This window comes from Limosilactobacillus viscerum (assembly GCF_947387525.1).
In the GTDB taxonomy this organism is placed as follows: domain Bacteria; phylum Bacillota; class Bacilli; order Lactobacillales; family Lactobacillaceae; genus Limosilactobacillus; species Limosilactobacillus viscerum.
Genome location: NZ_CANDNW010000005.1, coordinates 1 through 99,051 on the forward strand (window position 1 = coordinate 1; position 99,051 = coordinate 99,051).

Genomic DNA, 99,051 nt, shown 5'->3' on the forward strand with positions numbered 1-99,051 from the left:
GTTGTGGTAACACCATTAAAGACCTTTATGGGTTTTCTTGTCCACTTAAATGTTCAACTTATATTTTACAATCTGCCAAATACTTTAATTTCGTCCATAGCGTGTCTCTCCCTTTATTTTAAATTGAATTTCCTTGTAAAGCATGTCACTAAATTTAGGGTGACGTGGAAGCTGAGTCTTTTTAATGCCGTTTGACCATATATCATGTTTGATATTATTTTATACGTATTCAGGACGTGTAGCAACAGCCGCTGTTATTAAGTACGAGTTTTTTAGGATTAGCTGCGAGTAAAACAAAAAGGCTGGGAATCAACTCAGCCCTTTTTGCTACTGTAAAGATAGTTAAATTACGACATGGAAGCTGGCTTGAGGCGCTACCTCCTTATGGTCGTTGACCCAAACCACCTTCGAGGGTGAGCGTTTCACCAGTCATGTACTTAAAGTCGGGAGAAGCAAGTTGGACACAAACCCGGCCAATTTCTTTTTCAGCATCGCCGAAGTGCCCCATTGGTGGAACGTGGACATTGGACTTGAATGCGTCAGGGAAGGCTTCCTTGAATTGTTCCAACTTAGCAGTCCAAGCTAATGGGCAGACAACATTAACGTTGATGTTATCCTTTGCCCATTCGGTAGCTGCTACCCGGCTCATTCCGCGGATTCCTTCCTTAGCTGCTGCATAGGCACATTGACCATAGTTGCCAAACAGCCCGGCCCCGGAAGCAAAGTTAATTACTGATCCCGCTGTTTCTTTTAAATGTGGGTAAGCGGCCTGCATGTAGTAGAAGGCGGCGTATAGGCCAGAATAAATTGCAAGATCGAATTGTTCAGGTGTGTGGTCAGCCAGGGTAACCCCCGAAGCAGAAGCCTGGGCGTTGTTAATTAAAACGTCTAAGCGGCCAAATTCTTTGACTGCCTGGTCAACGACCCCCTTAGCCACGGCTTGGTTGTCAGCTTTTGGATTAATGTCGGCCTGAAGAGCCAGTACCTTGATCCCGTACTTATCCTCTAATTCTTGCTTAGCGCCGTCTAACTTAGCCTTGTTTCGTCCGGTAATTACCAGGTTAGCACCTTCCTTGGCATAGGCGGTAGCAATCCCATAACCGATTGAACCACTCTTTCCGTCACTGAGAACGGCCCGGCCACCACCGGTTATTAGAGCCACTTTTCCTTGTAAAAAGCTCATTACGTCTCCTCCCTATTAATTCATTTATAATACAATTATAACATTAGCAGTCGCTGAAGTGGGTTAGTGGCCATTCTCTTTTAAAATAAAATAACGGATGGCTACCAACTAAAGGCGAACCATCCGTTATTTTATTTTTCAAATACCATTTCCTCACGTAGGGCGTCGTAAATCAGTGGTTGTGAGCCTAGCGCCATGCTCGTGTAGTAGGCAACAAAAGTTAACAGCGCCATTGGCAATATCTGCTCGATGGAACCCACCATTTCAGTTGCTAATAAAATTGAAGTGAACGGGGTCCCTTCTGTGGCGGCAATATAAGACGTCATTCCAAGGACAATCATGTTTAGGTAGCAGGATGCTGGAATAATCCCGGCATGTACCATGATGATTCCAGCAATTGCACCCCAGATTCCACCGAGTACAAAGATTGGCATGAAAATCCCACCAGGGACGGTTGCGCCGTACGAAATCATCGTTCCCACAAAGCGGATTACCAGGAAAATAACTAGCAGTCCGAGGCAAGTAGCCCAGCTATTATTTGCCGGCATGGTGGTTAGAAACTGAATAACCTTGTGACTACCACCGAGGAGGTTAACATTCCATAGCCCTACAGGGATTACCAGTAGTAGGGGGATGATGGAATGAAAGCGTTGGGGAATTAAAGTTAGCTTTCCGTACCACCAATGCAGGTTCAAAATACCGTATTGAAAACCGTAAGCACCAGCACCAATGACAATTCCGACAACCAATAGCCATGGGTAGGCGCTGAAGGGGAGGTCGGTCTTGATTGGCAAGTAGAGGCAAGGCTTGGTACCAAAATAGAAAAAGGTCGCAAAGTCGGCAGCAATACAGGCGGCCAGTGCCGGTACCCACACCCGGTTGCGGAAGTTATGAGTGATTTCTTCCAGTAAGAAGACCGTTCCGGCTAATGGCGCACTGAAGGCGGCAGCTAGTCCGGCCGCGGCCCCGCATTGAAGTAAGAGGTGCCGGTCTTCCTTATTAAGGTGGAAAATCTTTTCTGATAATCCTTGACCGATGCAGGCACCCATCTGGATACAGGGACCTTCACGACCAAGAAAGAGTCCGGGACAGATGGCCAATAGTCCCCCGACAAATTTCCGCCAGAGCACGGACCACCACTTCATTTCATGTTTTCCCAACAAGATGGCTTCGATTTGTGGGACCCCCGACCCCACCAGGTCCAGTGTCCGCCCCTTGAGCAATCGGCCAAGGAGTAGGGCAATAATGACCATTACCAAAACATATGGCAGGATCCACAAAGGGTGGCTAGCCATTTGGGGATAAATATCCGCTAAGAATTTTAGTGTTTGGTCGATAATCCAGCGGAAGGCTCCGACCACTAACCCGGTGAGGAAGCCAACAACGATACCGGCGCCAACGTGGTTTAAGAATGGTTGACTAAAGGGACGGCGAAGTAGGTCCCGCGAACGAATTTGCTGTGAATTTGGCAAGATCTTTTCCTCCAGAAATAAATGCTTCTTACCAGATTATATCCTTTCATAGTGGGGATTAGTCAAACTTATGCTATGATAAAAGCTAGTGATTTAAATAGTGGAGGGAAAGATATGGAATTTATTGCCACCTTAGCGGGCTTACTATTATTAACCCAGATTGTGGCTCATTACTGCCGGCGGGTTGAAATCCCTGAAGTAATCGGGCAGATCTTTGTCGGAATCCTGGTGGGTCCGGCAATCTTAAACTGGGTCCACCTTAATTCGATGATGAATGAGTTCCAAGAAATTGGGGTCATTATCTTAATGTTTATTGCCGGGTTGGAGAGTGACCTCTCCCAGCTGAAGAAGTACTTGCGACCGGCATTTTATGTTGCTGCGGCGGGGGCGATTATCCCGGTAATCGTCATGGCGCCGGTTAGTTACCTCTTTGGTTTCACCAAGACTGAGTCGGTCTTTATCGGGGTAATCTTCGCCGCAACCTCCGTCAGCATTTCCGTGGCCGTATTGCGGGAATTTAACCAAATTTCCAGCCGGGAAGGGGCAACCATCCTCGGTGCCGCGGTGGCCGATGACATTATCGGTGTTATGATGCTATCAATCATGATTAGTGTGATTAACGGTGAAGGCGGCAATGCCCACAGCAGCCTACCACTGTGGCTTGCTCTGTGCTTGCAAGTCCTCTTCTTTGGTGGTACTTACCTGCTGGTTCGCTGGTTGGCACCATACCTGATGCACATTAGTGAAAAGATGTTGACTGAATCTGCACCGTCCGTGATGGCGATGATCATCTGTCTGGGGATGGCGGCCATTGCCCATTACGTTGGCCTGAGTGGGGCAGTTGGTTCCTTCTTTGCCGGGATCGCGGTTGCTAATACCCACCGGAAAGAGACGATTGACCGGAGCTTTGAACCAATTGGGTACGCGCTCTTCATTCCGCTGTTCTTTGTCAGCGTTGGTTTGAACATGCGCTTTGATAACATTTCACGGTCAATTGTGTTCGTGATTGTGATGACCATTCTGGCTTGTCTGACCAAGTTGGTTGGCTGTGGTGCCGGTGCCAAGCTAGCGGGCTTCAACCTTGATAGTTCCTACGTTGTTGGGAGCGGTATGGTTGCTCGTGGTGAAATGGCCTTAATTACTGCCCAGATCGGTTACGAGGCCCACTTGTTGTCATCGATGTATTACTCAGATGTAATTACCGTTATTATTTTGGCAACGGTCCTTGAACCATTTATCTTGAAACACTCGTTGAAGAAGTTGCCGAAAGCAGAAGTACAAGGATAGGAAGCTGTGCCCTAACCGGGTTGATAATATTAGGAATAAAAATAAAGGTCGTAGCGATTTTGCTGCGGCCTTTTTACTATGGCTGATAACAATAAGATGCTACAATAATAAGTCATGATTAACGAGAAGAGAGGGTTACGAATGGAAGAAGAGCAGCGCCTTGAACAAGCACGGGTTGACCGGGTGGATGATGAAATCAAACGTCAGATTGAAACAACCGCGCAAGCCGTTAATGACGCCCACAAGGAAACCCGGGCTGTCGAAAAGAATTACAGCGAAAACGCCTCAATTAACCGCTACGAAGTTGATGATATTGCAGAATCACGGTCCGAACTGGAACAACAGCGCCGGCTTGTTTCGCAGGCAGCGGAAAATGAAACGATTCTCAAGCACCAGCTGCAAACGCTCCGTGGCCTTCATGGGTCACCCTATTTTGGCCGAATCGACATCCTTGATCCTGGTGAAAAGGAACCGGAGACGCTCTATATCGGTACTGCGTCGCTGATGAACGAGGATAAAACCGACTTCCTAATTTACGATTGGCGGGCGCCGATTTCAGGTGTTTACTATAACGGCAATTTGGGTCCAGTAAAGTACGAGACCCCGGCTGGAATACAGAAAACGGAACTGGTTAAGAAACGACAATTTACTATCAAGGATGGCAAGATTACCAACATGTTTGACACCAATGATACGGTTGGTGACGAACTTCTCCAGGCCGCCTTGGGGGAACAAAACGATCAGTACATGCACAACATCGTAGCCACCATCCAGCAAGAGCAAAACGATATCATCCGGGATACAAAGAGTGACTTGCTCCTGGTTCAGGGGGTCGCTGGATCGGGGAAGACGTCCGCAATTTTGCAACGGATCGCTTACCTTCTTTACCATAGCCGGGCCGAGCTGAACGCTGATCAGATTGTGCTTTTCAGTCCAAACAACCTCTTTAGCCACTATATTTCTGAGGTGTTGCCAAGCCTAGGTGAACGAAACATGCGGCAAGTGACCCTGGCTGGGTTCCTGCGGCGTCGGTTCGAGGGACTTCAGGTCGAAACCTTATTTGACCGCTACGAGGACCGCCAGACGGGGAACGGCAACCATGATATTGCGGACTTCCTAGAAAGTGCGGCTGCAATGGATGCGGTCCGTGATTATGTGCGTGACCTGCCAGTCGACCAGTTCCAGTTTGCGGACTTAACGTTTAACAGCCAGGTGTTCTTCAGCGCTGCCCACATCAAGGAAATCTACCAGTCACTGCCGGCAACCATGACGGCAGCTGACCGCTTGATCCACCTGAAAAATAAGCTAATTCGAGAACTCCAACACCGTGTGCGTGAAGAGGCCAAGAAGGACTGGGTTGCCAAGGGACTTGATGAGCTTGATGTGCAACAGCTGCACAGCCTATACGGCAAGCACACGGTTGATGATTTCGAAGATGAAGACCAGCAGTATGATTACCTGTCTCGCCGGTATGCCAAGCGTCGTCTGCGGGTGGTGGCCGATGCAATTTACAACAACTACTTCATTGACTTCTTCAACCAGTACGAACAATTCCTCCGGCAGGTAGATCTGCCACAAAATATCAGTAAACGGGACTGGACTAGTTCAATTACTGAGTACCAGGAAGAAATTGAGTGCCACCGACTTAAGTTAATGCATACGGCGCCGCTGATGTACTTGCGTGACTTAATGACGGGGAGTGGGCAGAACCAATCCTTCCAGTACGTCTTTATTGACGAAATGCAGGATTATCCGTTAGCTATGCTAGTTTACCTCCGCCATACCTTCCCCCGGGCCAAGTTTACGGTACTGGGCGATAGTGAACAGGCACTTTTTAAGCCATTGCAGCTTCCCCAGGAGATGTTGGAAGAATTAAGTGCCGTCCTGAAGGCTAAGCATCCGAACCTGATTTCCCTTAACCGGAGCTACCGGTCAACTAAGGAGATCACTGATTTTGCCAAGTCACTGTTGCCAGATGGTGACCAGGTAATTTCATTTACCCGTCACGGCGACCAGCCACGGCTCGTGGTCCGCTATGACCAGCCAGCCCTTAATGAAGCATTACTGGAAAGCATCAATGACCAACGGACTGAGTACGAAACAGTGGCGGTACTGACGAAAAACTTGGCCCAGGCCGAAGATGTGTACCGTTTCTTGCACCAACAAAAGGTGGACGACCTACACCTACTTCATGCTCGTGATAGTGCCTTGCCATCCGGGGTGCTAGTTTTGCCAATCTACCTTGCCAAAGGGCTCGAATTTGATTCGGTCGTTGCATATGACGTTTCCGCAAGCAACATGGAAAATGTTGATGCGGTGGGAATGATCTACACGATGGCAACCCGGGCAATGCATCAGTTGACCCTGTTGAGCAACGGTCCGGTGAGCCCGGCCATTAATGAACAAGCGGGCCGGCAGTTGGTAATTGAACACGAATTAATGGATAAAGATTAAAACCGCTTTCAAGATTAGGCGCAATATGGTACGCTATCAGTAGTGATTTATAAGGAGATGTTTCCCAATGGTAAAAGACGAATATACATTGGTACTGGTAAAGCCAGATGGTGTTAAGACCCGGCATATCGGTGATATTATCACCCGGATCGAACGGAAGGGCTACAACATCGAAGCGCTGAAGATGATCATCCCAACGGAAGAAAAACTCCGTCAACACTATGCTGACAAGGTTAACAAGCCATTCTTCCCTGAATTGTTGGAATACATGACTGAAGGCCCAATCGTTGGAATTGTGGTTTCTGGTACTAATGTTGTCCAAGCTATCCACAACATGGCTGGTGCTACCAACCCTGGTGAAGCCGAGTGGGGTACTATCCGTGGTGACTACGGTCGTGAATGGCCAGATGGTAACCTGCGGAACATCATCCACACTTCAGATACGGTTGAAAGTGCGCAAAAGGAAATCGGTATTTGGTTCCCAGAATTTGATATCGACCAAGCACGGAAAGCTCATTTACAAGACAACTAAAAAAGTAAAAATGAGACTAGGAAGAAAGTAAAACTTCTTCCTAGTCTCATTTTTTATTACACGGTAATTGGAAAGTAAGTCCAGCGCTTTTGCATTAGCGGGTATTTTCGCGGTACACCACCGGGCTAAAGCCGCTGTACCGTTTGAAAGCCTTAGAAAAAGTAAATTCATCCCGGTAGCCGACCCGGTGGGCTACCTCCTGGACGGTTTCATCAGTACTGCGGAGAAGTTGGCAAGCTTCTTCCATCCGTAAGTGGGTTAGGTAGCTCTGAACTGAAATATTTAGGTTCTTTTTGAAAATAGTATAGAGGTAACTCCGGGAGATGTTGAGATGGTGGCAGAGGTCTTCCACGTTGCAGGAATTCTTGTGGAAGTTTTTTTGCAGGTAGTAGGTAGCCAGCTTAAGTAGGTCATGGGCCTTACTATCGGCTTTCGGTGCCTTAGTTGGGTACTCTGTTACCAGCTGGTAGAACATTTGGTAGGTGAGTGACTCCACTAAAATATCGTTAGCCAGCGAGCTCTTTTGTTTTAACGCCGCGAATAGTTTGGTGAGCCGGTCATAAAACTGGCTATCTTGAACCTGGCGGAGGTAGCGTTTGGTAAATAATTCAGACCCAGACAGCATTGTCTTGATCTTGGTCCCGGAGAGGCCAATCCAGAAGTACTTCCACGGGTCTTCACCATCAGCCTGGTAAAAACAGGGAACGCCCTTGGGAAGGATAAACACGTCGCCTTTTTTTAGGCTGACGGCCTGGTGGTTGGCTGATGAAAAAGTTCCCTTACCATCGATGATATAGTGGATGACATAGTTTTCACGGACGTTATTTCCGCGGTAGAAATAGTTAGGCGCACAATCATCCTGACCGACGAAGAGAATATTACTTTCAAAGCTCTTACCTGTTAGACTTTTGTATTCGCCGTCCATCAATTACACTCCTTTCCATGGATATATGTTTTTAACAATAAAATAACATTGCTTATTTTAGCACAAATTAGCTTATTGTATGTCAATTTGTTCATAAAAACATTTGGCATACTTTGAGTGCGTTTGACCATGGAATGATAAACGCTTATCAAATATAATTTATGACGATGATTGAAAACGGATACAGAAACCGTTTTTAAATTTATTGGGAGAGAAGGAAATTATATGAGTACGGAAGGAAAAAGCAAGATGACGATGCGCGAGCGTCTTGCTTATAGTTTTGGTGCTTTTGGTAACGATTCATTCTACGGTCTCCTTTGTGGTTACCTGATTATGTTCATTACCTCGCACTTATTTGATACTGGTAACAAGGCGTTGGATAACAAGATGATTAGTATTGTCACCTTAATTATCATGTGCCTTCGTTTCGTTGAATTATTCATTGACCCATTTATTGGGAACGCCATTGACCGGACCAAGACCCGGTGGGGCCACTTCCGTCCATGGGTTGTTATCGGTGGGACCGTTTCTGCCGTAATTCTTCTGCTCTTGTTCACTAACATGGGTGGCTTGTACAAGAAGAGTGCGGTTGGTTACCTCGTCTTATTCGGTGTATTGTACATCACGATGGATATCTTCTATTCATTTAAGGATGTTGGTTTCTGGTCAATGTTGCCATCACTGACGACTGATTCACGGGAACGTGAAAAGACGGCTACCTTTGCCCGGGTCGGTTCCACAATCGGTGGTGGTATGGTTGGGATCATCGTTATGCCAGCCGTTATCTACTTCTCAGCTACTAAGACTAGCACCGGGGATGACCGTGGTTGGTTTGTCTTTGCCCTGATTATCTGTTCGCTGGCCATGCTGTCTGCCTGGGGTGTTGGTATCTTTACCCGTGAAACGAATAGTGAAATTCGGAAGAACAAGAAGGATACCGTTGGTGTTGTTGGAATCTTCAAAGCCTTATCTGGTAACGATCAGTTGATGTGGGTTGCCTGTGCATACCTCTTCTACTGTGTTGCTATTAACATTATCAACTCGCTTGAAGTTTACTACTTCACTTACATCATGGGTGCACCAAAGGCATTCTCAATTTTCTCAACAATCAATGTCTTCTTGGGAATTATCGGGACTTCATTGTTCCCATTCTTCTCTAAGCACCTCAGTCGGAAAGCACTGTTTACCTGCTTACTGGTCTTCATGCTTTGCGGGATTGCACTGTTCTCCGTTGCTGGTGACAACTTAGCATTAGTTTTGATTGCTGCTTCCATGTTTGGTTTCCCACAACCAATGGTCTTCTTAATTGTCCTGATGGTTATCACTGACTCCGTTGAATATGGTCAGTTGAAGTTGGGTCACCGTGATGAATCACTTGCTTTGTCCGTGCGGCCATTACTGGATAAGTTCGGTGGTGCCGTGGCCAACGGGGTGGTTGGTCAAGTTGCTATCCTTGCCGGAATGACGACTGGTGCAACTGCTTCATCCATCACTGCTACTGGCCGGATGAACTTCAAGTTAATGATGTTTGCCGTTCCTGCCGTGCTGTTAGTGATTGCTATTTGTGTCTTTGCCAAGAAGGTGATTTTGAGTGAACAAAAGCACGCCGAAATTGTTGCCGAACTGGAAAAGACATGGGGCAAGCACATTGGTGATGACAAGCAAGCAGCCAAGACGGTAAACGTTGCAACGCCAATTGCCGGGAAGCTGATGAAGATGTCTGATGTAAAGGATGATGTCTTCTCAACCGGTGCAGCTGGTGATGGTTTTGCCATTAAACCAACTGATGGTCGGGTCTTGGCACCATTTGATGCGAAGGTCAAGCAAGTATTTACAACGCGGCATGCGGTTGGCTTGCTCAGTGAAGATGGAATTGCCCTCTTAATCCACGTTGGAATTGGTACCGTTAAATTGAAGGGGACCGGCTTTGTTTCCTACGTTGAGGAAGGCCAGAAAGTAAAGAAGGGACAAGAATTAATTGAGTTCTGGGACCCAACAATTAAGAAGGCAGGCCTTGACGATACTGTTGTTGTCGCGGTCACGAACACGAAGAAGTTAGGACCGATTACTTTAACTGGTACACCAGGTACTGAAGTTCAAGCTGGCGATAATGTTTTGCAAGTTGAACTGCAAGCAAAAGCTACTGATAACAAAAACTAACTAGTTATCAGGCTTAATTAAGTCTATAATTAATAATGTAAATGCTTACAATTTATACAAAAGGGGTTATTCAAAATGAGTATCCATGTTAATGAAGAACAAAAGCTGTTCCACCTCCAAACTGCTAAGACCAGTTATATTTTCAAGATCTTAGAAAATGGCGGGGCCGGCCAGCTTTACTATGGGCCACGTGTTCCGGTAAAGGATGCCTATACTAATCTGGCGAGTCGGGAAGAGCACGACTGCACTAACACCTTGACCGTTGAACAGCCTGATTTCCAGCTTGAATTAATCAAGCAGGAATATGCCGGCTTAGGCAAGGGTGACTACCGCTATCCTGCTTACCAAATTACCTACCACGATGGCTCACGGACTTCAGAGTTCAAGTACATGGGTTACCGGATTATTGATGGTAAGGAACGGTTAGCGGACTTGCCATCATCCTTTGATGACCAGGGTGACGATGCTCAAACACTGGATGTGGTGTTCAAGGATGAGTATGAAAACATTGCCTTAACTCTTCATTACACGATCTTTGATAAGGAAGACGTAATTGTACGGAGCGCCACCTTCTTAAATCATGGTAACGATATTATGTTAGACCGGGCTTTGAGTTTGCAATTAGACCTGCCAGACGCTAAATATGATATGGTTCAGTTCTCCGGTAGTTGGGCTCGCGAACGGCACCTAATCCGGACCCCACTTCGCGCTGGTGTTCAAAGTATCAGCAGCCTGCGGGATGCATCAAGCCACCAGCATAACCCATTCTTCATGCTGGCCCGGCCACACACCGACAATAACCACGGTGGTGCCTTTGGCTTTAACTTTATTTACTCCGGCAACTTCCTGGACTCAGTAGAAGTTGACCAATTCGATACAACCCGGGTCCTAGTTGGTATTAATCCGGACGAATTCGGCTGGAAACTTTCTGATGGGGACAGTTTCCAAACGCCGGAAGCAATTATGACCTACTCGGCAGATGGCTTTAACCAACTGAGTCAACAACTCGCTGACTTCTACCAAGACCACCTGATTAACCCTCACTTTGCCCGTCAAGAACGGCCAATTCTGATTAATAACTGGGAAGCCACCTTCATGGACTTCAACGAAGATAAGTTGATGCCAATCGTTGACGAAGCCCACAAGCTCGGCATTGAAATGTTCGTTCTTGATGATGGTTGGTTTGGTCACCGTGATGATGACAAGTCAAGCCTTGGTGACTGGTTCGTTGATGAAAAGAAGTTTGCAACTGGCATTGATGGCTTTGCCAAGAAGGTTCATGACAAGGGCATGAAGTTTGGCCTGTGGTTCGAACCAGAAATGATTTCGATTGACAGTAAGCTTTATGAAGAACATCCTGACTGGATGATTTCTACTCCCGGCCGGCAAAGTACGCCAGCCCGGAACCAGTATGTTCTTGATATGAGTCGTAAGGAAGTCGTTGATTACCTCTTTGACCACATTTCCGCAATTATCAAGAAGACGAAGCTGGACTACATCAAGTGGGATATGAACCGGAACATTACTGAAATGTTTGGGGCACAATTGCCAGCTGACCGGCAACTTGAATTTGCCCACCGCTACATCCTGGGCGTTTACCAACTGTACGCTCGGCTGACGGCGGCCTTCCCAAAGATCCTCTTTGAATCATGTGCTTCTGGTGGTGGTCGGTTTGACCTCGGGATGATGTACTACGCACCACAAGCATGGTGCAGCGATGACACCGACGCGGTTGAACGGATCAAGATCCAGGATGGGACTTCATATGGTTACCAGCAATCGATGTGGGGTGCCCATGTTTCTGCCGTGCCAAATGACCAAGTTGGTCGGTTGACATCCATCGCCACCCGGGCCGCTGTTGCCTACTTTGGTGACTTTGGTTACGAACTTGATATTACTAAGCTGCCACAAGCAGAATTAGATGAGATCAAGGACCAAGTGGTCTTTTACAAGAAGTACCGTCAACTGTTCCAATTCGGCAAGTTCTACCGGCTGGAGAATGCTGACACCGCAAATGACAATGTTTATGACTGGGAGGTTGTTAACGATGACCAGTCTGAAGCAATCGTTGCCCGTTTCCAAATCTTGAACGGTGCTAACCCAGCTTACATCCGGATTTACTTTGCTGGCCTGGATCCAGAAAAGCAATACACGGTTAATGACGGGGATGAGAAGTTCTCCGGTGCTGAACTGATGAACGCCGGTTACTTCGTGCCACGGATCATGGACCGGACTAAGCCAGAAAAGGATCCTTCCGACTTCAGCTCCCGGCTGTTCGTTGCTAAGGAAGCTTAATTTAATAAGATAAGCAAGGGGCTCGTGACAAAACTCGGTTTTGTCACGAGCCTTTGCTTTAGCTCCGAATATTACAGAGATATCGCGTGACCAACTCAGGGCCCTAGTGTCTAGCTACGGACCATCGCTAGCCATACCAAATAGGCTAATTGCGTGTCGCAGGCCCTAACCGGAGTTGTGTCACGGCTCCTATTATGTTTAAACAGCGGCTTTTGAGGGGGCGTATAGGGAACAGGTTCACAATAAAGATCCCCAGGGAACATTAGCTACTTATCTCAACGGTTGTTGTAATAGGGCTCAGAGTCTTTTCTACTCTTGGATTTAGGGCTTATTTTTAGTTTCAAGGTATAAAAAAAGAGTACCTTTTCAGGTACCCCGCCGGCTCAGACAAGTAATCAACTGGTCTAATTTGCACGCCAGCATTATCATGTTTGTAATTACATTATAACCGATCGGCTTGTATGATACAATGATTGAGCACGTCAGGTGCCTTAATCACACACCTAATATGTGCAGGGAAGGAGGTTCTTCCCGTTGCATCATTGCATTGTCATGTTTGTGTTGTTGCCCTAAGTATGAGGCAGCTGAAAAAACTGATTAAGCTTATTTTTAAGCTGTTAAAGCGCAGGCCTTAGCATTTCAGCAGAACTAAACCAGCGTCTGTCGCGTGCGGCAGGCGCTTTTTTAGTTTTGGTAATGAAAATCCTACTTTGGATCGAGCCCCAACACCCGCATATGCCCATCTAGGGCGAGCAAAATGAAGGTATGGGCAAGCTGCCGAGCGGTCATGTGATGTTCATAGCCTTCATGTAACCACCAGGAAAGAACACTGATAAAGATTGAAAGAATATAAGTGATTACCAGGTCTTCAGGTATATGGCTCTTTTTGTTAATCCCAAATTGGTTCAGAATTCCCCCAATATTGGTTGTTAAAATCGGAGTCAATTGCTGTTGCAGCGTTCGGGCCGGGGTGCCATCAATGATCAACAGCAAAACATCCCGCTTCTTAGAACAATTTTCCAGGACACCGGTAAGGACGTCCTCAAGTTTAGTGAACATAATTTTGCGGTTTAAGAAGAGGAGCGGGTTACGCAGCGGGGTGAACATCCCAATTGCTTCTTTAAAGACCTGGTCGTATAGGTCCTGCTTATCATGGTAGTGGGCATAGAAGGTGGCCCGGTTGACCATTGCTTTTTCGGCAATTTCCTGGACCGTGATTGAGTCAATATTCTTTTTCTTTGTTAATTCAATGAATGCATTGATGATGTTTTGCTTAGTCCGACGCACCCGCATATCTTCTTGAACCGTCATGTAATATTCACCCCCTCTTGCAAAATTCAATCCGACACAATGTTGGAATCTGTTGTCTAACAAACAGACAAACCAAATCTGATGATTGATTGACCAGCATTTTGGCATTTAAATATACTTAACTATTATTATACACACTGTTGGAAAAGTATGGGGAGGAATTTAATGATGGCTGAAAAACTCTTTGGTGGGATTGACGTGGGTTCAACCACGGTTAAATTAGTGGTGATGGATGCCAACCACCAAACACTTTTCTCCCGTTATGAGCGGCACTATGCAGATGTCAAGGCCGCCAGTGAACGGGTAATTAAAGAGGCGATTGCCGAATTGGGTGGGCAAACGCCAATTGCGTTTACCATTACCGGGTCCGGTGGGATTGGTCTGGCCAACCTGCTGAAATTAAAGTTTATCCAGGAAGTGATCGCCTGCACTAAGACGGTTGAACAGCTAATTCCGGAAACAGATGTAGCAATTGAACTTGGTGGTGAAGACGCCAAGATTACTTTCTTTGGTGACTCACTGGAGCAGCGGATGAACGGTAGCTGTGCCGGTGGTACCGGGGCCTTCATCGACCAAATGGCGGTTCTGCTGGATACTGATGCCGACGGACTGAATAAGTTGGCCCGGAATGCGGAAAAGATTTACCCAATTGCCAGTCGCTGTGGGGTCTTTGCGAAGACCGACGTTCAGCCACTGATCAATGACGGGGCACGAAAGGAAGATATTGCAGCCAGTATCTTCCAAGCCGTGGTTAACCAGACGATTTCTGGCTTAGCTGCAGGACATAAGATTAAAGGCCATGTTGCCTTCCTGGGTGGTCCACTTTACTTCATGGACCAACTCCGTCAACGTTTTATCGAAACTCTCCATTTAACTGATGACGAGGTTATCTTCCCTGAGAACCCACAACTCTTCGTGGCTCAGGGTGCAGCCCTGTACGCTAATGACCAACCAACCCTGTCACTCGATACCCTCTTAGACCGGCTGGAACACGGTGATTCGTCCGTCCTGGCGCCATCACACTCATTGGATCCACTATTTGAAAATGAAGATGAATTAGCGGCCTTCCGTCAACGACACGCCAAGGACCGGGTAGAATCCGGCGACCTCGCTAACTACCACGGGACGGCCTTCCTCGGTATCGATGCGGGATCAACGACGACTAAGATTGTACTGATGTCAGCAGACCACAAACTGTTGTTTACTGAATATGACAACAACGATGGTGACCCACTGGAAAAGACTAAGCAGATGATCTATGACCTGACACAAAAGATGCCGGATGATGTGCGGATTGGGAAAGCATGTGTCACGGGTTATGGTGAACACCTAATTAAAAACGCCCTCAATGTTGACCTCGGTGAAGTAGAAACCGTGGCCCACTACCAAGCAGCCCACTACTTCCAACCAGACGTTGACTTCATCCTCGATATTGGTGGTCAGGACATGAAGGCGATGACCGTTAAGAACGGCGCGCTGGCTGATATCAAGCTGAACGAAGCCTGCTCGTCTGGTTGCGGGTCCTTCCTGGAAACTTTTGCGACCGGGTTAAAGTACAATATTCGGGACTTTGCTCAAGCCGCCCTGCTAGCTAAGCACCCGGCCGACCTTGGTTCCCGTTGTACCGTCTTCATGAACTCCAAGGTTAAGCAGGTGCAAAAGGAAGGGGCCACGATTGGTGATATTTCTGCCGGTCTGTCCTTCTCAATTATCAAAAACGCCCTGTTTAAGGTAATCAAGATGCGGAGTGCCGATGAACTCGGTGACCACATTGTTTGCCAAGGGGGAACCTTCTATAATGACGCCGTTCTCCGGGCCTTTGAAAAGATTGCCGGCGTTAATGTTATCCGGCCAAATATTGCGGGCCTGATGGGGGCTTACGGTGCGGCCCTAATTGCCCAACACAACTACCAAGCTGGCGACCACACCAGCCTGCTTTCCCTCAAGGAGATGGAGAACCTCTCCTTTGAGAAGAAATACATGCACTGTGGTGGTTGTGCCAACAACTGTGAATTGACCCTGACTATCTTCAATGATGGGCGGAAGTTCGTTACTGGAAACCGGTGTGAACGTGGTGAAGCACGGGCACTCCGCCTGCATGGCCAACGTCCCCGGAATAACGGAAAAGTTAACCTGGTTGAACGGAAGTATAAGGAACTCTTCAAGTACCGGCCGTTACGGAGCAAGGTTGCTACGCGGGGAACGGTTGGCTTGCCACGGGTCCTAAACATGTATGAAGACTACCCATTATGGGCAACTTTCTTTAAGAAGCTGGGTATCCGGACGATCCTTTCACCAAAGGGAACTAAGAAGCAGTATGAGAAGGGGATGGAAACCATCCCGTCCGATACGGTTTGCTACCCGGCCAAGAACGTTCATGGTCATATCATGGCCTTGATTGAAAACCGGCATGTTGACCGGATCTTCTACCCAGCAATTGTTTACGAATTGCAGGAGAAGAAGGCGGCCAACAACCACTTTAACTGCCCAATTGTCCAGTCATACCCCGAAGTTATCCGGAAGAACGTTGACGAAATCCGTGATGGCAAGGTTGACTTCCGGGACCCATTCCTAAACTTGGCTGACCACAAGTCCACGGCTAAAAACCTATATGAATGCTTCAAGGACCTGGGCGTTACTAAGAAGGAAGCTAAGGATGCCCTGGAAGCTGGTTACCAAGAATTGGATAACTTCCACCAGAAGATCCATAACTGGGGTGAAGATACCCTGATGATGCTCAAACAAAAGGGTGAGCACGGGGTTGTCCTTGCCGGTCGGCCATACCACCTTGACCCAATGATCAACCACGGAATTTCTCAAATGATCACGGCGGCAGGCTTCCATGTTTTGACCGAAGATTCCATTGCCCACCTCGGTGATGTTAAGGGCCTGCGGGTAGTTAACCAGTGGTCCTACCACTCACGGCTGTACGCAGCGGCCCGGATCGCTGCTAAGACGCCCGAACTGGAATTCGTTCAACTGAACTCCTTTGGCTGTGGCCTGGACGCCATTGATACCGACCAAGTTGAAGAAATCATGAACCAATACAACCGCCTGTACACCTGCCTGAAGATTGACGAAGGGGATAACCTCGGTGCCATCCGGATCCGGATTCGGTCACTGAAGGCCGCAATCAAGGAGCGGACGGAAAAGAAGATTCACCCAGAAAAGCTCTTTGATAACCCAACGCCAGTTAAGTTCACCAAGGAAATGAAGAAGGAAAAGTACACCTTGCTTTTGCCAATGCTGTCACCAATCCACCAGCACAACCTGGTTGACGTGGCATTGCAGGCTTCAGGCTACAACGTTGTTAACTTGCCAATCAAGGATCGGCACTCAGTAGACGTCGGTACCCGTTATGTCAACAACGATGCCTGCTACCCAGCGATCATTTCTATCGGTCAGATGGTTGAAGCACTGCAGAGTGGTAAGTATGATTTGAATCACACGGCCGTGATGATGAGTCAGACCGGTGGTGGTTGCCGGGCCACGAACTATGTTCCGTTGATCCGGAAGGCCTTGAAGGATGCCGGCTTCCCACAGGTCCCAGTTGTTTCAATTTCACTGGGGAACCAGGGGGTTGAATCAACACCGGGCTTCACCTTTACCCTGCCACTGATCAAGCGGGCTTCAATTGCCTTCCTGTACGGGGACCTCTTTGAACGCCTGGTTTACCACACCCGGCCATACGAAGTCGAGAAGGGCGCCGTCAATGCCCTGTATGAAGACTGGCTGGACTGGGTTCGGCCAAACGTGGAAAACGGGAGCTTTAAGGAATTTAAGCGGAACATTAATGAAATCGTCCACGACTTTGACACGATCCCACTTCGCAACGTGGTCAAGCCAAAGGTCGGCGTTGTTGGTGAAATCCTGGTTAAGTACTCACCGATTGCCAACAACGATATTGTAGGAACCCTCGAGGCTGAGGGGGCCGAAGCGGTTGTTCCTGATATCGTTGGCTTTATGAACTACTCGCTCTACAACCAGGTTTACCGTCACGAACACCTGGGGGCTAAGAAGAGTTCACAGCTCTTTGCGGCAGTCCTGCTTAAGCTGATCCGGCAGGCTGAAAAGCCGATGGACGAAGCTTTGCGTGCTTCCAAGCACTTTGAAGGAATTACGCCATGGGATGAAGTGGTTAACGGTGCCAAGCCGGTCCTGTCACTTGGTAACATGACTGGTGAAGGTTGGTTCCTGCCAGCTGAAATGGTTGAACTCCTTCGTTCCGGTGTCAACAACATTGTCTGCATGCAGCCGTTCGGATGTTTGCCAAACCATATTGTTGGTAAGGGGATGCTGAAGGAATTGCGTCGTGAATACAAGGGCGCTAACCTGATGCCAATTGACTACGACCCTGGTGCCTCAGTGGTTAACCAGCTTAACCGGATTCGGTTAATGATGGCCACCGCCAAGAAGAATGTTGCTAAGGAAGAAACGGTAACTGAATAATAAAAACAAGGAGATTGAGAAGAAAACAAAATTTCTTCCCAATCTCCTTGTTATTTCTTATCGTCAATCCTTTTCAAATTTCGAATCACCACCGACTTGCCGTCGCGAAAACGTAGTCGTTGCCGCCGCCAGTCAACGTTAACCAGTTGCCCGGTATAGCTTTCATAGTAGCCCGTCTGCCCATCAAAGTAGGTGACGGTGATGGTTGGCCAGGGGCGCTGCTTGGCGAGCTCTTTGATTTGCTTAGTGAGCTTAACCAGTTGGTCATGAGTCAAATATTCTTTGTTCTGGTAACGTTTGGCCGTCTTATCTAGTAATTCCTTGTAGCCAGTTAGGGCGGCGAATGGTGCAAACTGGCCAGCTCGGTCAATTTGGGGCATTGGCAGGTGTGCCCGTGACACATGCCGTGGTGCATCCATGATGTCTTGATAGCGGGAAGTATCATTAAATTGTTTCTTTTCCGCTTCCCATTGTTTTTCATCCATTATGCTCGGTGGCCCCCAATCTCCTTGTTCCGTTTCTTGGCAACCGCACCATCTTTCAGGTCTGCCGCCCGAATAATCGAATTCTTACCAAATTGGTCCTGGAGCTTAAGTACCATTTTTTGTACCCGCTGGTCCTGCTGCCGTTGCCGTTGTGCCCGGCTTTCTTGCTGAAGGTGGCGGTGAGTATTGGTAAAGAGGTCCAACTGCTCGGTATGAGTCATCTGGTCAGCAATTTCCTGTTTGACCAAGTGGTTAGCCGTTACAGTTACCCGCCGAATAAGGAGGTCGGGGTTGACCTTTTGCCGGAACACCTCAAGAAAGAGGTCGATCAGTTCCCGTGGTGACGCAGTTGGCAACTTGGTCGAAAAGCCACCATGATCAGGGTGGGGAACTTCACGACCATAGAAGTCAGTTGTCGTGGCCCCGTGGTAGCCGTGTCCCTGGTGAAGACTTTGGACATCGTAGTTAACTGATAATGAAAATTGGTCAGCCACCAGGTCCCGTTTGACCATTTGCAGGCTCAGCATATCAACCATTTCACGGACCACTAACCGTGCTTCACCGTATTTATATGGCTTAGGCAGGACGATACTGGAATAAATTCCGTGATTGCTTGACCGGTAATTTTTAATGTCTTCCATGGTTGCCGATTCATAACCCCAGGCATGGTCAATGATTAGCTCCGCATTTTTCCCGAACTCACGATAAAGTACCTCCTCGTTTAACGGGTCCGAGAGCTTGCCGAGGGAACACCGGGCAATGTCACCCATCGTTTTTAGCCCAAGCTTTTGCAGGCGTTTAGCGTAACCACGACCAATCCGCCAGAAGTCGGTCAACGGTTCGTGAGCCCAGAGATAGCGGCGGTATTCTTGCTCGTTCATTTGCGCAATCCGTACCCCGTCTTCATCAGCAGGAATCCGCTTGGCAACAATGTCCATGGCGACCTTGGCCAAAAAGAGGTTGGTCCCAATTCCGGCAGTGGCAGTAATCTTAGTCTCTAATTGAATTGTCTGAATAATTTCTTTTGCGAGGGAATGTGCGGAAACGTGGTGTTCTGCCAGGTAATCGGTGACATCCATCAAGACCTCATCAATGGAGTACGGGTGAATCTTTTCCGGCGGCAAATAGCGGAGGTAAATTTCATAAATTTCCGCACTTTTCTGCAGGTAAAAGGCCATCCGTGGTGGAACAATCTTGAAGTCGATCTGGAGACGCGGATTACGCAGGAGTTTTGGCCGGTAAATTGACTTGAACCGGGAAAGACGGTGGTCAGGGGCTTTTTGGGCCCGTTCCCGGTTGAGGCGGCTAACGATTTGCTCGACTTCAAATAGCCGTGGCCGTCCCGGAACACCAAAACGCTTAAGTGCCGGTGAAACAGCTAGGCAGATGGTTTTACTGGTCCGTGATTCGTCAGCGACGACTAAGTTAGTTGTTAGCGGATTAAGGTGGTGGGCCGCACATTCGGCCGAAGCATAAAAGGACTTTAAGTCAATTGCCAAGTAAGTTCGGGGCATTAGCCGGGTCTCCTTTCGTTTAATTCTTCCATTTATTATACGGGGACTACTTGCTAAGAACAAGCGTTTGCTATAACTGGTGAGCAGTGGCTTGCCTTTTGGGGTAAAAATCGCTAAAATATAGGCATTAAGTAGCACGAGTTTAGCGAGGGACGGTTGGTGAAAAGGTCCCCAGGGTGCGAACTGGATTTTACATGATTATCAGATAAAGAGCGGCAAGTTATTTGCAATTTAGGTGGCACCGCGCGCAAGCGTCCTATTAGTCAATTGGCTAGTAGGGCGCTTTTAATTTTAAGGAGGAATTATCATGGCAGAAAATAAACACGTGATTTTAACTGGTGACCGGCCAACTGGTAAGCTGCACATTGGGCACTATGTTGGCTCATTGAAGAACCGGGTGGCATTACAAAACACTGGTAAGTATGATACTTACATCATGATTGCGGACCAGCAGGCACTGACCGATAATGCTCGTGACCCCGAAAAGATCCGTCGTTCACTCCATGAAGTGGCCTTAGACTACCTGGCAGTTGGAATTGACCCTAAGAAGTCAACCATCCTAGTTCAGTCCCAAATTCCGGCTTTGAGCGAACTGACGATGCACTACTTGAACCTGGTAACTGTTTCCCGGCTGAAGCGGAACCCAACCGTTAAGACAGAAATCAAGCAAAAGAAGTTTGGTGAAAGTGTGCCTGCCGGATTCTTCATTTACCCAGTCAGTCAGGCTGCTGACATCACGGCCTTTAAGGCAGATACCGTCCCAGTTGGTGATGACCAGGAACCAATGTTGGAACAAACCCGTGAGATTGTCCGGACCTTCAACCGGATTTACGACCGCGACATCCTGGTTGAACCAGAAGGGGTTTTCCCGCCAAAGGGTGAAGGCCGGATTCCGGGTCTGGATGGTAATGCTAAGATGAGTAAGTCGCTGGGTAATTGCATTTACCTGTCTGATGATGAAGATACCATCCAAAAGAAGGTTATGTCCATGTACACCGACCCAACCCACATCAAGGTTTCTGACCCTGGTCATGTGGAGGGGAACACGGTCTTCACTTACCTGGACATCTTTGATCCCGACAAGGAACACGTAGCTGAACTGAAAGAACAATACCAAGCTGGTGGCCTTGGTGACGTTAAGATTAAGCGCTACTTAAATGATGTCCTTCAGGCAGAATTGAAGCCAATCCGTGAGCGCCGTGAGCAGTATGCTGACAATATGGATTATGTTGACCAAGTACTGAAAGAAGGCTCTGAACGGGCAAATAAGGTTGCTAACCAAACTCTGAAAGAAGTTCGGGATGCAATTGGCATTAACTACTTCGGATAATGACAATCCCAAATTTTAAAAAATTGAATTCATTCGGTCCTACAATTAGCGCATTAGCTAAGGTGTGGGACCTTTTTATTGCTTAAGGCCGGCAATATTTTCTTTCTCGTGAAAAAATTTCTTTGTAACCATTCTTGTTAGTGTTTCACAGGACGGAACATGGTAACATAAAGGGGATAGAGTTTTTTCGAAATAAACATTAAATGTAGCGGAGGTGAAAATAGTGGAAAACCTCGCAATTGTTGACCTCGGCTCGAACTCGGCGCGAATGGCAGTTACCGAAATTGCCCCAGACGGACGCTTTCGTGAAATTAGACGGGTGAAGGAAAATACGCGACTTTCTGAAGGAATGGGCCGCGAAAAGATGCTCCAAGAACCTGCCATTAAGCGAACGATTGAGGCGCTAAAACACTTCAAAAAGATTTACCAGGAAGTGCCAAACGTTAAAGTTCGGGCTATTACCACAGCGGCGGTTCGTCAGGCTCATAACCGGCAGGAGTTTTTAGACCGTGTCCACCGGGAGACTGGAATTAGGTTCCAGGTGCTGTCAGGAAAAAAAGAGGCATATTACGACTACTTAGGGGTTATCCGGACCCTCAAGCTTAACCACTGTTTGATTTTAGATGTTGGTGGTGCAAGTTGCGAACTAGTATTGGTCCAGCAGCGGCGGGCCCGGGACCTGATTTCAATCCCTGTCGGTGCTGTTAACTTATCAGAGCAGTTCCACTTAAACGGGTATGTGCGGTCAGCTGACCTTTTTCGGGCACAGGTAGCAATGAATGACCGGCTAAAGAAAATCCCTTGGATGCGGTACGCAACCCGGGTGCCAATTGTTTTGCTTGGTGGTGCTAACCGAACACTGGCACGGATGGCGTGGTCATACCATCACCGTCACCACCGGCGGTCAATTCACGGCTATCAACTTAGTTCCCGGGCTGTTTATGCTACTTATCGGGAACTGTTAAACCGTAATTTATCCCAGCGGAAAAAGATGCCAGGCCTTGAACCCGAGCGGGCAGATATTATTATCGGGGGGATGTTGCCCCTGGTTAGCTTGCTCCAGCGGAATAGCGATGGCCGGGTGATCTTCTCGGAAAGTGGTGTTCGCGAAGGGATCATTACCGAATATGTAAACCAAAGGAAGCAGAACCATGAGTAATTGGCAACACGGCTTTTATAAATTAAGTACAGAAGAACGGCGGGCGCGGCTTTCGGCAGCCCGCCATTTATCAACCGCTGATCAGCAGTTATTATCAGACGGGTCATCGACGCTTGGCAACCAGTTAGTAGAAAATTATTTAACGGATTACCGGCTACCAGAAGGGGTAGGGTTGAACCTCCTTGTTAATGGTCAAGAGTACCAGGTGCCGATGGCGGTTGAGGAGCCGTCAGTAATTGCAGCGGCCAGTAATGGTGCCCAACGAGTTGCCCGGTCAGGCGGCTTTCAGGCGGCTCGACAAGAACGGGCGTTAGTTGGGCAAGTAGTATTGGTACCGGCTGATGGTGAAACCGATAGTGAACTTGCCTGGCTTCGGGACCACCGCGATGACCTGTTAAGGGTCGCGAATGAAGCTCACCCCTCGATGAAGCGTCGTGGCGGTGGTGCTAAGGACGTTAGGTTCCGCACACCAGGTCATTTTATCAGCGTTGACTTAAGCATTGATGTTTGTCAGGCAATGGGTGCCAACAGTGTTAACACGATGGCCGAGGCAGTTGGTCACTGGCTTACTGACCATGGTTTTAATGTCTTGACGGCAATCTTGAGCAACTACGCCACGGAGAGTCTACAGACGGTAGAATGCCGGGTTGATTTTGTAAACTTGGCAACGGCAAAAATGGCCGGTGAAAAAGTTGCACGGCGGATGGCCCAGCTTAGTGATCTTGCCCAGGTTGACCCGTACCGCGCCGCTACCCATAATAAGGGAATCATGAACGGCATCGACGCGGTGATGGTTGCCAGTGGAAATGACTGGCGGGCAATCGAAGCGGGTGCCCACGCATATGCGGTTAAGGATGGTCAATACCGTGGCCTCAGTACCTGGCAAATTGATGGTGACCAGCTGATTGGTCGCCTGACCCTTCCATTGCCAGTTGGGGTTGTCGGTGGCTCAATTGGCCTAAATCCATTAACGAAGGCTAATTACCGGATCAGTGGGATTGAAACGGCAGAAGAATTAGCTGCTGTCACTGCTAGTGTTGGCTTGGCCCAAAACTTAGCGGCAGTCCGGGCGCTTGCTAGTTCAGGAATTCAGGCGGGACATATGAAGCTCCAGTACCGATCCTTGGCAGTTAGTGTCGGTGCAACGGCGGATGAAGTCCCCCAAGTAACGAAGAAATTAGCAAAACTCGACCATGTTGACCGGTCAGTTGCAAAACAGGTACTTAGCGAAATAAGAAAGGATTAGTTGCATGAGTGAAGAAAAAATTGAATTGAATGCGGCCAACCAGGAATTATTAAAACAAGTTAATGACCTTTACCCCGAGGGAACGGTCTTTGTTCAGTTCCACGGTGAAAAGTCTGGTTACGTCCGTCATGATCAAGCAACGCAAAAGACGCTTCCCGGTGGCCTCTTTATTATTGTCACTGACTTAACGGCACCAAATTACACGGCCTCTCACGAATTGTTGCACCTCTTGATGCTTCTTCGGGGATTCCCACAGATCTTCTTCCAGCTTTCACTCGGTGATAAGCAGCTGGATGAACAGATGATGATTATGTCAACGGACCTGTATAACGTTGCCATGCACCGGGTAGTGGTTGCTGAACAACGGAAACACAACTTGATTGATGACCAGGTTGAAGAAGAGTACTTAAAGGGAATCGAACATACGCTAACGCCAGAGGGTGGCAAGGATGATGAAGAGAAGACTCTTCGCCTGCTAACCCTGCTTGATGCCCTGGTATTTTATGGGGACCACATTGATAAGTACGAAGACCGCCTTAAGGGAAATTACCCTGAGGCGCTCGCGGCAGCCAAGAAGATTTATGATGAGATTGTGGCTAAGCCGATCAAATCCCCATTTGATATGCGGCGGTCAATTATTAAGGTTTACTCCTTATTTGACCAGCAAATGCAGGAGTGGGGTCTCCCGGCTCTGCACAATAATGAATACACGACTCTTTCACCGGTCTTGAGTGAACGGCAGCTCCGGTTAAGCCTGCGTCAGGTCTTTGAAATTTACCACTCCGATATGAAAGAGCGGGGAACAACCAAGCGGGCTTATGTTGGCATTCGGCGGAGTGATGGTCAAAATTCATTTACAATGCCGGCACCAAATCCGGAAACGCCGGAAGAATTTAAGAAATTGTATGCACAACCAGTGAAGGAATTTCTTGAAAAGCACAGTATCCCTTATATCGTAAGGAAGTGATCTGATGGATACAAACATTCAAGCAGCATTTGATGATGCAAAACACATTGTCTTCTTAACGGGGGCTGGTGTTTCAACCGCTTCAGGGATTCCAGACTTCCGGTCAGCAAATGGCCTCTATACCCAGAACCGGAACGCGGAATACTATTTGAGCCACCGTTATTTTGCTAGTGACCCAGAAGGCTTCTATGAGTTTTGTAAGAAGAACCTCTATTTCCCTGACGCCAAGCCAAATGTAATTCACGAAAAGCAGGCGGCACTGACACAGCAGGATCGGGCAACAGTGATTACGCAAAACATTGATAACCTGTATGAAGAAGCCGGGACTAAGCACCTAGTTGACTTTCACGGGAACCTGTACAATGTTTACTGTGAAAAATGTGGGAAATCGGTACCGGTTGAAGAATATCTGGAAAGCCGGATTCACAAATTAGATGGTGGCCCATTGCGGCCGGACATCGTATTGTATGATGAAGGGATTAAGCAGCAAAATATTGTTGATGCGGTCAAGGCATTGCAGAATGCGGACCTGGTTGTAATTGTGGGGACATCAATGAAGGTTTACCCATTTGCGGGCCTGCTGGAATACCGGAACCCGAATGCCAAAGTAATTGCGATTAACCGGCAGAAATTAAACTTCTCGTTTGATTTTGAAATGGTTCAAGAAGACGCAACGAAATTCTTTGATGAGTTGAAGGTATAAAACAAGTTGGAGCTGTAGCACACTAATATTTGAAACTAAAAACAAGGTGTTGTAACAAAGTTGAGCTTTGTCACAACACCTTGTTTTTACTTAGCCATCAAGTGATCATGCTTATCTTTTATCTTCTTTAATTCGCAATCATAGTCGCAAGCGGCACACTTGCCGCCAGTCTTTACTTTCCTAAAGGTACGGAAAATGATGAAAACTGCAAGGGCGATAATCGCAGCGACGAGCAAAACATTAACTAATACTTGCATTATGCAGACCTCCTAAAAGAGTAGTGAACCAACCTGAAAAACAATAAATGACGTAACATAGGCAATTGCTAAGCTCATTACTACGGAAAATAGCATCCACTTCGTAGAACCAGTCTCCTGCTTAATCGTTGCAAGGGTAGCAAAACATGGAATGTATAGCAGGACAAAGATCATCATGGAGTAGGCTGCTACCGGCGTCATAAATTGGCTCAGTGCTGCAATGAGGACAGCCTTATTACTGGTGTGAAACATTACCATCATGCTGGAAGTGATGACTTCCTTAGCAAGAACGCCAGTGAAGAGCGCGCTGATAGCTTGCCACTCGGCGATCCCAATTGGCTTAAAGAATGGGACAAGGGCGTGACCAAGGACGGCTGCAAAACTCTTCGTGGAATCAGTAACGAACCCGCTAGGACCAAAGCTAGAGAGCAACCAAATCAAGACGGTACCGGCAAAAATGATGGTACCGGCTTTTTTGATGAACCCTTTTCCCTTATCCCAGGTACCATGCCAAATGATATCAAGACGGGGCAAGTGGTACTCGGGAAGTTCAATGATGAAAACTGACCGTTCCTTGACGTGAAAAAGCAGTTGGTAGAACTTAGCAACCAGGAGGGCAACGAAGATCCCCAAAAAGTAAATTGAGAGGACTATCAGCGCCTGGTGCTTCGGGAAAAAGGCGGCTACAACCAGCCCGTAAATTGGTAGCCGGGCCGAACAACTCATGAATGGCATAATCAGCGTTGTTACTAGTCGTTCCTTTGGCTGCTCAATTGTCCGTGCTGCCATGATTCCGGTGACGTTACAACCAAAACCAATGATTAACGGAATAAATGACTTACCGTTGAGCCCGATTAATTGCATTAGCCGGTCAGTAACCAGTGCGGCCCGGGCCATGTAGCCGGAATCCTCTAGCAGCGAGATGCAGGCAAATAGGGTAAAAATTTGGGGGATGAAGGCAAGCACTCCACCGACTCCCGCAATAATACCGTTAACGACAAGTGACCTTAGCGGCGCCATGGCACCTACCTGAATGAGAAAGTGGTTAACCGTGTTTGAAACCGGCACCGATAAGAACCAGTCTAGTAGGTTTGACAGTGGTGTCCCAACCCATTCAAAGGAAATCTTAAACATTAGGTAGAAGATTCCAGCGAAGATCGGTAGACCCAGAATGGGGTTGGTAACGACTTTATCAATTTTACTAGTGACTTCCGGCTGGCCACCACTAGTGACGCTTTGCCTTGCATCAGCAAGAAGCTTTTCGATGAAGTCAAGCCGGTTTTCGTAAATTTGGTCGGCAAACTTTTGCGCATCATAGTATGGCGCCTGACTAAGTAAGGGGGTCAGCCCCTTAGCAGATGCATATTCGCGGACTGCTTTACTTTGGTTGATGAATTCAATTGTCAGCCAGCGGGCCGTCGTCGCGTCATAATCAAAATCATTTTGTAGTGCTTCAGTAGCCTGGCGGATTGCTTGTTGCAACATTCCGGAGTAATCAAGCTGGAGCGGTTGGCTACTAATGTTTTGGTAGTTAAGAATCTGCTGACGAAGAGCGTTGATTCCCTTGTGTCCACGGGCGTTAGTAGTAGCAACCTGGCAGCCAAGGCGGTGACTGATTAAGTCAAGGTCGTATGACTGACCGCTCCGCCGCAAATCGTCGATCATATTAAGAATCAGGATCACCGGTAGGCCCCGTTCCAACACTTCAATCGTTAATAGCAGGTTCCGCTTTAATTGGCTAGCGTTGGTAATGTTTAGAATAAGGTCAGGGCGGTTCGTTAGCAGGTAGTTAGTAACGACCGCTTCATCTTTGGTGAGGGGGTTAAGCGAATAAGCACCGGGGAGGTCGACAATCTGGATATCAGAATTTTTAAGGGTACCGACCTTTTTTTCGACCGTTACCCCGGTCCAGTTACCCACAAATGCATACTTATCCGTCAGGGAGTTGAAAAGGGTGGTCTTCCCAGTATTGGGATTACCAATTAGTGCAACATTTGCCATTAAGCTTCAACTCCCGTTAGTGCCGCAAAGTCACGGTAGCGAATACCGATCCGCTGGTGGTTATTTTCAATAATTACCGGACCGTGGAAGGGGTAGCGCTGGATGACCTTGATTGGGCAGCCCTCGCATAGCCCCATATTGTGTAGCCGGCTAGCAGTTGGTTTATTAAGACAGTTAAATGAATTTAGCGTGTATTGCTGGTTAATCATCGTATCACCCTCACGACCAATTATTCCAAAAATATATAAAATCAACGTTTTTACAGTAATATTATACTCCGCTGAAACCGCTTAAAAAATAATTAAACGAAAAGTTTTCTTTCGAAATCATTCGGTATATAATGAAAACGTATTACATCTTGTAGTATTTACTTTTGGAATATTTTGGAATATTAAATTTAAGGGGATGCTTTGCAAATGGCCACACTTGAAGTGCGTGATTTACATGTTTCAGTAAAAGATGAAGAAAGCAAAAAGGAAAAGGAGATCTTAAAAGGGGTCAACTTAAAGATGAAGACGGGTGAAATCCACGCCATCATGGGACCAAACGGGACGGGTAAGTCCACCCTCTCCCAAACAATCATGGGGCAACCGGGCTACAAGGTAACCCAGGGTGACATCCTCTTAAATGGTGAAAGCATCATTAATATGCCGGTTGACGAACGGGCACGGAAGGGACTCTTCCTTGCAATGCAGTACCCAGCTGAAATTCAAGGGGTAACTAATGCTGAATTCCTCCGGGCAGCTATCAATGCACGGCGGCCGGAAGATGACCAAATTTCCGTCATGGACTTTATTAAGAAATTGGATAAAAACCTCTCGCTTCTGGACATGAGCCAAAAGATGACGGAGCGGTACCTTAACGAGGGCTTTTCTGGTGGTGAAAAGAAGCGGAATGAAATCCTCCAGTTACTGATGATTGAACCAACCTTCGCTATCCTTGACGAAATTGACTCTGGTTTGGATATTGATGCCCTGAAGGTTGTTTCCAAGGGAGTTAACTCAATGCGTGGTGACAACTTCGGTTCACTGATCATTACTCACTACCAACGGTTGCTTAACTACATCGTTCCCGACACGGTTCACGTAATGATGGACGGCCGGATTGTTAAGACTGGTGGCCCAGACTTGGCTAAGAAGCTTGAAGATGAAGGTTACGCTGGCTTACGTGATGAATTAGGACTCGACATCAAACTAGTTGACGATGAGGACTAGGGGGTGCTGAAATGACTAATTTAGCAGAAGAAAAGGAACAACTGACTGCTGCCAGCCAGCAAAATAACGAGCCGGCTAGCTTGCTGGAGAAGCGGCTTGCGGCCTGGGAGTTAATGACTAAGCTCCGTTTGCCACGGATGCAACGGTTTACGTACTATGACTGGCCATTAATTGCTAAGCAACCTCTGAACTGGGTAAAGTCAGATACCGATCTTGAAGAAATGAAGCCAGACGATGAAGTAATCCGGGTAACGCAGGTCGGCCAGACAACGGTAAAAGTTCATGTGCCGGATAAGCTAAAGGCGGCTGGTGTCATCTTAACTGATATCTTCACTGCGGCGCGGGAACATACGGACCTTTTTGACCGTTACTTTATGACGGCCATTAAGGCGGATGAAAACTTGCTGACGGCTTACCATGCTGCCTATCTCAATGCTGGACTATTCCTGTACGTGCCTAAAGATGTGGTCATTGAAAAGCCGATTGAGGCGGAACTGGTTCAGGATAATACCCAAAGTGAACCACTGATTTCACACATCCTGGTTATTGCCGACCGGGGGAGCAAGGTGAAGTTTATCCAACACCTGACTACTGTTGGGGACCACGAAAATCCAGCCAACATGATGATTGAGTTGATTGCCCGGGATAACAGTGAAATTGACTTCTCTTCACTGGATGAAATGGGCGAAAAGACGCATACCTACTTTAAGCGTCGTGCTGATATTGGTCGAGACGCCCACGTTGAATGGGCAGTTGGCCTGATGAATGATGGCGATACGGTTGGTGACATGGACTCTGAACTGTTAGGCGAGGGTGGTTATGCTAACTCAAAGATGATTGCCGTTACTACCAAGAACCAAGAGGTCGGTGTTAACAACCGGGTTACCAACCATGGCAAGCACACTACCGGTTTGATCAACCAACGTGGTGTTATCCTTGAAAATTCGGAATTGATCTTTAACGGGATTGGCCAAATTATTCATGGTGCCCATGGTTCAAAGGCTGACCAGCAAAACCGGGTTCTGATTATGTCGGATAAGGCACGTGGTGACGCTAACCCAATCCTTTTAATTGATGAAAATGATGTTGAGGCCGGGCATGCGGCTAGTGTTGGCCCGGTTGACCCCCACCAGATGTATTACCTGATGAGTCGTGGTATTCCGCGCAAGCAAGCCGAACGGATGGTTATTCGTGGCTTCTTGGGCGCCGTCTTAAGTGCTATTCCGGCTGCCGATGTTCGGAATAAGCTCGTGGATATTCTAGAAAGGAAGCTTACTGATGGCCAACAATATCAATGATCTAACCGCTGACTTTCCGGTACTAGACCAACAAGTAAATGGGGAACGACTTGCCTACCTTGACAATGCGGCAACTGCTCAAAAGCCAAAGCAGGTGGTCGACACCCTGGTGCACTTCTATGAACATGACAACGCCAACGTTCACCGTGGCGTTCACACCTTGGCAGAACGGGCAACGGCAGAATACGAAGAGGCCCGTAAGAAGGTTCAACACTTCATTAATGCAGCGGATAATAAGGAAATAATCTTTACGAAGGGCTGTACTGACGGCCTAAACCTGGTTGCTTCTACCTATGGTGAGCAAAACATCCATGAGGGGGATGAAATAGTTATCTCAATCATGGAGCACCACAGCAACCTGATTCCATGGCAACAGCTAGCAATTAAGAAGCATGCGGTACTGAAGTACATTGAATTGACTCCAGAAGGTACCCTCGACATGGACGATGCAAAGAAGAAAATCACTGATAAGACAAAAATTGTCGCAGTAGCCCATGCTAGCAACGTTTTAGGGGTAGTTAACCCAATTAAAGAACTGGCAAAGTTAGCTCATGAACACGGGGCCGTCTTTGTGGGGGATGGTGCGCAGTCGGTTCCACACATGCCAGTCGATGTCCAGGACCTCGATGTTGACTTTTATGCTTTTTCCGGCCACAAGATGATGGGCCCAACAGGAATTGGTGTCCTGTATGGAAAAGCTGATCTTTTGCGGCAAATGCCACCATACCAATACGGTGGTGAAATGATTAGCTCTGTTCACCGCGACCGGACAGAATTTGCTGACATTCCATTTAAATTTGAGGCCGGCACCCAAAGTATTGCTGGTGCAATTGCCTTGGGAACCGCGGTTGACTACCTGGAAAAGGTGGGAATGGAAAACGTTGTTGCAAAGGAACAAGAACTGGTTGATTACGTGCTTCCCAAACTAGAGGCTCTTCCATACGTGACGGTTTATGGGCCACAAGATCCCAAGAAGCACACCGGTGTGATTGCGTTTAATATGGATAACCTTCACCCACATGACGTAGCAACTGCCCTTGATGCTGAAGGGGTTGCGGTTCGGGCTGGTCACCACTGTGCACAGCCACTGATGGAGGCACTGGGGGTCAGTGCAACGTCCCGGGCCAGTTTTTACTTCTACAACACAAAAGAAGATGCAGATCAATTAATTAAGGCCATCAAGGCCACAAAGGAGTTCTTTAACGGTGGGACTATCTAAGTTAAACGGCTTATACCGGGAAGTGATCCTGGATCACGCTAACCACCCGCACAATAAACATGATATTCCAGATGCGACGAGCAAGATGACGGTGCACAACCCAACGTGTGGTGACACCATTAATGTGTCCGTTGATGTGGAGGATAACCGAATTAAAAATATTGGTTATACCGGTTCTGGTTGCACGATTAGTCAAGCTTCTGCCAGCATGATGACGGAAGCGGTTAAAGGGAAGACGGTTGATGAAGCACTTAACATGGCCAAGACCTTCTCTGACATGGCAATTGGCAAACAGCATCCACAAGAAGATTTGGATCAATTAGGTGACGCCCAGATCTTGACTAGTATTATGGAATTCCCGGCCCGGATTAAGTGCGCCACTATTTCCTGGTGGGCGCTGCAACGGGCTTTGCTGAAGAAAGACGATGAGGAGGAAGAGCAATGAGTGAGGATGCAGCAAGCATCGTAAAAGGCGATGACAATTACGAATATGGCTTCCATGATGATGTGAAGCCAGTTTACTCGACAGGTCGGGGCCTAACTGAAGAAGTTGTCCGGAAGATTTCCGCCGAAAAGCATGAGCCAAAGTGGATGCTCGATTACCGGCTGAAGGCTTATCATATCTACAAAAAGCTACCAATGCCTAAGTTTGGACCGGACTTGTCCGAATTGGACTTGGAAAACATGCTGTACTACCAGAAAATGACTGACAAGAAGTTCCGGGACTGGAAAGATGTCCCAGAAGACCTGAAGCGGACTTTTGATCGTTTAGGGGTACCAGAAGCGGAACGGAAGTACTTGGCCGGTTCGTCTGCCCAGTACGAGTCCGAAGTTGTTTACCACAACATGAAAAATGAATTTGCAAAGTTGGGTATTATCTTTACTGATACTGATTCAGCCCTCCGTGAATATCCAGACCTCTTTAAGAAGTGGTTTGGCAAGCTAGTTCACCCAACAGACAACAAGTTTGCGGCACTGAATGCTGCTGTTTGGTCTGGTGGTTCCTTTATTTACGTGCCAAAGGGTGTTAAGACCAAGACGCCAATCCAGTCTTACTTCCGGCTGAATGCCGAAAACACTGGTCAATTTGAACGGACTCTGATCATTGTTGATGAGGGTGCCAGCGTGGACTACGTTGAAGGCTGTACTGCACCAAACTACTCCTCTGATAGTTTGCACGCGGCGGTGGTTGAAGTTAACGTCTGCAAGGATGCATACTGCCGGTACACGACGATTCAGAACTGGTCGGACAATGTTTACAGTCTGGAAACCAAGCGGGCGGCTGCCGCCGAAAACGCCACGATGGAGTGGGTTGACGGTAACCTCGGCTCAAAAGTCACAATGAAGTACCCAAGCGTTTACCTAAATGGTGAAGGCGCACGGGGAACAATGCTTTCAATTGCGGTTGCTAGCAACGGCATTCACCAGGACTCTGGTGCCCGGATGATTCACAATGCTAAGAACACGTCGAGTTCAATTGTTTCTAAGTCAATTGCTAAGACGGGTGGCTCAACTGACTACCGGGGAACCGTTCGCTTTACCAAGAAGGCGGATGGCTCCAAGGCCCACGTTGAATGTGACACGATTATTATGGATGATCAGTCCTCGTCTGATACGATCCCGTACAACGAAATTGATAATGCTCACGTTGCAATGGAACACGAAGCGAAGGTATCAAAGATTTCTGAAGAGCAGCTCTACTACTTGATGAGTCGTGGTATTTCAGAAGCTAAGGCTACTGAAATGATTATCATGGGCTTCGTGGAACCATTTACTAAGCAGCTTCCAATGGAGTATGCGGTTGAATTGAACCGGTTAATTAGCTTCGAAATGGAAGGCTCAATTGGTTAAAAGGAGACACTAACATGGCAGATGAAGAAAAGAAAGAATATTCACCAACCGAAAACGCCGTAATGACCGCTCTGGAAAAGGTTATTGACCCGGAATTGGGAATTGACCTTGTTAACCTGGGCCTGATTTACGATGTCCAGGTTGATGAGGATACTGGCCAATGTCTGATTACAATGACGTTGACCACGATGGGGTGCCCGCTCGGTGACCTGTTAAATGCTGCGATTACCGATGCCGCAACCTCTGTTGATGGTGTTAAGACATGCAAAATTAACTTAGTTTGGGAGCCTGCGTGGGGAATCGATAAGATGAGTCGGTTCGCAAAGATTGCACTCGGTCTCCATGGCTAAAGAGGCGGATGGTAATGGATATCCAAAAATTTGTCCAACGGCGCAAGCAAAAGGGCATTTCACAGGTGAAATTGTGTGATGGTATCTGTACGCAGTCAACGTTGAGTAAGCTAGAAAATAAGGGCCAGGTTCCATCAGTTCGGATCTTAAACCAGCTATGTCAGCGCCTTGATATGACAATCAGCGATCTCAGTAAGAGTGAGCGACCAGCTAAACAGGTTCGCTTGACCGTTTTGGACCGGGTTGAGCAGCAATTGATGGCGGAACAATTTCCGGCCGCAATTAAGTTGCTAGCAACCGTCAATGTTGATGACCTAATTAGTAAGAAAATGCGGATGCAGTACTACTATCTCAAAGGAATGATTGATACTTTGACTAGTAACCAAACTGCAACCACCATGTTTAACTTTACCCAAATTCTGGATAAATTAGATGAAGAGCACCAGACTGTTTTTTCAAAGCTCGCTTACCTAGGCTGTGGAATCTTGTATGCACGTCGGGACCACCTTGGCAATGCCGAATTTTTCTTTACCAAGGTTATCAACTATTTGGACCGGGCAAGAGCCAGGGCAAAGTCAACGATCACCCTGGCGGACATCCAGTACGGGCGGATTATCATGATGCGCTATTATGTTGCTGAGTATCAGGCGTTACGCAAACGGTTAGCCGATAGTGATGCGTCGTTGGGTGAGGTGAAAAAGCTTTGTGCAGCCCGGTACCTAACCTTATTTATGCCCCGAGTAAAGTTGCTTGAGGCAAATAATGCCATTAGTTCAGGAGAACCATCAGAAAAGATAAGCCAACTGCTGTCAGAGGCATTAGTTTTTGCTCGTTTTAATAAAAATAGTGTGGTTGAATTGCAGGCAGCAGCCCTTAAAAAACAGTTTAGTGAATTAGCTTAGAACTTTATCTAATATTTTTAGACGAAGAAAACGCATAACAGTAGTATTTCGGACCTTTTTTGACATTTTGGCCACCATTTATTTAGGAAAAAGCGCTTACAATTTATCGCCATATGGTGTAATATATAGTCGTAGGCTAATTAAATGAATTCATTGTACAGCCCAGTTACATTTCATATAGAGATGTTTCACAAGTATCTAGTTTAGTTGCTTATTAGTTTTAACAAGCCAAGGAGGCTACATTATGGCTACTGAAACAAAAGTAGATCCTATTACCCAGGAAGACATTAAGGACGCTTGGTCTGGCTTCAAAGGTGAACGTTGGAAGAACGAAATTAACATTCGTGAATTCATCCAAGACAACTTCACCCAATACAACGGTGACCAATCATTCCTGGAAGGCCCAACAGACGCAACCACTAAGCTGAACGACAAGCTTATGGACATTAAGCTGAAGGAACGTAAGCATGGTGGCCCACTTGATGCAGATACCAAGACCGTATCAACTATTACATCAAGCAAGCCAGGTTACCTTGACAAGTCATTGGAAAAGATTGTTGGTTTACAAACTGACAAGCCAATGAAGGTTGCTTTAATGCCATTTGGTGGTATTCGGATGGCTAAGGAAGCCCTTGAAGAAAATGGCTTCAAGATTGACCCAGAAACTGACTACGTTTTCGAAAAACTTTCAAAGACTCACAATCAAGGTGTCTTTGACGCATACACTGACGAAATTCGTCGTGCACGTCACAACAAGGTTATTACTGGTCTGCCAGACGCATATGCTCGTGGCCGGATCATTGCCGACTTCCCACGTGTTGCCCTTTACGGTATCGACCGTCTAATTGCCGACAAGAAGAACGACCTTGAAAACTATGGTGACCGTGAAATGACTGATGAAGTCATTCAAATGCGTGAACACCTTTCAGATCAAATTCGTGCTTTGAACGACATCAAGACTATGGCTGCATCATACGGCTACGACATTTCAAAGCCAGCTACTAACGCTCATGATGCTATTCAATGGTTATACTTCGGTTACCTTGCTGCTATCAAGCAACAAAACGGTGCCGCTATGTCAATCGGTCGTATCGATACATTCATCGATATTTACATCAACCGTGACCTTGAAAACGGTGTTCTGACTGAAAAGGAAGCTCAAGAATTAATTGACCAATTCACTATGAAGCTGCGGATGGTATGCTTCATGCGGACTAACACCTACAACCAACTGTTCTCTGGTAACCCAATTTGGGCAACCCTGTCACTCGGTGGTATGGGATTGGACGGCCGTCACCACATTACCAAGACTGCTTACCGGTTCCTGAACACCCTGCACAACATGGGTCCAGCTCCAGAACCAAATATCACCCTGTTATGGAGTGATCGTCTCCCAGAAAACTGGAAGAAGTACGCTGCTAGTGTATCTGTTGAAAGTTCAACCATCCAATACGAAAACGATGATTTGATGGTTAAGACTTGGGGTACTGACTACTACGGCATTGCTTGCTGTGTATCTGCACAACCAATTGCTACTGGTTCTCAATACTTCGGTGCTCGTGCTAACTTGGCTAAGGCTGTTCTTTACGCTATCAACGGTGGTCGTGATGAACGGACTGGTCAACAAGTTGGTCCTGCATACAAGCCAATCACTTCTGACTACATTGACTACGATGAATTTATGTCCAAGTTCAAGGACATGATGAACTGGCTTGCTGATGTTTACGTAAACTCACTGAACATCATTCACTACATGCACGACAAGTACTACTACGAATCAGCACAAATGGCTCTGAAGAACACTGATCTGGAATACAGTTTCGCTACTGGTATTGCCGGTCTGTCACACGCTGCAGACTCCATTTCCGCTATCAAGTACGGTCATGTTAAGATCATTCGGAATGAAGAAGGTCTTGCTGTCGACTTCAAGGCTGACAAGGACTTCCCACGTTACGGTAACAACGATGACCGTGTAGACAGTATTGCTGTATGGCTTGTAAAGCAACTCTACACTGACATGAAGCGTCACCACCTTTACGGCGGTGCAAGATCTCGTCTTACTACTTCTGTTCTTACTATTACTTCAAACGTTGTTTACGGTAAGAACACTGGTACTACTCCTGATGGACGTAAGGGCGGTCAACCATTCGCACCAGGTGCTAACCCATCATACGGTGCCGATGAAAACGGTGCTTTAGCTTCACTTCTTTCAGTTGCTAAGTTACCATACCAATACGCAACCGATGGTATTTCCAACACGTTCCACTTGACTCCACAGTCAATTGGTCATGACATGCCAGCTAAGGTTGACACTCTTGTTCACATGATTGATGGTTACATGGACAACATGGGTCACCACTTGAACATCAATGTTATCAACCGTGACACTCTGATCGATGCACAAAAGCACCCAGAAAACTACCCATCACTTACTATCCGGGTATCTGGTTACTGTGTATACTTCGCAGACTTGACCAAGGAACAACAAGACGATGTTATTGCAAGAACTTACCACACACGGATGTAATTATTAACTACTCCGGTGTGAGTATAGAAGATTAATTTGTTAGGAAGCAGGTGGCAGGATGAGTAAACTATTACCAGGAGTCCCAACGACAGAGGACGGCCAAATTCAAGGTTTTGTTCACTCAACAGACAGTTTTGGGGCTGTTGATGGACCCGGAATTCGGTTCGTTGTGTTCGTGCAGGGATGTAACATGAGATGCAAGTATTGCCAAAACCCCGACACATGGAAGATTGGTGTTGGCGAAAAGAGAACCGCAAAGGAAATTATTGATGAGGCTCTGCCTTACCGGAGTTTCTGGGGCGATCAAGGAGGAATTACTTGCTCTGGTGGTGAAATCCTCCTGCAGATTGACTTTGTGATCGATTTATTTAGACAATGTAAAGAGTTAGGTATCAGTACGTGCTTGGATACTTGTGGACATCCATTTACTCGAGAAGAACCTTGGTTTAGCAAGTTTAATGAATTAATGGACCTTACTGATATCCTGCTGGTCGACATTAAACATATCGATCCAGTGGAACACAAAAAACTTACTGGTTGGTCAAATAAGAATATCTTGGATATGTGCCAGTATCTCTCAGATATAGGTAAACCAGTCTGGATTCGTCACGCATTGGTTCCAGGAATCACTGACAATGATGAGTACTTAAAGCAATTGAGCGATTACGTAAAGAAGAACTTACGTAACGTTGAGAAGTTTGAAGTTCTGCCTTATCATACACTTGGGGTTCCTAAGTATCACAAGCTTGGTATTCCATACCGTCTTGAAGGGGTGGAAACACCTACTGAAGACCGGGTTGAGAATGCTAACAAGCTTCTGCATACTGCAGATTACCAAGGATACCAAACTTGGCGTCCAGGTATGAGTACGTTGAATCACCCTGTTTCATAATCTTGTGTTCTAGCAATATACTCATCAAAAACCGTCACGGCGATAGAACCGTGGCGGTTTTTTAGTTGGGTTCATTATTGATTGCTACTGGATGGCTTATACCAGCATGAGGCAGCTGTGATTGCTCTCAGTGAATGGCTAGTGGAGAGGCAAACGAGTGGCTAGGCGCGGTGAGAGGCGCTGTAACGCGTGAAAAATAGCAATAAAATGATGGATGATCAACCAGACTTACCGGGCATCGTGTGCGATGAAAGTGGGTTATCAATGGTACACAATTGCTGCTTATTAGCTATTTAAGGTCGTATATGACGATGTTAAGTTAGGCTTAAACTACTTGGCCAGCAAGAGAATAAATCACTTGTTGACGGCTGCTGGTGGCGGATGATGGACAAATTATTGCTAACATGCTTAATAACTGGTGGGTGTTAATTATTATTAAATTAACGTGTCAGATATATTTTATTATTAGTACATTATTGGCTGGAAGCGCTTTACTATCAACGATTACAGTTATATAATTAAATTGTGAATAGTTTTGCAAATATTATTTGCAGTTATAACTATTTATATAGTTAGATGTTTTGGCAAGAAAAGGGGTATGAGGCATGTCTGATAAGAAGATTTTTGCATTCAGTATTCGTAAGGATGAAGAACCATACGTAAAAGAATGGTCTGAAAAGCACCCAGATGTTGATGTCGAATACACGGATGAACTGTTGACTCCTGAAACAGCTTCAAAGGCAAAGGGAGCTGATGGGGTTGTTGTTTACCAACAACTTGATTACAAGGCTGACACTCTGCAAGCTCTAGCTGACCTGGGCATTACTAAGATGTCCTTACGTAATGTTGGTGTTGATAACATCGACATGGACAAAGCTAAGGAGCTTGGCTTCCAAATTACTAACGTTCCTGTTTACTCACCAGATGCAATTGCTGAACATGCTGCCATCCAAACTGCACGGATTCTCCGTCAGACGAAGGTAATGGATGACAAAGTAGCAAAGGGTGATCTTCGGTGGGCACCAACAATTGGTCGTGAAGTTCGGGACCAAGTTGTTGGTGTTGTTGGTACAGGTCACATTGGCCGGGTTTACATGCAAATTATGGAAGGCTTCGGCGCTAAGGTTATTGCTTATGACCCATTTGAAAACGCTGAATTGAAGAAGCAAGGCTACTATGTAGACTCTGTTGATGACCTTTACAAGCAGGCTGACGTTATCTCACTCCACGTTCCAGCAATGAAGGAAAACATCCACATGATCAACGACAAGACAATTGCTGAAATGAAGGACAATGTTGTTCTGGTTAACTGCTCACGGGGTGCTTTGGTTGACACAGATGCTGTTATTAAGGGTCTTGACAGTGGCAAGATCTTTGGCTTCGTCATGGATACTTACGAAGACGAAGTTGGGATTTTCAACGCAGACTGGCGTGATAAGAAGTTCCCTGACGACCGTCTTTGGGACTTAATTCACCGTTCAAACGTTCTCGTTACCCCTCACACCGCCTTCTACACTACACACGCGGTTCGCAACATGGTTGTTAAAGCCTTTGATAACAACAATGAATTAATCAATGGCGAAGAAGCTGACACACCTGTTAAGGTTGGCTAACATAATTAAGTGAATGATTGATTAAAACCTCATAGTCGGTGGGAGTACCAACTATGGGGTTTTGTAGTAAATTACTGCTCAAAAAATTAAAATTAAATTAGAAAAATGAGGTATTTTCCTTTACTTCTATCGTTAATCGTTGTATATTACAACAATAATAAAAGGAGGGACTTTTAGATGAGATATGATCTAGATTACTATTCAGTTGACCACATTCGTGACCAATTAGAAACACTTAGTGAAAAGCATGACTCAATTAAGGAAAACATCAGTGGTCGTCGAATCAAAGAAGTCTTCGACCTTTTCAATGAACATTATCACCAGCAGATCGAGGAAATTGATAAATCAATGAAGGATCAACTGCTACAAGGGGTTGACCTTACTCGTATCCGCTTAGAGAGCCGCTTCCTTAGCTACATTTACAAGGCTAACAACAAGTACTTAAAGAATACTAAACGGCGGGTAGAAGAGATCTACGACTATGATCAGTTGAACATTACCGGTGATTTCATTGAATCATATGATGAAATGGCTGAACAAATCATTGATGAGACCTTTACACAGCTTCAAAATATGACCGAAACGATTGATCGGGCACACCGAGTGATTCTAAATCAAGAAAAAATTGACCTTGAAGTTCTGCCAGAGCTTTAATCAGAAAAAGGGCCCACGGGTAGGGAATGGCTTTATTCCTTGCCTGTGAGCCCTTTGTTGTGGTTTTTAAAGCCTCATGGGGAAATATATAACGGCGGTACTAAAAGCGAAATCGGCCTTGCTGTGCCTTCTGGCAATCTGCTGTCAGATCTTCTTTATTTACACCATTAACGACAAATAAAAACCGGGCTGAATTGATTCAGTCCGGCTTTTATTCTTATCCTTAGCGGAAATCAGATTCTACACTGGAGGTCAGCTTAGAATTGATCAATCAGTAATTGACGAATTTCAGCCAATGATGGTTGCCGTGGGTTTACAGGAGTGCATTGGTCGTTGTAGACGTTGTCAACCATCGTGTCAAGTGCAGCGTCGAATTCCTTCTTAGTTACACCATTAGCAGAAAGCTTTGGAACAACGTTGACAGAAGCCATTAATTGGTCGATCTTGTCGCAGAGTGCTTCAACAAGTTCTGCATCGGTGTTACCCTTGCAGCCAACAGCCTTAGCGATTTGTGCGTAGTCGTGTTGAGCACGGTATACTTCATAACGTGGGAATGGGTTACGCTTTACGGCACCAGTCTTAGCGTTGAAGCGGATAACGTGGTTCATAGCGATAGAAATTGCCAAACCGTGTGGAAGACCGAAGGCACCACCAGTCTTGTGAGCCAGTGAGTGGTTCATACCAAGGAAGGCGTTAGCAAATGACATACCTGCCAAGGTAGCAGCGTAGTGCATCTTCTCACGAGCTTCTTCACCCTCTTCAGTTGGGTGCTTTGGATCGTAGTCGTAAGACTTCTTCAAGTACTTGAAGACAAGTTGTGCGGCTTCCAGAGCCCATGGACGGGTGAATTCAGATGCCATTACTGATACGTATGATTCGAGGGCGTGACTCAAAACGTCCAGACCAGTCCAGGACAATGTCCGCTTTGGAACAGTCATAACGAATTCAGGGTCAACAATTGCAACATCTGGAGTCAGTTCGTAGTCAGTAAGTGGGTACTTAACATCCGTCTTATCATCAGTGATAACTGAGTAAGGGGTGACTTCTGAACCAGTACCAGAAGTAGTTGGGATACAAATTAACTTAGTAGCCTTTGGCTTCTGGAACTTAACAGTACGCTTACGGATATCCAAGAACTTCTGTTGCAGACGAAGGAAGAGGTCGCTGACTTTGTCGTGGTCTTCCAAGAAGCCTGGTTCTTGGTTGAGTGAGTATTCGTACATGTAACGTGAAATCTTAGCGGCATCAAGGGCAGAACCACCACCGATAGCAAGGATGGTGTCAGGCTTGAAGTCGGCAATCTTTTGAGCAATTTCCATTGCTTGACTCAGAGGTGGGTTAGGCTCGATATCGCCGTATACCCGGTAGTTGACAGGTTCATTCCGTGCGTTCAGTTGATCTTCAACCTTTTGTACGAAGCCAAATTCAACCATTCCTGGGTCAGCAACGATAAATACACGGTGCATTTCTTCATAACTGTCACGCAGGTATGATACAGCGTTCTTTTCGTAGTAGATCTTTTGTGGTAGACGGATCCACTGTGGACGGTTACGACGCTTTGCGACAGTCTTGACATTGAGTAGGTCTTGTGTTGATAAATTGTGTGACAATGAATTCTTCCCCCATGATCCGGTTCCAAGCGTCAAACTAGAGCGAAGAGCGTCGGTGTAAACATCACCAATGCCACCAATACTGTCAGGTTGGTTAACGAGGACACGTGCTGCGTCAACCTTCTTAGCGTATTCCTTAACAAATGGGTCGTTCATTGAACCAATTTGAATGGCGGCGTTGTGGCCGGCACCTTGGTAGTTCAATATCTTTTCGACAATCCGGCAACCGTCTTCACGGTCCTTAGCCTTGTAAACAGAAAGTAATGGAGAAAGCTTTTCTGATGAAAGTTTTTCACCGATGTTCTTAGGATCAAGTTCGAACAGGAGAATGTCCTTACCTTCTGGCAACTTAGCACCAGCATGTTCAGCAATCCAACGAGCTGGCTTACCAGCGACCGGCCCGTTAACACCGTGCTTGTCGTTGAATACAAAGTCTTCGTACTTCTTGTATTCACTCTTTGGAACAACGTAAGCACCGTGTTCTTGCATCTTCTTCATCCACTCGTCGTAAACGGGTTCTTCAATAACGGCTGAGTTTTCAGTAGCACAAATCATACTGTTATCGAACCGCTTGGAGAGAAGCATATCTTCAACGGCACGGTCGATCTTAGCAGTGTGGTCAACAAATTCAGCACCGTTACCAGGACCAACACCCATTGATGGGTTACCAGAAGTAAGAGCAGCGTGGACCATGCTTGGACCACCGGTAGCCAAGATAGCAGCAACGTGTGGGTTGCGCATCAGAGCAGTAGTCTTAGCAAGCGATGGCTTTTCAATCCATTGGATACAATCCTTTGGGGCACCTGCCTTAACAGCAGCATCATAAAGAATTTGTGCAGCGTGGACTGAACACTTTTGTGCTTGTGGGTGGAACCCGAAGACAATCGTGTTACGAGTCTTCAAAGCAATCAAAATCTTAAACATTGTCGTTGAAGTTGGGTTAGTAACTGGAACAACACCAGCTAAAACACCAAGTGGGGCGGCAATCTTTACTTGACCTAAAACAGGATCTTCACCAATTACACCAACAGTCTTATCATCCTTAATGGAGTGGTAACAGTTTTCACTGGCGAACCGGTTCTTAGTATCCTTATCTTCAACAACACCACGTTGGGTTTCGTCAACGGCTTCGTGAGCTAAACGAAGAGAAGCTTCAGTACCAGCTGTGGCAGCAGCTTGTACGATCTTGTCAACTTGCTCTTGTGAATAGGTAGCGAACTTTTCTTCCGCTGCCATGGCACGCTTGATTAAGCCGTCAATGTATTCACGAGCTTCTTTTTCTTCAGCTTCTTTTTGCTCTTTGGTTGGCTGTACCTTTGCGGCTTTTTTATTCTTATCCATCTGCCAATGCCCTCCTATCAACAAACGAAACATCTATAAACCAATTTGAATTCTATCTTTGAATCGTCCCCTCCAAACAACAAACTTAACTTCATGAACCAATTCTTATTATAGATCAAAATGTCTTAATTACAATAGGTAAATGAACTTTTTCACAAAAAACATTTATGACAAACGTTTGCTCATAGATATTTCAATGGCGTAAAAGGAAACGCTTTCGTAATTAATTGAATTTGCGACATTATTTATAAAATGTGCAAAAATTATTCACATTTTCACAACCAAGTAATATAAAGCTTTACCATGCCTAACTTTGTTTTTCCCTTTACCTATACCAAAATAAAAGGCTGGGCAAATACTTTATTGAGTATCTACCCAGCCTGATTACTGAATTGTTTATTTGTTACGCAAAGAGAACGACCTTCCCATCAACCTTGATAGGTAATACCGCTGAATTTTCTTTACGAACCTTAGCTGATTGGTTGTTTTCCTTGCTGAATAACTTTGAATTTAGTAGCATTTTGATCGCTCCCTTCATATTTTCCACCATTAAGATAACATCTTCGATCCCGTTAGCAAAGCGTTTAAACGCCCTTACTCATTTTTAAAATGCATAAATTTAGTGGGAATAAACGCTTGCGATGTATAGTAACGCGGCAAAGATGCATAATTGTTGATTTAACGCCATTAATCGCGTTGAATAATGAATATATATTTTTTGCCAATTCTAAGAAAAAGATGAGCAATTTGCTTAGAATGGCCAGCTTACTTATTGCAATTTCGGCTGGTGGTAATTAGGATTGCGATAGGATAGGAGGCAATTATGGCAACAAAAATCACGATGGGGATGACCACCTGGACAGAACACCCCGTCCTAATACATAACGAACAGCGACCGGTGACCCTCAATGAATATGCCCAATATTTTCCAACCGTTGAAGTGGATACCTTTTTCTATGCACTCCCGCAAATGAGTACCATTCAAAACTGGCTTTCAATGGTTCCGGAGAGTTTTCAATTTATTATCAAGGCAAACCAGGGGATGACCCTTCACCGTCGGGGGCAGGAAAAGGGTGAAGTGGAGCAGCTCTTTGCCCAGTACCGTAAGACAATTTCACCACTGATTGCTAGTGGTCAGCTCAAAACGATCTTGTTTCAGTTCCCGCCATATTTTGATTCTAGCGTTGCGGATATTGAGTATTTACGGATGGTCCGAAGCTGGCTGGGTGATTTGCCTGTGGCGGTTGAATTGCGGAATAATAGCTGGTACCGGCCCGGGGTTATCGATTCGTTAATTGGATATTGTCGGGACCTTGATTTTACCTTGGTAGCCGCAGATGAACCACATGACCAAGTTACAACTGTACCGTTTAAATTGGTTACCACCAATCCGAACTTAGTAATGCTCCGCCTCCATGGGCGCAATAAGCAGGGCTGGGCAAACCAGGATAAGAGCTGGCGCAAAACACGGACGCTATATAAGTATTCTCACGATGAATTAGCTAGTTTTATGCAAGCTATTAACCACCTGCAGCCGCAACCTAACGAGGTTTGCATCATCTTTAACAACAATTCTGGTGGGGATGCTGCACCAAATGCGTTGGAACTGCAAAAGATGATGGGAATCAACTTTACGGGACTAGCTCCCCGTTCACCAGAACAGCTCGACCTGTTTTGACCACTGTCCGTCACCATTGCCACGCTGTTTATGCTATACTTAACGTCAATACAATCTTAGAAGAAAGAGGGGCCTCATATGGCTACACAAAAACCAACTTATTACATTACAACACCCATTTACTATCCATCTGGTAAGCTTCACATTGGTAACTCATACACCACTGTTGCATGTGATGCCGAAGCACGTTTCAAACGGCTAAATGGGTATGACGTTTTCTTCTTAACCGGGACCGATGAACACGGCTTGAAGATTGAACAAAAGGCCGACAAACTGGGTATGCAACCCCAAGAATATGTTGACCAAATGGCTGCGGGAATTAAAAAGTTATGGAAGACTTTGAAAATTACCAATGACAAGTTTATTCGGACAACCGATGACTACCACGAAAAGGCAGTTCAAAAGATTTTCCAAAAGTTTGTTGACCAGGGTGATATTTACAAGGGTGAATACACTGGCTGGTATTCAGTTGATGATGAAGAGTACTTCACGGAAAGTCAATTGGCCGAAGTATACCGTGATGATAACGGCAAGGTAATCGGCGGTAAGGCTCCATCTGGTCATGAAGTTCAACTGGTAAAGGAAGAATCCTACTTTTTCAAGATGAGCAAGTATGCTGACTGGTTGATGAACTACTATAAGGAACACCCGGATTTCATCGAACCACACACGCGGATGAATGAAATGGTAAACAATTTCTTGAAGCCAGGACTGGAAGACTTAGCGGTTACCCGGACCTCCTTTAATTGGGGAGTGAAGGTACCAAATGATCCAAAGCACGTGGTTTACGTTTGGATTGACGCTTTATCTAACTATATTACGGCACTTGGCTATGGTTCTGATGATGATAGCCTCTTTAAGAAGTACTGGCCTGCTGATGTCCACATGGTTGGTAAGGAAATCGTTCGCTTCCATACTATTTACTGGCCAATCATACTTCATGCTCTTGGCTTGCCATTGCCAAAGCACGTTATCGGCCATGGCTGGTTAACGATGAAGGACGGTAAGATGTCCAAGTCAAAGGGGAATGTGATCTATCCTGAAACACTGGTGGACCGTTACGGCCTGGATGCTACTCGTTACTACCTCTTGAAGGCAATGCCTTTTGGAAATGATGGTGTCTTCAGTCCTGAAGACTTTGTTGATAAGGTTAACTATGACCTGGCTAACGACCTTGGTAACCTCTTAAACCGGACCGTTGCCATGATTAATAAGTACCAAGGCGGTAAGGTTACTGGTACTAATGGTGCTACTACTGACTTTGATGCTGACCTTGAAAAGACCGCCGCTGATGCAGTAGCTGAGTACAAGGAAGAGATGGATAAGACTCACTTTGCTGATGCACTGTCAGCAGTCTGGAAGCTTGTTTCCCGTGCTAACAAGTACATTGATGAGACTGAACCATGGGTACTTGCAAAGGATGACAGCAAGAAGGAAGAACTTTCTGACGTTATGACTCATCTGGCAAAGAGCTTACGGCTAATTGCTGCGTTGCTTCAACCAGTAATGCCAGATGCGCCAAAGGAAATTTGCCGTCAACTTGGCTTGCCAGAAGAAGCAATCGAGCTAACTACGGTTGAATTTAATGACTTCCCAGCAAGTACCCAAGTGGTTGCTAAGGGAACCCCAATCTTCCCGCGGTTAGATGTTAAAAAAGAAGTTGAATTTATTAAGAGTAAAATGAGCGCTAACCAAAAGACGAAGGGACGGAAAGCGATGGAAGCAGCAAAAAAGGCAGCTGTAAAGAAGGATGAACCAGCAGTTGATACTGATGGTAAAAAACTGATCCGGATTGAAGCCTTTGATAAGGTTGACCTGAAGGTAGCCAAGATTACCTCTGCAGGACACGTTGAAGGTGCCGATAAGTTACTGAAGTTCCACATGGACGATGGTAGTGAGCAGGGTCGGCAAATCCTGTCAGGAATTGCTAAGTGGTATCCTGAACCGGAAAAATTAGTTGGTAAGAAGGTTGTGATCGTAGCTAACCTGAAGCCACGGAAGATGCGTGGTGAAGTCAGCCAAGGGATGCTCTTGTCCGTTGAAAAGGATGGCCAAGTTCAAGTGGTTACGGTTGATGACAGCCTTGAACCAGGGCTAGAACTAGGCTAAAAGATGGGAAAACAACGAGGAGATTGGCGCAAGGTCTACGATTCCCATACGCACCTTAATGATGATCCTTTTTATGATGATGTCGCTGCTTTTGAAAACCGGGCAGCCCATTATGGAGTAACCGAGATGAACATTGTTGGTTCGAATACCAAACTGAACCAACGGGCATTAGCGCTGGGTGAACAGTACAGCAATTTGCACCCCATCATCGGTTGGCACCCGGAAGATATTAAGAATTTTAACGAAACGACACGTGAACAATTATGGCAGCAGCTTCACACCCCCACAGTGGTTGCCATTGGCGAAATCGGCCTTGACTACTACAATGACGAAAATTCGCCACATGACCGCCAGCAAGCAATCTTTGCCGAGCAGCTAGACTGGGCACGGCGCCTGCACTTGCCGGTTTCAATTCACTGTCGGGAGGCGCTGGCAGATACGTACGATATTTTAAAAGATGCGCATGTCGATGAGTTTGGTGGCGTAATGCACAGTTTCAATGGGTCACCAGAATGGGCAGAAAAGTTCATGAACCTGGGAATGTATATTTCCTTTAGTGGGGTTGCAAGTTTTGGCAGTGCCACCGAAGTCCATGAAGCAGTTAAGGCAGTTCCGCTTAACCGGATGATGGTTGAGACAGATGCTCCTTACTTAACACCAGCACCATACCGGGGAAAGCAGAATGAACCGGCTTTTACTAAGTTTGTGGTTGATGCAGTTGCTGAACTTAAGCAGGTTGAAACCAGCCGGGTAGCTTACCAGACGTACAAGAACGCCAGTCAACTTTTCTTAAAGGACCGAAAGCATGACGAAAATTAAAGAAGTAATTGTTGTTGAAGGAAAAGATGATACTAAGCAGATCAAGAAGGCAGTTGATGCTGATACTTATGAGACTAATGGTTCAGCATTAAATGAGGGCGACCTTGCCCGTTTAAGAAAGCTGCAGGCTAGCCGGGGACTGATCGTTTTCACCGACCCCGACTTTAATGGGGAACGGTTGCGGAAGATGATCTCGGCAGCGGTCCCAGGAATAAAACATGCCTTTATCCGTCGCGATCAAGGGGTACCAACCGAAGCTCATGGCAGCTTGGGAGTCGAACATGCTGATCCGGCGACGATTAAGGCCGCACTAGATCACCTTTACACCCAGGCACCCGAAGAACAGGTCATCTTTTCGCACCAAGATTTGCAACAGGCGGGTTTAACTGGTAATGCTCAGGCCCGGCACCGTCGCGAACGCTTGGGACAACTGCTTGGAATTGGTTACGGTAATGGTAAGCAACTCGTCCACCGCTTAAATATGTTCCGGATTACTCCCGAACAGTTTGCAAAAGCAGTTCAACAGATCGACCAGGAGGAAGAAAATGAGTAACACGCCAGAAATTGGTAGTCGGACCCGGACGAGGGCCATCATGGAAAAGTATGGTATCCATACAAAAAAGAGCTTTGGTCAGAACTTTCTGACTGATTTAAATGTTCTCAAAAACATTGTTGATGCGGCGAAAATTACGAAGGAAGATAACGTAATTGAAATCGGCCCAGGGATTGGTGCATTAACTGAACAGTTGGCCCAATCGGCTGGGGAGGTCCTTGCTCTTGAAATTGACCAGGACCTGATTCCGGTTTTGGAGGAAGTACTTGAGCCATACGGCAATGTAACGGTACTTAACCAGGATGTCCTTCAAGCCAACCTGCCGGAATTAATCAAGGAACATTTTACTGACCCAAATAAGCCGGTAAAGGTAGTTGCCAATTTGCCTTACTACATTACAAGCCCAATTCTGATGAACCTGCTGGCCTCGCCAGTTAAATGGGCGGCTATTTGTGTCATGATGCAAAAGGAAGTGGCGCAACGGTTAACTGCCAAGCCCGGCACTAAGCAATATGGTGCGTTAACTCTCGCAATTGAGTACCAGATGTCAGCTGAGATTGCTTTTAATGTATCGCGGCGGGTCTTTGTACCTTCGCCCAATGTTGATTCAGCAATTGTAGTATTGAAACCACGGCAGTCACCACTAGCCGTTCAGCCATTTGATAAGAAAAAATTATTTGGCTTTATTCGTGGTTGCTTTGCTCACCGGCGTAAAAGCTTATGGAATAATCTGCAGTCAACAATTGGCAAACAGGCTGAAACAAAGGAGAAAATGCAGGGAATTCTTGATCAATTAGGGATTTCAGCACAAATACGGCCAGAACGGCTAACCCTTGAACAATTTATTAAGCTGGCCAATGCACTTCACGCGGATCAACTGCTATAAACGTTAATATTATTGACTTCATTATAATAAAATGGTAATATTAATTGTTTCATGCTGAAAAATGGTACTGTTGGAGTGCAGTGAGGTGAAGTTTAAGTGCCAGAATCAATTGTTGAAATTAAGAAAGAATTAGATGACCGGATTGGTCAACCCGTCCTCATAAAGGCACAGGCTGGTCGAAAGCGGGTTGCTACCCATCATGGGATTTTGAGCAAAACTTACCCAGCAATTTTTGTTATCCATTTGAATGACGGTAATGGTTCATTAGACCGGATTTCATATAGTTATACTGATTTATTAACACATAATATTTCCCTAGCCTTTGAACCAGAAGCATAGGGGCACGTAAAGCGGGCTTGCAACTCAGTGATTGAGCTGCAAAGCCCGCTTTTATTATTTTTTGCCATGCTAATCTTTCGTCCCTCTAGGTGGCCCTTCGCACTTGTTGTTAATGTGCTACGGGCCGAGGAACTAGTGCTTAGCAGACAAAAAGAATTACCGCCATGGGCGCTAACCCCTTTTGCCATGCTAATCTTTCGTCCCTCTTGGTGGCCCTTCACACTTGTTGTTTATAAACTTCTTAACATCATCAGTCTTGCTGTTTATTAGTGCCGTTAGTATAATCGAGTTAAAAGCTTTTTCGGTAAGGAGGGATGGTAATGCGCGTTACTGAGAAAGCGCCCGCGAAGTTAAACCTTAGCCTTGATACACCAATGCGTTACTTTGATGGTTCGCCGCGCTGGGACATGGTGATGACTTCAGCGGATTTAGCCGATTACGTATCCGTGGAAACACACCAGCGGCCAGCAACCATTAAGGTTTATACCGATAGTGGCTTCTTGCCAAATGACCAGCGAAACTTAGCCTACCAGGCTGCCCACATTTTGCGAAGCCGTTTCCACTGCCGGGAAGGGGTAACTATCCGTATTAAGAAAAACATTCCAGTTGCTGCTGGCCTTGGTGGCGGCTCTTCCGATGCTGCGGCTGTTCTGCGGGCACTTAATAATATTTGGGAACTTGGCCTGTCGAAAAGAGAACTGGCCCAGATTTCTTTAACAATTGATTCCGACGTCCCATACTGTATTTACAGCCAGCTAGCCCATGTCACCGGTCATGGGGAGAAAATCGAGCTGCTCCCTGCCCAGCCGCACTATTGGGCCGTGATTGCTAAGCAACAAATTAGCGTGTCCACGCCGCAAATCCTCCGGCAGATTAACTACGAAAAGTTAGAACACCTGGACAATGATCGTTTAATTGAGTGTTTACAGGCCGGCGATTGGCAGAATGCGGTTCAGTACATGGGAAATGTTTTAGAACCGTTAACGATGAGCTACCATCCTGAAATTAAGCAATTAAAGGACAAAATGGTCAGTCTGGGGGCTGATGTTGCGCAAATGAGTGGGACGGGGCCAACCGTTTTTGCAATTTGCCATACCGAGTCGCGGGCTAAAAGAATTCAAAATAGTATTTCTGGCTTTTGCCGGGATGTTCACGTCGTAACGTTGCTTTAGAGTAGACTTTGGCAATTCCTTTGTAATATTCAAAAAGATACTGAAAAGAAACTTTGCTTTTCCAGTATCTTTTTTAAGTTGGCGACGTTGCATTCTACAACTGCCTAGTCAGCTGTACAGATGTCTTAACTAATTCAAACTAACCACTGCTTCTAATCGTTGTGCAATGGTCATTACTAGGTAAATTTTAATTAGTCCCGGGATAATGAACGGAACGAATCCGGCTAATAATGCTGGCCCGAAGCCTAAATGGTTAAAGTACATGAGCCACAGAGTACCGAGAAGTAATTGAACGGCCGCTCCGATTAGGTTAGCAATGATAACATTTAGTCGGGAAAATTGGCAGTAACTCAGCATGCCACTGGTCAGTAAGCCATACGCAATAAAGCCGAGTAGGTAGCCGCCAACAGCACTGTAGATGATTCCAATACCACCCGTATAGTTCGCAAATATCGGGAGTCCGATGATTCCAAGGATGAGGTAGCTAATGATAACGAGGAGGGTATCAGTAACTGGTAGCAAAGTTGCAATTAACCCTACTGCAAAAGTTTGCAAGGTTAATGGTACCCCTGGTAATGGGATGGATAGTTGTGAACAGATAATTAAAAGTGCAAGCATTACCGCACCACGTGTAATTCGTTTAGTATTCAATTTTCAGCCTCACAATTTCTTTTGATGGACAAAGTATAACAGATTGCTGGTAAATAGTTAATGGGGTTAATTATATTCGAAAAGAAAAGGGAAGCCAACCCAAAATCTAATTTTAGACTGGCTTCCCTTTAATATTAGCTGAATTCTATGGGAAAAGGTGGGTAGGTGCAAAGTAATAGTCAACACTATTACCATTACCAGCGGGATCATTTGTCCAACGGCTAATGATCTGTGAAACCGCACCAGGGTTAAAGAGTGTGTTCAGCAGAGGATAGTCCATGTTCTGCAAATGGATGTTGAATCCTGATTGCCCAGCATTGGCAACTCCCGGGTAAGCTCGCTGTACGTCTGGACGGGAAGTATTATCCGTAATTAACTTCCGGGCCACTTCCTGACCAGTAGTCTTATTTAAAATAATGATGTAGTGGTACTTCATATTTCGTGCCTGGTTAGAAGCGTGCCATCCTGAAACAAAGACTGAGGCGTCACCGTGGCTAAAGTCATCAAGGTGGGCGTAGTTGCCGTTATCGGTACTTACTGGTGAGGAAGGGGTACTTGCTTGTGGAGCAATATTAGCTGGTAAGTTAAACCAGTGGTCCACAAAGTTGTGGTTACTATCACTAGTGAATGAATAGCGGCTAATTAGTGAGTAGCGGTGGCCGGATTGAAGGTTAACATTCTGGAAGGTACCATTGAACCCTGATTGCCCGGCAGTCCGAATACCAGCAAAAGCACGGGCAACATCCGGCCGACTACTATTGTAGACCGTAATTCTCTGTACTTCGCTATTGGTAGTGTTATCAAAAAGGATTAGGGTATGGTGTTGGTCAACCATTGAAGCGTTAGTTGCGTTCCATCCGGAAACGGTCAGACGGTTCCCGTTAATGCTTGCTGAGTCCAGGTTACCCTGGTTGTTGCCCATGTCGATTGGTGCAAACCAGTAGTCAGTAGCATTGCCATTACCGGCTGGGTCGTCAGTCCACCGGCTTACGATCTGCAAGTTACCATTAGCCATTGCAGGGTTAAGATTCAGGTTAACGTTGAATCCAGAACGAGCTGCGTTTAGAACATCGCCATATACATTGGCAACATCATTTCTACTCTGTCCGTTTCTTACTAATTGACGACCAACTTCACGACCATTGCTTAAAACGATGATGTAGTGGTAGTTACGACCAAGCGCCAGGTTAGTAGCATGCCAGCCAATGATCTTTAACTGGTTATTGCTTACTTGAACACCATCAAGGTTAGCAAAGTTACCATGGTTGAAAGTAAATGGGTGCAGCCAAAGGTCACTGTTGCTCCCTTCACCGGAAGTGGCATTGTCAGAGTAGCGGGCGATAACAGTGAACTGGTGTCCAATCATGTTCGTTGGCAAAGTAAAGTCAGCACTGAAACCGGAGTTATAGCTATTAATAACTTGTGGGAAGGCGGCAGCAACATCTGGCCGGGCACCGGGATTAGTAACCTTTTGCCGTGCTACTTCCCGGTTAGTGGTGTTGTCATACAAGATTAGCCATTCACTTGGTTGGTTAATGCATACGTTTGAGGCGTGCCACCCACTTACATGGAGAACTGCTTGCCCTTGATTATTTTGTCTGAGTGAGTAGCCATCCAAGTTGCCATAATTATTCATGTCACCACGATTGTAATTCTTAATTGAGTAGTAAGATTCGCGGTAGCTAAGACTGGCATTAAGACCAGCGGGTGCAGTCATGTACAGGTATGAACCAACAGGGTAACCCATTCCCGTCGTTAATTTGCGTCCGCCGAGGATTGGATCAACCTCTGCACCAATCTTGTTGCCAGAAAACATCCGGGTACCATTTAGTGGTTGTAATACTTCAACCCAGGCAGGATCTCCTTTTGAGTCCTTAATAATGTAGTAGAAACAATTGCCTAAAATATACGGGTGGTCCTGATCATCAACGGTTGCGTAATCATCTGGGAACCATTCAGGGCGAATCTCGATTCCAAACGCACCTGGTTGGGTAACGTCACCTGAAGCACTGAAACTAACCGTGTTAGTAAAGGTATTGCCTTGAGTAGTAACGTGCTTATTAATCGTCACATGGTTACTGCCACCTGCTGCGGGCATCGGCATTGTGTTGGTTTCTGTCAGCTGCAGGTCATTATTGGAAATGGTTCCCTGTCCTAATGTATTTTCAACAATGTTTGCTGGGTTACCGTAAGAGGTCTTGGATATGAACCCAGTTCCAACCGAAATTCCAGTAACTGGTTTTTGATATGGATCTTGTGGCTCTAAGTAGTCTACGCCAGAGTCAACTCGGTTGATGTAGTAATACTGGGTGGTAGAACCCCTGTTAATCAAGATACCACGACTACTGTTAACGGTCCGTGGGAAATGACTGCCTGAATCATAGGTATCACCCTTGGTTGAAACCTGGACGTTTGAATCAAGACTATCAGTTGCCAGTTGGTTGCCTTCATAACCATTAACACCTACCAGGTCAGAGTCATACAGGTTTAACCCCTGGCCGTAGTAAGCGGCCAACGAGGAGGTTGTGCTTACCTGTGCGGTTTGCGTGGTAATTGGACTAGGCTGGTTAGCAGTGGTTGTATCGGCACTAGCAGAAAGGCTGCCACCGAAAAGCAACAGTGCACCAGCAATCAAACCGACTACCCAATTCTTTTTGGCTTTATATAATTTTTTCCTCACAATAATTCCTCCCTAAAAGCATGAATTCGATTACATATTATCATTATCGCGGTTTTGAAAGGGTGAATTTCTGTTAACAAGCAAAAAATTCAGTGAACGTTATGAAAAAATATAGTAAGAATTCTTGCATTGGCCGCTTCCTTTCGGTAAGATAGTTTTTGTTGTAAATAGTAATGATTACGATTAAGCATAAGGAGACAATGAGAGATGAGAAAATACTGGACGGGTGTGGGTGCACTGGTCGGCTTATTAGTGGTGATCCTATTGCTATCATTGGTTCCTTTGCGTGACTTTGGGACACATGAAAAGCCAATCCGGGTAGTAACCAGCCTTAATTTTTATGGTGAGGTCGCTGGGCAGGTTGCGGGTAGGTATGGTCAGGTTACATCGATCATTAACAACGCCTCAGTTGATCCCCATGATTACCAGCCCAGCACCCAGCAAGCACGTGAAATAAGCAATGCCAACCTCGTGGTCCAAAATGGACTTGGCTATGACCACTGGCTAACCAAGCTAGCCCAGTCAAATGGTGGAAGTAAAATTACGGTGGTCGATGTTGCTAGTCAGGTTGCTGGAAAAAAGAGCGGTAGCAATGAACATATTTGGTACCAGCCCGCGACAATGAAAAAGTTAGCAACTAAGTTAGCGGTCCAGTATAGTAGAATGGATCCCCAGCATGCTAAGTATTACCACCGTCAGGCTCAAAAGTACTTACAGTCGTTAAAACCGCTTGATAAGGAAATTGCAACTGTTAAACGGGGAGTGAAACCTGGACAACGGGTGGCCGTAAGTGAACCGGTTTTTGACTATGCCCTTGCAAACCTTGGCTACCAGGTTGACGACAACCATTTTGCTAAGTCAATTGAGGATGGCAATGACCCTTCACCACAGGATGTTTCCCGCCTGCAATCGGCAATTAAGGAACACCGGATTGCGTTTTTCGTTGAAAATTCGCAATCGGATGACCAGGTAATTAATAACCTAGTCAAGCTAGCCCACCAAAATGGGGTGCCAGTGTTAAAGGTGACAGAAACAAAGCCAAATGGCCTTACTTACGAACAATGGATGATAAAGCAGTATCAGGCATTAGCCCGGATCCAGGAAAGGGAGGAATAAGCTAGTGGCAGTATTATCCGTAGATGATTTAACGGTCGCTTATGGTGAACAAACCGTTTTTAGCAATCTCAGCTTTAGTATTAATGATGGCGATTTTTTGATTGTGGTCGGTGAAAATGGTGTGGGGAAAACCACGCTGGTACGAGCATTGCTAGGCTTAATTAAGCCAAAGTCCGGCACAATTACCTTCCCCAAGGACACCCGAATTGGCTATGTCCCCCAGTTTCGTAACTTAGATGAAGAATATCCATTGTCAATCCGTGATTTTGTGGCGTTAAATAGCCGCCGGTCACACCTGCCATGGCTAACTAAGAAGGAGCGTCATGACTTAAACCGGATGATTCGGATTACTGATCTGACAAAAATCGCCGACCGCCCACTGGGACTTGCTTCTGGTGGGGAAAAGCAGCGGGCTTACCTTGCACAAGCACTTCTTCCCAACCCACGCCTACTAATTCTTGATGAATCGACGGCTAGTTTGGATAACGAAATGAAGTACAACCTGTTAGACCTGGTGACCCGTTTTCAACAAAATGGACTTAGTGTAATGTTTATTACGCATGACTGGGACTTAGCCCGCCATTATGGGACCCGCTACCTCCATATGAAAGCCGATGGGTATGAAACCGGCTCAATTGATGAAATTGATTACCTGCAACAGGAGGTGGATGGCTAGTGTTAACCCTTGCATTTATGCGGCATGCGTTTGTCGCAAGTACCTTTATTGCAATTGTAAGTGGGGTTATCGGGGTGTTTGTTGTTGCCCGGCAATTGTCCTTTTTAACGCACACCCTCTCTGAAATCGGCTTTGCTGGCGCGTCCTTTGCGGTTTTTGCCGGCTGGGCCCCGTTGGATGGAATGCTGCTGTTTACGATGCTGAGTTCCGTGATGGTCGGACAGATGAGCATCAAGGAATCGCGGCGTGAAGCGGTAATCAGCGCCGTCTCGGGGTTGTTTATCGGTTTGGGGATCCTATTCCTTTCACTGAGCAGTCAAAGTGCTAGTTCAGCTACCAGTATTCTCTTTGGAAGTGTTGTCGGAATTAGCGCTGGTGAGGTCCACCAATTGATTGCCTTATCAATCGTGGTGCTGCTGGTAACAATGGCGATGTATCGTCAATTGAAATTTTCTTCATTTGACCTGGTTGGCGCACGGGTAAGCGGTATTAACCAAACAATTATTTCGGTTGCCTTTTTGGTGCTACTGGCATTGAGCGTGAGTGTGGCAGCGCAAATTGTTGGCTCGTTGTTAATCTTTATCCTCTTAACCATTCCGGCTGCCAGTGCAAAATACTTCACACATGGCGTGGCGAAGATGATGGGCCTAGCAATTCTCTTTGCCTTAATTGGGACGTGGGCAGGATTGTTGCTAGGGTATCTGACAAATTGGCCAGTTAGTTTCTTTATTGCTGTGATTGAAGTTATAATTTACGTGGTTGCATTGCTTTATCAGAACTTTATGGAAGCCAATTAGATTATGTTGACGTGGTAACAAAACGTTGCCGCGTCTTTTTTTGTGACGAATTTCGAAAAAAGCCGAACATTTTATGGTAAAATCAACATGTATTAATCTTTTTTGGAAAGGCGGACAGCAACGAATATGAAAGTACGAAGAAGTAATCGGCTAGTTGATATGACTCGTTACCTCCTGGAACACCCGCGCACATTGGTCTCACTTAAGTTTTTCAGTGAGCGCTATGGTTCGGCTAAGTCATCCATCAGCGAAGATTTAAGCATTATCAAACACACTTTCCAGACCTGGGGTGAGGGTCGTTTAAAGACCATTCCTGGTGCCAGTGGTGGTGCAGTTTTAACACCATATTATTCAAAAGAAAATGCGCAAGCAGCAATTGAAGACCTGGTCAAGGAAGTTAGCGATGATTCTCGCTTCTTGCCTGGTGGTTATGTTTACCTCTCAGACCTGATTGGTCGTCCCGATATCCTGCACAAGGTTGGTCAGCTGATTGCCACCCAGTATGTTGATAAGGACGTTGACGTCGTAATGACGGTGGAGACGAAAGGAATTCCGATCGTACAAGCTGCGGCTATGTACATGAACAAGCCGTTTGTAATTGTTCGAAACAGTTCCCACATTACTGAAGGGCCAACGGTTAGTGTTAACTATGTATCTGGTTCGGTTAAGCGGATCAAGAAAATGGAACTCTCACGGCGGACGCTTTCTGCTGGTGCCAACGTAGTAATCGTTGATGATTTCCTCAAGGGTGGGGGAACCCTCAATGGGATGGGCTCCTTAATCAAGGAATTTGATGCAAACCTTGTTGGAATGACGGTTTTAGCTGAAAGCACTAATAGCGGTAAGCGTTTGGTTAACGACTGCACCTCACTGGTAAAGGTAGATGCGGAAGAAGATGGCGATAAGAAGACCATTAATGCTCGGCCAGGGAACTTTATGGAAACGGTATTTGGAAAGGAAAATTAACTCATGGTAAAGAGAAACGCAATTATTTTAGCGGCTGGTAAGGGTACCCGGATGCGGTCAAAGCTGCACAAGGTTTTACACCAGGTGTGTGGGAAGTCGATGGTCGACCACGTTTTAACCCAGTTAGAAAAGGCAAAGATTGATACCATCATCACGGTGGTTGGCTTTGGTGCCGATACGGTTAAGGAAGCCCTTGGTCACCGGACCCGCTATGCCTTGCAAAAACAGCAATTAGGAACTGGCCATGCGGTAATGCAAACGGAAGACCTGCTGGCAAATGAAGATGGTGAAACCATTATCGTTAGTGGTGATACCCCACTCTTTACCGCTGAAACCTTTGAAAAGCTGTTTGATTACCATGAACAACGGCACGCAGCGGTAACAATCTTAACCTCAGTTGCACCAGACCCAACCGGCTATGGCCGGATTGTCCGTAACGATGTTGGAATTGTCGAACGGATCGTTGAACAAAAGGACGCTAATGTTCAAGAACAGGCAATTCACGAAGTAAACACTGGTGTTTACTGCTTTGATAACAAAAAGCTGTTTGCTGCATTGAAGAAGATCAATAACGATAATGCTCAGGGAGAATACTACCTGACTGACGTAATTGGCATTCTGAAGCAGGAAGGTGAAATCGTGACCGCCTACAAGATGGATGACTTTGAAGAGTCGATGGGAGTTAATGACCGGATTGCCCTGGCCAAGGCAAATAAGGTAATGCGTGAACGGATCAATAAGCACTGGATGCAAGAAGGTGTTTCAATGATTGATCCCGCCACTACTTACATTGATGCAGACGTCAAGATCGGCAATGATACTGTCATTGAAGGCAATGTCGTTATTAAGGGTAAGACGGTAATTGGCAATGACTGTTACATCAGTGCTGGTTCCCGGATTATTGACTCCACGATTCATGATGCTGTTAAGATTACGTCGTCAACTCTGGAGAACGCTGAAATGCACAACGGTAGTGATATTGGCCCTAACAGTCACTTACGGCCGGAAGCAGAAATTGGCGAAAATGTCCACATTGGTAACTTCTGTGAAGTGAAGAAGGCCTACATTGGTGCAGGAACCAAGGTTGGTCACCTGACTTACATTGGTAACGCAACGTTAGGTAAGAATATTAATGTTGGCTGTGGGGTTGTCTTCGCCAACTACGATGGTACAAACAAACACCATACCAATGTTGGCGACCACGCCTTTATCGGTAGTAATAGTAACCTGGTTGCACCAGTTAATATTGCTGAAGATTCCTTTATTGCTGCCGGTTCAACGATAACTGACAGTACTGCTCAATATGATATGGCAATTGCCCGTGCACGGCAGACCAATAAGAAGGATTACGCTAAGAAGTTGCCTTGGTAGTTCGACTTTTGCTTGCTTTTTAATAGTGGACTTTATATCATAGATAGAGGATAGACAACAAGCCGTTATGGCGAGACTTACTTAAACTTCCGGAGGATCTAATGACACAGTCTAATACTGATTCTAATTTGAAATTATTTGCTTTAAATTCTAACCGGCCCTTAGCGGAAAAAATCGCTAAGCACCTTGGAATTGAGCTTGGTAAATTATCAGTTGACCGCTTTAGTGATGGTGAAATTCAAATCAACATTGAGGAAAGTGTCCGTGGGGATAACGTCTATGTTATCCAATCAACTTCTGCACCGGTTAACGATAACTTGATGGAACTTTTGATCATGGTCGATGCGTTACGGCGTGCCAGTGCAAAGACAATCAACGTTGTAATGCCATACTATGGTTATGCGCGGCAAGACCGGAAGGCACGTAGTCGGGAACCAATTACCGCTAAGCTGGTTGCTAACATGCTGCAAAACTCCGGTGTTGATCGGGTAATTGCGTTAGACCTGCACGCAGCACAAATTCAAGGGTTCTTCGACATCCCGGTTGACCACTTGATGGGTGCACCGCTGTTGGCGGAATACTTTATCAAGGAAGGGGTAGCCGATAACGCAGTCGTAATTTCACCAGACCATGGTGGTGTTACGCGTGCGCGGGCCCTGGCTGAATTCTTAAAGACGCCAATTGCAATTATTGATAAGCGGCGTCCACGGGCTAATGTTGCCCAAGTGATGAACATCATTGGGGATGTAAAGGGCAAGACCTGCATCATGATTGACGATATGATTGATACGGCGGGGACGATCACGCTTGGTTCCCAGGCCTTGATTGATGCTGGTGCCAAGGAAGTATATGCTTCATGTACGCACGCGGTTCTGTCCGGTCCGGCAATTGAACGTTTGGAAAAGTCACCACTGAAGGAAGTGGTTGTGACTGACTCAATCAAGTTGCCAGAAGAAAAGCGGATTGCAAAGATCAAGCAAGTATCCGTTGCACCATTGATTGCTGCGGCAATTAAGCGGATCAACGAAAACCGGCCAGTTAGTCCACTGTTTAAGCAAGTCTTTCAAAGCGCGGAAAAAATTTAATTAAGTAGGGGGCAGAAGTCGGAAGCAATTTTGCTGTCGAGCTCTCGTAAGCGCAAATGAGGTTCAGAGTTCGGTTTATGATGACCGGGCACTGGACCTCATTTATTTATAATATGGTCTTGTCCTAGCTTACCTACCGGGGTGGTTGTGTTTCCCTTAAGATTTTGAAGGAAACTAGCAATCCATGATATAATGGGGGAGCAGTAGCTAAGGAGGATAAAATGCAAAACAGACATTTCTTTAAAAAGGTGGTTACCGGATCAACAGCGGTATTGCTTGCTCTAACACTTGCTGCTTGTGGTCACCACGAAACAACGACGACGTCATCATCTAGTAGTTCATCTGTTCGTTCAGCCAAGACTACTTCAAATAGTAGCAGTACTTACCGGTCAGCAAACAAGCTGATCCGTAACGAAGACTACCAAGGTGCATATAACCGTTTGAACAATGTCAACAACCGTTCTGCGCAGGAAGACAATCTTGCTACTGACCTACAAAATTACATGAGTGCACGCAGTTCTTACCAGAGTGGGGATTATGCTACTGCTTCATCCACTCTGAAAGAACAAAAGTCAACAAGTCCTGCAATGCGTGACGCATACAGTGATTTGAAGAACAAGATTTCAAAGGCAGAAAATAGTAGTTCATCATCTAGCCAGGCAACAAAGTCATCCAGCAGCAAGACTGCTACGAGTCAGTCTTCTGACCAAACGAATGATGACGTTGTTGTAGAATTCGCTAATAAGATGGGCTTCAGTGGTGAAAAGGGATACCAGATTATCCAAACTGGTAAGTCCGGCAACACCTACAAGTTTGAAGTTCGGCGGAACAACGGTGATAACAGTGTTTCAAACATGGTTGGTATTTACCAATACAACACACAATCCGGCGCCGTTACTAAACTGAGCTAAATGAGTGCTTGAAGATAATATTCGGAAATAAAAAAGGAGCTGTGACACAACCCCGGGTAGGGCCTGCGACACGAAGTTAGCCTATTTGGTATGGCTAGCATAGGACGATCGTTAACGGAACGGGCTAGCGATTGTCCGTAGCTAGACACTAAGGCCCTGGGTTGTGGCACGCGATATCTCTGTAATATTTGGAGCTAAAACAAGGGCTCGTGACAAAACCGAGTTTTGTCACGAGCCCTTTTCTTTTTAATAATTTAATTATTAAAAACATACTTTTCAATGGCGGCAGCAACACCATCGTGGTTATTGTCAGCAGTAATATCATCTGCAATTTGACGAGTGCCAGGTACTGAATTGCCCATGGCAACCCCGGTGCCAGCAAATTCAATCATTGAGTCATCATTCTGGGCGTTCCCCAATGCCATCACTTCGTTGGCAGTGATCCCAAGTTCATCACAAAGACGGTTAAGTGCTTGCCCCTTACTAGCGGACTTGTGCATGAATTCAAGATAAAAGTCTTCACTCCGGACAATTGAAAAGCGGTCAGCCATCTCTTGTGGCAAATCTTTCCATGCCCGGTCAATTACCTCTTTTGTATCGACCATCATTGCCTTGATGACAACATATTGGTCCCGTGTCCGGGCCATCTCATCCATTGAACGATAACGGACGGGCATCGAAACTAACTCTGATTCATAAATGGTATATGGGCTTAGATCCTGGTTGGTAGTGTAAATGTAATCACGCGTTTCAATCTGGGAATGAACCCCTTCTTTAAGACAGTAATTTACCCAGTCAGCGTAATCATTAAAGGAGATGCTGTAGTTAACCATTACTTTCTTACTGGTTGTTTGGGCAAGACCACCGTTGAAACTAACAACATATTCGTCATCGCGGTTATTTAAGCCCAGCTGGTCTAAGTACGCACTAACACCAGTCATCGGACGACCAGTACAAAGGACAATCTTAACGCCTTGTTCACTAGCCTTCTTAATTGCCGCGACTGTCTTTGGGGTGATTTCACGATTATCGTTAATTAAAGTACCGTCGATATCAATTGCTACCATCTTAATTGCCATTATTATTTATCCTCCTTGGGGTTGATGATGTGGTTATTTTTTATATAGCTTTGGAACTTTTCATAAATCGGTTCAAAGACTTCAATGTCCTGGTGCCTTTCTAGCATTTCTTTCGGGAAGAAGAAACGTTGGTCTCCTGCTTCCCGCCCTGATACGCTTGCCACTAAGGTTGAAACCTGGGATAGTTCAACAAAGTCGCCATTTGGCTGAACCAGCTCAATTTGGGTCTGCGGGTTGGAATCTTGGGGATTATAAGTGTCATAAGGGAGCTTAAAACTATCGTTGACGGCAGTGTAATAATCACTATTAAAACCTGCCGTTTGAATTAGCTCCCGTAACTTAGGCAGGTAGGCAGCCGAATGGTGGTCATAAATCGCTGACTTGAATGGCCGCCGGAAGAGAAAGCGACGGGCAAGATCGCTGAGAATGTCATCGCGAGAATGGGTCCAGTGGTTAAAGTAGGTGGTTAAAACTCCATCGTCGAGTGCCAGGTAATCATCAAGGGTGAACTTATGGTTGAAAAATGGCATCAGCATGTGGGGCGTGAATTCCGGCTCAAAGTCGTTTGGGTGCTGGTAAATGTACTTGGCCCGCATTAAGAGGTGGTCAAGAATCACCTCCATTGACCGTGAAACAGGGTGGAAGTACACTTGCAAGTACATTTGCAACCGGCTGATGATGTAATCCTCAACAGCATGCATCCCAGAAATTTCGAAGGCGATCCCGCCCTTAACCGGACGCATCACGTGCAGTACCCGGTCCAAGTCAAACTTGCCGTAGTTGGTGCCAGTATAATAGGAGTCTCGTTGCAGGTAGTCCATCCGGTCCGCATCAACCTGGCTTGAAATCATTTGGACGACCTGTTGGTTTTCATAGGTGTGGTCAATAACGCTGGCCACTTGGTGTGGAAAGTCAGGTGATACCCGCTGCAGAATCCGGTTAATATTTGTGTCAGGACTGGTAATCAGCTGACGGGTGATTTGCTCGTGGTTAGTCCGAAAAATGTGTTCGAAGGTGTGGGAGTACGGTCCGTGACCAAGGTCGTGGAGTAGTGCCGCGCAAAGGGCAACAGGACGTTCACGATCGTCCCAGAGACCATCACCGGGTGCTAGACTAGGGTAATTACGTTGGAAGTAGTTACACATTTCCCGGGTAATTTCGTAGACACCAAGGCAGTGGCCAAAACGGGAATGCTCCGCACCGTGGAAGGTAAATGAAGACGTACCGAGCTGCTTAATCCGTCGTAGTCGCTGAAATTCAGGGGTATTAATAAGGTCGAGGATAATTTGATTATCGACGATGATTTGGCCATGTATGGGGTCACGGAAGACCTTCTCCCGTGCTAGTTTTTCATCGTTAAAGTGCAAGCCATTGATCCTCCTTTTTAAACAAGCCGGCAGTCGTGGTACCGGTTGTTTCGCAAATAATATTTACTACTTATTATACAAGAAAGACCAGGAAATTAACGCGATTTAGTCACCTTTTTAGCGACTTTCAAGTATAATTAACAGGAAAAGACGAAAAAGGAGGTGCCGGCAATTAAAAAAGTAACACCAGTTCACGTTCATTTGGCGACCACAATTCGTCAGGATGGACAAGAAGAGCAATTTTCGTTTGATGAATTAGGAAATTTTGTCGAATTAAATGGTAAGTACTACTTGCGATACGTTGAGCACCAAAACGGGCAAGTAACGCCGGTTCAGTTTCGGCTCGATGACCAAGTTCACCTGCACCGCAATGGTGAATTAACTACTTTACTTGATTTTGACCTAGAAGCGCCGACCTACACCCGCTACCGCACGCAATATGGGGTAATTAGGCTAGAGGTTTCAACGACGCAACTGAAAAAAGAAGTTGACCCAACCGTGCCAGCGGGGAGACTAAGGGTGAATTACACGCTTGCAACCGGCGGACAGGTAGTAGGAAGTTATCAACTTCAATTGCAATTTATGGCCTAATATTGTATGATTTAGTTTAGACTTTTTGAAGGGATGTGCACCAATTTGGAATTAAAGGTTTTTGACGGCCAAGACAAATCAGAACTTTCAATGGTTGAGGTAGCACACGCTATTTTGGCTCAACATGGAGAGGCAATGGCGTTTGTCGACCTGACTAATGAAATTCAACAATACCTGGGCAAGAGCGACGAGGAAATTCGGGAACGGCTCGCCCAATTCTACACTGATTTGAACGTTGATGGCAGTTTTATTTCCCTTGGTGACAATACCTGGGGCCTGCGGGCATGGTACCCATTTGAATCCATCGATGAAGCAACTGTCGGTGAAAACGAAGATGAAGAAGACCGGCCAAAGAAGAAGCGTCGTAAGGTTAATGCCTTCTTGGCAGACTCCGATGATGACGACGATGTTATCGACTACGATAATGATGATCCGGAAGATGATGACCTGGATGACCAAGATGATGACGATAGCGACGCCGATGATGACGATTACGATGAAGAAAATGACGAATTCAATGACGATGACGATTTAGACGACAACATTGAAGATCAATTATCTGAGTTGCACGATGAAGACGACGAAGATGACGAATAAAATCGCATTGTGAGCCTTGACTATTTTTCGGTGACCTTGTATTATCTTACTTGGGCGCCTGTAAAATAGCACAGGCTACGAAGTTCGTATAAATAAGGAGCTCCCTATTTCAATTTGAAATGGGGAGCTTTTGTTTATTTAGTGGGTTCCCTAAGAATTAAACAAAGGAGTAGTAAAGCAATGACGAAGTACATTTTTGTAACCGGTGGGGTTGTTTCATCATTAGGAAAGGGGATCGTTGCCGCTTCCCTCGGTCGTTTGTTAAAGAACCGTGGATTAAAAGTGGCAATCCAAAAATTTGACCCATACATCAACGTGGATCCTGGTACGATGAGCCCATACCAACACGGTGAAGTGTTCGTTACTGATGATGGTACTGAAACCGACTTGGACCTTGGTCACTACGAACGGTTTATTGACAACGACTTAAACAAGTATTCTAACGTCACTACTGGTAAGATCTACTCCGAAGTACTGCGTAAGGAACGGCGGGGCGATTACTTGGGACGGACCGTCCAAGTAATTCCACACATTACAAACGCTATTAAGGATAAGATTAAACGGGCTGGTGAAAGTAAGGATGCCGAAGTGGTTATCACTGAAATCGGTGGAACCGTTGGTGATATTGAATCCCAACCATTTATGGAAGCAATTCGGCAAATGCGTGAGGAAGTAGGGGCAGAAAATGTCCTTTACATTCACACTACCTTGATTCCTTACTTGCGGGCTGCTGGTGAAATGAAGACGAAGCCAACCCAGCACAGTGTGCGTGAACTGCGGGGATTAGGAATTCAGCCAAATATCTTAGTTGTCCGGACTGAAAAGCCAATCACGGATGGAATGCGACAGAAGATTGCCCTCTTCTGTGATGTTGATCCGAAGGCGGTAATTGAATCCCTCGATGTTAATACCCTGTATGAAATTCCGTTGAACTTGCAAAAGCAGGGGATGGACCAACTGGTTGTTGACCACTTTAACCTGGATGTACCAGTTGCCGACATGCGTGAGTGGACCAACATGGTTAACCACATTGAAAATGAACTGACAAAGACGGTCAAGATTGCGATGGTTGGTAAATATACCGACCTGCAAGATGCTTACATCTCGGTTAACGAAGCACTTCGCCATGCCGGTTACCCAGTAGATGCAAAGGTTAAGATTGACCACTTTAATGCGGAAAATATCACGTCAGATAATGTTGCAGAAACGTTGAAGGATTACGATGGAATTTTAGTACCGGGTGGTTTTGGTAGCCGTGGAATTGAAGGGATGATTACGGCTATCAAGTATGCCCGTGAAAACGATGTGCCTTACTTGGGAATTTGCTTGGGAATGCAAACGGCTTGCATCGAATTTGCTCGTGACGTCCTTGGCTACAAGGATGCTAATTCCACTGAATTCGATCCTAACACGGAACACAATATTATTGACCTGATGTCTGACCAAGAAGACGTTGAGAACATGGGAGGAACCCAACGTCTTGGTGCCTATCCATGCAAGTTAAAGGCAGGGTCAGTTGCCGCCGCTGCTTATGACAACAAGTCAATGATTAGTGAACGTCACCGTCACCGCTATGAATTCAATAACGCTTACCGTCAAGAAATGGAGGACCACGGTTTAGTTGTTTCTGGGGTCAACCCTGACCGGAACTTAGTAGAAGTGGTTGAGCTACCAGAGAAGAAGTTCTTTGTGGCTGCCCAGTACCACCCTGAATTCTTGTCACGGCCAAACCGTCCAGAAGGATTATTTGCCGCCTTCATTAAGGCCGCTGCTAGTAAGTAATTAGGAAAATTAAAAAATGATTAGGGGGAGCGCGTAAAGAGTCGTTCTCCCTTTTAATTTCCTTAAGATTGCTTGTAAAAGGTTGTAATTTAATAAACAATTAATTATCATTACTAATGATTGTTTATTAACAATAGCTGAAGTTTTAAAATTAATGTTGAAACTAACTAACTTTTTAAGTGAGGAAACACGGAAATGAAACGAATGATCATTCAAGGAGGAAACCGACTGTCGGGTGAAGTAACCATCGGTGGTGCAAAGAACAGTACCGTTGCGTTAATTCCAGCTGCTATCTTAGCGGATACACCAGTACAATTTGATACTGTACCGGATATCTTGGATGTTCACAATCTGATGATCATTTTAAAGTCAATGAACGTTAAGTCAGAGTTTAGCCACGGCGTTCTGGACATTGACCCAACCCAAATCATCGAAGCTGAACTTCCAAGCAAGGCAATTAAGAGCTTACGGGCTTCTTATTACTTTATGGGCGCGTTATTAGGTCGTTTTCACCGTGCAACTTTAACCTTCCCTGGTGGGGATAACATTGGTCCGCGGCCAATCGACCAGCACTTAAAGGCCTTTAAAGCGCTGGGCGCAACCGTTAGCGAGAACCATGGAACGGTTCACCTGGAGGCAGCAAATGGCTTACACGGAGCGCGTATCTTTTTGGATATGGTTTCTGTGGGTGCAACGATTAATGCCATCTTAGCAGCGGTTCGTGCTGAGGGAACCACGGTGATTGAAAACGCGGCACGTGAACCGGAAATTATTGACTTAGCAACTTTCCTGAATAATATGGGTGCTAAAATCCGTGGTGTTGGAACTGATACCATTCGGATTACGGGGGTTAGCACGCTCCAATCAATGAACACCCATACAATTATTGCGGACCGGATTGAGTCTGGGACTTACCTTGCACTTGCTGCAGCGTTGGGTGATGGGGTGATGATCCACAACGTTATCCCTGAGCACCTTGAATCATTTACTAGTAAAATGATTGAAATGGGTGTCGACCTACAGATTGATAGTGATAAAATCTATGTTCCAAAGACGACAAAGCTAAAGCCGGTTCACGTTAAGACAATGCCATTCCCTGGCTTTGCAACTGACCTCCAGCAACCACTGACGCCACTGATGTCATTGGCTGATGGTGATAGCGTGATCGTTGATACAATTTATCCAAAGCGGGTAAAGCACGTTCCCGAATTACAAAAGATGGGGATGCGGATTGAAGCTCATGATGGGACAATTATCGTAAAACACACCGACCATTTACACGGCGCAAATGTTAGTGCTGGCGAAATCCGTGCGGGTGCTGCACTGACCATCGCCGGCTTAATGGCTGATGGTACAACGGTAATTAATAATGCCGGCAACATTTTGCGGGGCTACGACCGGATTGTTTGGAAACTCAATCGGCTGCACGCAAATGTCTCAATTGAAGATGATTCTTCAGTAAAAATTAGTTAAGCTGTTGCGTTGATAATTGATTCGTGTTATTCTGTTAGGGTTGATTATCTATGTTTCAGGCAATGATTCATGGCAAAAGGAGCGTATTAAGTTATGAAACAAGGAATTCATCCAGATTACCATCCAGTAGTATTTGAAGATTCTTCTACTGGTTACAAGTTTATTTCTGGTTCTACTGCAACTTCAAAGGAAACCATCAAGTGGGAAGACGGCAACGAATACCCATTAATCCGGGTTGAAGTTACTTCTGATTCACACCCATTCTATACTGGTAAGCAAAAGTTTACTCAAGCCGATGGTGCAGTGGACAAGTTCAACAAGAAGTACGGTCTCAAGTAAGTCTTACTACTTTACAAAAGGGGAGACTGGGAAGAAAGTTTATTTTCTTCTCAGTCTCCTATTTTTTTCGAGTGTTACACCGTAATTGCAGGATAATGCGCGACCTGCAAGGCTAGCTAAGGAATGTCGAGGAGCTTTTCCTTATTGTAGGCAAGCTAGTATCACGTAATGGTAATTTATGGTAGACTAGAAAAAGTTTAGCAGATGGAGGAGGACGTAGCGTGGAAAAGAAAAAAAGAAAGGGAATGCCGAATTGGCTCCGCTGGACGTTAGTGGTTATCCTACTAATTATTTCGGCATGCTTGATTTTTAACCAGCAAATCAAGGAACACCTTGTTGGAACCTACCGTCCGGCAATTACCCAGCAGTCAATTGCCCGGGATTCATCTAAGAAAGCAACGTATAACTATAGTGACGTTAAGGATCTTAACCTACAGACGGCGGCTCAGGCACGGGCGAAGAAACAACCAATTAACATTATTGGTGAAATTACCGCACCAGATTCCAACATGACGATCCCGATTGCGAAGGGGGTCGACAACACGACGTTAGCTTTGGCGGCCGGAACAATGCGTCCTGATATGCAGATGGGGAAAGGCAACTATGCGTTAGCTGGTCATAACATGGCTAACGGTAGTAAGATCTTATTTTCACCGCTGTACTACCACGCTAAGGTTGGTCAAAAGGTCTACATCACTGACCTAAAGCGTGTATATGAGTATAAGTTATATGAGCGAAAGTTTATCGAACCGACGCAGGTAGAAGTGGTTAACGATACTAAGCAACCAATTATTACCCTGATTACCTGCAATGATAATGGGCAGAAACGGTTATTATTGCGGGGCCGGTTTGTAAAATCAGAGCCATTTAAGCAAGCACCACAGAACGTGCAAAAGAACTTCAGCAGTAAGTACACTACTGGTCGTGCATCATAAAATATAAAGCATTTAAAACAAGTGTAAGGGGTTCGTGACAAAACCGAGTTTTGTCACGAACCCCTTACACTTATTTCAGTTCAAATTCAATTTGGTCAAGTTGCAGTGTCGTTTTCTTCTTAGCACCATTAAAGACTAGTTTAACAATCCGGTTCTCACTGCCGTGCTTAAAAATAAATTGGCGGTTACTAATATTAATCACGTAGTTGTCACCATCACGAAGCGGGGTTGTGATAAGCATCTTTCCTAACTCCTGGGCAACTGCCTGTGGATTTTCCACGTTGAAAATTGCTTGCTTAACACAAAGATCGCCAGCAGCATGGCTTTTGATCAGGCCTTTTTTGGTCAATGTCTGCTTCCGCTGCGGGTCCGGCTCTCCCCACTGGATAAAGAAGGGTGCCGGCAGGTTGTTAGGAAGGTTATCGTTAACGTAAAAAATCTTCCACTGGATCAAATTACCATCCGGGTCAACCCGCTTGCCGCTTGTAATGTCACCGACATCAATTCCGGCATTTGCTAATCGGCGGTGGGTTGCTTCAATGTTATTAGAACGGATAGCAAAGGTTGTGAAGCGCTGGATACCGTTAAAATAGTCTTCAACTGCATCATAAATTCCCGAATTATTTTTGTATGGAAATTGCTTTGCCTGTTCCTTGTCTGCGACGGTCAGTAATTCGATGTAGTTCATTCCAAAATAATCGAGGGCGTTCTCGGTTCCCCAGTACTCATGTTTTCCGCCATGAGTGAAGCCAAATCCATGACCATTAAAGTAGTTGATGGCGTTTTCGAGATCGGTAACATCAATCATCGTGTGGTCCCAGTTTAGTATCTCAGTCATTTTTGATCACCTGCGTTTCGCTTGCCAAGTTCTTTAGTCCGCTTGACCGCTGCTAAGACGGCATTTTCAATTCCAGCTGCAAAAGAGCTTTTATCTAGTTCATGCTGGGCGGTAATTCCTACCCCACCGGCAGAATTATTAATGTCCAATAATTCCGCCGGGTGCTTACCACTTTGCTCAACAAAGGCAGCGGCTGCCTTTAAGTTTTCGATAGCAAGTTTGTTGGCCTGCTGGCGTGGTAAACCGGCAAGAACACCAGCATTAGTAAAGATAATTAAGAAATTATAGATGTAGTTTGGCCCGGCAACGCCATAACCGGTAAAGACATCAAGAAGCGACTCATCAAGATAGTCAATTTTTCCGAAACTCTTAAGGAATGCTTCAACTACTTCCTGGTTAGCATTATTATTCTTCACAACCCCGCTGTAACCCAGAGCAACGTCGGTAAGAGTGTTTGGAATAATTCGGGTAACGGCAAATTGGTCGTCCTTTGACGTTAGCTGTGCCAGCGATACACCAGCAATAATTGAGATAACGTCTTTTTGGTAGTGGTGTTCGACCAGGCCCTTCATGATTTGAGCCCAGTTATCTTGTGGCCGCACGCCCAGGATAACGATATCGGCAGTAGCAACGTGGTCCCAGTCTGGCTCTTGCTGTGCTGCGAACCCGTACTGCTCCTGCAAGTACTTAACCCGTGGTGCGGCAATATCAACGATTCCCGTCTCATTTGCAGTAACCACTCCTTTCTTTAATGCTGCCCGTAACATTGCTTCAACCATTTGGCCACCACCAAATGAGTAGACCTTGATAGTCATTAAAGTTCACCTCTTCTAAAGATATTGGGATTATCGTAACGTATTTTACCCAGTAAGCCTAATAAAAAGCCTGCTAAAAAGTTAGTTAATAAAAAACGCCGGTAGCAGATTCGTGACCCAAGTAAGTTTTGTCACAGTCTAACTATCAGCGGCGTTTTTGACCTAAAGTTCATTTTCAATTTTATCCAGCCAGAGCGGCAATGCCCGGGCAAGACTTTGGTAAGTATCTTCAAAACGGTGGGTATACCACGGGTCGGGGATTTCTTCTTGCTCATGGCCCGGTACCAGCTCATTGGCTAGGTGAATCTTAGCAATATCGTCGACTGGTGCCATCCGGCGCAGGTTATATAGGTTCATGTTATCCATGCAGATAATATAGTCGGCCCACGCATAGTCGTGCTGCGTAATCGGCCGTGAAACGAGCCCCGTTATTGGGAGGCCGTGTGCCCGCATCGTTTGCTGGGCCCCAGGGTGGGGTGGATTGCCCTCTTCTTCATCACTTGTACCGGCTGAATCAACCTGGATTTTGTTACTAAGGCCAGCCTGATCAACTAGTTGACGGAACATACTTTCTGCCATTGGTGACCGGCAGATATTACCGAGACAGACAAATAAAACATTCATTTCTAACACCTCACAGATTGTTACCTTAATCATACATGAACTTGTAAAGTTTTGCTAAGGTGGTGCTGAATAATATCGCTTCAGGGGTAAATTTGGTAAAATACTAACAAATAGTCTTAAAAAGGAGGAGTACAGAATGGCAGTAATTATCGCAATCCTGGTAATTGTAATTATTATTGGGATCTATATTGCCCTGTATAACAGCTTAGTCCAACTGCGGGTTCACGCACAAGAATCCTGGAGTCAGATTGATGTTCAATTGCAACGGCGAAACGACTTGATTCCAAACTTAGTATCCACGGTTAAGGGATACAGTAAGTATGAAGCCTCAACGTTGGAAAAGGTTACGCAGCTGCGGACTGATTTAAATAACGTTCCTGATGATGATCATGCGAAAAAGATGGAAGTTTCCAATGAACTGACGGGAACGTTACGGACCCTGTTTGCGGTCGCAGAAAACTACCCCGACTTAAAGGCCAGCACCGAGTACCAGCAATTAATGGAGGAGTTAAGCAACACCGAAAATAAGATTGCTTATTCACGGCAGTTGTATAACAGTACGGTAGCAGCCCTCGATGCTAAGATCCAAACCTTCCCTAGTAACCTGGTTGCTAAGTTGCACCACTTTACGAAAATGGACTACTTACAAGTTCCTGAAACGGCGAAGGAAACGCCAAAGGTATCTTTTGACGATTAGGGTGGTTTAAATGCTGTACCAACAAATTGCGCGTAATAAGCGGAAGACGATTGTAGTGATGGCTGGCTTCTTCCTGTTAGTGGCAGTGATTGGAGCGGCAATCGGCTACCTCTTTGCCCGGTCAGCGATCGGTGGGGTAATCATCGCTGGCATCATTGCCCTTATTTACATGTCCGTGATTATCGGCCAGTCAACTGATGTGGTAATGAACATGAATAATGCGCATGAAATTCATTCGGCCCAGGAAGCACCGGCTTTATGGCACGTGGTTGAAGATATGGCAATGGTTGCTCAGGTTCCAATGCCGCGGGTGTACATCATTGATGATCCCAGTCCAAACGCGTTTGCTACGGGTAACAACCCGCAACACGCAGCGGTGGCAGCGACCACGGGACTGCTCCAGATCATGAACCGTGAAGAACTAGAAGCAGTAATGGGACATGAAATGAGTCACGTTCGCAACTACGATATTCGACTCCAGACGATTGCCCTGGCATTATCAGCGGCGATTAGCATGCTTGTTAACTTTGCCGGCAACTTTTGGTGGTTTGGTGGCAGCAGGGACGATGATGACGATGGCGGCAGTGTTTTTGCAATAATCGGTTCAATTTTACTGATTATCCTTGCCCCATTAGCAGCTACGATTGCGCAGATGGCTCTTTCCCGGAACCGGGAATATTTGGCCGATGCGGGTTCAGTTGAATTGACGCGTAACCCCCATGGGATGATTAGCGCACTTGAAAAATTGAAAACTGCCCAGCCGATGAAACACGTCGCTCCTAGCAGCAGTGGACTTTATATTAGTGATCCAGAAGAGAATGGGCACCATCACTGGTATGATGACCTCTTTGCCACTCATCCGCCGTTGGATGCACGGATTAAGCGACTGGAAGAAATGTAATCAATACCTTCTAATGTTTAATAATAAACGTTAGGAGGTTATTTTTAATGGGTAAGTATTTTCCGAGTAAAGCGGTTCTGGTTGCTAGCTTTCGCTTTCTTATCGTCTTTCTTTGCTGAGGGTGGTATAATTAAAAAGCTAGACGAAAGTATCAAAAGAAGAGGTAGCTTTTCAATGAAGATGAAGTTAGCTGAGATTGCTAGTGCAATCAACGCGCAAAATGAAATTGAACAATGGAAAAACGTTGAAGTAACCAGCGTTTCCTTCGACAGTCGCCACCTAGAAAAGGGAGCACTTTTTATTCCGCTTCAGGGGGCACACGATGGCCACCAATACGTTGAGACTGCATTTACTAATGGAGCCGCAGCTTCACTGTGGGCTAGTGATCATGAGCTAACTGACCATCAGCACCCACTGCTGGTGGTAGCAGATCCACTGAAAGCTCTCCAACAATTAGGGAAGTACTACTTACGCAAGATTAACCCATTGGTTGTGGCGGTTACCGGCAGCAATGGTAAGACGACGACCAAGGATATGATTGCGTCGATTTTAAGTACCCAACTGAATGTTACTAAGACCTATGCTAACTTTAACAACGAAATTGGTGTGCCGGTTACTCTATTAAACATGGAATCCAACACCGAAGTAGTAGTTGTTGAGATGGGGATGGACCGTTTTGGCCAGCTCGATTTCTTAAGCAGGTTAGTCAGCCCTGATATTGCAGTAATCACCATGATTGGGGAAGCGCACATTGAATTCTTCGGTACCCGTGATAAGATCGCGGATGCGAAAATGGAGATTACTAACGGCTTAAAGGAAGACGGCACCCTCGTTTATAATGGTGATGAACCACTATTAAATGAGCGAGTTAAGGAATTACCACAACAAACCGTTCGTTTTGGTCGGCAGCTGGATGATGATATTTATGCAACCAGCGTAAACGATGGCAACCGGTCAATTGAATTTAAGGTTAATAAGTGGCCTGATGAAGATTTCACCATCCCAATGGTCGGTGAATACAACGTTAATAATGCTTTAGCGGCGATGGCAGTAGGTGAACGGCTCCATATTACGCCGGCACACATGAAGGATGCTTTAGCAAACGTTGAATTAACAGAAAACCGGGTAGAGTGGTTTAAGAGTAAAGCTGGTGCGCAGATCTTAAGCGATGTCTACAATTCCAACCCAACGGCAGCCAAGCAGGTCTTAAAGACCATTGCCGTAATACCAGTAGATGGGAAGCGGATTGCAGTGCTCGGGGATATGCTTGAGCTTGGGGATGCGGCGCCACGCCTACATGCGAGTCTAGCAGAACAAATTGACCCTGATCAGATTCAGGAAGTATACCTCGTGGGTAAAGAAATGCAATACTTACGGGATAAGCTTTTGCAGGATGGCTATCCGGCAGAAGCAATTCACTATTACCAAGCAGACCAGCTAGACCAGCTTACTGCTGACCTGGATGCAGAATTGACTGCTAAGGATATGGTCTTATTAAAAGCTAGTCACGGTATCCACCTGGAAAACGTCTTAGCAGCAATTAAAGAACAATAAATATTGATTACCAGTCGGCATTGGTGATTATCCCACCAGCCGGCTGGTCATTTTTAGGAGGAAATTTTTTGAAATTTAGCGAATTAGGATTATCGCAGAGTCTATTAAAGGCAATTAAGCGGAGCGGCTATGAAGAAGCAACCCCGATCCAAGAACAAACCATTCCAATGGTGTTAAAGGGCCAGGATGTAATTGGTCAAGCACAGACGGGGACTGGTAAAACGGCCGCGTTTGGTTTACCGATTATTGAACACATTGATACTGATAATCCAAACATCCAAGCCATTATCATTTCGCCAACTCGTGAACTGGCTATCCAGACCCAGGAAGAACTTTACCGCCTGGGAAAGGATAAGCATGCCCGGGTACAGGTTGTTTACGGTGGTGCTGATATTCGGCGGCAAATTAAGAGCTTGAAGCACCATCCACAAATCCTGGTTGGTACTCCGGGACGCTTGCGTGATCACATTGGCCGGCATACGGTTAAGCTCGACCACATCCAAACCTTAGTGCTTGATGAAGCTGACGAAATGCTGAACATGGGATTCTTAGAGGATATCGAAGCCATCATCAACGAGACGCCGGTTGACCGCCAAACCCTACTTTTCTCTGCAACGATGCCACCAGAGATCAAGAAGATTGGTGAACAGTTTATGACTAATCCGGAAACAGTCCGGATCAAGGCGAAGGAATTAACGACCGACCTGGTTGACCAATACTATGTCCGGGCTCGTGACTACGAAAAGTTCGATATTATGACCCGCTTAATTGATGTTCAGGATCCCGACCTAACAATTGTCTTTGGGCGAACAAAGCGCCGGGTTGATGAATTGTCAAAGGGATTAATTGCTCGTGGCTACAACGCTGCTGGAATTCATGGCGATCTTACGCAGGACCGGCGGACGAAGATCATGAAGAAATTTAAGAATGGTGACCTGGATATCCTGGTAGCAACTGATGTGGCTGCCCGGGGTCTTGATATTTCTGGTGTGACCCACGTTTATAATTATGATATTCCATCAGATCCGGATAGCTATGTTCACCGGATTGGCCGGACGGGTCGTGCCGGGCACCACGGTACGTCGCTGACCTTTGTTACACCAAATGAAATGGACTACTTGCATGAAATTGAAAAGTTAACCCGGGTACGGATGCTGCCACTGAAGCCGCCATCGGCTGAGGAAGCGTTCAAGGGACAGGTTGCCAGTGCCTTTAATGATATTGACGAATTAATCGCCCAGGATTCGACTGACCGTTACAAGGAAGCAGCCGAACAATTATTGGAAACGCACGATGCAACTGACCTAGTAGCCGCACTTCTTAACGACATGACTAAGGAAGCTGCCAGCGAAGTTCCAGTTAAGATCACGCCAGAACGACCATTACCGCGGCGCCACCACGGTGGTAAGCGGAAAGATTATCATGGCGGTAACCATTACCACCGGAATAAACACCGGCGGAATAATAATTACCGTTCACGGAACTACCACCGTGATAACCATGGGCGTAGTCATTCTAGCCGTCATTCCTTTAATATCCGTCACCGGAAGGAAGATTAATAAGCAATTTTTTCTTCCCTGATCGGTATAAATTGAAAAAATATAAAAGTCGCGCAACGTTCGCAAAAATGAACGCTGCGCGACTTTTTATTGTAATAACACTTACCTTGTGGGTCACAACTCCGCCTATGCCCGTCCTGGCCGGTTAAGTTTCCGTTCACCATAGTTTAACAGGCGCGTTAGAGAGAAGGTTAAGATGAAGTAGATCATCATTGCGATAAATAAGGGGAGGGCACCCTTATAGGTAGCGGATTGGACTAGTTGAGTTTGGTACATCAATTCTGATACTCCAATGACAGAAATAATTGAACTGTCCTTCAACAGGGTGATGAATTCATTCCCGAGAGCTGGCCAAATGTTACGCAATGCTTGGGGCATGATGATGTAATGCATCGTCGTTTTCTTACTCATTCCTAAGCTCCGTGAAGCCTCAACTTGGCCGTGGTCCACTGCTTGAATTCCTGACCGGATAATTTCTGCGACATAGGCCCCAGAATTGATCGAAACGGCAATAATCCCGGCGACTACTGCTGGAATATTTTGAATAATTTCCCCAATACCGAAGTAAACGAACATTACTTGGACCATCATTGGGGTTCCCCGGATAAATTCGATGTAGGCAATTGCTAAACTGTGGAGGACCTTATTATTAGACCGCCGCAACGCTGCAAAGATTAGTCCTAAGATAAAACCGAAGAGAACGGAGAAAATAGTAATAATCAGGGTGTATTCAATTCCTTGTGCAAAATAGGTCCAGTAGTTCCACATGGTGTTTTGCTTTGTACCCTGGCTCATGTACTTACCAGCCCGGGGAACGTACACCTTGTCAAAAGTGTCGTTCTTTTGTAGCTTGGTAATGGTTTTGTTGGTTGCAGCGACAAGGCCTGGTGAATCTTTAGCAACGGCGATGGCAGTCCCTTGCTGACCACTAACCTTGAAATGCGGGTTAATAGCTTTCAGCTTATTGTTATTGGCAACAAACGCCTTTGCCCGGGTTGAGTCCATTACCACCCCGTCAACTTTATGGGATTGGAGGGCGATGATTAGGTTGTTAACCCGGTCAAGTCCTTTTAGCTTAGCGCCTTTCATTTGCTGCTTAGCCAGGTCATACTGCTCAGAACCATTTTGGGCTCCAATTACCTTGCCATTAAAGTCGCTTAGTGTCTTGTACTTTGACTCTTCAGACTTGTTAATTACAATGTCCTGGTTGTCCCCGTAGTAAACCTTGGAGAAGTCAACGCTCTTAGCCCGTTCTGGAGTTGGACTCATGGCAGCAATCACGACATCGACCTTATGGGTTTCGAGGGCAACGAGTAGGGAATCGAAGTTCATTACCTTAAACTCGGCCTTTACGCCCAGGTCCTTAGCTAGTTGCTTTCCGAGGTCAATATCGATCCCGACCCGTTTACTGACCCCGTTGACCTTGACGGAGAATTCATATGGTGGATAGTCCGCGGCAGTCCCAATAATAATCTTTCCCCGCTTCTTAATCGCGGCGACACTTGTCTGCCTGCTACTAGTGTTACTTGAAGAAGTGCTAGTTGCATCAGCGGAAATAGTTGCTGGAGCGATTAGGAAGGGGAGAAGAATAGCAATTAATAGTAATAAGTGCTTAACTTTCCGCATAATTATAACTTCCTTAACATAAATTAGTTTAAATATACATCATTAACAGCTTATATGCAATCTAAAGTAATAATTATTCAATAAGAGGTAATAAAAAAACCGCGCTCGTTCGGCTATTACCGAAACTGCGCGGTCTTTTACTACGAAAATTACTTATTTAATTGTTCCTTGAATTTTTGCAGGTTAGCTGGGGTAGGGTTTAAGTTCCGCCACTCAGGACTTAAGAAGCGGTCATTGAGCTGGTAGTGAGGTGTTGGCTGCTTCTTTGAAATGAAGTTATTCGTTGCCTGGTCAAACTTAACCCAACCAGCCCAGCCAATGTGGATGGTATCTTCCATAAAGGAAGTCTTCCCACCGTCATGGGAAAGGTCAAGCACGTTGTTAAAACCTTGTTCCTTCAGTTGGAACTTAATCTTATCAACGGTCCGGTAGTACATGTCCATATCCATTCCCGTGAACTTCTCCCACTTAGCGTTAACTGGTGGAATAACGAACAAGACGTTGGAATTGGTGTTCTTAAACTGGTTGAGCACTACTTCTAGGTCGCCATATTCAGGTGACTTAGTGTAATTGATGTGCTTTTGTGAACCAGCTAGGTGCTTTTCATGAGGCTTAATCCGTTTAGTGTAGAAGCTGTTCTTCACCCGGAAACGGTTATTAGTGGTGTCGTGGTCACCGGTCTTTACCGCGTCCTGGTAGAGGGCTTGGTAGTTATACTTCTTAGGCAGCTTCTTGATATTTGGCAGGATGTACTTTTGGTAATTCTGGTTGATTTGGAATGCCGAGAATAAAGCATCCTCATGTTGCAGGATGTTGATCCGGGTACTGATTACCAAGCGGTCCCATCCATTGAGTGATTCGCCATCCGCAATCTTTCGTGCAGCAGCACCAACCGTCCCGTCCTTTCCGATTAAGGCAATTAACCGCCGGGCGGTATAACGGTCATATGGTGACTTCGGATTAGCTTTTTGCAGCCAGGTTAAGTTAGCGTATGAACCGTTATAGTATTTAAATGCTGGTGCCATTACCCCTTGCTTGGTAAACCATTGTGGGGAAATGATGTACACCGCCTTTTGGTCAGTCATCTGGTTCTCCATTGAGTTGATATTGAAGAACTGTGGCAGTGACTGGGTTCCCCGCGAACCGAAGAGGAAGGGGGTGTAATTATGATAACGGGCGGCCATTACGGACGGGTGGTAACGGTCCATCCGCCGCAATTCACTAGAACCAAAGAATGGAACAAAGTTAGCCTTCTTATCACTGAGTGCTTGTTTCTTAATTGACTGGTTCTTGAAAACAACCGGGCTTAATGAAACAGCAGCTTGTTTTTCCGTCTTGAGGCTGTGCTTGTTTTCAATTGGTAGTGAAAATAAAACCAATACTAAAACGAACGCCAGGATAACGGGGCCGAAGATGGACCACAGTTTCCGGCCGTTATGCATTTTGAAGCTCCTTTACCCGTTGTTCGATCTTTTCAATCGTGTTCCATTGACTCCGGTCGAATTCAGAAACGGGAACTTGAACGTCAAAGGCATCTTGTAAACCAAGGAGCAGGCTAACAGTTGCCATTGAGTCTAACAGACCACTAGTGAACAGGTCTTGGGAAGCATCGCTGAAGTCAGCAGCGTCACGACCAGTTGCGTCGGCTAAAATGTTGATAATTTGTTCTTGCATAATTAATAATCCTCCTAAAAGTAGTGGTGGTTAGCTAAAAAAGTATGTATTCAGGAAACCACTGAAAATCAAAAAGGTAAACATAACAAAGTTAAAGGTAATAAAGATGGCGATTCCGGTCGTCAACTTATTATGTGGCAGGTTCTTCAGGTGCTTACGTTTGTACCGTAGCCACCAGTCATTAACTACCAGGGCAATCCCGTGCAGGAAACCATACAGGATATAGTACCAGGTAATCCCGTGCCAGAAGCCCATCAGTACCATGTTAAGCATGTAGGCAGTCGATGACAAGGCATTCCGGTTTTTAAACCACCGCTTCTTGGTTGCCATAAAGACAAACCGCATGAAGATGTAGTCACGGAACCAGAAGGATAGGCTCATGTGCCACCGGTTCCAGAATTCCTTAATGTTCTTCGACTTGAACGGTTGGTTAAAGTTCATTGGCGTCTTAACACCCATGAAGTAAGAAATTGCCACTGCAAAGAGTGAGTATCCCGCAAAGTCAAAGAAGAGGTAGAAACCGTAAGTGTACATGACACCGAGCATGTGCCACGAGAAGGCGGTGTTATCGCCCAGCGCCAGGCGTTCAAAGAATGGGTAGAAACGTTGACCAAAGAAGTAGCCGATCACGAATTTATACAGGAAACCGAGGAAGAGGTAGAAAATTCCCTTGCTGACCATTCCTAAGTATTGGTCACGGTCGGGAACCTTCTTGTAGTCCTTTTCAAACCGCCGGTAACGGTCAATTGGTCCTGAAGTAATTGTTGGCATGAAGAGAATGAAACGGATGAATTTCCAGGGTGAAATTTCCTTAATCATGCCGTCCCGGGTCTCAATAACGGTTCCAACTGCCCGGAAAGTCAGGTAAGAGATTCCCAAGAAACCAAGCAGGGAATTATGCCCAACCATCGCTGGCGAGAGCTTAACGATTACCAGCGGAAGAATTGAGAGGGCGGAGATCAGGTAAAAGATCCCGGTCCCGTTTTGCTTTTTCCGGTAACGACTATAAAACATCACTAGGATTGTTTCGTAGATCACGTAACAAATTAAAGAGATTCCCTGTTGCCAGCTGCTTCCATCAAACATCAAGAAGATAAAAACAAAACTGACTAACGCTTCATACCAACTAAAACGTTTGCCAAAGTAAAGGCCAATCCCCAGTGGTAATAAGGCAAGGATCAAATAAAAGAAGTAAACCGGGGTACCATAGGCGCTAAAGTTTGGTAGGCTTGAAATCCAATTAATCATTATTGGTTAGCCTCTTTAATCATTTGTTTAACTGCAATCTTGCCGTTTGCAGACATTGGGAAGCTTTCTCGGTAAACAAATTGCGTCGGCATCATGTAAGGCATGATGAGGCCCTTCAAACTTTCCCGAATCTTTGTGGTGAGTTCGTTTTGGTCGACAGCGGCCTCCTTTGGGATCACGGCCGCAATCAAGTGGGCAACTTTACCATCCTTGTTGTATTTAGGGAGGGCAACAGCCTGCTTAATGTATGGACTCTTTTCCAGACTAGCCCGAACTTCATCCAGCTCAATCCGGAAACCGTGAAGTTTAATTTGGAAGTCCATCCGTCCCTTATGGTGAAGGAGCCCGTCTTCATCGAGCACCCCGGCATCACCAGTCCGGTAAGCATTTTGTCCGTTTAGTTTAAAGAACGACTGCGCAGTTTTTTCAGGGTTATTCTTGTAACCGTGGGCGACACTATCGCCAGCAATGATAATTTCACCCTGCTCATCAGGCGTAGTGACTTGCTTGCCGTCTTTCCAAATAGAAAGTTCAACGCCCGGTTTAGCATAGCCAACTGGTAACCGATCACTGTTTTCAACAATCTCAGGTGTAATTTCAATTCCAGAAACAGCAACCGTTGCTTCTGTTGGCCCGTAAGTGTTGAAAATATGAGCGTGTGGGAACCGCTTTTGTAAGTTTTTAGCAGTTTTTACCGTTAATTCTTCACCACAGAACAAAAAGTGGGTCAGGTGGCTCATTTGCTTTTCGCTAAAGGCCGGACTGAGCATGAGCATGTCAGCAAAAGAAGGCGTACCGACAAAAACATTAAGGTTAAGTGTTGGTAGCGCTGTGAAGAGCTGGCCGAAGTTTTCAACGACGTCATGAGGCAGTGCCTTGACCGTACTTGCGCTCATCAATGCGGGGTACAAGAACATATTTGAAAGGTCAAATGAGTATGGTGGCTGGCCAAGGTAGTTAGCCTTAGCTGGCAGGTTAAACTCTTCACTCAGCATCCAATTAGTAAAGGAAACTAAGTTGTCATGGCTAACCTGGACCCCTTTCGGTGAACCGGTTGTCCCAGACGTAAAAAGAATATAGGCGAGGTCATCACCTGTTACCGGGTGGGACCCGCTAAATGCATGGTGGCTTGTAAATACTTTATCAAGCTGTGTTTTATCAATAATTGGTGCGGCGACTGTCAGCTGGTCAGCTGGGAAGTCGTCAATTGCAAGAATGAGGCTTGGCTTACCAGTATCGAGGATTGATTGAATCCGTGGTAGCGCTGAGCCCGATGAAACCGGAATATAAGCATGACCAGTTTTGAGAGCGGCCATAAAGCTTGCAATCATTTCAACTTGGTGATCCCCAAATACCATGATTGGACTATGGTCAGCTAGTGTTTGCTGGTCCAGCCATGCGGCTAAACTATCAGCAGCTGCTTTTAATTCACCGTAACGAGTCTTTTTGCCCATTTCGTCGTATGCAATTTGATCAGCGTTGGTCGTTGCTATGTGATCAAAAGCAGAAACAAGGTTTTTAATCAATTTTTCTTTCCTCCACGTTAGAATTCATTATAAATAAACGGTTCTTGTCCCGCTCCATAGTAACCATATAAGTAGATAAGCAGGACAATGATGATAAAATAGAACACCGTTTTTAGGATGAACTTTAGTGTAGGATGATTCTTAATACTTTTAGCAAAGATTATGAATCACTCCTTTCGCTTATAAAAAAATACCACGATTTGCTGTAATAGTGAATTGTGGATAGTAACTTTTACCTTTTTGTAACTTTAGGTTAAAGTAACATCCCAAATTATATCTCAATAGTTAAAATTGCCAAAGTAGCAATTTTTCTTAATTTGAGTAAAGTTGTGTGTCATTGATAATCATTTTTGATAGAATGTTAACTGCAAATTTAAGAATGGAGAAAGTGATAAACATGATTAGTGGGCGCTTGAGAAATACGGAATATGTCATTAACTTGCGTGCCTTGCGTAACAATATTCAAGCTCAGCGTGCTGCCTTGCCCGCGGGTAGTAAAATCCTGGCAGTAGTGAAGGCCAACGCATATGGTCACGGCCTCGTGCCAGTTGCCCAGGCTGCGTTACGTGCTGGGGCAACCGGGATGTGTGTGGCAATTTTGGATGAGGCCTTAGAGCTACGTGATAGTGGTTTAGATATTGTTACCCTGGTGCTGGGAATTACTCCCGTCGAGGAAGCAAATGTTGCTGCTGAGGCTGGTGTCTCCTTAACAGTGGGTTCACTGGACTGGCTGACTAAGTACCACCAGTTTGCCCGTCAATTTAACTGGAAGAAGCCATTAAAAGTTCACTTGGCGGTTGATACAGGGATGGGACGGATCGGCTTTACCAACGTTGCTGAATTTGACCAGGCCGTTAAGCTGTTGCGGAGCTATCCCGAGTTTGAATTTGAGGGAATGTTCACCCACTTTGCGACTGCCGACAGTGCGGATGATACCTACTTTAATCACCAGTATGACCGGTGGGAGGAATTCATTAATAGCCTTGATGAGCTACCACCGTTCACCCACATGGCTAACTCGGCAACCGGTTTATGGCACCGTGACAAGATCACCGCTAACACAGTGCGGATGGGGATTTCGATGTTTGGCTATAATCCCTCCGGAAAAGAATTGCGTGCGGACTTAAAACTGCAACCGGTTGGTACGTTGCGGACAGCAATATGTTTTATTAAAAAATTGAAGGCCGGTGAGTCGGTTTCTTACGGTGCCACCTATACCGCCAAAAAGGATGAGTGGCTGGCAACGGTCCCAATTGGTTATGCGGACGGTTATCCACGGTGCATGACTGGCTTTAAAGTATTAGTCGATGGCCAATTCTGCCCAATTGCTGGTCGGGTTTGCATGGACCAGATGATGATTCGCCTGCCAAAGTACTATCCGGTTGATACGCCGGTGGTTCTGATGGGCAAGTCAGGGAACAATGAGATTACGGCAGAGGATATGGCTGAACAGGCAAATACGATTAATTACGAGATTTTGACGAACTTTAACAACCGGATTCACCGGAGTTACCACTATTAATGAAAGGGGAGATAGGGATGCTTAGGAAAAAGGTAAAACGTGGCGAAGTATACTATGCAGACCTATCACCAGTAGTTGGTTCTGAACAGGGTGGCGTTCGGCCAGTGTTAGTATTGCAAAATGACGTTGGCAACCACTATAGCCCGACGGTAATAGTAGCGGCGATTACGACCCAGGTACAGAAAAACAAACTGCCTACCCATGTTTTGCTTAGTAAGGATGAGACGCCCCTTGCTCATGATTCGGTTATTTTACTCGAGCAAGTAAGGACGATTGACAAGCAAAGGCTGCAAGACCGGATCACCCGGGTTAAAGCCACCCGGATGAAGGAAGTTGACCATGCGCTAAAGATTAGTTTGGGGCTGAAATAGGAAGAAGTTGGGGAACTTTTTTCGTTGTCTTGATTAGCTTTGGACGACGATATCTCTGTAATATTAAGAACCAACACAACGCAACAAGGACCCGTGATAAAGCTGAGTTTTATCACGGGTCCTTGTTGTATTTTAATTAAATGGCTTTTTTAAATCCTCAATTTCTGAAACTTGAAAGCCCTTCTTTTGGAGGCGCCGGACAACCTTAACCATCTTATCGTGGTCAACATCGGCGGGCAGGGTGAAAAGGACTTGCTTCAAGGAAGTATGCTCGGGGTCAAAGGAGAGGACATTGACAATCTGACAGTAACGCGTGATCTCCTTGGTAGCAGTCATCAAGGATCCACGTTCATCAGGAGTAGTTACTGTCAGAACGTAACTACCATTGTTAACATTCCAACCTTCTGCCAGCATTCGCAGCATGCTGTTATGGGTGAGAATGCCGTAGAATTGGTTCTCCTCGTTTAAAATGGCAATGTATGGTAAATCACGCATCGCAAAGAAAACGGAGAAAAAAGCGGAGTTGATTGAAACAAACTTAGTAGCGTTCTTTAATAGGGACGTAACCGGCAATGACATGTCCCCATTACGTGACTTATGCCGGTAAAGGTGCATCTTGTAGATGTTGCCCCGGAAAATCCGTCCCGATTTATCGAGCACGGGAACGCAACGAAAACCAGTATCTTCCAATATGGATAGTGCTTCTCCAAGGGTCGCGGTTTCTGGTAGCGTGGTTAGCTTATCCTTAGTTTTAATGAGTGAACTGAAAATCATTTTTCTGACCTCTGCTTCTTTTTAAGTGCTCCACTATCATAACATATTAGAACTAATTATGAGAGAAAAATGAGAAAAGTTTTAAAAGCAGCGGAGCGCAATTATTTTAGTTTTAAAATGTTCTACTGTATAATAAGTGTCAATATTAGTGCTGGACGGGTAGTTTGCCCGTGCGGCCTTTTTGCATTTTAGCTTGCGAAGGGATGGAAAAGATAATGAAAATGATTGTTGGCCTAGGAAATATTGGGAGTCGCTATGATGAAACCCGTCATAACACTGGCTTCATGGTTGTTGACCAGTTAGCACGGGACTACCAACTGGGTGCTTTTAGTCACCTTAAGCAAGAAGCGGTTGCTGTTTCGGGCGTGATTGATGGTGAAAAAGTGATGTTAGTGAAGCCAACGACCTTCATGAATGATTCCGGCCGGGCAGTTGGCCCCTTGGTTGATTATTACAACTTGGACCTTAAGGATTTAGTAGTGGTAAACGATGACCTAGACATGCCAGTCGGTAAGGTTCGCTTAAAGACTCATGGCGCATCTGGCGGTCATAACGGCCTAAAGAGTATTATTAACGCTCTGGGTACCAAGAACTTTAACCGGGTTAAGCTGGGGATTGACCACCCTAAGCACGGAACCGTGGTTAGCCATGTTCTTGGTAAGTTTTACAAGGATGAGCGGCCAAAGTTCGACGATGCAGTTGAAACGGCCGAACATGCACTTGAAGATTGGATTAAGGGCGAAGATTTTGCTCAACTAATGAACGACTATAACTAATAGGAGGGATTACGGAGCTGTGCGCTTAGAAAGCTTTATTGAAAAGACAAATGAATTTAAACAGGTAGCCCAACAGTGGCAACCCGGTAAGCGGCAGCTAATTACCGGTATTTCAGGATCAGCCCGGACGCTGCTCTTAGCGGGATTGCTCCACACCAGAAAGCAGCCGATCCTGGCAGTAACTGACAGCCTTAGCCATATGGAGGAACTAGCTGATGATTTAACCGACCTCCTCGGTGCTAATGAGGTGTACCAGTTCCCAGTCGAGGAAGTACTCGCCGCTGAGGTGGCTACCAGTTCACCGAATTACCGTCTGCAGCGTGTCCAGGCACTCAACGCCTTAAATAGTGGGCAGCCGGTAGTAGTGGTTGCCTCTGCTTCCGGGTTACGACGGAACGTGGTGGCACCCGACTTCTTTGCCCAATCAACATTAAAAATTGCGGTTGGTGGTGACCTTGATCCTGAGAAAGCCCGCAACCGGCTAAGTGCAATGGGCTACCAGCTGCAAAAAATGGTTCTCCGGCCGGGTGATTTTGCAATTCGGGGGTCGATTATTGATATTTACGCCCTCAATACTGATAACCCGGTCCGGATTGACCTCTTTGATACTGAAGTTGATTCCTTGCGGTACTTTGATGCCAGTACGCAGAAGAGCATTGACAACGTGAAGGAAGTTGAAATTTTACCGGCAACCGACCTTATCTTGCCACCAGCGGAATTCCCACGGGTTACAAAAGCGGTCAGCCAGGAATATGAACAGCTGAAAAAGGGGCTAGCTGATGGTGATGAAGATATTATCCAGCAGGTTAATAACCGCTTCACACCTATTTTGACGGCATTAAAGGACCATCACTTGCCAAATGAGATGCTGGAGTTTAGTAACTTACTCTACCCTGACCGTCATTCATTGCTGGATTACTTAGCGGAAGAAGGGGCTGTCTACTTAGATGACTTTACCCGGTTAAAGGACAGTGCAGATAAATTGGCCGATGAAGATCAGGGATGGCTAGAAGATAAGGTGAAGTACCGTCAGTTGACGGCAGCTCCACAGTTGAGTAGCGACCTGGTCACCTTAGTTAAGGAAGACCAGCATGCACAGCTTTTTGGTGCCCTATTAAAAAAGGGGACCGGGAACTTCCGCTTTAACCGGCTGGTTGAGTTGACCAGCCGACCAATGCAACGTTTCTTTGGGCAGATGCCCCTATTAAAGTCGGAGTTGCAACGATGGATCGACCAGGGGCAAACCATTGTCCTCTTAGCAGCTAACCAGGAACGACGGAAACAGATCGCCCAGACAATGACTGACTTCGGCATTAAGGCAGTCGAAACGGGAGCGGAAGACCTAAAAGTTAACACCGTTCAACTAGTAGCGGGAAGCCTGAATAATGGTTTTGAAATGCCGGCTGCTGGCCTGGTAATCATTACTGAGGGTGAGATGTTTAAACAGGTTAAAAAACGCCGGCACCGGCCACAAAAGCTGGCGAATGCAGAGCGAATTAAGAGTTATACCGACCTTAAGCCAGGGGACTATGTCGTTCATGTTAACCATGGGATCGGGATCTTTAGTGGGATCAAGACAATGGAAGTCGACGGTGTCCACCAGGATTACATGATCATTAATTACCGGAACAACGCCCAGATCTTTGTCCCGGTTACCCAGTTAAACTTGGTCCAAAAGTACGTTTCCTCCGAATCGAAAACCCCACGGATTAACCGGCTCGGTGGTAATGAATGGGCAAAGACAAAGCGACGGGTCGCCTCAAAGGTTGAAGATATCGCTGATGAGTTAGTTGACCTCTATGCTAAGCGGGAAGCAGCAAAGGGGTATGCCTTTCCAAAGGATGATTACCTCCAAGACCAGTTTGATGCTAACTTTCCTTATAATGAAACCCGCGACCAGTTGCGGAGTATTAAGGAAGTTAAGCTTGATATGGAAAAGCCACGACCGATGGACCGCTTGCTGGTCGGGGATGTTGGCTATGGCAAAACCGAAGTGGCAATGCGGGCAATCTTCAAGGCTGTCACTGGTGGAAAGCAGGTTGCCTTCCTGGTGCCAACAACGGTGTTAGCACAGCAGCACTTTGATACGCTGAGCAAACGCTTTGCTGGGTTTCCAGTAAAGATCGCCCTGATGTCTCGCTTTAAGACCAATAAGGAGTTAAAGGAAACGGATAAGGGATTAGCAGACGGCACTATTGACGTTGTTGTGGGGACCCACCGGATTCTCTCCAAGGATGTTAAGTTTAACGACCTGGGCCTCGTGATTGTTGACGAAGAGCAACGATTTGGTGTTAAGCACAAGGAACGGTTAAAGAAATTGAAGAACAATGTCGATGTCTTGACACTTACCGCCACCCCAATCCCCCGAACCCTCAATATGTCAATGCTCGGTGTTCGAGACCTGTCAGTACTAGAGACTCCGCCGGCAGGACGTTTCCCAATCCAGACTTACGTGATGGAACAAAATGCTGGAGCCATTCGGGATGGAATCATGCGTGAAATGCAACGTGGCGGTCAGGTTTACTACCTGCACAACCGGGTTAGCGACATTGAAGAGACCGTCATGAAGCTTCAAGAGCTGGTTCCCGAAGCCCAAATTGGCTTTATCCACGGTAAGATGAGCGAAAATGAGCTGGAGACAGTTTTGTACGACTTCATCCAGGGGAACTATGATGTGTTAGTCACCACCTCGATTATCGAAACCGGGGTTGATATTCCAAACGTCAATACCCTGTTTGTTGAAAACGCGGACCACCTTGGTCTGGCACAGCTTTACCAGATCCGTGGTCGGATTGGCCGGAGCAACCGGGTGGCCTACGCCTACTTTATGTACCAGCCAAATAAGGTATTAACGGAACTTGGTGAAAAACGGTTAGCCGCAATCCGTGACTTTACGGAGCTTGGTTCTGGATTTAAGATCGCAATGCGGGACCTATCAATTCGTGGTGCTGGGAACATCCTTGGCAAGCAGCAGCACGGGTTCATCGACTCAGTTGGTTATGACCTGTACTCGGCAATGTTAAACGAGGCCGTTGCAAAGAAGCAGGGAAAGAAGAAAGCTGCTCATGCCGACGCCGAAGTTGAACTAGGGGTCGAGGCATACCTCCCAGATAGCTATGTTGATGACCAACGACAGAAGATTGAACTATACAAGACAATCCGGCAGGCAGAAGATGACGATGAACTGTTGGAAATACAGGGGGACCTGATTGACCGGTTTGGTGATTATCCAACAGCGGTTGGTAACTTGCTCCTCATAAGTAAGCTCAAGCAGCATGCGGATGAGGCGATGATTAGCCAAATTAAACGGCAACGGGATAATATCTTAATTACGTTCACCCCGGCAGGTAGCCACATGGTTAAGGCACCAACAATCATCAAGCTCCTGGCCAAGACAAGGTTTAAAGCCACGCTCGGTGAACAGGACGATCAGTTGACGGTTCGGTTGGTAATTCAGCCAAAGATGACAACCGCGGACTGGCTTAACCAACTATTGAAGTTTGTGACGGGGCTGAGCACAGTTATAATTGAAGAAAACTCAAGGACAGTTAAAGAATAATGGAGGAGAATATGCGTTTAGATAAGTTTTTAAAGGTATCACGGATTATTAAGCGACGGTCAGTGGCAAAAGAAATTGCTGACCAGGGACGGATTCTGATTAATAACCTGCCTGCTAAGTCTTCAAGCAAGGTTAAGGTTGGTGACACTTTAACTATTAAGTTTGGTAATAAGACGGAAACCATTAAGATTAACCGGATTGTTGAAACAACCAAGAAGAGTGAGGCAGAAGATATGTATGAAATCCTAGATGAAACTTACGCTGAAGACTTCAACTAGGATTGATTATAAAAAATTTGATATTTAGCTGCTATTTGCGGTGGACAATTGCGGGGGCCCCTTGCTATACTTAGAATGTTATAAGCAAAAGAAGTGAGGGGAAAGCATGAAAAGCCAGGGTGATAATAAAGTTTCACAGCTTAATACACCGTATGTCCACAAGTTTTCGGCTGATCAGCAAAGACACAGAGTTCACGTTCGGCGTTGCCGGCGGATTGTGATTGCCTTTTTAGTAGTCTTTATTGTTTTAGGAATTCAAATTTCCTACAGTAAGCGGACGCTAGCAAAGGTCAATAATAATATTTCCCAGTCGCAGGCCCAGTTAAGGGACCAGCAGAAGACAAGCAAGCAGTTAAAACAAAAAATTAAGCTGTTGCACGATCCGGATTACATTCAACAAGTGGTTCGTGCAAAGTATAACTACTCAAAAAAGGGCGAAACGGTTTATAATTTGGATAACTAGTTACGTTTTCGGTTGCGGGTATGTTATACTCAACACATTAAATTATAAATTTAGGTGACTCGAGGAGGATCTATTAGTTTCATGGCAATTGAAGTGGGAGCAAAGGTTTCCGGCAAGGTTTCGGGAATCACGAATTTTGGTGCATTTGTCGACTTAGATGACAACCAAACAGGGTTAGTTCACATTAGCCAAATTTCTGATAAATATATTAAAGATGTTCATGATGTCTTGTCAGTTGGTGACACGGTGACAGTAAAGGTGATGAAGATCGGTGATGACGGTAAGATTGCCTTGTCAATGAAGGCAGCTGCACCGCACGAACATAAAGAACATCATGATCATGACCATCATTTCCATGGTGAGAATAAGCGCCACTTCCACCATGAGAACCGCAACAATGATTTCCACGGTCATCAAAATAATTATCGTGGTGGCTTCAACGGTGGACGTCACAACCACAATAGTCACCAACATGAAGACTTTAATGACATGCTGGCTGGCTACTTAAAAGAAAGTGAATCACGGTTATCCACATTAAAGCGTCAAACAGACGGTAAGCGTGGTGGCCGCGGCGGTCGGCGGAGCTAGTCACCATGACGAAGCTCGAAGAAGATTTTAAGCGACACCTGGAAGGGCGTCGTTTTTTTAGTAAAGACGATACGGTAGTCGTTGCTGTTTCCACGGGAGTCGATTCAATGGTCCTCCTCCACCTATTAGAAAGTTTGCCATTGGAGATGCGGCCACAAATAATCGTGGCACACGTTAACCATGAGTTGAGAGAGCAGAGTGGCGTAGAAGAGCAGTTTATCCGTAGCTACTGTAATATCCATAATTTACCGCTAGTGGTTTGCCACTGGCCGGTTAACCAGCATCCCCGCAATGGTGTTGAAGAAGCGGCGCGGCGATTTAGGTACCACTTTTTTGCCCGGGTGATGGCAACGAAAAATACTGACTTTGTAGTGACGGCGCACCACCAAAATGATTTGGCAGAAACGATGCTAATGAAGCTGGCCCGGGGCGGTCAATTAAACCAGCTGGTAGGAATAGCCGATATTCGGCCCTTCGCTGGCGGCCAGCTGGTTCGTCCACTACTCCCTTTTTCTAAGGACCGCTTAATTAATTATGCGCGTGCACACGATTTAACATGGTACGAGGATAGTACTAACAACGATTTAGCAATTACCCGCAACCGGTACCGGCACGAAATTATTCCGGCACTGGAAAAGGAAAACCCACGCCTGTTGGACCACCTGAGCAGCTACCATCAACAATTAGCTGATTTGCTAGCGTGGCGTGACCAACAATTATCTGTCTACCTTAGAGAGTTAACAAAAGGAGGAAAACTTTCTCTGGAGGGATGGCGTACCCTGCTGTCACCGATGAAGAAGCTAGTCTTGCAACGGTGGTTAGAGCGGACTACTAAGGGACTCAAGCAGTCATTATTAGACGAGTTGGTTATCGCACTGGATAACCCGTCGACACCCCAGCAACAGCTCCTTTTGCCGGGAAAACAAGTACTGGTAAAAGATTATGACTGGTGTTTTGTTACATCTGAAGAAAAATTAGCTATGGGGGTCCAAAATAATACGGCGCATATGGTAGAATTGGGCCAATGGTATTTCGTAAATGACCAGCGAATTTTGGTGTCAACAACTGAACTCGATGCAAAATCAGGAGGCACGGCCCAGGAAATGTGGCTTGCGCCGGACCAGTTTCCACTGTCTATTCGCAAGTGGACGAGTGGTGATACTCTCCGTTTAAAAAATGGTGGTCAACAAAAGGTGCGGCGGATATTGATTGACCAAAAAGTGCCCAATAGTCAACGGCAACGACAGCAAGTGTTAGTTGACGCAAAGGGAGAAGTTGTTTGGCTGATCGGCCGCAAGTGGAGCTGGTTTGCACGACCAGTTGATTTTCAACAAAAATGGCAAAAGGTTATTATTTATAAACAAAGCAAGTAGGGGAGAGTTATTATGAATAACGACATTGAAAAAGTGTTGTACAGTGCAGAAGACATTCAGAAGACAATTGGTAAACTGGCAGATCAGTTGTCAGAAGAATACAAGGACAAGGATCCGCTGATTCTCTGTGTCTTGACCGGTGCGGTACTTTTTACCGTTGACCTGATTGAAAAGATGGATATCATGGCGCAGATGGACTTTATTGATGTCTCAACCTACTTTGGTGGGACGGCAACGACTGGTCAATTAAAGTTGATCCATGACATGACTGCTGACGTGAAGGGCCGGAACGTGTTAATCACTGAGGACATCGTTGACAGTGGTCGGACGCTTCAGTACCTGGTTAACCTGTTAAAGGAACGGGGTGCAAAGAGCGTCAAGACAGTTTCACTACTGAACAAGCCGGAAGGTCGCGAATTTGACGTTAATGTTGAATATTACGGCTATAAAGTGCCAAACGAATTTTTGGTTGGTTACGGCCTTGACTACAAGGGCTACTACCGGAATCTTCCGTATGTAGGTATTTTGAAGCCGTCAGTTTACAGTGAAGATTAATTGCCAGCGATTTAATGGTCAACGATTGTCAAGTATGCTATCATAGTTGTTACAATTAATTTGTTGCTGGTAGATAGGAGGTTGTTATGAACAACAATCGGCGAAATAATAATTTTACTCATAACGTTCTCTTCTACGCAGTGATGTTCTTATGCATTATGGGTATTGCTTACTTTTTCTTTGGTGGTAACCAATCCACGGGTCAAAGCAAGACGGTTACCCAGAGCGAGTTTATCTCTGAACTGAAGAGCAACAAGATAAAGAGTGTCCAGCTTCAGCCAAACGGCGGTGTTTACAAGGTTACCGGGACTTATCGCAAGCCACAGGCCAATAATAGTAATAACAACGCCAATGGCGGCTTTGCTTTATCCACACAACGCAACAACAAGGTTTCACAATTCCAAAGTTCGGTGCTTGAAAGTGACGTAACGGTGAGCCAACTCCAACGGTATGCGAACAAGCATAACGTAAAAGTAAGTACCCGCGCTGAAGAATCGAACAGTATTTGGATGAACTTGCTGTTAACGGTCTTGCCACTGGTCATCATGATTTTCTTCTTCTACATGATGATGGGCCAAGCTGGCCAAGGCGGTGGCGGCCGTGGGGTAATGAGTTTTGGTAAGACCAAGGCTAAACCAGCGGATGCCAAGAAGAACAAGGTTCGTTTCTCAGATGTTGCTGGGGAAGAAGAAGAAAAGCAGGAACTGGTTGAAGTTGTTGAATTCTTGAAGAATCCAAAGAAATTCACCAAGTTGGGTGCTAAGATTCCATCTGGTGTCCTCTTGGAGGGGCCCCCGGGTACTGGTAAGACTTTGCTGGCCAAGGCCGTTGCCGGTGAATCAGGGGTACCATTCTTCTCGATTTCTGGTTCTGACTTCGTTGAAATGTTCGTCGGGGTTGGTGCCAGTCGTGTCCGGGACCTCTTTGACCAAGCTAAGAAGGCCGCACCAGCCATCATCTTCATTGATGAAATTGATGCGGTTGGTCGTCGCCGTGGAAACGGTATGGGCGGTGGCCACGATGAACGTGAACAAACCCTTAACCAACTGTTAGTTGAAATGGACGGGTTCCAAGGTGACGAAGGGGTCATTGTAATGGCTGCTACTAACCGGTCTGATGTCTTGGACCCTGCCTTACTGCGGCCAGGCCGGTTTGACCGTAAGATCCTGGTTGGCCGTCCTGATGTTAAGGGACGTGAAGCTATTCTGCGGGTTCACGCGAAGAATAAGCCACTGGCTAGCGACGTTGACCTGAAGGAAATTGCTAAGCAAACTCCTGGCTTCGTGGGTGCTGACCTTGCCAACCTGCTAAACGAAGCGGCATTACTTGCTGCTCGTCGTAACAAGACGCAGATTGACGCGGCGGACCTAGATGAAGCTGAAGACCGGGTTATCGCTGGTCCAGCTAAGCACGACCGGGTTCAATCACCACAAGAACGGAAGACAGTAGCTTACCACGAAGCTGGTCACACCATTGTTGGTCTGGTCTTAAATGATGCCCGGGTTGTCCACAAGGTTACGATCGTGCCTCGTGGCCGTGCCGGTGGTTACGCAATTATGCTGCCACGGGAAGACCAAATGCTGATGTCAAAGAAGAATGCCGAAGAACAGATCGCCGGTTTGATGGGTGGTCGTGCGGCTGAAGAATTGATCTTCAAGTCCCAATCTTCGGGTGCTTCAAATGACTTTGAACAGGCAACCCAGATTGCTCGTGCAATGGTTACCCAATACGGGATGAGTGACAAGATTGGCCCAGTTGAACTGCAAAGCTCCGGTCAAGTATTTACTGGCCAAGGTTATGACCAATCGACTTACTCGGAAAAGACCGCGGCACTGGTTGATGAAGAAGTACGGCGGATCTTGAATGAAGGCCATGAAACGGCCCTCCACATCCTGGAAACCCACCGTGAGCAGCACAAGGTAATTGCCGAAGCATTACTTAAGTATGAAACGCTGGATGAAAAGGAAATTCTTAGTCTTTACAAGACAGGGAAGATCCCTGAAAAGGCACATGCTGATGCTGACGAAGAAGCATACGCACAAACCTTTGAAGAATCCAAGCGGGCATTGGAACGGATGGAAGACGAAAAGCGGACTGACAAGGCAAACGAAAACAAAGAATTGCCTACTAGTCAGGACACTGATGATAGTAAGCCAACCGATACTGATGCTGGTTCAGCAAAGTCAACCGATGATGACCATCATTCGGATGACGATTCTGACCACCAAGATTAATAAAATGATAGAATAGGAGTGTATGAGCTAAACAAGGTTCGCGCTCCTATTTTTATTTGCTAAGGAGGAAGATGAAAAGATGAAAACGACTGACTATTTAGTTAAGAGTATGACGAAGGATGGTAAGTTCCGTGCTTATGCGGTTAATGCTACCCAACTGGTTGAAAAAGCGCATGAAATTCATGATACCTGGTCGGCTTCTTCAGCGGCATTAGGACGGACGCTAGTGGGGACCGTCCTGCTGGCAACTGCTGGGCTGGAAGGCGATGCCGGAATGACCGTTAAGATTCAAGGTAATGGGCCAGTGGGCTACATTGTGGCTGACGGAACGCCTAAAGGAACCGTTAAGGGTTACATGGGCAATCCACATGTAAACTTGCCTGCTAATAGCAAAGGGAAGATTGATGTAGCTGGTGCAGTTGGTACGAAGGGAACCCTTTCTGTAACCAAGATGACTCCGGGAGACAAGACCCCTTATACGGGTGAAGTTAACCTGGTTTCTGGTGAATTAGGTGATGACTTCACTTACTACCTTGCCCAGTCTGAACAAATCCCATCCGCGGTTGGCTTGTCTGTCTTTGTCAACACTGACGACAGTATTGAAGTTGCTGGTGGCTTTATGATCCAAGTAATGCCAGGTGCTAGTGATGAAGAAATCACTAAACTAGAAAAGACGTTAAAGGGTCTACCACTAGTTTCCGAAATGCTCCGCGATGGTGATACGCCAGAAGATATCTTGAAGAAGCTTTTCGGTGATGACTTGAAGATCTTGGATAAGATGCCAGTCCGCTACGAGTGCAACTGTTCCAAGCAGCGGTTTGCACATGCGCTTGAAAGCCTGAGTACGAAGGACCTTAAGCAGCTGATTGATGAGGATCACCATGCGGAGACAGTTTGTCAATTCTGTGGTAAAAAGTATGAGTTTAATGAAAACGAACTTCAACTGATTTACGATAAAAAAGTTGCTGATGCAGAAGCCGATAAGGAAATGGCGGAAAAAGAAAAGCAAGCCGAAAAGAAAGATGACCAAAAGTAGTTACTTGGTTCCTGGACGGTTGATGTGCTATGATGGTTGAGTTATCGAACCAATAATAAGCGCACAATTGAAGCCAGCTCACTTGTGCCAAATTTAGTAATGAGGTGAAAGTATGAAGTGGAAGATTGGCGATGTCGATATCCCAAACCAAGTTGTTGTTGCGCCGATGGCCGGGGTGACTAACTCTGCCTTTCGGGTAATTTGTAAAGAGTTTGGTGCTGGCTACGTGGTTTGTGAAATGATTTCTGACCGCGGGATTATGTACCACAATAAAAAGACACTGAACATGATGGATGTTGACCCGAGTGAACACCCAATGGGAATCCAAATTTTTGGTGGAACAAAGGAAACGCTGGTTGAAGCTGCTAAGTATGTTGACCAGCACACCGCTGCCGATGTAATTGACATCAATATGGGGTGCCCAGTTAACAAGGTCGTTAAGACGGATGCTGGTGCACGCTGGTTGCTTGACCCTAATAAGGTTTATGAAATGGTCTCTTACGTTACCGATGCTGTAAAAAAGCCAGTAACGGTGAAGATGCGGACCGGTTGGGATGATAAGCATATTTACGCAGTTGACAATGCACTAGCTGCCGAACGAGCTGGTGCCGCAGCTATTGCAATGCATGGCCGGACAAGAAAACAGATGTATACGGGACACGCTGATTGGAATATACTAAAAGAGGTTGCCAGTCACTTAACGATCCCGTTCATGGCTAATGGTGATATTCGGACACCTGAAGATGCCAAGAAGGTCTTAGAAATGACCGGGGCAACTGCCGCAATGATTGGCCGGGCTGCCATGGGGAACCCGTGGATGCTGACCAGGACGGAGCACTATTTGGAAACTGGTGAGTTACTACCTGAGGCGACACCAGAGAAGAAGATTAAGATGGCCAAGGAGCACCTGAACCGGTTGATCGATTTAAAGGGTGAATACATTGGTGTCCGTGAGTTCCGTGGACTGTCAACTTACTACCTAAAGGGTATTCCACGTTCTGCGCGGACAAAGGCTAAGTTAGTTGAAGCAGAGACGCGCCAAGAGATGAACGATATCTTTGATGAATTTGCGGAAAAGACAGCCGAACGGGAAGCTAAGCAAGCTGCAAAAAAAGAAGCTCAATAAGAGGAGGAGAAATCTGTGTCACAAGAACTAGATCAAATGCGTGTTCGTCGTGAAAAAATGGAAGAACTGAAGGAAGCCGGAATTGAACCATTTGGCCGGCGCTTCAAGCGGGACCACCTAGCACAACAAATTCATGACGAATATGATAAGTATGACAAGGAAGAATTGAATGAAAAGGGCGAAATGGTTATCATTGCCGGCCGGATGACCCGGAAGCGGAGCAGTGGGAAGGCAGGCTTCGCTGACTTCGTTGACCGGACCGGTAAGATCCAGGTATACGCTCGTAAGGACATGGTTGGAGACGAACCATACCACATCTTTAAGCGGGCTGATATTGGTGATTTTCTCGGAATTGAAGGGGATGTTATCAAGACTAATACTGGTGAATTAACCGTTCGTGCCCACAAGATTACATTCCTGGCAAAGGCATTGCGGCCGCTTCCTAACAAGTGGGAAGGGGTTACTGACCCAGAGACGATTTACCGTCAGCGTTACCTTGATCTGATTTCTAATCCAGAAAGCTTCAAGCGGTTCCACCAACGGACAGCAATTATCAAGGCTGTGCGGAAGTACATGGATGAACATGGCTTTACCGAAGTGGAAACGCCGATCCTAAACACCCAGGCCGGTGGTGCCAATGCACGGCCATTTGTTACCCACCACAACGCTCTGGATATTGACATGTACCTGCGGATTGCAACTGAATTGTACCTGAAGCGGCTAATTGTTGGTGGCTTTGAACGGGTTTATGAATTAGGCCGGATCTTCCGGAATGAAGGGATGGACCCACACCACAACCCAGAATTTACGACGATGGAAACTTATGCAGCCTACTTTGACTTCCATGATGTAATGGATGAAACAGAGGGAATTGTAAAGGCCGCTGCAAAGGTGGTTTCTGATGATGGTAAGATTACCTACCAAGGACGTGAGATTGATCTTGGTGGTGACTTTAAGCGGGTTACTATGGTTGATGCGGTTAAGGAAAAGACGGGCATCGACTTTAGTGACAAGTCAATGACTGATGAAGATGCAAAGAAATTGGCTGATGAACATAAGGTTGAATACAAGCCTTACTGGACTAAGGGCCACATCTTAAACGCATTCTTTGAAGAATTTGTTGAAGATACCCTGATTCAACCAACCTTTGTTTACGAATACCCAGTGGAAGTTTCACCATTGGCAAAGCGGAACAAAGAAAATCCTGAAATGACCGACCGGTTTGAACTGTATGTTGATGGTAGCGAACTGGGGAACGCCTTCAGTGAATTGAATGACCCAATTGACCAGAAGGAACGGTTTGAGATGCAGGCAAAGGAAAAGGCTAACGGTAATGATGAAGCCGAACCAGTGGACTTAGACTACGTTCAGGCTCTTGAATATGGGATGCCGCCAACAGGTGGTCTTGGTATCGGAATTGACCGGTTAGTAATGCTATTGACCGATGCAAAGTCAATTCGTGACGTTATCCTCTTCCCAACAATGCGTCCGGAAAAGGAAGGAAAAAACAAAAAGTAGAATTGAAGAGAAGGCTTTGCCACACTTATTAACAGGTGTGACAAAGCTTTTTTGTTTAATTAAAGGACACCAAAGATGGTCGCCTGGGAATACTTGGCTGGTTGTACGAATGGTCTGGTTGACAAGTATTTTGACATGCTAGTTGTGAATAAAAAGATAGGATGAAATTCGACAAAATTTGGAAGTAATTATTAAAAAAATTGACTGTATATCATCGACATATCAAAAAATAAGACGCACATTATTTTTGGTTTTTCTTATTTTATTGCTTTTTTTGACGAAAAACTGAATAAAATTGTCGGGCTATGATTATTCGTTCAGGTTTAAAAAATAACTGAAATTAGTTTAAATAAATCGTTGACAATGGGTTGAGATATCGGTATAGTAAATACCGTTGCTTGAGGCGACTGGTTAAGATAAGTTGATTAAATAAACTTGTTGACAGTTCCGGAGTGACATGATATATTATTGAAGTTGCTTGGTTGAAGTTGCTTGATCAGCTGAAAATAGTTGTTGACTTCAACCGGCAGATATGATATAATGAATTTGTTAGTTAACTGCTAATAAGGTAGACCTTTGAAAACTGAACAAAGTTTCGACGAATCAAATGTGTAGGGTCTTCGATCACTTCGGTGATTGGAGC

83 protein-coding genes and 1 pseudogene are annotated in these 99,051 nt (G+C 45.8%); 60 read left to right on the forward strand and 24 right to left on the reverse strand.

Translation table 11 applies throughout. The features are described from left to right. Positions 1-382 precede the first annotated feature (382 nt). Together QOS07_RS02475 and QOS07_RS02480 are read right to left on the reverse strand one after the other, a co-directional pair. Positions 383-1,183, reverse strand: coding sequence for an SDR family NAD(P)-dependent oxidoreductase (locus tag QOS07_RS02475; protein ID WP_283587426.1), 801 nt, complete (start codon positions 1,181-1,183; stop codon positions 383-385). Between the two features lie 131 nt (positions 1,184-1,314). Continuing rightward, complete coding sequence (locus tag QOS07_RS02480; protein ID WP_283587427.1) at positions 1,315-2,655, reverse strand: ClC family H(+)/Cl(-) exchange transporter; 1,341 nt, start codon at positions 2,653-2,655, stop codon at positions 1,315-1,317. A gap of 114 nt (positions 2,656-2,769) precedes the next feature. Here QOS07_RS02480 and QOS07_RS02485 point away from each other — a divergent pair, with 114 nt between their 5' ends. The 3 genes from QOS07_RS02485 (at position 2,770) to ndk (ending at position 6,928) form a co-directional block, all read left to right on the forward strand. After that, positions 2,770-3,942: a cation:proton antiporter gene (locus QOS07_RS02485; RefSeq protein ID WP_283587428.1), complete on the forward strand. Its 1,173-nt coding sequence runs from the start codon at positions 2,770-2,772 to the stop codon at positions 3,940-3,942. A 141-nt stretch (positions 3,943-4,083) separates the two neighbouring features. After that, positions 4,084-6,396 carry an RNA polymerase recycling motor HelD gene (gene helD, locus QOS07_RS02490; RefSeq protein ID WP_283587429.1) on the forward strand — a complete coding sequence of 771 codons (2,313 nt, stop codon included), beginning with the start codon at positions 4,084-4,086 and terminating at the stop codon, positions 6,394-6,396. A gap of 67 nt (positions 6,397-6,463) precedes the next feature. Continuing rightward, positions 6,464-6,928, forward strand: coding sequence for a nucleoside-diphosphate kinase (gene ndk / locus QOS07_RS02495; RefSeq protein ID WP_283587430.1), 465 nt, complete (start codon positions 6,464-6,466; stop codon positions 6,926-6,928). Positions 6,929-7,022: 94 nt separating this feature from the next. Here ndk and QOS07_RS02500 read toward each other — a convergent pair whose 3' ends face one another. Continuing rightward, positions 7,023-7,853, reverse strand: coding sequence for an AraC family transcriptional regulator (locus QOS07_RS02500; protein ID WP_283587431.1), 831 nt, complete (start codon positions 7,851-7,853; stop codon positions 7,023-7,025). A gap of 225 nt (positions 7,854-8,078) precedes the next feature. Between QOS07_RS02500 and QOS07_RS02505 the strand changes: the two genes are divergently transcribed. Both QOS07_RS02505 and QOS07_RS02510 read left to right on the forward strand, forming a co-directional pair. Further along, on the forward strand, positions 8,079-10,013 hold the full coding sequence (locus QOS07_RS02505; RefSeq protein WP_283587432.1) for a PTS sugar transporter subunit IIA: 1,935 nt from the start codon (positions 8,079-8,081) through the stop codon (positions 10,011-10,013). A 75-nt stretch (positions 10,014-10,088) separates the two neighbouring features. Continuing rightward, positions 10,089-12,308: an alpha-galactosidase gene (locus tag QOS07_RS02510; protein ID WP_283587433.1), complete on the forward strand. Its 2,220-nt coding sequence runs from the start codon at positions 10,089-10,091 to the stop codon at positions 12,306-12,308. A 705-nt stretch (positions 12,309-13,013) separates the two neighbouring features. Here the strand turns inward: QOS07_RS02510 and QOS07_RS02515 are convergent. Then, complete coding sequence (locus QOS07_RS02515; protein WP_283587434.1) at positions 13,014-13,619, reverse strand: TetR/AcrR family transcriptional regulator; 606 nt, start codon at positions 13,617-13,619, stop codon at positions 13,014-13,016. Positions 13,620-13,787: 168 nt separating this feature from the next. Between QOS07_RS02515 and QOS07_RS09590 the strand changes: the two are divergent. Continuing rightward, positions 13,788-15,506 (forward strand): annotated as a pseudogene (locus tag QOS07_RS09590) (acyl-CoA dehydratase activase); the annotation flags it as partial. A gap of 93 nt (positions 15,507-15,599) precedes the next feature. Continuing rightward, on the forward strand, positions 15,600-18,068 hold the full coding sequence (locus QOS07_RS09595) for an acyl-CoA dehydratase activase-related protein (RefSeq protein ID WP_408613263.1): 2,469 nt from the start codon (positions 15,600-15,602) through the stop codon (positions 18,066-18,068). A gap of 50 nt (positions 18,069-18,118) precedes the next feature. Here QOS07_RS09595 and QOS07_RS02525 read toward each other — a convergent pair whose 3' ends face one another. Both QOS07_RS02525 and QOS07_RS02530 read right to left on the reverse strand, forming a co-directional pair. Next, the gene (locus QOS07_RS02525) at positions 18,119-18,553 is read right to left on the reverse strand and encodes a hypothetical protein (RefSeq protein ID WP_283587435.1); all 435 of its coding nucleotides are present in this window, start codon (positions 18,551-18,553) and stop codon (positions 18,119-18,121) included. Continuing rightward, complete coding sequence (locus tag QOS07_RS02530; protein ID WP_283587436.1) at positions 18,553-20,067, reverse strand: Y-family DNA polymerase; 1,515 nt, start codon at positions 20,065-20,067, stop codon at positions 18,553-18,555. The genes QOS07_RS02525 and QOS07_RS02530 overlap by 1 nt, the downstream gene beginning before the upstream one ends. Positions 20,068-20,374: 307 nt before the next feature. Here QOS07_RS02530 and trpS point away from each other — a divergent pair, with 307 nt between their 5' ends. The 5 genes from trpS to QOS07_RS02555 all read left to right on the forward strand — a co-directional run bounded on the left by trpS (position 20,375) and on the right by QOS07_RS02555 (position 25,472). Continuing rightward, on the forward strand, positions 20,375-21,397 hold the full coding sequence (trpS, locus tag QOS07_RS02535) for a tryptophan--tRNA ligase (protein ID WP_283587437.1): 1,023 nt from the start codon (positions 20,375-20,377) through the stop codon (positions 21,395-21,397). Between the two features lie 223 nt (positions 21,398-21,620). After that, complete coding sequence (locus tag QOS07_RS02540) at positions 21,621-22,556, forward strand: Ppx/GppA family phosphatase (RefSeq protein ID WP_283587438.1); 936 nt, start codon at positions 21,621-21,623, stop codon at positions 22,554-22,556. Further along, positions 22,549-23,802, forward strand: a complete 1,254-nt coding sequence (locus tag QOS07_RS02545; RefSeq protein ID WP_283587439.1) for a hydroxymethylglutaryl-CoA reductase, degradative — start codon at positions 22,549-22,551, stop codon at positions 23,800-23,802. The genes QOS07_RS02540 and QOS07_RS02545 overlap by 8 nt, the downstream gene beginning before the upstream one ends. Before the next feature lie 4 nt (positions 23,803-23,806). Then, complete coding sequence (locus QOS07_RS02550) at positions 23,807-24,769, forward strand: IpaB/EvcA family protein (RefSeq protein ID WP_283587440.1); 963 nt, start codon at positions 23,807-23,809, stop codon at positions 24,767-24,769. A 4-nt stretch (positions 24,770-24,773) separates the two neighbouring features. Next, entirely contained in the window at positions 24,774-25,472 is a 699-nt protein-coding gene (locus QOS07_RS02555; protein WP_283587441.1) for an NAD-dependent protein deacylase, read from the forward strand. An 86-nt stretch (positions 25,473-25,558) separates the two neighbouring features. Here QOS07_RS02555 and QOS07_RS02560 read toward each other — a convergent pair whose 3' ends face one another. The 3 genes from QOS07_RS02560 to QOS07_RS02570 are packed head-to-tail and all read right to left on the reverse strand — an operon-like array spanning position 25,559 to position 27,939. After that, positions 25,559-25,729: a FeoB-associated Cys-rich membrane protein gene (locus QOS07_RS02560; RefSeq protein ID WP_283587442.1), complete on the reverse strand. Its 171-nt coding sequence runs from the start codon at positions 25,727-25,729 to the stop codon at positions 25,559-25,561. A gap of 12 nt (positions 25,730-25,741) precedes the next feature. Beyond that, positions 25,742-27,730: a ferrous iron transport protein B gene (gene feoB, locus QOS07_RS02565; protein WP_283587443.1), complete on the reverse strand. Its 1,989-nt coding sequence runs from the start codon at positions 27,728-27,730 to the stop codon at positions 25,742-25,744. After that, positions 27,730-27,939, reverse strand: coding sequence for a FeoA family protein (locus tag QOS07_RS02570; RefSeq protein WP_283587444.1), 210 nt, complete (start codon positions 27,937-27,939; stop codon positions 27,730-27,732). Before QOS07_RS02570 ends, feoB begins: the two co-directional genes overlap by 1 nt. A 207-nt stretch (positions 27,940-28,146) precedes the next feature. Between QOS07_RS02570 and sufC the strand changes: the two genes are divergently transcribed. The 11 genes from sufC to QOS07_RS02625 all read left to right on the forward strand — a co-directional run bounded on the left by sufC (position 28,147) and on the right by QOS07_RS02625 (position 40,250). Beyond that, positions 28,147-28,944 carry a Fe-S cluster assembly ATPase SufC gene (sufC, locus tag QOS07_RS02575; RefSeq protein ID WP_283587445.1) on the forward strand — a complete coding sequence of 266 codons (798 nt, stop codon included), beginning with the start codon at positions 28,147-28,149 and terminating at the stop codon, positions 28,942-28,944. An 11-nt stretch (positions 28,945-28,955) separates the two neighbouring features. After that, positions 28,956-30,242: a Fe-S cluster assembly protein SufD gene (gene sufD / locus QOS07_RS02580; protein ID WP_283587446.1), complete on the forward strand. Its 1,287-nt coding sequence runs from the start codon at positions 28,956-28,958 to the stop codon at positions 30,240-30,242. After that, the gene (locus QOS07_RS02585) at positions 30,223-31,461 is read left to right on the forward strand and encodes a cysteine desulfurase (protein WP_283587447.1); all 1,239 of its coding nucleotides are present in this window, start codon (positions 30,223-30,225) and stop codon (positions 31,459-31,461) included. Before sufD ends, QOS07_RS02585 begins: the two co-directional genes overlap by 20 nt. After that, positions 31,448-31,906, forward strand: coding sequence for a Fe-S cluster assembly sulfur transfer protein SufU (sufU, locus tag QOS07_RS02590; RefSeq protein WP_283587448.1), 459 nt, complete (start codon positions 31,448-31,450; stop codon positions 31,904-31,906). The genes QOS07_RS02585 and sufU overlap by 14 nt, the downstream gene beginning before the upstream one ends. Further along, the gene (gene sufB / locus QOS07_RS02595) at positions 31,903-33,312 is read left to right on the forward strand and encodes a Fe-S cluster assembly protein SufB (RefSeq protein ID WP_283587449.1); all 1,410 of its coding nucleotides are present in this window, start codon (positions 31,903-31,905) and stop codon (positions 33,310-33,312) included. Before sufU ends, sufB begins: the two co-directional genes overlap by 4 nt. Before the next feature lie 14 nt (positions 33,313-33,326). Further along, complete coding sequence (locus QOS07_RS02600) at positions 33,327-33,662, forward strand: metal-sulfur cluster assembly factor (protein ID WP_283587450.1); 336 nt, start codon at positions 33,327-33,329, stop codon at positions 33,660-33,662. A 14-nt stretch (positions 33,663-33,676) separates the two neighbouring features. Beyond that, positions 33,677-34,564, forward strand: a complete 888-nt coding sequence (locus QOS07_RS02605; protein ID WP_283587451.1) for a helix-turn-helix domain-containing protein — start codon at positions 33,677-33,679, stop codon at positions 34,562-34,564. A gap of 244 nt (positions 34,565-34,808) precedes the next feature. After that, positions 34,809-37,091, forward strand: coding sequence for a formate C-acetyltransferase (gene pflB, locus QOS07_RS02610; protein ID WP_283587452.1), 2,283 nt, complete (start codon positions 34,809-34,811; stop codon positions 37,089-37,091). A gap of 58 nt (positions 37,092-37,149) precedes the next feature. Continuing rightward, complete coding sequence (gene pflA / locus QOS07_RS02615) at positions 37,150-37,983, forward strand: pyruvate formate-lyase-activating protein (RefSeq protein WP_283587453.1); 834 nt, start codon at positions 37,150-37,152, stop codon at positions 37,981-37,983. A 605-nt stretch (positions 37,984-38,588) separates the two neighbouring features. Continuing rightward, complete coding sequence (locus tag QOS07_RS02620) at positions 38,589-39,596, forward strand: D-2-hydroxyacid dehydrogenase (protein WP_283587454.1); 1,008 nt, start codon at positions 38,589-38,591, stop codon at positions 39,594-39,596. Positions 39,597-39,773: 177 nt separating this feature from the next. Then, positions 39,774-40,250 (forward strand): hypothetical protein, encoded by a 477-nt coding sequence (locus tag QOS07_RS02625; RefSeq protein WP_283587455.1) that lies wholly within the window; start codon positions 39,774-39,776, stop codon positions 40,248-40,250. Between the two features lie 257 nt (positions 40,251-40,507). Here QOS07_RS02625 and adhE read toward each other — a convergent pair whose 3' ends face one another. Continuing rightward, a complete protein-coding gene (gene adhE, locus QOS07_RS02630) occupies positions 40,508-43,201 on the reverse strand; it encodes a bifunctional acetaldehyde-CoA/alcohol dehydrogenase (protein ID WP_283587456.1) in 2,694 nt (897 codons plus the stop codon). An 823-nt stretch (positions 43,202-44,024) separates the two neighbouring features. Here adhE and QOS07_RS02635 point away from each other — a divergent pair. From QOS07_RS02635 to ispE, 7 genes are all read left to right on the forward strand, one after another. Then, positions 44,025-44,879, forward strand: a complete 855-nt coding sequence (locus tag QOS07_RS02635; RefSeq protein ID WP_283587457.1) for a DUF72 domain-containing protein — start codon at positions 44,025-44,027, stop codon at positions 44,877-44,879. 78 nt (positions 44,880-44,957) lie between these two features. Beyond that, positions 44,958-46,988, forward strand: coding sequence for a methionine--tRNA ligase (metG, locus tag QOS07_RS02640; RefSeq protein WP_283587458.1), 2,031 nt, complete (start codon positions 44,958-44,960; stop codon positions 46,986-46,988). A gap of 3 nt (positions 46,989-46,991) precedes the next feature. Beyond that, positions 46,992-47,807, forward strand: coding sequence for a TatD family hydrolase (locus tag QOS07_RS02645; RefSeq protein ID WP_283587459.1), 816 nt, complete (start codon positions 46,992-46,994; stop codon positions 47,805-47,807). Then, positions 47,794-48,360 (forward strand): ribonuclease M5, encoded by a 567-nt coding sequence (rnmV, locus tag QOS07_RS02650; RefSeq protein WP_283587460.1) that lies wholly within the window; start codon positions 47,794-47,796, stop codon positions 48,358-48,360. Before QOS07_RS02645 ends, rnmV begins: the two co-directional genes overlap by 14 nt. Continuing rightward, a complete protein-coding gene (gene rsmA / locus QOS07_RS02655) occupies positions 48,353-49,246 on the forward strand; it encodes a 16S rRNA (adenine(1518)-N(6)/adenine(1519)-N(6))-dimethyltransferase RsmA (protein ID WP_283587461.1) in 894 nt (297 codons plus the stop codon). The genes rnmV and rsmA overlap by 8 nt, the downstream gene beginning before the upstream one ends. A gap of 96 nt (positions 49,247-49,342) precedes the next feature. Further along, positions 49,343-49,585 carry a Veg family protein gene (locus tag QOS07_RS02660; RefSeq protein WP_283587462.1) on the forward strand — a complete coding sequence of 81 codons (243 nt, stop codon included), beginning with the start codon at positions 49,343-49,345 and terminating at the stop codon, positions 49,583-49,585. Positions 49,586-49,905: 320 nt separating this feature from the next. Beyond that, positions 49,906-50,757: a 4-(cytidine 5'-diphospho)-2-C-methyl-D-erythritol kinase gene (gene ispE / locus QOS07_RS02665; protein WP_283587463.1), complete on the forward strand. Its 852-nt coding sequence runs from the start codon at positions 49,906-49,908 to the stop codon at positions 50,755-50,757. Between the two features lie 129 nt (positions 50,758-50,886). Here ispE and QOS07_RS02670 read toward each other — a convergent pair whose 3' ends face one another. Together QOS07_RS02670 and QOS07_RS02675 are read right to left on the reverse strand one after the other, a co-directional pair. Beyond that, the gene (locus QOS07_RS02670) at positions 50,887-51,408 is read right to left on the reverse strand and encodes a biotin transporter BioY (RefSeq protein ID WP_283587464.1); all 522 of its coding nucleotides are present in this window, start codon (positions 51,406-51,408) and stop codon (positions 50,887-50,889) included. A gap of 145 nt (positions 51,409-51,553) precedes the next feature. Beyond that, entirely contained in the window at positions 51,554-54,088 is a 2,535-nt protein-coding gene (locus tag QOS07_RS02675; RefSeq protein ID WP_283587465.1) for a KxYKxGKxW signal peptide domain-containing protein, read from the reverse strand. A gap of 207 nt (positions 54,089-54,295) precedes the next feature. On the opposite strand from QOS07_RS02675, the gene QOS07_RS02680 reads away from it, so the two are divergent. From QOS07_RS02680 to QOS07_RS02710, 7 genes are all read left to right on the forward strand, one after another. Further along, on the forward strand, positions 54,296-55,204 hold the full coding sequence (locus QOS07_RS02680; RefSeq protein ID WP_283587466.1) for a metal ABC transporter solute-binding protein, Zn/Mn family: 909 nt from the start codon (positions 54,296-54,298) through the stop codon (positions 55,202-55,204). A gap of 4 nt (positions 55,205-55,208) precedes the next feature. Beyond that, complete coding sequence (locus QOS07_RS02685) at positions 55,209-55,880, forward strand: ABC transporter ATP-binding protein (RefSeq protein WP_283587467.1); 672 nt, start codon at positions 55,209-55,211, stop codon at positions 55,878-55,880. After that, entirely contained in the window at positions 55,880-56,677 is a 798-nt protein-coding gene (locus QOS07_RS02690) for a metal ABC transporter permease (RefSeq protein ID WP_283587468.1), read from the forward strand. Before QOS07_RS02685 ends, QOS07_RS02690 begins: the two co-directional genes overlap by 1 nt. A 126-nt stretch (positions 56,678-56,803) precedes the next feature. Next, positions 56,804-57,643, forward strand: a complete 840-nt coding sequence (gene purR / locus QOS07_RS02695; RefSeq protein WP_283587469.1) for a pur operon repressor — start codon at positions 56,804-56,806, stop codon at positions 57,641-57,643. 3 nt (positions 57,644-57,646) lie between these two features. Beyond that, the gene (gene glmU / locus QOS07_RS02700) at positions 57,647-59,014 is read left to right on the forward strand and encodes a bifunctional UDP-N-acetylglucosamine diphosphorylase/glucosamine-1-phosphate N-acetyltransferase GlmU (protein ID WP_283587470.1); all 1,368 of its coding nucleotides are present in this window, start codon (positions 57,647-57,649) and stop codon (positions 59,012-59,014) included. A gap of 101 nt (positions 59,015-59,115) precedes the next feature. After that, positions 59,116-60,099 (forward strand): ribose-phosphate diphosphokinase, encoded by a 984-nt coding sequence (locus QOS07_RS02705; RefSeq protein WP_283587471.1) that lies wholly within the window; start codon positions 59,116-59,118, stop codon positions 60,097-60,099. 221 nt (positions 60,100-60,320) lie between these two features. Then, positions 60,321-61,010: a hypothetical protein gene (locus tag QOS07_RS02710; RefSeq protein ID WP_283587472.1), complete on the forward strand. Its 690-nt coding sequence runs from the start codon at positions 60,321-60,323 to the stop codon at positions 61,008-61,010. A gap of 254 nt (positions 61,011-61,264) precedes the next feature. Here QOS07_RS02710 and yidA read toward each other — a convergent pair whose 3' ends face one another. Together yidA and QOS07_RS02720 are read right to left on the reverse strand one after the other, a co-directional pair. Then, positions 61,265-62,089 carry a sugar-phosphatase gene (gene yidA / locus QOS07_RS02715; RefSeq protein WP_283587473.1) on the reverse strand — a complete coding sequence of 275 codons (825 nt, stop codon included), beginning with the start codon at positions 62,087-62,089 and terminating at the stop codon, positions 61,265-61,267. Between the two features lie 2 nt (positions 62,090-62,091). Continuing rightward, on the reverse strand, positions 62,092-63,456 hold the full coding sequence (locus QOS07_RS02720) for an HD domain-containing protein (RefSeq protein WP_408613262.1): 1,365 nt from the start codon (positions 63,454-63,456) through the stop codon (positions 62,092-62,094). A gap of 162 nt (positions 63,457-63,618) precedes the next feature. On the opposite strand from QOS07_RS02720, the gene QOS07_RS02725 reads away from it, so the two are divergent. From QOS07_RS02725 to QOS07_RS02750, 6 genes are all read left to right on the forward strand, one after another. After that, entirely contained in the window at positions 63,619-64,047 is a 429-nt protein-coding gene (locus QOS07_RS02725; protein WP_283587474.1) for a DUF1934 domain-containing protein, read from the forward strand. A 45-nt stretch (positions 64,048-64,092) separates the two neighbouring features. After that, positions 64,093-64,644: a DNA-directed RNA polymerase subunit delta gene (gene rpoE, locus QOS07_RS02730; RefSeq protein WP_283587475.1), complete on the forward strand. Its 552-nt coding sequence runs from the start codon at positions 64,093-64,095 to the stop codon at positions 64,642-64,644. Positions 64,645-64,824: 180 nt separating this feature from the next. Beyond that, a complete protein-coding gene (locus tag QOS07_RS02735; protein WP_283587476.1) occupies positions 64,825-66,426 on the forward strand; it encodes a CTP synthase in 1,602 nt (533 codons plus the stop codon). Between the two features lie 195 nt (positions 66,427-66,621). Beyond that, entirely contained in the window at positions 66,622-67,899 is a 1,278-nt protein-coding gene (locus QOS07_RS02740) for a UDP-N-acetylglucosamine 1-carboxyvinyltransferase (protein WP_283587477.1), read from the forward strand. A gap of 93 nt (positions 67,900-67,992) precedes the next feature. Continuing rightward, positions 67,993-68,238, forward strand: coding sequence for a type B 50S ribosomal protein L31 (locus tag QOS07_RS02745; protein WP_003714015.1), 246 nt, complete (start codon positions 67,993-67,995; stop codon positions 68,236-68,238). Positions 68,239-68,483: 245 nt separating this feature from the next. Continuing rightward, entirely contained in the window at positions 68,484-69,173 is a 690-nt protein-coding gene (locus tag QOS07_RS02750) for a class A sortase (RefSeq protein ID WP_283587504.1), read from the forward strand. Between the two features lie 70 nt (positions 69,174-69,243). On the opposite strand, the gene QOS07_RS02755 is transcribed toward QOS07_RS02750, so the two are convergent. From QOS07_RS02755 to QOS07_RS02765, 3 genes are all read right to left on the reverse strand, one after another. Next, the gene (locus QOS07_RS02755) at positions 69,244-70,011 is read right to left on the reverse strand and encodes a VOC family protein (RefSeq protein WP_283587478.1); all 768 of its coding nucleotides are present in this window, start codon (positions 70,009-70,011) and stop codon (positions 69,244-69,246) included. Continuing rightward, positions 70,008-70,826, reverse strand: a complete 819-nt coding sequence (locus QOS07_RS02760; protein WP_283587479.1) for a pyrroline-5-carboxylate reductase family protein — start codon at positions 70,824-70,826, stop codon at positions 70,008-70,010. The genes QOS07_RS02755 and QOS07_RS02760 overlap by 4 nt, the downstream gene beginning before the upstream one ends. Positions 70,827-70,988: 162 nt before the next feature. Then, entirely contained in the window at positions 70,989-71,450 is a 462-nt protein-coding gene (locus QOS07_RS02765; RefSeq protein WP_283587480.1) for a low molecular weight protein-tyrosine-phosphatase, read from the reverse strand. 136 nt (positions 71,451-71,586) lie between these two features. On the opposite strand from QOS07_RS02765, the gene QOS07_RS02770 reads away from it, so the two are divergent. The 4 genes from QOS07_RS02770 (at position 71,587) to QOS07_RS02785 (ending at position 76,161) form a co-directional block, all read left to right on the forward strand. Next, positions 71,587-72,147, forward strand: a complete 561-nt coding sequence (locus QOS07_RS02770) for a LemA family protein (protein ID WP_283587481.1) — start codon at positions 71,587-71,589, stop codon at positions 72,145-72,147. 10 nt (positions 72,148-72,157) lie between these two features. After that, the gene (gene htpX, locus QOS07_RS02775; protein WP_283587482.1) at positions 72,158-73,048 is read left to right on the forward strand and encodes a zinc metalloprotease HtpX; all 891 of its coding nucleotides are present in this window, start codon (positions 72,158-72,160) and stop codon (positions 73,046-73,048) included. 174 nt (positions 73,049-73,222) lie between these two features. After that, on the forward strand, positions 73,223-74,602 hold the full coding sequence (locus QOS07_RS02780; protein WP_283587483.1) for a UDP-N-acetylmuramoyl-tripeptide--D-alanyl-D-alanine ligase: 1,380 nt from the start codon (positions 73,223-73,225) through the stop codon (positions 74,600-74,602). Positions 74,603-74,670: 68 nt separating this feature from the next. After that, a complete protein-coding gene (locus tag QOS07_RS02785) occupies positions 74,671-76,161 on the forward strand; it encodes a DEAD/DEAH box helicase (protein ID WP_283587484.1) in 1,491 nt (496 codons plus the stop codon). 126 nt (positions 76,162-76,287) lie between these two features. On the opposite strand, the gene QOS07_RS02790 is transcribed toward QOS07_RS02785, so the two are convergent. The 6 genes from QOS07_RS02790 to QOS07_RS02815 all read right to left on the reverse strand — a co-directional run bounded on the left by QOS07_RS02790 (position 76,288) and on the right by QOS07_RS02815 (position 82,396). After that, positions 76,288-77,787 carry an ABC transporter substrate-binding protein/permease gene (locus tag QOS07_RS02790; RefSeq protein WP_283587485.1) on the reverse strand — a complete coding sequence of 500 codons (1,500 nt, stop codon included), beginning with the start codon at positions 77,785-77,787 and terminating at the stop codon, positions 76,288-76,290. 149 nt (positions 77,788-77,936) lie between these two features. Next, complete coding sequence (dltD, locus tag QOS07_RS02795; protein WP_283587486.1) at positions 77,937-79,229, reverse strand: D-alanyl-lipoteichoic acid biosynthesis protein DltD; 1,293 nt, start codon at positions 79,227-79,229, stop codon at positions 77,937-77,939. Beyond that, the gene (gene dltC / locus QOS07_RS02800) at positions 79,222-79,461 is read right to left on the reverse strand and encodes a D-alanine--poly(phosphoribitol) ligase subunit DltC (protein WP_003714041.1); all 240 of its coding nucleotides are present in this window, start codon (positions 79,459-79,461) and stop codon (positions 79,222-79,224) included. Before dltC ends, dltD begins: the two co-directional genes overlap by 8 nt. A gap of 30 nt (positions 79,462-79,491) precedes the next feature. Beyond that, complete coding sequence (gene dltB / locus QOS07_RS02805) at positions 79,492-80,709, reverse strand: D-alanyl-lipoteichoic acid biosynthesis protein DltB (protein ID WP_283587487.1); 1,218 nt, start codon at positions 80,707-80,709, stop codon at positions 79,492-79,494. Beyond that, on the reverse strand, positions 80,709-82,235 hold the full coding sequence (dltA, locus tag QOS07_RS02810; RefSeq protein ID WP_283587488.1) for a D-alanine--poly(phosphoribitol) ligase subunit DltA: 1,527 nt from the start codon (positions 82,233-82,235) through the stop codon (positions 80,709-80,711). The genes dltB and dltA overlap by 1 nt, the downstream gene beginning before the upstream one ends. A gap of 17 nt (positions 82,236-82,252) precedes the next feature. Beyond that, the gene (locus QOS07_RS02815; protein ID WP_283587505.1) at positions 82,253-82,396 is read right to left on the reverse strand and encodes a teichoic acid D-Ala incorporation-associated protein DltX; all 144 of its coding nucleotides are present in this window, start codon (positions 82,394-82,396) and stop codon (positions 82,253-82,255) included. Between the two features lie 236 nt (positions 82,397-82,632). On the opposite strand from QOS07_RS02815, the gene alr reads away from it, so the two are divergent. Beyond that, positions 82,633-83,757 carry an alanine racemase gene (alr, locus tag QOS07_RS02820; RefSeq protein WP_283587506.1) on the forward strand — a complete coding sequence of 375 codons (1,125 nt, stop codon included), beginning with the start codon at positions 82,633-82,635 and terminating at the stop codon, positions 83,755-83,757. Positions 83,758-83,774: 17 nt separating this feature from the next. Further along, positions 83,775-84,128 (forward strand): type II toxin-antitoxin system PemK/MazF family toxin, encoded by a 354-nt coding sequence (locus tag QOS07_RS02825; RefSeq protein ID WP_283587489.1) that lies wholly within the window; start codon positions 83,775-83,777, stop codon positions 84,126-84,128. Positions 84,129-84,260: 132 nt separating this feature from the next. Here QOS07_RS02825 and cbpA read toward each other — a convergent pair whose 3' ends face one another. Continuing rightward, positions 84,261-84,902: a cyclic di-AMP binding protein CbpA gene (cbpA, locus tag QOS07_RS02830; RefSeq protein ID WP_283587490.1), complete on the reverse strand. Its 642-nt coding sequence runs from the start codon at positions 84,900-84,902 to the stop codon at positions 84,261-84,263. Positions 84,903-85,117: 215 nt separating this feature from the next. Here cbpA and pth point away from each other — a divergent pair, with 215 nt between their 5' ends. From pth to lysS, 11 genes are all read left to right on the forward strand, one after another. Then, entirely contained in the window at positions 85,118-85,678 is a 561-nt protein-coding gene (gene pth / locus QOS07_RS02835; protein WP_283587491.1) for an aminoacyl-tRNA hydrolase, read from the forward strand. Positions 85,679-85,697: 19 nt separating this feature from the next. After that, on the forward strand, positions 85,698-89,237 hold the full coding sequence (mfd, locus tag QOS07_RS02840; protein ID WP_283587492.1) for a transcription-repair coupling factor: 3,540 nt from the start codon (positions 85,698-85,700) through the stop codon (positions 89,235-89,237). 11 nt (positions 89,238-89,248) lie between these two features. Beyond that, a complete protein-coding gene (locus QOS07_RS02845; protein WP_283587493.1) occupies positions 89,249-89,515 on the forward strand; it encodes an RNA-binding S4 domain-containing protein in 267 nt (88 codons plus the stop codon). 106 nt (positions 89,516-89,621) lie between these two features. Then, entirely contained in the window at positions 89,622-89,978 is a 357-nt protein-coding gene (locus QOS07_RS02850) for an FtsB family cell division protein (protein WP_283587494.1), read from the forward strand. 81 nt (positions 89,979-90,059) lie between these two features. Beyond that, entirely contained in the window at positions 90,060-90,566 is a 507-nt protein-coding gene (locus QOS07_RS02855) for a S1 domain-containing RNA-binding protein (RefSeq protein ID WP_283587495.1), read from the forward strand. A gap of 5 nt (positions 90,567-90,571) precedes the next feature. Further along, on the forward strand, positions 90,572-91,939 hold the full coding sequence (gene tilS / locus QOS07_RS02860) for a tRNA lysidine(34) synthetase TilS (protein ID WP_283587496.1): 1,368 nt from the start codon (positions 90,572-90,574) through the stop codon (positions 91,937-91,939). Between the two features lie 12 nt (positions 91,940-91,951). Continuing rightward, on the forward strand, positions 91,952-92,494 hold the full coding sequence (gene hpt / locus QOS07_RS02865; protein ID WP_283587497.1) for a hypoxanthine phosphoribosyltransferase: 543 nt from the start codon (positions 91,952-91,954) through the stop codon (positions 92,492-92,494). A gap of 86 nt (positions 92,495-92,580) precedes the next feature. Further along, positions 92,581-94,728: an ATP-dependent zinc metalloprotease FtsH gene (ftsH, locus tag QOS07_RS02870; protein ID WP_283587498.1), complete on the forward strand. Its 2,148-nt coding sequence runs from the start codon at positions 92,581-92,583 to the stop codon at positions 94,726-94,728. Positions 94,729-94,807: 79 nt separating this feature from the next. Then, positions 94,808-95,764: an Hsp33 family molecular chaperone HslO gene (gene hslO, locus QOS07_RS02875; protein ID WP_283587499.1), complete on the forward strand. Its 957-nt coding sequence runs from the start codon at positions 94,808-94,810 to the stop codon at positions 95,762-95,764. Between the two features lie 112 nt (positions 95,765-95,876). Beyond that, the gene (gene dusB / locus QOS07_RS02880; RefSeq protein ID WP_283587500.1) at positions 95,877-96,890 is read left to right on the forward strand and encodes a tRNA dihydrouridine synthase DusB; all 1,014 of its coding nucleotides are present in this window, start codon (positions 95,877-95,879) and stop codon (positions 96,888-96,890) included. A 15-nt stretch (positions 96,891-96,905) separates the two neighbouring features. Beyond that, positions 96,906-98,408, forward strand: a complete 1,503-nt coding sequence (gene lysS, locus QOS07_RS02885; protein ID WP_283587501.1) for a lysine--tRNA ligase — start codon at positions 96,906-96,908, stop codon at positions 98,406-98,408. Positions 98,409-99,051: the final 643 nt, after the last annotated feature.

Coding starts and splice junctions, on each gene's coding strand:
- QOS07_RS02475 (WP_283587426.1), bottom strand. CDS start 1,183: ATGAGCTTTTTACAAGGAAAAGTGGCTCTAATAACCGGTGGTGGCCGG.
- QOS07_RS02485 (WP_283587428.1), top strand. CDS start 2,770: ATGGAATTTATTGCCACCTTAGCGGGCTTACTATTATTAACCCAGATT.
- helD (WP_283587429.1), top strand. CDS start 4,084: ATGGAAGAAGAGCAGCGCCTTGAACAAGCACGGGTTGACCGGGTGGAT.
- ndk (WP_283587430.1), top strand. CDS start 6,464: ATGGTAAAAGACGAATATACATTGGTACTGGTAAAGCCAGATGGTGTT.
- QOS07_RS02500 (WP_283587431.1), bottom strand. CDS start 7,853: ATGGACGGCGAATACAAAAGTCTAACAGGTAAGAGCTTTGAAAGTAAT.
- QOS07_RS02505 (WP_283587432.1), top strand. CDS start 8,079: ATGAGTACGGAAGGAAAAAGCAAGATGACGATGCGCGAGCGTCTTGCT.
- QOS07_RS02510 (WP_283587433.1), top strand. CDS start 10,089: ATGAGTATCCATGTTAATGAAGAACAAAAGCTGTTCCACCTCCAAACT.
- QOS07_RS02515 (WP_283587434.1), bottom strand. CDS start 13,619: ATGACGGTTCAAGAAGATATGCGGGTGCGTCGGACTAAGCAAAACATC.
- QOS07_RS09595 (WP_408613263.1), top strand. CDS start 15,600: ATGCACTGTGGTGGTTGTGCCAACAACTGTGAATTGACCCTGACTATC.
- QOS07_RS02525 (WP_283587435.1), bottom strand. CDS start 18,553: ATGGATGAAAAACAATGGGAAGCGGAAAAGAAACAATTTAATGATACT.
- QOS07_RS02530 (WP_283587436.1), bottom strand. CDS start 20,067: ATGCCCCGAACTTACTTGGCAATTGACTTAAAGTCCTTTTATGCTTCG.
- trpS (WP_283587437.1), top strand. CDS start 20,375: ATGGCAGAAAATAAACACGTGATTTTAACTGGTGACCGGCCAACTGGT.
- QOS07_RS02545 (WP_283587439.1), top strand. CDS start 22,549: ATGAGTAATTGGCAACACGGCTTTTATAAATTAAGTACAGAAGAACGG.
- QOS07_RS02550 (WP_283587440.1), top strand. CDS start 23,807: ATGAGTGAAGAAAAAATTGAATTGAATGCGGCCAACCAGGAATTATTA.
- QOS07_RS02555 (WP_283587441.1), top strand. CDS start 24,774: ATGGATACAAACATTCAAGCAGCATTTGATGATGCAAAACACATTGTC.
- QOS07_RS02560 (WP_283587442.1), bottom strand. CDS start 25,729: ATGCAAGTATTAGTTAATGTTTTGCTCGTCGCTGCGATTATCGCCCTT.
- feoB (WP_283587443.1), bottom strand. CDS start 27,730: ATGGCAAATGTTGCACTAATTGGTAATCCCAATACTGGGAAGACCACC.
- QOS07_RS02570 (WP_283587444.1), bottom strand. CDS start 27,939: ATGATTAACCAGCAATACACGCTAAATTCATTTAACTGTCTTAATAAA.
- sufC (WP_283587445.1), top strand. CDS start 28,147: ATGGCCACACTTGAAGTGCGTGATTTACATGTTTCAGTAAAAGATGAA.
- sufD (WP_283587446.1), top strand. CDS start 28,956: ATGACTAATTTAGCAGAAGAAAAGGAACAACTGACTGCTGCCAGCCAG.
- QOS07_RS02585 (WP_283587447.1), top strand. CDS start 30,223: ATGGCCAACAATATCAATGATCTAACCGCTGACTTTCCGGTACTAGAC.
- sufB (WP_283587449.1), top strand. CDS start 31,903: ATGAGTGAGGATGCAGCAAGCATCGTAAAAGGCGATGACAATTACGAA.
- QOS07_RS02600 (WP_283587450.1), top strand. CDS start 33,327: ATGGCAGATGAAGAAAAGAAAGAATATTCACCAACCGAAAACGCCGTA.
- QOS07_RS02605 (WP_283587451.1), top strand. CDS start 33,677: ATGGATATCCAAAAATTTGTCCAACGGCGCAAGCAAAAGGGCATTTCA.
- pflB (WP_283587452.1), top strand. CDS start 34,809: ATGGCTACTGAAACAAAAGTAGATCCTATTACCCAGGAAGACATTAAG.
- pflA (WP_283587453.1), top strand. CDS start 37,150: ATGAGTAAACTATTACCAGGAGTCCCAACGACAGAGGACGGCCAAATT.
- QOS07_RS02620 (WP_283587454.1), top strand. CDS start 38,589: ATGTCTGATAAGAAGATTTTTGCATTCAGTATTCGTAAGGATGAAGAA.
- QOS07_RS02625 (WP_283587455.1), top strand. CDS start 39,774: ATGAGATATGATCTAGATTACTATTCAGTTGACCACATTCGTGACCAA.
- adhE (WP_283587456.1), bottom strand. CDS start 43,201: ATGGATAAGAATAAAAAAGCCGCAAAGGTACAGCCAACCAAAGAGCAA.
- QOS07_RS02635 (WP_283587457.1), top strand. CDS start 44,025: ATGGCAACAAAAATCACGATGGGGATGACCACCTGGACAGAACACCCC.
- metG (WP_283587458.1), top strand. CDS start 44,958: ATGGCTACACAAAAACCAACTTATTACATTACAACACCCATTTACTAT.
- QOS07_RS02645 (WP_283587459.1), top strand. CDS start 46,992: ATGGGAAAACAACGAGGAGATTGGCGCAAGGTCTACGATTCCCATACG.
- rnmV (WP_283587460.1), top strand. CDS start 47,794: ATGACGAAAATTAAAGAAGTAATTGTTGTTGAAGGAAAAGATGATACT.
- rsmA (WP_283587461.1), top strand. CDS start 48,353: ATGAGTAACACGCCAGAAATTGGTAGTCGGACCCGGACGAGGGCCATC.
- ispE (WP_283587463.1), top strand. CDS start 49,906: ATGCGCGTTACTGAGAAAGCGCCCGCGAAGTTAAACCTTAGCCTTGAT.
- QOS07_RS02680 (WP_283587466.1), top strand. CDS start 54,296: ATGAGAAAATACTGGACGGGTGTGGGTGCACTGGTCGGCTTATTAGTG.
- purR (WP_283587469.1), top strand. CDS start 56,804: ATGAAAGTACGAAGAAGTAATCGGCTAGTTGATATGACTCGTTACCTC.
- glmU (WP_283587470.1), top strand. CDS start 57,647: ATGGTAAAGAGAAACGCAATTATTTTAGCGGCTGGTAAGGGTACCCGG.
- QOS07_RS02705 (WP_283587471.1), top strand. CDS start 59,116: ATGACACAGTCTAATACTGATTCTAATTTGAAATTATTTGCTTTAAAT.
- QOS07_RS02710 (WP_283587472.1), top strand. CDS start 60,321: ATGCAAAACAGACATTTCTTTAAAAAGGTGGTTACCGGATCAACAGCG.
- yidA (WP_283587473.1), bottom strand. CDS start 62,089: ATGGCAATTAAGATGGTAGCAATTGATATCGACGGTACTTTAATTAAC.
- QOS07_RS02735 (WP_283587476.1), top strand. CDS start 64,825: ATGACGAAGTACATTTTTGTAACCGGTGGGGTTGTTTCATCATTAGGA.
- QOS07_RS02740 (WP_283587477.1), top strand. CDS start 66,622: ATGAAACGAATGATCATTCAAGGAGGAAACCGACTGTCGGGTGAAGTA.
- QOS07_RS02745 (WP_003714015.1), top strand. CDS start 67,993: ATGAAACAAGGAATTCATCCAGATTACCATCCAGTAGTATTTGAAGAT.
- QOS07_RS02750 (WP_283587504.1), top strand. CDS start 68,484: ATGCCGAATTGGCTCCGCTGGACGTTAGTGGTTATCCTACTAATTATT.
- QOS07_RS02755 (WP_283587478.1), bottom strand. CDS start 70,011: ATGACTGAGATACTAAACTGGGACCACACGATGATTGATGTTACCGAT.
- QOS07_RS02760 (WP_283587479.1), bottom strand. CDS start 70,826: ATGACTATCAAGGTCTACTCATTTGGTGGTGGCCAAATGGTTGAAGCA.
- QOS07_RS02765 (WP_283587480.1), bottom strand. CDS start 71,450: ATGAATGTTTTATTTGTCTGTCTCGGTAATATCTGCCGGTCACCAATG.
- QOS07_RS02770 (WP_283587481.1), top strand. CDS start 71,587: ATGGCAGTAATTATCGCAATCCTGGTAATTGTAATTATTATTGGGATC.
- htpX (WP_283587482.1), top strand. CDS start 72,158: ATGCTGTACCAACAAATTGCGCGTAATAAGCGGAAGACGATTGTAGTG.
- QOS07_RS02780 (WP_283587483.1), top strand. CDS start 73,223: ATGAAGATGAAGTTAGCTGAGATTGCTAGTGCAATCAACGCGCAAAAT.
- QOS07_RS02790 (WP_283587485.1), bottom strand. CDS start 77,787: ATGCGGAAAGTTAAGCACTTATTACTATTAATTGCTATTCTTCTCCCC.
- dltD (WP_283587486.1), bottom strand. CDS start 79,229: ATGCATAACGGCCGGAAACTGTGGTCCATCTTCGGCCCCGTTATCCTG.
- dltC (WP_003714041.1), bottom strand. CDS start 79,461: ATGCAAGAACAAATTATCAACATTTTAGCCGACGCAACTGGTCGTGAC.
- dltB (WP_283587487.1), bottom strand. CDS start 80,709: ATGATTAATTGGATTTCAAGCCTACCAAACTTTAGCGCCTATGGTACC.
- alr (WP_283587506.1), top strand. CDS start 82,633: ATGATTAGTGGGCGCTTGAGAAATACGGAATATGTCATTAACTTGCGT.
- QOS07_RS02825 (WP_283587489.1), top strand. CDS start 83,775: ATGCTTAGGAAAAAGGTAAAACGTGGCGAAGTATACTATGCAGACCTA.
- cbpA (WP_283587490.1), bottom strand. CDS start 84,902: ATGATTTTCAGTTCACTCATTAAAACTAAGGATAAGCTAACCACGCTA.
- pth (WP_283587491.1), top strand. CDS start 85,118: ATGAAAATGATTGTTGGCCTAGGAAATATTGGGAGTCGCTATGATGAA.
- QOS07_RS02845 (WP_283587493.1), top strand. CDS start 89,249: ATGCGTTTAGATAAGTTTTTAAAGGTATCACGGATTATTAAGCGACGG.
- QOS07_RS02850 (WP_283587494.1), top strand. CDS start 89,622: ATGAAAAGCCAGGGTGATAATAAAGTTTCACAGCTTAATACACCGTAT.
- QOS07_RS02855 (WP_283587495.1), top strand. CDS start 90,060: ATGGCAATTGAAGTGGGAGCAAAGGTTTCCGGCAAGGTTTCGGGAATC.
- tilS (WP_283587496.1), top strand. CDS start 90,572: ATGACGAAGCTCGAAGAAGATTTTAAGCGACACCTGGAAGGGCGTCGT.
- hpt (WP_283587497.1), top strand. CDS start 91,952: ATGAATAACGACATTGAAAAAGTGTTGTACAGTGCAGAAGACATTCAG.
- ftsH (WP_283587498.1), top strand. CDS start 92,581: ATGAACAACAATCGGCGAAATAATAATTTTACTCATAACGTTCTCTTC.
- hslO (WP_283587499.1), top strand. CDS start 94,808: ATGAAAACGACTGACTATTTAGTTAAGAGTATGACGAAGGATGGTAAG.
- dusB (WP_283587500.1), top strand. CDS start 95,877: ATGAAGTGGAAGATTGGCGATGTCGATATCCCAAACCAAGTTGTTGTT.